General features: G+C 65.8%; 107 protein-coding genes, 1 tRNA gene and 2 pseudogenes (1 of these 110 only partly in view). 50 read left to right on the plus strand and 60 right to left on the minus strand.

The window, feature by feature from the left end; translation table 11 throughout:
- On the plus strand, nt 1-275 hold a 275-nt coding region (locus tag WT24_RS35090), incomplete at its 5' end, for a hypothetical protein (RefSeq protein ID WP_218921567.1).
- A gap of 356 nt (nt 276-631) precedes the next feature.
- Nucleotides 632-2,467, plus strand: coding sequence for a S10 family peptidase (locus tag WT24_RS10625; RefSeq protein ID WP_059501102.1), 1,836 nt, complete (start codon nt 632-634; stop codon nt 2,465-2,467).
- Nucleotides 2,468-2,620: 153 nt separating this feature from the next.
- Here the strand turns inward: WT24_RS10625 and WT24_RS10630 are convergent, their stop codons facing one another.
- From WT24_RS10630 to WT24_RS10650, 5 genes are all read right to left on the minus strand, one after another.
- A complete protein-coding gene (locus WT24_RS10630) occupies nt 2,621-3,409 on the minus strand; it encodes a sulfite exporter TauE/SafE family protein (RefSeq protein ID WP_060033675.1) in 789 nt (262 codons plus the stop codon).
- A 297-nt stretch (nt 3,410-3,706) separates the two neighbouring features.
- Nucleotides 3,707-5,146, minus strand: a complete 1,440-nt coding sequence (locus WT24_RS10635; protein WP_060033367.1) for a DHA2 family efflux MFS transporter permease subunit — start codon at nt 5,144-5,146, stop codon at nt 3,707-3,709.
- Between the two features lie 120 nt (nt 5,147-5,266).
- The gene (locus tag WT24_RS10640) at nt 5,267-5,998 is read right to left on the minus strand and encodes a DsbA family oxidoreductase (RefSeq protein WP_060033370.1); all 732 of its coding nucleotides are present in this window, start codon (nt 5,996-5,998) and stop codon (nt 5,267-5,269) included.
- A gap of 186 nt (nt 5,999-6,184) precedes the next feature.
- Entirely contained in the window at nt 6,185-6,979 is a 795-nt protein-coding gene (locus tag WT24_RS10645; protein ID WP_060033373.1) for a transcriptional regulator, read from the minus strand.
- Entirely contained in the window at nt 6,976-7,950 is a 975-nt protein-coding gene (locus WT24_RS10650; protein ID WP_060033376.1) for an ornithine cyclodeaminase family protein, read from the minus strand. The genes WT24_RS10645 and WT24_RS10650 overlap by 4 nt, the downstream gene beginning before the upstream one ends.
- 374 nt (nt 7,951-8,324) lie before the next feature.
- On the opposite strand from WT24_RS10650, the gene WT24_RS10655 reads away from it, so the two are divergent.
- The 8 genes from WT24_RS10655 (at nt 8,325) to groL (ending at nt 18,430) form a co-directional block, all read left to right on the plus strand.
- Nucleotides 8,325-9,104, plus strand: coding sequence for an ABC transporter substrate-binding protein (locus WT24_RS10655; protein ID WP_060033379.1), 780 nt, complete (start codon nt 8,325-8,327; stop codon nt 9,102-9,104).
- Nucleotides 9,105-9,171: 67 nt separating this feature from the next.
- The gene (locus WT24_RS10660) at nt 9,172-10,416 is read left to right on the plus strand and encodes an FAD-binding oxidoreductase (protein ID WP_059791688.1); all 1,245 of its coding nucleotides are present in this window, start codon (nt 9,172-9,174) and stop codon (nt 10,414-10,416) included.
- 510 nt (nt 10,417-10,926) lie between these two features.
- Complete coding sequence (locus WT24_RS10665; protein ID WP_060033382.1) at nt 10,927-14,061, plus strand: hypothetical protein; 3,135 nt, start codon at nt 10,927-10,929, stop codon at nt 14,059-14,061.
- A 384-nt stretch (nt 14,062-14,445) separates the two neighbouring features.
- Nucleotides 14,446-14,865: a hypothetical protein gene (locus WT24_RS10670; RefSeq protein ID WP_059500001.1), complete on the plus strand. Its 420-nt coding sequence runs from the start codon at nt 14,446-14,448 to the stop codon at nt 14,863-14,865.
- Complete coding sequence (locus WT24_RS10675) at nt 14,862-15,494, plus strand: hypothetical protein (protein WP_059499820.1); 633 nt, start codon at nt 14,862-14,864, stop codon at nt 15,492-15,494. The genes WT24_RS10670 and WT24_RS10675 overlap by 4 nt, the downstream gene beginning before the upstream one ends.
- Nucleotides 15,495-15,535: 41 nt before the next feature.
- Nucleotides 15,536-16,048: an SRPBCC family protein gene (locus WT24_RS10680; protein ID WP_059791684.1), complete on the plus strand. Its 513-nt coding sequence runs from the start codon at nt 15,536-15,538 to the stop codon at nt 16,046-16,048.
- A gap of 402 nt (nt 16,049-16,450) precedes the next feature.
- Nucleotides 16,451-16,744 (plus strand): co-chaperone GroES, encoded by a 294-nt coding sequence (gene groES / locus WT24_RS10685; protein ID WP_004186661.1) that lies wholly within the window; start codon nt 16,451-16,453, stop codon nt 16,742-16,744.
- A 45-nt stretch (nt 16,745-16,789) separates the two neighbouring features.
- Nucleotides 16,790-18,430, plus strand: a complete 1,641-nt coding sequence (groL, locus tag WT24_RS10690) for a chaperonin GroEL (RefSeq protein ID WP_059499822.1) — start codon at nt 16,790-16,792, stop codon at nt 18,428-18,430.
- Between the two features lie 187 nt (nt 18,431-18,617).
- Here the strand turns inward: groL and WT24_RS10695 are convergent, their stop codons facing one another.
- On the minus strand, nt 18,618-19,484 hold the full coding sequence (locus tag WT24_RS10695; RefSeq protein ID WP_012492910.1) for a hydroxymethylpyrimidine/phosphomethylpyrimidine kinase: 867 nt from the start codon (nt 19,482-19,484) through the stop codon (nt 18,618-18,620).
- A gap of 254 nt (nt 19,485-19,738) precedes the next feature.
- Between WT24_RS10695 and WT24_RS10700 the strand changes: the two genes are divergently transcribed.
- From WT24_RS10700 to WT24_RS10735, 8 genes are all read left to right on the plus strand, one after another.
- Entirely contained in the window at nt 19,739-19,909 is a 171-nt protein-coding gene (locus tag WT24_RS10700) for a rubredoxin (RefSeq protein ID WP_004186709.1), read from the plus strand.
- A gap of 104 nt (nt 19,910-20,013) precedes the next feature.
- On the plus strand, nt 20,014-21,315 hold the full coding sequence (locus WT24_RS10705) for a hypothetical protein (protein ID WP_059499823.1): 1,302 nt from the start codon (nt 20,014-20,016) through the stop codon (nt 21,313-21,315).
- 182 nt (nt 21,316-21,497) lie between these two features.
- The gene (locus WT24_RS10710; protein ID WP_006491354.1) at nt 21,498-22,076 is read left to right on the plus strand and encodes a YqgE/AlgH family protein; all 579 of its coding nucleotides are present in this window, start codon (nt 21,498-21,500) and stop codon (nt 22,074-22,076) included.
- Complete coding sequence (gene ruvX, locus WT24_RS10715; protein ID WP_059499824.1) at nt 22,073-22,522, plus strand: Holliday junction resolvase RuvX; 450 nt, start codon at nt 22,073-22,075, stop codon at nt 22,520-22,522. Before WT24_RS10710 ends, ruvX begins: the two co-directional genes overlap by 4 nt.
- A complete protein-coding gene (pyrR, locus tag WT24_RS10720) occupies nt 22,509-23,021 on the plus strand; it encodes a bifunctional pyr operon transcriptional regulator/uracil phosphoribosyltransferase PyrR (protein WP_060033385.1) in 513 nt (170 codons plus the stop codon). The genes ruvX and pyrR overlap by 14 nt, the downstream gene beginning before the upstream one ends.
- A gap of 73 nt (nt 23,022-23,094) precedes the next feature.
- Entirely contained in the window at nt 23,095-24,126 is a 1,032-nt protein-coding gene (locus WT24_RS10725; RefSeq protein WP_006476735.1) for an aspartate carbamoyltransferase catalytic subunit, read from the plus strand.
- A 61-nt stretch (nt 24,127-24,187) separates the two neighbouring features.
- On the plus strand, nt 24,188-25,465 hold the full coding sequence (locus WT24_RS10730; RefSeq protein ID WP_060033388.1) for a dihydroorotase: 1,278 nt from the start codon (nt 24,188-24,190) through the stop codon (nt 25,463-25,465).
- 19 nt (nt 25,466-25,484) lie between these two features.
- Complete coding sequence (locus WT24_RS10735) at nt 25,485-26,342, plus strand: 1-acyl-sn-glycerol-3-phosphate acyltransferase (protein WP_060033391.1); 858 nt, start codon at nt 25,485-25,487, stop codon at nt 26,340-26,342.
- Between the two features lie 32 nt (nt 26,343-26,374).
- Here the strand turns inward: WT24_RS10735 and WT24_RS10740 are convergent, their stop codons facing one another.
- Nucleotides 26,375-27,214 (minus strand): symmetrical bis(5'-nucleosyl)-tetraphosphatase, encoded by an 840-nt coding sequence (locus tag WT24_RS10740; RefSeq protein ID WP_060033393.1) that lies wholly within the window; start codon nt 27,212-27,214, stop codon nt 26,375-26,377.
- 343 nt (nt 27,215-27,557) lie between these two features.
- Here WT24_RS10740 and rfbB point away from each other — a divergent pair, with 343 nt between their 5' ends.
- The 5 genes from rfbB to WT24_RS10765 are packed head-to-tail and all read left to right on the plus strand — an operon-like array spanning nt 27,558 to nt 31,852.
- Nucleotides 27,558-28,619 (plus strand): dTDP-glucose 4,6-dehydratase, encoded by a 1,062-nt coding sequence (gene rfbB / locus WT24_RS10745; protein WP_060033396.1) that lies wholly within the window; start codon nt 27,558-27,560, stop codon nt 28,617-28,619.
- An 11-nt stretch (nt 28,620-28,630) separates the two neighbouring features.
- Nucleotides 28,631-29,524, plus strand: a complete 894-nt coding sequence (gene rfbA / locus WT24_RS10750) for a glucose-1-phosphate thymidylyltransferase RfbA (RefSeq protein WP_034206577.1) — start codon at nt 28,631-28,633, stop codon at nt 29,522-29,524.
- Nucleotides 29,509-30,060 (plus strand): dTDP-4-dehydrorhamnose 3,5-epimerase, encoded by a 552-nt coding sequence (gene rfbC / locus WT24_RS10755; RefSeq protein WP_060033399.1) that lies wholly within the window; start codon nt 29,509-29,511, stop codon nt 30,058-30,060. The genes rfbA and rfbC overlap by 16 nt, the downstream gene beginning before the upstream one ends.
- An 8-nt stretch (nt 30,061-30,068) precedes the next feature.
- Nucleotides 30,069-30,962 (plus strand): dTDP-4-dehydrorhamnose reductase, encoded by an 894-nt coding sequence (gene rfbD, locus WT24_RS10760; protein WP_257127467.1) that lies wholly within the window; start codon nt 30,069-30,071, stop codon nt 30,960-30,962.
- A complete protein-coding gene (locus WT24_RS10765; RefSeq protein ID WP_373557226.1) occupies nt 30,959-31,852 on the plus strand; it encodes a glycosyltransferase family 2 protein in 894 nt (297 codons plus the stop codon). Before rfbD ends, WT24_RS10765 begins: the two co-directional genes overlap by 4 nt.
- A gap of 37 nt (nt 31,853-31,889) precedes the next feature.
- Here the strand turns inward: WT24_RS10765 and WT24_RS10770 are convergent, their stop codons facing one another.
- The 4 genes from WT24_RS10770 to WT24_RS10785 all read right to left on the minus strand — a co-directional run bounded on the left by WT24_RS10770 (nt 31,890) and on the right by WT24_RS10785 (nt 37,242).
- Nucleotides 31,890-33,788: a glycosyltransferase gene (locus tag WT24_RS10770; protein ID WP_060033678.1), complete on the minus strand. Its 1,899-nt coding sequence runs from the start codon at nt 33,786-33,788 to the stop codon at nt 31,890-31,892.
- A gap of 270 nt (nt 33,789-34,058) precedes the next feature.
- Nucleotides 34,059-35,456 (minus strand): ABC transporter ATP-binding protein, encoded by a 1,398-nt coding sequence (locus WT24_RS10775; protein WP_060033409.1) that lies wholly within the window; start codon nt 35,454-35,456, stop codon nt 34,059-34,061.
- On the minus strand, nt 35,446-36,270 hold the full coding sequence (locus WT24_RS10780) for an ABC transporter permease (RefSeq protein ID WP_060033411.1): 825 nt from the start codon (nt 36,268-36,270) through the stop codon (nt 35,446-35,448). The genes WT24_RS10775 and WT24_RS10780 overlap by 11 nt, the downstream gene beginning before the upstream one ends.
- A 156-nt stretch (nt 36,271-36,426) precedes the next feature.
- Complete coding sequence (locus WT24_RS10785) at nt 36,427-37,242, minus strand: sulfotransferase (RefSeq protein WP_060033413.1); 816 nt, start codon at nt 37,240-37,242, stop codon at nt 36,427-36,429.
- A 270-nt stretch (nt 37,243-37,512) separates the two neighbouring features.
- Here WT24_RS10785 and WT24_RS10790 point away from each other — a divergent pair, with 270 nt between their 5' ends.
- Nucleotides 37,513-38,901, plus strand: coding sequence for an ABC transporter ATP-binding protein (locus WT24_RS10790; protein ID WP_060033416.1), 1,389 nt, complete (start codon nt 37,513-37,515; stop codon nt 38,899-38,901).
- Nucleotides 38,902-38,914: 13 nt separating this feature from the next.
- Entirely contained in the window at nt 38,915-44,035 is a 5,121-nt protein-coding gene (locus tag WT24_RS10795; protein WP_257127468.1) for a glycoside hydrolase family 99-like domain-containing protein, read from the plus strand.
- A gap of 145 nt (nt 44,036-44,180) precedes the next feature.
- Here the strand turns inward: WT24_RS10795 and WT24_RS10800 are convergent, their stop codons facing one another.
- Nucleotides 44,181-45,293, minus strand: coding sequence for an acyltransferase (locus WT24_RS10800; RefSeq protein WP_060033419.1), 1,113 nt, complete (start codon nt 45,291-45,293; stop codon nt 44,181-44,183).
- A 370-nt stretch (nt 45,294-45,663) separates the two neighbouring features.
- Here WT24_RS10800 and WT24_RS35265 point away from each other — a divergent pair.
- The 5 genes and pseudogenes from WT24_RS35265 to WT24_RS10820 form a co-directional block, all read left to right on the plus strand.
- Nucleotides 45,664-45,847, plus strand: a pseudogene (locus tag WT24_RS35265) (IS3 family transposase); the annotation flags it as partial.
- 328 nt (nt 45,848-46,175) lie between these two features.
- Nucleotides 46,176-47,021 (plus strand): glycosyltransferase, encoded by an 846-nt coding sequence (locus WT24_RS10805; RefSeq protein ID WP_060033422.1) that lies wholly within the window; start codon nt 46,176-46,178, stop codon nt 47,019-47,021.
- Nucleotides 47,018-47,983, plus strand: coding sequence for an SDR family oxidoreductase (locus WT24_RS10810; RefSeq protein WP_060033684.1), 966 nt, complete (start codon nt 47,018-47,020; stop codon nt 47,981-47,983). Before WT24_RS10805 ends, WT24_RS10810 begins: the two co-directional genes overlap by 4 nt.
- Before the next feature lie 7 nt (nt 47,984-47,990).
- Nucleotides 47,991-49,007 carry a glycosyltransferase family 4 protein gene (locus WT24_RS10815; protein WP_060033425.1) on the plus strand — a complete coding sequence of 339 codons (1,017 nt, stop codon included), beginning with the start codon at nt 47,991-47,993 and terminating at the stop codon, nt 49,005-49,007.
- Nucleotides 49,008-49,019: 12 nt separating this feature from the next.
- Nucleotides 49,020-50,903, plus strand: a complete 1,884-nt coding sequence (locus WT24_RS10820) for a nucleoside-diphosphate sugar epimerase/dehydratase (protein WP_060033428.1) — start codon at nt 49,020-49,022, stop codon at nt 50,901-50,903.
- Nucleotides 50,904-50,991: 88 nt separating this feature from the next.
- Here the strand turns inward: WT24_RS10820 and WT24_RS10825 are convergent, their stop codons facing one another.
- The 5 genes from WT24_RS10825 to WT24_RS10845 are packed head-to-tail and all read right to left on the minus strand — an operon-like array spanning nt 50,992 to nt 56,429.
- Complete coding sequence (locus WT24_RS10825) at nt 50,992-52,098, minus strand: glycosyltransferase (RefSeq protein WP_059499848.1); 1,107 nt, start codon at nt 52,096-52,098, stop codon at nt 50,992-50,994.
- 27 nt (nt 52,099-52,125) lie between these two features.
- Nucleotides 52,126-53,148, minus strand: a complete 1,023-nt coding sequence (galE, locus tag WT24_RS10830; RefSeq protein WP_060033430.1) for a UDP-glucose 4-epimerase GalE — start codon at nt 53,146-53,148, stop codon at nt 52,126-52,128.
- A 15-nt stretch (nt 53,149-53,163) separates the two neighbouring features.
- Nucleotides 53,164-54,300, minus strand: coding sequence for a glycosyltransferase family 4 protein (locus WT24_RS10835; protein WP_059791650.1), 1,137 nt, complete (start codon nt 54,298-54,300; stop codon nt 53,164-53,166).
- 51 nt (nt 54,301-54,351) lie between these two features.
- On the minus strand, nt 54,352-55,176 hold the full coding sequence (locus tag WT24_RS10840; RefSeq protein WP_059836933.1) for a glycosyltransferase: 825 nt from the start codon (nt 55,174-55,176) through the stop codon (nt 54,352-54,354).
- Entirely contained in the window at nt 55,173-56,429 is a 1,257-nt protein-coding gene (locus tag WT24_RS10845) for a lipopolysaccharide biosynthesis protein (protein ID WP_059499852.1), read from the minus strand. Before WT24_RS10845 ends, WT24_RS10840 begins: the two co-directional genes overlap by 4 nt.
- Before the next feature lie 244 nt (nt 56,430-56,673).
- On the opposite strand from WT24_RS10845, the gene WT24_RS10850 reads away from it, so the two are divergent.
- The 4 genes from WT24_RS10850 (at nt 56,674) to waaA (ending at nt 61,533) form a co-directional block, all read left to right on the plus strand.
- Nucleotides 56,674-58,068, plus strand: coding sequence for a phosphomannomutase/phosphoglucomutase (locus WT24_RS10850; RefSeq protein ID WP_059499854.1), 1,395 nt, complete (start codon nt 56,674-56,676; stop codon nt 58,066-58,068).
- Nucleotides 58,069-58,239: 171 nt separating this feature from the next.
- Nucleotides 58,240-59,235, plus strand: a complete 996-nt coding sequence (gene waaC, locus WT24_RS10855) for a lipopolysaccharide heptosyltransferase I (protein ID WP_027783735.1) — start codon at nt 58,240-58,242, stop codon at nt 59,233-59,235.
- A gap of 23 nt (nt 59,236-59,258) precedes the next feature.
- Nucleotides 59,259-60,143, plus strand: coding sequence for a Kdo hydroxylase family protein (locus WT24_RS10860; RefSeq protein ID WP_059499857.1), 885 nt, complete (start codon nt 59,259-59,261; stop codon nt 60,141-60,143).
- A 37-nt stretch (nt 60,144-60,180) separates the two neighbouring features.
- Nucleotides 60,181-61,533 (plus strand): lipid IV(A) 3-deoxy-D-manno-octulosonic acid transferase, encoded by a 1,353-nt coding sequence (gene waaA, locus WT24_RS10865; RefSeq protein WP_060033432.1) that lies wholly within the window; start codon nt 60,181-60,183, stop codon nt 61,531-61,533.
- A gap of 64 nt (nt 61,534-61,597) precedes the next feature.
- Here the strand turns inward: waaA and ureG are convergent, their stop codons facing one another.
- The 16 genes from ureG to hemN form a co-directional block, all read right to left on the minus strand.
- The gene (gene ureG / locus WT24_RS10870; protein WP_034206603.1) at nt 61,598-62,245 is read right to left on the minus strand and encodes an urease accessory protein UreG; all 648 of its coding nucleotides are present in this window, start codon (nt 62,243-62,245) and stop codon (nt 61,598-61,600) included.
- A 16-nt stretch (nt 62,246-62,261) separates the two neighbouring features.
- A complete protein-coding gene (locus WT24_RS10875; RefSeq protein WP_059499863.1) occupies nt 62,262-62,942 on the minus strand; it encodes an urease accessory protein UreF in 681 nt (226 codons plus the stop codon).
- Nucleotides 62,929-63,567: an urease accessory protein UreE gene (gene ureE / locus WT24_RS10880; protein WP_060033435.1), complete on the minus strand. Its 639-nt coding sequence runs from the start codon at nt 63,565-63,567 to the stop codon at nt 62,929-62,931. Before ureE ends, WT24_RS10875 begins: the two co-directional genes overlap by 14 nt.
- A gap of 18 nt (nt 63,568-63,585) precedes the next feature.
- A complete protein-coding gene (gene ureC / locus WT24_RS10885) occupies nt 63,586-65,292 on the minus strand; it encodes an urease subunit alpha (RefSeq protein WP_060033438.1) in 1,707 nt (568 codons plus the stop codon).
- Nucleotides 65,293-65,320: 28 nt separating this feature from the next.
- On the minus strand, nt 65,321-65,626 hold the full coding sequence (locus WT24_RS10890) for an urease subunit beta (RefSeq protein ID WP_059499866.1): 306 nt from the start codon (nt 65,624-65,626) through the stop codon (nt 65,321-65,323).
- Nucleotides 65,627-65,640: 14 nt separating this feature from the next.
- Nucleotides 65,641-65,943 (minus strand): urease subunit gamma, encoded by a 303-nt coding sequence (ureA, locus tag WT24_RS10895; RefSeq protein WP_006406310.1) that lies wholly within the window; start codon nt 65,941-65,943, stop codon nt 65,641-65,643.
- Nucleotides 65,944-66,181: 238 nt separating this feature from the next.
- Nucleotides 66,182-67,057: an urease accessory protein UreD gene (locus tag WT24_RS10900; protein ID WP_060033441.1), complete on the minus strand. Its 876-nt coding sequence runs from the start codon at nt 67,055-67,057 to the stop codon at nt 66,182-66,184.
- Nucleotides 67,058-67,342: 285 nt separating this feature from the next.
- Nucleotides 67,343-68,035, minus strand: a complete 693-nt coding sequence (gene urtE, locus WT24_RS10905; protein WP_034206609.1) for an urea ABC transporter ATP-binding subunit UrtE — start codon at nt 68,033-68,035, stop codon at nt 67,343-67,345.
- 4 nt (nt 68,036-68,039) lie between these two features.
- Nucleotides 68,040-68,897 carry an urea ABC transporter ATP-binding protein UrtD gene (gene urtD, locus WT24_RS10910; protein ID WP_034206610.1) on the minus strand — a complete coding sequence of 286 codons (858 nt, stop codon included), beginning with the start codon at nt 68,895-68,897 and terminating at the stop codon, nt 68,040-68,042.
- Nucleotides 68,894-70,081: an urea ABC transporter permease subunit UrtC gene (gene urtC, locus WT24_RS10915; protein ID WP_060033444.1), complete on the minus strand. Its 1,188-nt coding sequence runs from the start codon at nt 70,079-70,081 to the stop codon at nt 68,894-68,896. Before urtC ends, urtD begins: the two co-directional genes overlap by 4 nt.
- A 1-nt stretch (nt 70,082) precedes the next feature.
- Nucleotides 70,083-71,702, minus strand: a complete 1,620-nt coding sequence (gene urtB, locus WT24_RS10920; RefSeq protein ID WP_060033446.1) for an urea ABC transporter permease subunit UrtB — start codon at nt 71,700-71,702, stop codon at nt 70,083-70,085.
- Between the two features lie 148 nt (nt 71,703-71,850).
- Nucleotides 71,851-73,158 (minus strand): urea ABC transporter substrate-binding protein, encoded by a 1,308-nt coding sequence (urtA, locus tag WT24_RS10925; RefSeq protein WP_059499870.1) that lies wholly within the window; start codon nt 73,156-73,158, stop codon nt 71,851-71,853.
- Nucleotides 73,159-73,506: 348 nt separating this feature from the next.
- On the minus strand, nt 73,507-73,830 hold the full coding sequence (locus WT24_RS10930) for a rhodanese-like domain-containing protein (RefSeq protein ID WP_006476692.1): 324 nt from the start codon (nt 73,828-73,830) through the stop codon (nt 73,507-73,509).
- A gap of 14 nt (nt 73,831-73,844) precedes the next feature.
- The gene (locus WT24_RS10935; protein WP_060033449.1) at nt 73,845-74,501 is read right to left on the minus strand and encodes a protein-L-isoaspartate O-methyltransferase; all 657 of its coding nucleotides are present in this window, start codon (nt 74,499-74,501) and stop codon (nt 73,845-73,847) included.
- Nucleotides 74,502-74,605: 104 nt separating this feature from the next.
- The gene (locus WT24_RS10940; RefSeq protein WP_059499872.1) at nt 74,606-74,863 is read right to left on the minus strand and encodes a hypothetical protein; all 258 of its coding nucleotides are present in this window, start codon (nt 74,861-74,863) and stop codon (nt 74,606-74,608) included.
- A 95-nt stretch (nt 74,864-74,958) separates the two neighbouring features.
- Nucleotides 74,959-76,350 (minus strand): oxygen-independent coproporphyrinogen III oxidase, encoded by a 1,392-nt coding sequence (hemN, locus tag WT24_RS10945; protein ID WP_060033452.1) that lies wholly within the window; start codon nt 76,348-76,350, stop codon nt 74,959-74,961.
- A 172-nt stretch (nt 76,351-76,522) separates the two neighbouring features.
- Between hemN and WT24_RS10950 the strand changes: the two genes are divergently transcribed.
- The 3 genes from WT24_RS10950 to WT24_RS10960 all read left to right on the plus strand — a co-directional run bounded on the left by WT24_RS10950 (nt 76,523) and on the right by WT24_RS10960 (nt 78,331).
- Nucleotides 76,523-76,843: a YkgJ family cysteine cluster protein gene (locus WT24_RS10950; RefSeq protein WP_059791950.1), complete on the plus strand. Its 321-nt coding sequence runs from the start codon at nt 76,523-76,525 to the stop codon at nt 76,841-76,843.
- Nucleotides 76,840-77,421 (plus strand): DUF1439 domain-containing protein, encoded by a 582-nt coding sequence (locus tag WT24_RS10955; RefSeq protein ID WP_060033455.1) that lies wholly within the window; start codon nt 76,840-76,842, stop codon nt 77,419-77,421. Before WT24_RS10950 ends, WT24_RS10955 begins: the two co-directional genes overlap by 4 nt.
- Before the next feature lie 79 nt (nt 77,422-77,500).
- Nucleotides 77,501-78,331 (plus strand): undecaprenyl-diphosphate phosphatase, encoded by an 831-nt coding sequence (locus WT24_RS10960; RefSeq protein ID WP_059499875.1) that lies wholly within the window; start codon nt 77,501-77,503, stop codon nt 78,329-78,331.
- A gap of 126 nt (nt 78,332-78,457) precedes the next feature.
- Here the strand turns inward: WT24_RS10960 and trmB are convergent, their stop codons facing one another.
- From trmB to WT24_RS35745, 5 genes are all read right to left on the minus strand, one after another.
- A complete protein-coding gene (gene trmB, locus WT24_RS10965) occupies nt 78,458-79,225 on the minus strand; it encodes a tRNA (guanosine(46)-N7)-methyltransferase TrmB (RefSeq protein WP_059791627.1) in 768 nt (255 codons plus the stop codon).
- A 133-nt stretch (nt 79,226-79,358) separates the two neighbouring features.
- Nucleotides 79,359-79,433 (minus strand) — tRNA-Gly (locus WT24_RS10970).
- 317 nt (nt 79,434-79,750) lie between these two features.
- Nucleotides 79,751-80,437, minus strand: coding sequence for a hypothetical protein (locus WT24_RS34280; protein ID WP_156441783.1), 687 nt, complete (start codon nt 80,435-80,437; stop codon nt 79,751-79,753).
- Nucleotides 80,438-81,244: 807 nt separating this feature from the next.
- Nucleotides 81,245-81,934, minus strand: coding sequence for a hypothetical protein (locus WT24_RS34285; RefSeq protein WP_179949336.1), 690 nt, complete (start codon nt 81,932-81,934; stop codon nt 81,245-81,247).
- Nucleotides 81,935-81,939: 5 nt separating this feature from the next.
- Nucleotides 81,940-82,410 (minus strand): DUF4236 domain-containing protein, encoded by a 471-nt coding sequence (locus WT24_RS35745; RefSeq protein ID WP_179949337.1) that lies wholly within the window; start codon nt 82,408-82,410, stop codon nt 81,940-81,942.
- A gap of 123 nt (nt 82,411-82,533) precedes the next feature.
- Between WT24_RS35745 and WT24_RS10975 the strand changes: the two genes are divergently transcribed.
- A complete protein-coding gene (locus tag WT24_RS10975; RefSeq protein WP_060033459.1) occupies nt 82,534-82,764 on the plus strand; it encodes a hypothetical protein in 231 nt (76 codons plus the stop codon).
- 3 nt (nt 82,765-82,767) lie between these two features.
- Here the strand turns inward: WT24_RS10975 and WT24_RS35270 are convergent, their stop codons facing one another.
- Together WT24_RS35270 and WT24_RS34290 are read right to left on the minus strand one after the other, a co-directional pair.
- Complete coding sequence (locus WT24_RS35270) at nt 82,768-82,890, minus strand: hypothetical protein (protein ID WP_257127469.1); 123 nt, start codon at nt 82,888-82,890, stop codon at nt 82,768-82,770.
- Between the two features lie 181 nt (nt 82,891-83,071).
- Entirely contained in the window at nt 83,072-83,941 is an 870-nt protein-coding gene (locus tag WT24_RS34290) for a hypothetical protein (protein ID WP_156441785.1), read from the minus strand.
- Between the two features lie 900 nt (nt 83,942-84,841).
- On the opposite strand from WT24_RS34290, the gene WT24_RS10985 reads away from it, so the two are divergent.
- Both WT24_RS10985 and WT24_RS10990 read left to right on the plus strand, forming a co-directional pair.
- Complete coding sequence (locus WT24_RS10985) at nt 84,842-85,186, plus strand: cupin domain-containing protein (RefSeq protein WP_060033464.1); 345 nt, start codon at nt 84,842-84,844, stop codon at nt 85,184-85,186.
- A gap of 345 nt (nt 85,187-85,531) precedes the next feature.
- Nucleotides 85,532-86,698, plus strand: coding sequence for a mandelate racemase/muconate lactonizing enzyme family protein (locus WT24_RS10990; RefSeq protein ID WP_060033467.1), 1,167 nt, complete (start codon nt 85,532-85,534; stop codon nt 86,696-86,698).
- Nucleotides 86,699-86,701: 3 nt separating this feature from the next.
- On the opposite strand, the gene WT24_RS10995 is transcribed toward WT24_RS10990, so the two are convergent.
- From WT24_RS10995 to WT24_RS11005, 3 genes are all read right to left on the minus strand, one after another.
- Nucleotides 86,702-87,328 (minus strand): LysE/ArgO family amino acid transporter, encoded by a 627-nt coding sequence (locus WT24_RS10995; RefSeq protein ID WP_060033470.1) that lies wholly within the window; start codon nt 87,326-87,328, stop codon nt 86,702-86,704.
- A 108-nt stretch (nt 87,329-87,436) separates the two neighbouring features.
- Entirely contained in the window at nt 87,437-87,778 is a 342-nt protein-coding gene (locus WT24_RS11000; RefSeq protein WP_060033472.1) for a multidrug efflux SMR transporter, read from the minus strand.
- A 111-nt stretch (nt 87,779-87,889) separates the two neighbouring features.
- On the minus strand, nt 87,890-88,819 hold the full coding sequence (locus WT24_RS11005; protein WP_060033686.1) for a LysR substrate-binding domain-containing protein: 930 nt from the start codon (nt 88,817-88,819) through the stop codon (nt 87,890-87,892).
- 181 nt (nt 88,820-89,000) lie between these two features.
- Between WT24_RS11005 and WT24_RS11010 the strand changes: the two genes are divergently transcribed.
- The 3 genes from WT24_RS11010 (at nt 89,001) to scpB (ending at nt 92,414) form a co-directional block, all read left to right on the plus strand.
- Nucleotides 89,001-90,323, plus strand: coding sequence for an MFS transporter (locus tag WT24_RS11010; protein ID WP_059791945.1), 1,323 nt, complete (start codon nt 89,001-89,003; stop codon nt 90,321-90,323).
- 61 nt (nt 90,324-90,384) lie between these two features.
- Nucleotides 90,385-91,608, plus strand: coding sequence for a CaiB/BaiF CoA-transferase family protein (locus WT24_RS11015; RefSeq protein ID WP_060033476.1), 1,224 nt, complete (start codon nt 90,385-90,387; stop codon nt 91,606-91,608).
- Nucleotides 91,605-92,414, plus strand: a complete 810-nt coding sequence (gene scpB / locus WT24_RS11020) for a methylmalonyl-CoA decarboxylase (RefSeq protein WP_060033479.1) — start codon at nt 91,605-91,607, stop codon at nt 92,412-92,414. Before WT24_RS11015 ends, scpB begins: the two co-directional genes overlap by 4 nt.
- A 38-nt stretch (nt 92,415-92,452) precedes the next feature.
- Here scpB and WT24_RS11025 read toward each other — a convergent pair whose 3' ends face one another.
- From WT24_RS11025 to WT24_RS11035, 3 genes are all read right to left on the minus strand, one after another.
- Nucleotides 92,453-92,995, minus strand: coding sequence for a chromate transporter (locus WT24_RS11025; RefSeq protein WP_060033482.1), 543 nt, complete (start codon nt 92,993-92,995; stop codon nt 92,453-92,455).
- Nucleotides 92,992-93,600 (minus strand): chromate transporter, encoded by a 609-nt coding sequence (locus WT24_RS11030; protein WP_060033485.1) that lies wholly within the window; start codon nt 93,598-93,600, stop codon nt 92,992-92,994. The genes WT24_RS11025 and WT24_RS11030 overlap by 4 nt, the downstream gene beginning before the upstream one ends.
- A gap of 129 nt (nt 93,601-93,729) precedes the next feature.
- Entirely contained in the window at nt 93,730-94,485 is a 756-nt protein-coding gene (locus tag WT24_RS11035; protein WP_060033488.1) for a DeoR/GlpR family DNA-binding transcription regulator, read from the minus strand.
- 81 nt (nt 94,486-94,566) lie between these two features.
- On the opposite strand from WT24_RS11035, the gene WT24_RS34295 reads away from it, so the two are divergent.
- From WT24_RS34295 to WT24_RS11050, 3 genes and pseudogenes are all read left to right on the plus strand, one after another.
- The gene (locus WT24_RS34295; RefSeq protein WP_060033491.1) at nt 94,567-95,166 is read left to right on the plus strand and encodes an NUDIX domain-containing protein; all 600 of its coding nucleotides are present in this window, start codon (nt 94,567-94,569) and stop codon (nt 95,164-95,166) included.
- Nucleotides 95,163-95,542, plus strand: a pseudogene (locus WT24_RS34300) (DUF4406 domain-containing protein). The gene WT24_RS34295 and the pseudogene WT24_RS34300 overlap by 4 nt, the downstream one beginning before the upstream one ends.
- Nucleotides 95,543-95,725: 183 nt before the next feature.
- The gene (locus WT24_RS11050; RefSeq protein WP_060033494.1) at nt 95,726-96,595 is read left to right on the plus strand and encodes a Sir2 family NAD-dependent protein deacetylase; all 870 of its coding nucleotides are present in this window, start codon (nt 95,726-95,728) and stop codon (nt 96,593-96,595) included.
- A gap of 30 nt (nt 96,596-96,625) precedes the next feature.
- Here the strand turns inward: WT24_RS11050 and WT24_RS11055 are convergent, their stop codons facing one another.
- The gene (locus WT24_RS11055; protein ID WP_060033497.1) at nt 96,626-97,837 is read right to left on the minus strand and encodes a S53 family peptidase; all 1,212 of its coding nucleotides are present in this window, start codon (nt 97,835-97,837) and stop codon (nt 96,626-96,628) included.
- Between the two features lie 403 nt (nt 97,838-98,240).
- Here WT24_RS11055 and crcB point away from each other — a divergent pair, with 403 nt between their 5' ends.
- Both crcB and WT24_RS11065 read left to right on the plus strand, forming a co-directional pair.
- Nucleotides 98,241-98,627, plus strand: coding sequence for a fluoride efflux transporter CrcB (gene crcB, locus WT24_RS11060; RefSeq protein WP_059791612.1), 387 nt, complete (start codon nt 98,241-98,243; stop codon nt 98,625-98,627).
- Nucleotides 98,628-98,650: 23 nt separating this feature from the next.
- Nucleotides 98,651-99,001, plus strand: coding sequence for a DUF190 domain-containing protein (locus WT24_RS11065; RefSeq protein ID WP_059499891.1), 351 nt, complete (start codon nt 98,651-98,653; stop codon nt 98,999-99,001).
- Nucleotides 99,002-99,015: 14 nt separating this feature from the next.
- Here the strand turns inward: WT24_RS11065 and WT24_RS11070 are convergent, their stop codons facing one another.
- Together WT24_RS11070 and WT24_RS11075 are read right to left on the minus strand one after the other, a co-directional pair.
- Complete coding sequence (locus tag WT24_RS11070) at nt 99,016-99,579, minus strand: YggT family protein (protein WP_034206634.1); 564 nt, start codon at nt 99,577-99,579, stop codon at nt 99,016-99,018.
- A 75-nt stretch (nt 99,580-99,654) separates the two neighbouring features.
- On the minus strand, nt 99,655-100,584 hold the full coding sequence (locus WT24_RS11075; protein ID WP_060033501.1) for a Rossmann-like and DUF2520 domain-containing protein: 930 nt from the start codon (nt 100,582-100,584) through the stop codon (nt 99,655-99,657).
- 511 nt (nt 100,585-101,095) lie between these two features.
- On the opposite strand from WT24_RS11075, the gene WT24_RS11080 reads away from it, so the two are divergent.
- The gene (locus WT24_RS11080) at nt 101,096-101,392 is read left to right on the plus strand and encodes a hypothetical protein (protein WP_006488565.1); all 297 of its coding nucleotides are present in this window, start codon (nt 101,096-101,098) and stop codon (nt 101,390-101,392) included.
- A 117-nt stretch (nt 101,393-101,509) separates the two neighbouring features.
- On the opposite strand, the gene WT24_RS11085 is transcribed toward WT24_RS11080, so the two are convergent.
- Together WT24_RS11085 and WT24_RS11090 are read right to left on the minus strand one after the other, a co-directional pair.
- Nucleotides 101,510-102,178, minus strand: a complete 669-nt coding sequence (locus tag WT24_RS11085) for a LysE family translocator (RefSeq protein ID WP_059499894.1) — start codon at nt 102,176-102,178, stop codon at nt 101,510-101,512.
- A 58-nt stretch (nt 102,179-102,236) separates the two neighbouring features.
- Entirely contained in the window at nt 102,237-103,793 is a 1,557-nt protein-coding gene (locus tag WT24_RS11090) for a UbiD family decarboxylase (protein ID WP_059791608.1), read from the minus strand.
- A 596-nt stretch (nt 103,794-104,389) separates the two neighbouring features.
- Between WT24_RS11090 and WT24_RS11095 the strand changes: the two genes are divergently transcribed.
- Nucleotides 104,390-105,517 carry a lytic transglycosylase domain-containing protein gene (locus WT24_RS11095; protein WP_060033504.1) on the plus strand — a complete coding sequence of 376 codons (1,128 nt, stop codon included), beginning with the start codon at nt 104,390-104,392 and terminating at the stop codon, nt 105,515-105,517.
- A gap of 107 nt (nt 105,518-105,624) precedes the next feature.
- Here WT24_RS11095 and WT24_RS11100 read toward each other — a convergent pair whose 3' ends face one another.
- The 9 genes from WT24_RS11100 to WT24_RS11140 form a co-directional block, all read right to left on the minus strand.
- Nucleotides 105,625-106,821: a pyridoxal phosphate-dependent aminotransferase gene (locus WT24_RS11100; protein WP_059791606.1), complete on the minus strand. Its 1,197-nt coding sequence runs from the start codon at nt 106,819-106,821 to the stop codon at nt 105,625-105,627.
- A gap of 69 nt (nt 106,822-106,890) precedes the next feature.
- Nucleotides 106,891-107,328 carry a transcription antitermination factor NusB gene (gene nusB, locus WT24_RS11105; protein WP_006476662.1) on the minus strand — a complete coding sequence of 146 codons (438 nt, stop codon included), beginning with the start codon at nt 107,326-107,328 and terminating at the stop codon, nt 106,891-106,893.
- Nucleotides 107,325-107,840, minus strand: coding sequence for a 6,7-dimethyl-8-ribityllumazine synthase (gene ribH, locus WT24_RS11110; protein ID WP_034206641.1), 516 nt, complete (start codon nt 107,838-107,840; stop codon nt 107,325-107,327). Before ribH ends, nusB begins: the two co-directional genes overlap by 4 nt.
- 53 nt (nt 107,841-107,893) lie before the next feature.
- Complete coding sequence (ribBA, locus tag WT24_RS11115; protein ID WP_059499898.1) at nt 107,894-109,036, minus strand: bifunctional 3,4-dihydroxy-2-butanone-4-phosphate synthase/GTP cyclohydrolase II; 1,143 nt, start codon at nt 109,034-109,036, stop codon at nt 107,894-107,896.
- 157 nt (nt 109,037-109,193) lie between these two features.
- The gene (locus WT24_RS11120) at nt 109,194-109,712 is read right to left on the minus strand and encodes a DUF1993 family protein (protein WP_060033506.1); all 519 of its coding nucleotides are present in this window, start codon (nt 109,710-109,712) and stop codon (nt 109,194-109,196) included.
- A 368-nt stretch (nt 109,713-110,080) separates the two neighbouring features.
- Nucleotides 110,081-110,710: a riboflavin synthase gene (locus WT24_RS11125; RefSeq protein ID WP_059499900.1), complete on the minus strand. Its 630-nt coding sequence runs from the start codon at nt 110,708-110,710 to the stop codon at nt 110,081-110,083.
- 14 nt (nt 110,711-110,724) lie between these two features.
- Nucleotides 110,725-111,846 (minus strand): bifunctional diaminohydroxyphosphoribosylaminopyrimidine deaminase/5-amino-6-(5-phosphoribosylamino)uracil reductase RibD, encoded by a 1,122-nt coding sequence (gene ribD / locus WT24_RS11130; protein ID WP_060033508.1) that lies wholly within the window; start codon nt 111,844-111,846, stop codon nt 110,725-110,727.
- A gap of 15 nt (nt 111,847-111,861) precedes the next feature.
- Nucleotides 111,862-113,145 (minus strand): glutamate-1-semialdehyde 2,1-aminomutase, encoded by a 1,284-nt coding sequence (gene hemL, locus WT24_RS11135; RefSeq protein ID WP_059791602.1) that lies wholly within the window; start codon nt 113,143-113,145, stop codon nt 111,862-111,864.
- A 178-nt stretch (nt 113,146-113,323) separates the two neighbouring features.
- Nucleotides 113,324-113,580 carry the 3' portion of a hypothetical protein gene (locus tag WT24_RS11140; protein WP_059499903.1) on the minus strand. The gene runs 196 nt beyond the window's last position, so 257 of the gene's 453 nt are visible here — the last part of the coding sequence; the start codon falls outside the window, past its right edge; its stop codon occupies nt 113,324-113,326.

Here is a 113,580-nt window from a genome sequence, read left to right on the forward strand (position 1 = left end):
ACCGCCCGGTGCGGACCCGCATGCCGGGTGGTGTGGGAGGGGATCGGTCAGACTCTCTGACCGCCCCTATCCCGATCGCCTGGAATCGGTCCCGTACTGCCTTTTATTCGAATGGCGAGCGCCGTAACAAATTATTACTTTACGGCCATAAATCCGGAACCTATTATGCGCCGGTATTTTCACTTAATTTAATAAATTCCAGATACGAGAATATTCCTTTCCTTTTGGTTAATCGATCCTTTCGATTTTATTCAGTCGACTCGCGTCGCGCTTGATCGCCGTTTCGCGATTAATCGGTATCGCGCCGACCGGGATCGTTCGTCTGTTCGAAGTGAAGGCGCGTTGCCGGGCGGGCTTCGCAGGGCGTCCTTTGGTCGTCGATTTCGTGCGCATGCGAATTTGCGAAATGCATTCGTATTGCTGCAAACCGTTGAATTGCCGTTCGCAATGGAATTGATTCCATTGTGCGGTTGCAAAAAACGTGGGTGGGGTAAATCGTGCCGATCGGTATTCGCCGATCCGGTAAAAAACTCGGAGTGCGTCGCATAACGAATGCATTCCCGGTGCGGAGCGCCGGCGCAAATGATCCTTTGCGGCCGGCGGTATTTATCGTTCTGTTCGAGAGGCAATAATGACGACACGCAAGTCCTTGAAAGACGGTTTCGCGCTATTTGGAACGACCCTGAGCGTACCGCTCGCCGCGGCAGCGGCCGCGGCGCTGCTCGTCACGGGGTGCGGCGGCGACGACGGGCCGAGCCCGAGTGCGGCGGCCGCCACCGCGGCTGCGACGTCCAGCGGCAGCACGTCGGCCAGCACCGACGCAACGGCCGCCGCCGCGGCCGACCAGCCGTACGTCGACACCGACGTGTACGGCACCGGGCCGAACGACGCGGTCACGGATTCGACCGAAGGCGCGGCAGTCGTGCACCGCCAGGTGACGATCGGCGGCAAGACGATCAAGTACACGGCCACCACGGGCCACCTGACGACGATCGATCCGATCACGTCGGCGCCGAACGCGAAGATGTTCTACGTCGCGTACACGCAGGACAATCCGGACCCGTCGAAGCCGCGCCCGGTCACGTTCTTCTACAACGGCGGCCCCGGTTCGTCGTCGGTCTACCTGCTGCTCGGCTCGTACGGGCCGAAGCGCCTGCAGTCGTCGTTCCCGAACTTCACCCCGCCCGCGCCGTACAAGCTGCTCGACAACCCGGACAGCCTGCTCGACCGCACCGACCTCGTGTTCATCAACCCGGTCGGCACCGGTTACTCGACGGCGATCGCGCCGGCGAAGAACAAGGACTTCTGGGGCACCGACCAGGACGCGCGCTCGATCGACCGCTTCATCCAGCGCTACCTGACCAAGTATTCGCGCTGGAATTCGCCGAAGTTCCTGTACGGCGAGTCGTACGGCACCGCGCGCAGCGCGGTCGTGTCGTGGGTGCTGCACGAGGACGGCATCGACCTGAACGGGATCACGCTGCAGTCGTCGATTCTCGACTACGCGAACGCGCTGTCCGCGCCGGGCACGTTCCCGACGCTCGCGGCCGACGCGTTCTACTGGAAGAAGACGACGCTCAACCCGACGCCGACCGATCTCGACGCGTACATGGTTCAGGCCCGCAACTACGCGGACAACACGCTCGCGCCGCTCGCGCAGAAGCCGAACCCGCAGGACGGCGGCTTCGTGAACGTGCGGCTGAACCTGAACCTGCAGACCGCGCAGCAGATGGGCGCGTACATCGGCACGGACCCGACGTCGCTGATCCAGACCTTCGGCAACCCGGCCGCGCTCGGCAACGTGCCGTCGTCGGACGACAACCCGCCGTACACGTTCTTCCTGACGCTCGTGCCGGGCACGCAGATCGGCCAGTACGACGGTCGCGCGAACTTCACGGGCAAGGGCATCGCGCCGTACATCCTGCCGAACTCGGGCAGCAACGATCCGTCGATCACGAACGTCGGCGGCGCATACACGGTGCTGTGGAACAGCTACATCAACACCGACCTCAAGTACACGTCGACGTCGTCGTTCGTGGACCTGAACGACCAGGTCTTCAACAACTGGGACTTCAGCCACACGGACCCGACCGGCGCGAACAAGGGCGGCGGCAATACGCTGTACACGGCCGGCGACCTGGCGTCGACGATGAGCGTGAACCCGGACCTGAAGGTGCTGTCGGCGAACGGCTATTTCGACGCCGTCACGCCGTTCCACCAGACGGAGCTGACGCTCGCGCAGATGCCGCTCGATCCGACGCTCAAGGCGCAGAACCTGACGATCAAGAACTACCCGTCGGGTCACATGATCTACCTGAACGACGCATCGCGGACCGCGTTGAAGGGCGATCTCGCCAACTTCTACGACGGCATCCTCGCGAACCGCACCGCGCTGCAGCGCGTGCTGAAGCTGCAGGCGCGCACGCAGCAGATGAAGCAGCAGAAACTGCAGCAGCAGGGGCAGTAAGCGGCGTGGGGCGGCGCGCGCCGCCCCGGATGGACGACAGCCCGATCGGCGCAGGCCGGTCGGGCTGTTTTTTGTGCAGCGAGCGCTGGGCCGGCGCGTCATGCGCCGGACGGGAAAAGGGTGTAACCGCGGAGGAAAGGGCGGCCTCGCCGCTTACGCCAGCACGAGCCGCACGCCGACCGCGACCAGGGTCGCGGCGAGCAGGTTGCGCAGCAGCCGCTCGGGCGCGCGCGCCGACAGCAGGCTGCCGAGCACGATGCCGGGCAGCGAACCGAGCAGCAGCGACAGCAGCATCGACCAGTCGACCGAGCCGAGCAGCCAGTGGCCCATGCCCGCGACCAGCGTGAGCGGCACCGCATGCGCGATGTCGGAACCGACGATGCGGGTCGTCGCGAGCAGCGGATACAGCAGCAGGAGCACGGTCACGCCGATTGCGCCGGCGCCGACCGACGTCATCGACACGAGCACGCCGAGCACGGCGCCCGTCAGCACGGTCGACCACAGCGTGCGCGCGGGGCTCGGCGCGAGCGGGTTGCGTGCGGCGAATGCCGTGAGCTGCGGGCGGAAGATCAACGCGAGCGACGTGAGCAGCAGCGCAACGCCGAGCACGAGCTGGATCATCCGCGCGGTGCCCGGCGTGTTCATCCCGTGCGTGTGCAGCCACCATAGCGTGAGCGCCGCGGCCGGCACGCTGCCGGCCGCGAGCCGGCCCGTGATGCGCCAGTCGACCGAGCCTTTCAGGCCGTGGACGAGCGTACCGGTGGCCTTGGTCGCGGCCGCGTACAGCAGGTCGGTGCCGACCGCCGTCGCGGGGTGGACGCCGAACAGCAGCACGAGAATCGGCGTCATCAACGAACCGCCGCCGACGCCCGTCAGGCCGACGAGGATGCCGACGAACAGGCCGGACAGGGAGTACAGCAGATCGATATGGGGAAGCGACATCGGAAGCAGGCGGTTATGCGGCGTTCGGCGGCGGCGCGCGGCCGCGGCGCGCGCATCAAAGTCCGCCATTGTCGCAAAAGTGACGCGTCAACGTACGACTGGGTTAAAAATCGGCCGCGAGGGGGCGCGCGGCGACGGCCGGCGGGCGTGAAACGGGCGTTTGAGCAGGGGCTGAGAGGCGTCGTCGGCCTGAAAGGCAGGGCGAACCGGGCGTGTACGCCGCGTCCGGTGCGCACAAAAAAGGGCGCGATGCTGCACGCCCCGACTCGAGGCCGGTTCCCGTCCGGCTGCCGACGGTCAGTGCATCGCGGGTCCTGCGCCTTCGACCGAGCGTTGCGGCCGGATCCGCAGCGCGAAACCGATCAGCGCGGCCACGGTCGCAAACGCCGCGCCGAACGCGAATGCCGCGTGGTAGCCGGCGTTCAGCGCGTCGAGCGGCGCGGCTTGTGCCGCCGCGAGCGCGTCGGTGCGGGCGCCGGCGAGACTCGCGAGGACCGCGAGCCCGAGCGCGCCGCCCATCATGAACGCGGTGTTGACGATGCCCGACGCGAGCCCGGAATCGGCCGGGTCGACGTCGTTCATCGCGGCGAGCAGCACCGGATTGAACGCGACGCCCGCGCCGATGCCGAGCAGCGTCATGCCGGGCAGCACGTGCCACACGAAAGCGCCGTCGACCGGCGCGCGCGAGAACAGCGCGAGGCCGCACGCCGCGATCAGCAGGCCGGCGGCGATCGGGCCGCGGATCCCGAAACGCATCACGATGCGCGCCGACAGCCCGAGCGAGAATGCGGCCATGATCAGGTTCGCCGGCAGGAACGCGAGGCCGACCTGCAGCGGCCCGTAGCCGAGCACGCGCTGCATGTACAGCGCCGACAGGAAGAACCACGCGAACATCGCGGCCGCCCACAGCACGGCAATCGCGTTCGCGAGCGCGACGTTGCGTGCGGCGAACAGCGTGAGCGGCATCAACGGATGCGCGGCGCGCGACTCGATCGCGATGAACAGCACGAGCAGCACGACGGCCGCGCCGATCAGCGCGACGGTCTGCGTCGACAGCCAGCCGGCCTCGTTGCCGCCGACGATGCCGTAGACGGCCAGCATCAGCGACGCGGTCACGGTGATCGCGCCGGCGACGTCGAGCCGTGCGGTGCCCGCCGGCGCACGCGTGCGCGGCAGCAGCGCGACGCACATCGCGTAGACGGCGACGCCGATCGGCAGGTTGACGAGGAAGATCCAGTGCCACGACAGCGAGCTCGTCAGCAGCCCGCCGAGCAGGACGCCGATGCTGCCGCCGCCCGCACACACGAAGCCGTAGACGCCCATCGCGCGTGCGCGTTCGCCGGGTTCCGTGAAGAGGTTCATGATCAGCGACAGCGAGACGGCCGACACGACCGCGCCGCCGAACCCCTGCACCGCGCGCGCGGCGATCAGCATCGCCTGCGATTGCGCGAGGCCGCACGCGAGCGACGCGAGCGTGAACACGACGAGGCCCGCGAGGAACATGCGCCGCTGGCCGTACAGGTCGCCGAGCCGGCCGCCGAGCAGCAGGCAGCCGCCGAACGTCAGCAGGTATGCGTTGACGACCCATACGAGGGCCGTTTCGGTGAAGTGGAGATCGGTGCTGATCGACGGCAGCGCAACGTTTACGATCGTGCTGTCGAGCACGATCATCAGCACGCCGAGACAGAGCACGATCAGCGCGTACCAGCGCTTCTCGCCGTGAATCCCGTGGGTCATGGGCCTGCAGCCTTCCGATAGTTATTTGAAAGGATGCATTGTAGATGCCGGCGGCGCGGGCTTCCTGCCGGTTTGTGGCAGGAGCGTCGCGTAGTGGCGCGCGTGCTGCGGGATGAGCCGTTACGATCGAGCCGGCAGTTCGCAACCGTCGGGGCCGCAGGCGGCTGCGTCGTCGCCGCCGGGTTCGACGATGCCGTCGCGCCACGCCTGATCGAGCGCCCGCGCGAACGCGTCGGCCGGCTGCGCGCCCGACACCGCGTAGCGGCCGCCGAACACGAACAGCGGCACGCCGCGCCCGCCGATTCGTGCGGCGCGCGCGATGTCGGCTTCGACTTCGTCGCGATACGCGTCGCTGCGCAGCACGGCTTCGACGGCCGAGCGCTCGAGCCCGGCTTCGACCGCAAGCTCGGTCAGCACGGCATGATCGAACAGCGAGCCGTGCTCGCAGAAATAGGCGCGGTAGAGCCGCTCGGTCAGCGCGTGTGCGCGGCCCGACGCTTGCGCGAGCTTCACGAGCCGGTGGCCGTCGAGCGTGTCGCCGACGAGCGTGCCGGGCAGGTCGTAGCGCAGCCCGACGCTCGCGGCCGCATCGGTCACCTGGCGCAGCATCTGGTCGACCTGCGCGGGCGCCATCCGGTATTTGTCGGCCAGCATCGCCTCGACCGGCTCGACGGGTTGGCCGGGCATCAGCCGGTACGCGCGCAGCGCGACGTCGACGCGGTCGGCGTGCGCGAACGCGGCCAGCGCCTCGTCGAAGCGACGCTTGCCGATCCAGCACCACGGACAGATCAGGTCGGACCAGATTTCGACGGTCAGGGTCGGGCGGGCAGTCGGGGCGGGAGCGGTCGTCATGGGCGGTCCGGGCGGCAAAAAAATGTAACCGAGACTATATCACTTTATGTTTCGACGCTTCGTCGCTCGCGGAACCGTGTGGCACGGTGCGAAAGGGCGCGCGCCCGCGTGTCGCGAAGCAGGGGCGTGGAACCGCCGGCCCGGTACCGACGCCGGGCTACCGCGATGGTGCCCGCCGCGTCGCGCTCACGCGTCGCTCTGCGTTTCCTTCAGGTGCTTGAGGTGCTTGTAGACCGTCGCGCGCCCCATCCCGAGCACGTTCGCGACGTAGTTCGCCGCGCTCTTGCCACGAAACGCGCCTTCCGCGTACAGCGCCTCGACGAGCTCGCGCCGGTGCTCGCGCGTGAGACCGTTCAGCCCGACCTGCCGCTCGCGCAGCCAGCCGTGCAGGAACGTGTTGATGCGCTCCTGCCAGTCGTCGCGGAACAGCTCGTCGGGCTGCGCGACGACGCCCGCGCCCTTGATGAACAGATCGAGCGTCGCGCGCACTTCGTCGAACACCGCGATGTTGAAGTTGATGCACATCATCCCGGCCGGCCGGCCTTCGTCGTCGAACAGCACGTTGCTGACGCAGCGCATCCGCCGGCCGTCCCAGTTCAGCTTCTCGTACGGGCCGATCACGCGCTCGCGCGCCGAATGATCGATTTCCTCGAGCGCGGAATCGTCGCCGACCTCGCGCTTGGACAGGTTGTTCGCGAGATACAGCACGGTCTGGTCGTGCAGGTCGTGGATCACGACTTCCGCGTACGGGAAGAACAGTGCGGCGATGCCGTCGGCGATCGGCGCATAGCGGGTGAGCAGCAGGTCTTTGACGGGAGATTTCTTCTTGCGCATCGGTGTCGCGATCTCGGGTGGGCGGGAGCCGGGCAGCGTGTCGGGCCGGCGAGCCGGCGCACCGTCGGCCGGCATGCCCGTGCGCCCGCGCGCGGCCGCCGCGGCGGTTGCGCCATTGTATCGGCCCCGCGTGCGCATGCCGTTCATGCGCGCGTCAGATGCGTGTACAGCGCATGCGCGATCGCGATGTCCTCGAGCCCGAGGCCGATCGAGCGGAACAACGCATGACGCGTGCGCGACGGCGCCGCGCAGGTGCCGGCGACGAGCGCGGGCAGGTCGCCGACGATCCGGCCGGCATCCCAGCCGTGCTCGGCCGCCGCGATCTGCATCTCGCCGGCGCTCGCGGGCGTCGTGTGCCGGTAGTCGCAGTAGACGTCCATGTCCGGCAGCCACGCGGGCGGGATTTCGTGTGCGCGCGCGACGTTCGTGCTGATCGACGTGACGAGCGCGGGGCGCGTGAGCATCCCGTCGCCGAGCACGGGCGTGCCTGACGACGTGCACAGCATCACCACGTCCGCGTCGCGCACGCAGGCCTCGACGCTCGCCGCCGCGCGTGCGCGCGGGTCGAGCGCGGCGAGGGCCGCTTGCTGCGCCGCATCGCCGGCCAGCGCGGGCGAATACGCGCGGATCGTGTCCCAATCGCGCAGCGCCGCCGTGTGCCTGAGGTGAGCGAGGCCGACCGCGCCCGTGCCGACGATCGCGAGATGACGCGCGTCGCGCGGCGCGAGGCAGTCGACCGCGAGCGCCGTCGTGCCGGCCGTGCGCTCGACGGTCAAGAGCCCCCCGTCGCACCACATCAGCGGCTGGCCGGTCTGCATCGACATCAGCGCGGTCCATGCGGTGACGATCGGTCTCCCGTCGGGCTTGCCGCCCGTCACGATGTACGGCGACAGCTTCGCGCCGAATACCTGCGCATCGGCGAGCGCGCCGAGATACGTGATGAAGTCGCCGGCCTGATCGGGAAACAGCGTGAGCGTCTGTGGCGGCTGCACTGCGCGCGCCGCGGCGAGCGACGCGAACATGCGGCGCAGCGTGCCGAGCACGTCGAGCGACGGCAGCGCCGCGCGCACTGCGGCTTCGTCGACGATCAGCGGCGGGGTGGGGACGGTTTGCGTCATCGGACATCTCCGGTTCGGGCTGGACAGAAAGTCTCGAAAGACGGCGTCCGGCAGGGTTCGTGATGGACGAAAAGTCTAATATAGACAAACAAAATCGGGAGAATTTTTCTTTTAGAGACGCTGCGTCATTGCTGGATTCATGAAAAACACCATGGAATCAAAGGCGTTGGAAGCAGGCTACGAAATTTCGACGTCGAGAAATTGGCGCGACATTCTCGTATCCCCTATAGTCTATAGTAGACTTTAAGTCTATATTTGGCATGTGGGATCCGACACGTCGCCAGGCGGCTGAGTGCCTCGGATGCCGCGCTGGCGCCCGGTCGAGGGCGTCGCACGACCGATCTCCAGCCTCAATCCAGAACAGAAGGACCGTCATGAACCGGAAACTTTCCCTCTGCGCCGCTGCGGCGCTCGCGTGCGCGGCCGTCACGGCCCATGCGGAACAGACCACGCTGCGCTTCGGGATCGAAGCTGCCTATCCGCCGTTCGAGAGCAAGACGCCGGCCGGTCAGTTGCAGGGTTTCGACGTCGACATCGGCAACGCGGTGTGCGCGAAGCTGAACATGAAATGCGTGTGGGTCGAGAATGCGTTCGACGGGCTGATCCCGGCGCTGCAGGCGCGCAAGTTCGACGCGATCAACTCGGCGATGAACATCACCGCGAAGCGCAAGCAAAGCATCGACTTCACACCGGCGATCTACGTGGTGCCGATCGTGATGGTGGCGAAGCACGGTTCGCCGCTGAAGCCCGACGTCGCGAGCCTGCGCGGCAAGCACGTCGGCGTGCTGCAGGGCTCGTCGCAGGAGGATTTCCTGAAGGCGCACTGGGCCGATGCGGGCGTGGCCGTCGTGTCGTACCCGGATCAGGATCAGATCTACGCCGATCTCGTCGCGGGGCGTCTCGATGCGGCCGTGCAGGAAGCGCAAACCGCGCAGGACGGGTTCCTCGACAAGCCGGCCGGTCGCGACTACCGGATCGTCGGCGAGCCGTTGAAGGATCCGGCGACGCTCGGCGAAGGCACCGGCTTCGGGATGCGCAAGAACGACAAGGCGCTGCAGGCGAAGATCGTCGGCGCGCTCGACGCGCTGAAGCAGGACGGCACGCTGAGCGCGCTGTCGCGGAAGTATTTCAAGCGCGACATCATCGCGAAGTAAGCGCCGCCGCGCGCCGGCCGCGGGGCTGGCGCACGGCGCCTCCCATCTCGACGCAGTGCGGGGAACCATGGATTTCGACGTCATCGTTCTGGGGGCCGGCATCGTCGGCGTGTCGTCGGCGTTGCATCTGCAGGATCGCGGCCTGCGCGTCGCGCTCGTCGACCGGCGCGCGCCCGGCGAGGAAACCAGCCACGGCAATGCGGGGCTGATCGAGCGCTCGTCGGTCGTGCCGTATGCGTTTCCGCGCCGGCTCGGCACGCTGCTGCGCTACGCGCGCAACCGTTCGGTCGATCTCTATTGGGACTACAAGGCGCTGCCCGAGTACGCCGGCTGGCTCGCGCGCTTCTGGCGCGAATCGTCGCCGCAGCGGCTCGCGGCCGCCGCGCGCGACCTGCTGCCGCTCGTCGCGGCGAGCGTCGTCGAGCACGATGCGCTGCTCGCGCGCACCGACGCGCAGCCGCTCGTGCACGACGGCGGATGGATCGAGGCGTTTCGTTCGCCCGCGCTGTTCGACGCGGAAGCGCGCGCCCAGCAGCGCGTGGCCGACGCGCACGGGCTGCGGATGACCGTGCTCGACGCGCGTGCGTTGCGCGCGCGCGAGCCCGGTATCGGCGACGCCTTCTGCGGCGCCTTTCACTGGCAGGACCCGAAGACGGTGTCGAGCCCGGGCGGGCTGACCAAGGCCTATGCGCGGTTGTTCGAGCGCGACGGCGGCACGTTCGTGCGCGGCGACGCGACGACGCTCGCGCAGGTGGATGACGGCTGGCAGGTCGGGTCCGAGCACGGGCCGATCTCGGCGCGCTCGGCCGTGGTCGCGCTCGGGCCGTGGTCGGATCGGGTGTTCGCGCCGCTCGGCTACCGGATTCCGCTGCGCGCGAAGCGCGGCTATCACATGCATTACCTGCCGACCCGCACGCTGCTGAACGTGCCCGTGTGCGATACCGAGGAGGGCTTCGTCGTCGCGCCGATGGAGGGCGGCCGCCTGCGGCTCACGACCGGCGTCGAGATCGCGCCGCGCGACGCGCCGCCGACCGGCGTGCAACTCTCACGCGCCGAGCCGCTGGCGCGCGACGCGTTCGGCATCGGCGAGCGGCTCGATCCGGAGCCCTGGCTCGGGATGCGGCCGTGCACGCCCGACATGCGTCCGGTGATCGGGCCTGCGCCGCGCCACCGCCATTTGTGGTTCGCGTTCGGCCACTGCCATCATGGGCTCACGCTCGGGCCCGCGACCGGCCGTCTGCTCGCCGAAATGATGACGGGCGCGCCGACCTATATCGATCCCCGTCCGTACCGGCCCGCACGCTTCGGTTGAACCCGCGGTGCGCAGATGCGGATTCGGCCACCGGCATGCGCCGGTGGCAACGCGTGTCGTTCACTGTTTTTCATTTTGCCGTCCGGATTGTCGAAATCCACGCAATCGGAAATGATCTGCGTAATCGATAGGAAAGAAAATCGCGCGATAAAAGAAAGTCAGCAAATTCACGATTTATCAATGCATTTTCATATTGCTGAAATGCGTAATGGGCAGCCAGTTCCGACGGTATAGACTCCATCGCGGCCGCGCATTCAGGCGTTACGCGGAATGTACCGGAACACGTTACCGCGGGGCTCGCAAACGTTACGTTACATCCGCGCTCCGGAGGCCTTTTCATCAGACGATTTGGGCTCGACAACCCACCAATTTCACCTGAAATCGATTTAAAAATCGTTATTGCCGATAAGTAGGCAGACGAAACGGCCGGTTTTTGGAGTTGGCACGCTTCGTGCACTCCGTCCCCATGCTTTGTCAACGTAGTGCCAACCGAGATGGGGAAAAACAAAGATGGGACAGAATTTCAAATTGACGGGTGTGGCGCTGTCGGTCGCGACGGTGTTCGGCGTGCTGGCTTCGGGTTCCGCGATGGCGGGGGCCCTCGATGCGCTGTCGATCCCGCAAGTGATCGTCAATCCGCCGACGAACAGCGTGTCGGTCGGGCTGGCCGCGACGGGCACGTCGCCGCTGGGCTCGGTGACCCTGACGGCGGGCGGGTCCGGCGCGATCCAGACGTCGCTGGGGGAGCCGGGGCAAGTGCTGTCGGGCGCCGTGGGGGCGGTGACGGGCGCACTCGGCGGTGGCGGCGGCACGGTGCAGCCGCTCGCGCCGGTACAGGGCGTGGTGAATCAGGTAACGGGCGCGCTCGGTGGCGGCAACCCGGCGGGGGCGTTGACCGGTGCGCTGAATACGGCGACGGGCACGCTGAGCAATACGGCTGGCACGGTGACGGGTGCACTGGGTAATGTCGGTGGCGGCGCGAATCCGCTGGCGCCGGTACAAGGCGTCGTGAATCAAGTGACGGGTGCGTTGAGCGGCGGCAACCCGGCCGGTGCATTGACGGGCGCGCTGAACACGGCGACGGGCACGCTGAGCAATGCGCTCGGTACGGCAACGGGCGCACTAGGCGGGATCGGCGGTGGTTCGAACCCGCTGGCGCCGGTTCAAGGTGTGGTGAATCAGGTAACGGGGGCACTCGGTGGCGGTAACCCGACGGGTGCGCTGACCGGCGCCATCGGCACGGTGACGGGTGCACTGGGCGGGATCGGTGGCGGTGCGAATCCGCTGGCGCCGGTTCAAGGTGTGGTGAATCAGGTAACGGGCGCGCTCGGTGGTGGCAATCCGGCAGGTGCGCTGACCGGCGCCATCGGCACGGTGACGGGTGCGCTGGGCGGGATCGGCGGCGGTGCGAATCCGCTGGCGCCGGTTCAGGGCGTAGTGAATCAAGTGACGGGCGCGTTGAGCGGCGGCAACCCGGCGGGTGCGTTGACCGGTGCGCTGAACACGGCAACCGGCACGCTGAGCAATGCGCTCGGTACGGCAACGGGCGCACTGGGTGGGATCGGCGGCAGCGCGAACCCGCTGGCGCCGGTTCAGGGCGTCGTGAATCAAGTGACGGGTGCGTTGAGCGGCGGCAACCCGGCCGGTGCATTGACGGGCGCGCTGAACACGGCGACGGGCACGCTGAGCAGCGCGCTCGGTACGGCAACGGGCGCACTGGGCGGTATCGGTGGCGGCGCGAACCCGTTGGCGCCGGTGCAAGGTGTGGTGAATCAGGTAACGGGCGCACTCGGTGGCGGTAACCCGACGGGTGCGCTGACTGGCGCAGTGGGCACGGTCACCGGCGCACTGGGCAATCTCGGCGGTGGTTCGAATCCGCTGGCGCCGGTTCAGGGTGTCGTGAACGGGCTCACGGGCACGATCGGCGGTGGCGATCCGGCCGGCGCACTGACCGGTGTCGTTGGCACGGTCACGGGGGCACTGGGCAACCTTGGCAGCGGCTCGAATCCGCTCGCGCCGGTGCAGGGCGTGGTGAACGGTGTTACCGGCGCGCTTGGTGGCGCCAACCCGGCAGGCGCATTGACGGGCGCGCTGGGCACGGTAACGGGCGCCTTGGGCGGCGTTGGCGGTGGCAACCCCGCAGGCGCATTGACCGGCGCACTCGGCACGGTAACGGGCGCCTTGGGCGGCGTTGGCGGTGGCAACCCGGCGGGCGCTCTGACCGGCGCGCTCGGCACGGTAACGGGCGCCTTGGGCGGCGTCGGCGGTGGCAATCCCGCAGGCGCATTGACCGGCGCGCTGGGCACGGTGACGGGCGCACTGGGCGGCATCGGCGGCGGTAACCCCGCAGGCGCTCTGACCGGCGCACTCGGCACGGTAACCGGCGCCCTGGGCAACCTCGGCGGTGGCGCGAATCCGATCACCCCGATCCAGAACGTCGTGAACCAGGTCACGGGCACGCTCGGCAGCGGCAACCCGGCCGGCGCACTGAGCAACGCGGTCAACACGATCACGGGCACGCTCGGCAACGTCGGTGGCGCAGGCGGCCCGCTGGCGCCGGTGCAAGGCGCCGTCACGCAACTCGCCGGTACGCTCGGCAACGGCGATCCCGCCGGTGCGCTGACGAACGCGCTGAACTCGGTGACGGGCGCGCTCAGCGGCGCGAACCCGCTGGCGCCGGTGCAGGGCGTCGTGAACCAGGTCGTCGGCACGCTGTCGGGTGCAGGCGGCGGCAGCCCGATCACGCCGATCACGAACCTCGTCAGCGGTCTGCAGAACGCCCTGCCGGGCGGCAATCCGGCCGGCGCGCTGACCGGCGCACTCGGCTCGGTGACGGGCGCGCTCGGCAATCTCGGCGGGACGAACCCGCTGGCGCCGGTGCAAGGCGTCGTGAACCAGGTGGTCGGTACGCTCGGCGGCAGCAACGCGGCCGGCACGCTGAGCAACGCGGTGGGGACGGCCACGGGCGCGATCGGCAATGCGGTCGGCTCGGTGGCGGGCGCGCTCGGCGCCCTCGGCGGCACGAGCCCGCTGGCGCCGGTGCAGGGTGTCGTGAACCAGGTCGTCGGTACGCTCGGCAGCGGCAATCCGGCCGGCGCCCTGACGGGCGCGTTGAACTCGGTGACGGGCGCTCTCGGCAACCTCGGCGGTTCCAACCCGCTGGCGCCGGTGCAAGGCGTCGTGAACCAGGTGGTCGGCACGCTGTCCGGCGCGGCCGGCAACAGCCCGATCGCGCCGATCACGAACCTCGTGAGCGGCCTGACGGGCGGCAGCAACCCGGCCGGCGCACTGACTGGCGCGCTCGGTTCGGTGACGGGCGCACTCGCGTCCGGTCCGGCTGCGCTCGGCCAGGCGGCCGGCGCGCTGTCGGGTGCGGCCGGTTCGACGGCAGCGGCAGGCGGCAGTCTGCTCGGCTCGGGCGCGAATGCGGCCGGCGGCACGGCGGGCGCGGTGGGGTCGCTGCTAACGACGGGTGCCAACTCGACGGCGACGGTCGTCAATGCGGTCGGCACGTCGGTGGGCACGGTGCTCGGCTCCGCGCCGAGCCTGTCGGTGACGCCGCATTCCGGCAACAGTTCGCCGAACAACCCGCTCGCACCGGTGACGACGCTGCTCCAGTCGCTGACCGGCGCACTGCCGAGGTAACCGGCCGAAACCGCACGACGGCGCCGCATCGGCCGTCGTGCGCAACGGTCGCGCAACGCGGCATGACAGCGATGTCATGCCGCGTTGTCATTTCGGGCTTGCCGTTTTCTTTCTTCGCATCAATGATCGCCGCCGCTCGCCGCGTTGCGGCACGGCGTGCCATGGAATAACCGGCCGTCGCCGTCCGTTTACATACCGAGTTCCGGCACGGCCGGCCGGCGGGATAATGATCGCGACGCAACCGATCGTCCCGTCCGGCGGCAGCCGCCAAGGAGACCGGAATGGAACGCGCCTGCGCGAGCTCGCGATCGACGCATGCGGTGCGCTGGGCGGCCCGACCGACGCATGGAAGGGATGACGCGCGGCGCTCGCAGGGAGCAAGCGATGAAGACGGCGATGATGAAGGGGTTCGGGCTGGCAGCGTTGCTCGCGGGCACGATGCTTGCGCGAGCGGACGGCGACCCGCCCGTGCGCGTGCCGGTCGACGCCGATGGCGTGCAGCGCGTGGCGATCGTCGGCGGCAGCTATTTCTTCCGGCCGGATCACGTGATCGTGCGCGCGCACGTGCCGGTCGAGCTGACCGTGTCGGCCGAGCCCGGTGTGGTGCCGCACAGCTTCGAAATCGACGCGCCGCAGGCCGGCATCGCAGTACGCACCGAGCTCGGCACGACGCCGAGGACGTTTCGTTTCACGCCGCTGCAGCCGGGGCGATTCGCCTACTATTGCACGCACCGGCTGCTGTTTTTCAGAAGCCATCGCGAGCGCGGGATGGAAGGCGTGCTCGATGTCGAGGCGGCGCCGTGATCGCCGCGTTGCTGGCCGCGAGCCTGATAGGAGCGAGCATGACAGCCGATCCCGTGACCGTCGCGCAGGCGCATTTCGACCACGTCCGCTCGTACCGCGCGACGATCCGCTCGTCGGCGCGCGACGGCGAGCACACCGAAATCCGCTACGCATACCTGAAACCGGGCTTCGTCCGGATGGATTTCGTGTCGCCGCATCGCGGCGCGGTGCTCGCGTACGATCCCGGCGACGGCAAGGTGCGGTTGCGCCCGTTCGGCACGCATGCGCCGCCCGCGCTGACGCTGTCGCCGTCCAATCCGCTCGTGCGCGATCGCACCGGCCACCGGGTCGACCGCTCGGACGTCGGCGAACTGCTGCGCAACGTCCATGCGCTGCAGCAGGGCGGCGCGACGGTGACCGAAGGCGAGGAGGCCGTCGGCGGCCGGACCGCGCTGCGCGTGCTGGTCACGGGCGCGCCCGCGCACGCGGTCGACGGCGTGCATCGCTACCGGCTGTGGCTCGACGCCGCGGACGGTTTTCCGCTGAAGGTCGTCAGCTACGCGGACGGCGACGACGTGCCGCTCGAAACCGTGACGCTCGACGATGTGGAGATCGACGTCGCGTTTCCCGAACGTTTCTTCGCGCCCTGACGGCGCCGATCCGCGTTCCTGACGCGCATGCCGGAGGCTGCATGGCGGAGTACCGGTTTTCGACGATCTGGCGGGTGGATGCGCCGCTCGCGGCGGTCTGGGACGCGATCTACCAGGTCGATCGCTGGCCCGACTGGTGGAAGGGCGCCGTGCGCACCGTCGAGCTCGAGCATGGCGACGCACGCGGCGTCGGCGCGCTGCATCGGTACACGTGGAAGGGCGCGCTGCCGTACCGGCTGACCTTCGACATGCGCGTGCGGCGCGTCGAGCGGCCGCATGTGCTCGAAGGCCGTGCGAGCGGCGCGATCGAAGGCGACGGACGCTGGTCGTTCGCCGCCGACGGCGCGCGCACCGTCGTGCGCTACGACTGGCACATTCGCACGCACGGCTGGATGAACTGGCTGGAGCCGCTCGCACGGCCGCTGTTCCGATGGAATCACGACGTCGTGATGCGCGAAGGCGCGAAGGGGCTCGCGCGGCGGCTGGGCGCGGCCGTCGAGACGGACGGCCGGACCTTCCGGCCGCTGTCGGGCGGGGACTGTGCCGATGCGTGAGGCGCGCGACGCTTGCTCCGGCGACGCAGGCGCACGAATTTGGCGCGGCGGATGAAATCGGCGCCCACACGGTTTTTTCGCGGCGATGTCGCCGGTCTCAGGAACTCCGGGCTTACCCGGTGTCCAATCGGGGCTGGATGAGGTTGGTGAATCGCACGGGGCCGTCCATCGGGACGGTTGCCGTATTCAAGTGGCTGTTTTTAAAGGGTTTTTGTTGTGTTTCTGCATTTTTCCCGCCGCCTCGCCGCCCCGAAAATTCCCCCGGTTTCCCTTCTTGAATTTGTCAAAACCCGTCCATATAATTAGCACTCGCTGCACGAGAGTGCTAACAATTCTCTGCCGGGCGATGAGCCGGGCAGTTTCCCTAAGCGTTCTTCAATCTCAGTCAAGAGAGGAGTGAATATGAACCTTCGTCCTTTGCACGATCGCGTGATCGTCAAGCGCCTGGATCAGGAAACCAAGACCGCCTCGGGTATCGTGATCCCCGACGCCGCTGCTGAAAAGCCGGATCAGGGCGAAGTCCTGGCCATCGGCCCGGGCAAGCGCGACGACAAGGGCGCGCCGATCGCGCTCGACGTGAAGGTCGGCGATCGTGTCCTGTTCGGCAAGTACGCAGGCCAGACCGTGAAGGTCGACGGCCAGGAACTGCTGGTCATGCGCGAAGAAGACATCATGGCCGTTGTCAACGCCAAGTAAGCGTCCTCCGACGGTACATATTCCCAAGAATTCAAGGAGTTAAAGATGGCAGCTAAAGACGTCGTATTCGGCGATTCCGCCCGTTCGAAGATGGTCGAAGGCGTGAACATTCTCGCCAACGCAGTCAAGGTCACGCTGGGTCCGAAGGGCCGCAACGTCGTGCTCGAGCGCAGCTTCGGCGGCCCGACGGTCACCAAGGACGGTGTGTCGGTCGCGAAGGAAATCGAGCTGAAGGACAAGCTCCAGAACATGGGCGCGCAAATGGTCAAGGAAGTCGCTTCCAAGACCAGCGACAACGCAGGCGACGGCACGACGACGGCAACCGTCCTCGCGCAATCGATCGTTCGCGAAGGCATGAAGTACGTCGCATCGGGCATGAACCCGATGGACCTGAAGCGCGGCATCGACAAGGCAGTCGCAGCGGCTGTCGAAGAGCTGAAGAAGATCAGCAAGCCGTGCACGACCAACAAGGAAATCGCACAGGTCGGCTCGATCTCGGCGAACAGCGATTCGTCGATCGGCGATCGCATCGCTGAAGCAATGGACAAGGTCGGCAAGGAAGGCGTCATCACCGTCGAAGACGGCAAGTCGCTGGCCGACGAGCTGGACGTCGTCGAAGGCATGCAATTCGACCGCGGCTACCTGTCGCCGTACTTCATCAACAACCCGGACAAGCAAGTCGCCGTCCTCGACAATCCGTTCGTGCTGCTGCACGACAAGAAGGTGTCGAACATCCGTGACCTGCTGCCGGTGCTCGAGCAAGTCGCGAAGGCTGGCCGTCCGCTGCTGATCATCGCTGAAGACGTCGAAGGCGAAGCGCTCGCCACGCTGGTCGTGAACAACATCCGCGGCATCCTGAAGACCGTTGCGGTCAAGGCGCCGGGCTTCGGCGATCGTCGCAAGGCGATGCTGGAAGACATCGCGATCCTGACCGGCGGCCAGGTCATCGCGGAAGAAACCGGCCTGACGCTCGAGAAGGCAACGCTGGCAGAACTGGGCCAGGCGAAGCGCATCGAAGTGGGCAAGGAAAACACGACGATCATCGACGGCGCAGGCGAAGCGGCGAACATCGAAGCACGCGTGAAGCAAGTGCGCGCGCAAATCGAAGAAGCGACGTCGGACTACGACCGTGAAAAGCTGCAAGAGCGCGTGGCCAAGCTGGCAGGCGGCGTTGCAGTGATCAAGGTCGGTGCTGCGACCGAAGTCGAAATGAAGGAAAAGAAGGCACGTGTCGAAGACGCACTGCACGCAACCCGCGCAGCTGTGGAAGAAGGCATCGTGGCAGGCGGCGGCGTCGCGCTGATCCGCGCACGCACCGCGATCGCAGGCCTGACCGGCGCGAACGCCGACCAGAACGCCGGCATCAAGATCGTGCTGCGCGCGATGGAAGAGCCGCTGCGCCAGATCGTCACGAACGGCGGCGAAGAAGCCAGCGTCGTGGTGGCGGCGGTTGCTGCAGGCAAGGGCAACTACGGCTACAACGCAGCAACGGGCGAGTACGTCGACATGGTCGAAGCCGGCGTCGTCGACCCGACCAAGGTCACGCGCACCGCACTGCAGAACGCAGCGTCGGTTGCAGGCCTGCTGCTGACGACGGATGCAGCTGTCGCAGAACTGCCGAAGGAAGACGCACCGATGCCGGGCGGCATGCCGGGCGGCATGGGCGGCATGGGCATGGACATGTAATCGACTTCGGTCGATGGTGTCCGGAACGCGCAGCGATGCGCGTTCCAGCCAAAAGAAAAGACCCGCAGCGATGCGGGTCTTTTTTTATGCGCGCGTAATTTTCGATGCGTGCGCGAGGCGGCCGGATCTGTCACGCACCAAGCGCCGCGCGGCGTGCGGCGGCGGGACCTGCCTGCCGCGTCGCGACTCAATGCCGGTGCGACGTCCTCGGCGCCGGGTCGGCCTTCACGGCCGGCGGTGTGTCCGAATCGTCGTTGCTGCGCGCCCAGAAGAACCGGTCGGGCAGGTATGCGCCCATACCGGGCCGGAACGCGTCGCGCACGGCCTGGTACAGGTATTCCTGCGCCTCGCGCACGGCCTCCGGCGGCTCCTGCCCGTTCGCGAGCAGCGCCGCGATAGCTGCGCCGAGCGTATCGGTGATGCCCATCAGCCGGTGCGGCGAGCGATCCCACATGTCTTCGCGAAGCTGGCCTTCTTCACCGTACAGCGTATTGACGAGCCGGTGCGAGCCCGTTTCCGACGACAGGATGTATTCGCAACCTTGCGACAGCAGGTGCGACACGGCCGCATCGAGGTTCGGCGCCTCGGCATCGCCGTCCGGCTGCGCGAGCGCGATCAGCGTCGCGTGGTCAGCGACGAGCAAGGTGGTTTGCGGCGCCAGCAGGTCGGCGATCGATTCGCGCAGGTCGTCGGCGGCGAGCACGTGTTCGTCGTCGAGCGTGAAGTCCGGCGCGAGCACGAGCGGCACGCCGTCGTAGTCTGCGACGACTTCGGCGATCGCGCTCACGACTTCCGCGCGCGTCGCCGCGCCGATCTTGAACGCGGCAACCGGCATGTCTTCGAGCAGCATGCGCGCCTGCGCGGCGACGACGTCGGGGTCGAGGCCCGTGACTTCATCGCAGGCGGCCGAGTCGCGCACGGTATAGCCGGTCAGGACGGACACGCCGTGACAGCCCATGCTCGCCAGGGTCATCAGATCGGCTTGGAGGCCGGAGCCGCCGGTGGGATCGGACAGGCCGAAGGTGAGGACGATCGGAGGGGCGTTGCTGGACATGTAAAAATGGGGCAAGAGAAAAACGGAAAAGCGACGGAGATGCGGACCGCGAGGCGAGAGGGGCGTTTTCGGCCCTGTGTTGCCCGGCAGGCCGCACTTTCAGCCATTATGCGGTGGAATCCGGCCGGTACGACGGATTTTTTAGCGCAGCGCAACGTAGTCGCCGTCCTCCAGCGCGATTGCTAGGCAGTCCGGCCCCGACACGGTACCATCATGGCTCCCGAATTTACCGACTTTCCCCGACGCGGCTTAAGATGGAATACAAGAGCTGGATGTGCCTGATTTGTGGCTGGATTTACGACGAAGAAGCCGGGCTGCCGGAAGAGGGCATTGCCCCGGGCACGCGCTGGGAAGACGTCCCGATCAACTGGACGTGTCCCGAATGCGGCGCCCGCAAGGAAGACTTCGAGATGGTCCAGATCTGATCGGACCGCTGGCCCACGCACACTCCGCTCAGGCCTCGCACGGATTCGGCGCTCGCGTGCCGCGATTCGCGCGAGCGACTCGACGATGACAGGCGCGCGTGTCCATGACGTCCGATCCGGCGAACGTTCCCCACCCTGACGCATTGCCCAACCCGCGTGGCGGAGCCGTGCGCGCGGCCGAAGCATGGCTGGCGGCGGCCGCCGACGCATTCGAGCGGCGCGACGACGCCGCGGCGCCGCTTGCCGCGGCTGCGGCCGTGCTGGCGGAAGCCGGCTGGCTGCCGGCCGCGCGTTTCGCCGGGCAACTGTCGGCCGCCGTGCCGCTCGTCGGCACCGAGCCGACTTCGGCCGGCTGGCGGGCCGCGCTGCACGATTTTCGTGCGGCCGTCGGGCGCCACAACCTGCGCGAGCTCGCGTGCTCGCCCGTTCTCTTCGAGCATTTCCGTGCGTTGCGTGCGCAAAGCGCCGCCGACCTGCGCGCGAGCGCGCCGCTCGATGCGCTCGCGCTGGTCGGCCGCGCGGTGCCGCCTGCCACGCTGCGCGCGCTGCCCGATGCATTCGCGGCCCGGCTTCGCGCCCGCTATGAGCAGGCGCTGCTGGGCGTGCTGCGTGCCGAACACGGCGCGCCGGGGGCCGCGCTCGACGAACTCGACGCGATGCTGGCCGCGCTCGCCGATGACGCACCGTACGATTTCTGGCGGCTCGCGGCCGCGTGCGTGCGCGCGCTGCGCGCAAGCGGCGCGCCCGAGCTGAAGCGCTTTCTCGCGCGAACCAACCTGCTGCTCGGCGAACACGCACAGGGCCGGCGCGGCGCACCGCCCGAACTGGTGCGCGAGACGGTGGCGCTGCTATGGCGCGATTTCGCGCTGTTCGGCGCCGCGGCCGAGGACGTCGCGCTCGTCGACGTGCTGCACGACTACGGGTTGACGGTCGACTGGCACGTCGCCGGCACGCCCGCATCCGAAGCATTGTGGGAGGCCGATGCGGCGCGGGCCGAGCACGATGCGGTCGCCGCCGCGCCCACTCGCGCGCTCGGCGTCGTGACCGTCAACGCGCACGCCTACGAGGATTTCCTGCAGACCGCCGATGCGTCGATGGCCGACCTGGCGGCCGATCCGGCCACCGCCGACGCGGGCGCCGCGTGGCACGCGTCCGGCGCGGCCTATCGGGTCGGCACGGCCGCATGCGCGCTGGGGCTCGGCCACGCGGCGCTGCTGGCCGACACGCTTGGCCTGGCGTGGCGCCGTGCGGCGCATGGCGTGCCGCTCGCCGACGGCGGCCTCGATGCGCACCGCCACGCGTCCGACATGCTGCGTGCGGCGCTCCTGAAGATCGCGGCCGGCGTCGCGCCGCCGGATCTCACGGCGGCGTCCGAAGCGCTCGGCGCCGCGCTCGGCCGGACCTGACGAACAAGGGGACGGACACACGGCGGCGGCCCTTGTCGCATGGGCCTGCAACACGCTGCCGACAGCGCCCGCGCGCGTGTTAGAGTGCCGTGTGATCCGCGCGCGCCGTTGCCAGCGCGGCGCGGCGTTGCTTGTTGATCGCGGCCCGGTCAGGTCGCGGCGTCTTTGCTAAAATTCAAACCATGTCAAAGCCTTCCGATCGCATCAATCTCACCAACCAGTTCCTGATCGCCATGCCCAACATGGCCGATCCGACGTTCTCGGGGACGGTGGTCTATCTTTGCGATCACAGCGAGCGCGGTGCGCTCGGCCTCGTCATCAATCGTCCTACCGACATCGACCTCGAATCGCTGTTCAACCGCATTGACCTGAAGCTCGACATCGAGCCGCTGCTGCACATTCCCGTGTACTTCGGCGGCCCGGTCCAGACCGAGCGCGGCTTCGTGCTGCACGAGCCGGTCGAGGGCGCGAGCTACAACTCGTCGATGTCCGTCGACGGCGGGCTCGAGATGACGACGTCGAAGGACGTGCTCGAGGCGGTCGCGACGGGCACCGGCCCGAAACGCTTCCTGCTGACGCTCGGTCATGCAGGCTGGGGTGCCGGGCAGCTCGAGGAAGAAATTTCCCGCAACGGCTGGCTGACGGTCGCCGCCGACCCGCGCATCGTGTTCGATACGCCGGCCGAAGAGCGCTTCGAAGCCGCCCTCGGCCTGCTCGGCGTCAGCTCGTCGATGCTGTCCGGCGAGGCAGGGCACGCATGAGCGGCGCGAGCGCGCGCGATGCGACGCTCCTGGCGTTCGACTACGGCGAGAAACGGATCGGCGTCGCGATCGGCAACGGGCTGACGCGCTCCGCCCGTGCGCTCGTCGTGATCCAGAACCTGAACCGCGAACACCGCTTCAAGGCGGTTGGCGACCTGCTGGCCGAATGGCGGCCGGATGCGCTCGTCGTGGGCTTGCCGATGCATCCGGACGGCACGCCGCACGACATGACGCAGCAGGCGAAGCGCTTCGGCAACCAGTTGAACGGCCGCTTCGGGCTACCCGTCACGTGGATCGACGAGCGCTATTCGTCGGTCGAGGCCGAGGCCGGGCTGCGCGAGCGCGACGTGCGCGGTCGCGCACGCACCGACATGCTCGATGCCGAAGCCGCGCGCGTCATCCTTCAACAGTATTTCGATCAATTGTCCGACCATGAGCACCATTGACGCCGAGGCGCTTTACCGCGTCCTGCTCGACCAGATCCGCGCCGCGTACGGCACGGCGTTCGCCGAACCGGGCGGCCCGCGGCTCGCCGGCATTCATAGCGGCGGCGCGTGGCTCGCCGAGCGCCTCGCGCGCGATCTCGGCGCACCGGCGTTCGGCGTCGTCAACGTCGCGCTGCACCGCGACGACTACGCGAAGAAGGGGCTGCACAGCCAGGCCAGCCCGACATCGCTGCCGTTCGACGTCGACGGCGCGCGCATCGTGCTCGTCGACGACGTGCTGTACACCGGGCGCACCGTGCGCGCGGCGCTCAACGAGCTGTTCGACTACGGCCGTCCGGCCGCGGTCGAGCTCGCGGTGCTCGCCGATCGCGGCGGCCGCGAGTTGCCGGTCGCCGCGCGCTTCGCAGGCGGCACGCTCGACGTGCCGGCCGACGCGACGCTCGTGCTCGCGCGCGACGATACGCGGTTCACGCTGCACGCCGAGTCGCACGGCACCTGAACGACACGCGAACCGTATCCCGGGCCGCTGGTTTGCACCGCGGCCCGTTTGCATAGTTGGAATCACGCACACCATGACCACCGACACCACTGGCCGCACCGGCAATCCCGCGGCGGCCGCGAGCCCCGACCGGTTTCGCTACGGGTTCCTGAAGGGCAACCCGCAGCTCACGAAAAACGGCGAGCTGAAGCACCTGCTGTCGATCGAGGGCCTGCCGCGCTCGATCGTCAATCACATCCTCGATACGGCCGAGCAGTTCGTCAGCGTGACGGACCGCGAAGTGAAGAAGGTGCCGCTCCTGCGCGGCAAGTCCGTGTTCAACCTGTTCTTCGAGAACTCGACGCGCACGCGCACGACCTTCGAGATCGCCGCGACGCGCCTGTCGGCCGACGTGCTGAATCTGAACATCAATGCGTCGTCGACCAGCAAGGGCGAATCGCTGCTCGACACGATCAACAACCTGTCGGCGATGCATGCCGACCTGTTCGTCGTGCGCCACGCGTCGAGCGGCGCGCCGTACCTGATCGCCGAGCACTGCGCGCCGCACGTGCACGTGATCAACGCCGGCGACGGCCGCCACGCGCACCCGACGCAGGGCCTGCTCGACATGTACACGATCCGTCACTACAAGCGCGACTTCACGAAGCTGCGCGTGGCGATCGTCGGCGACATCCTGCATTCGCGCGTCGCGCGCTCCGACATCCATGCGCTCACCACGCTCGGCGTGCCGGAAGTGCGCGCGATCGGCCCGCGCACGCTGCTGCCGGGCGGGCTCGAGCAGATGGGCGTGAAGGTGTTCCACAACCTCGACGAAGGCCTGAAGGGCGTCGACGTGATCATCATGCTGCGCCTGCAGAACGAACGGATGAGCGGTGCGCTGCTGCCGTCCGCGCAGGAGTACTTCAAGACGTGGGGCCTGACGCCCGAGCGCCTCGCGCTCGCCGCGCCCGATGCGATCGTGATGCACCCGGGCCCGATGAACCGCGGCGTCGAGATCGATTCGCAGGTCGCCGACGGTCCGCAGTCGGTGATCCTCAACCAGGTCACGTTCGGCATCGCCGTGCGGATGGCGGTGATGGGCATCGTCGCCGGCAACAGCGACTGAGCGCGCTTTCGCGCATCCCGATCCAGGCATTCAACGCAATCAACGCATTCACAGACAGCGCATGAAGATTCATATCAAAGGCGGCACGCTGATCGACCCCGTCGCCGGCACCGAAGGGCAGGCCGACGTATTCGTCGCGGACGGCAAGATCGCCGCGCTAGGCAGCGCGCCGGCCGGTTTCAACGCGGACAGGACGATCGACGCATCGGGCCTGATCGTCGCGCCCGGCCTCGTCGACCTGTGCGCGCGGCTGCGCGAGCCCGGCTACGAGCACAAGGCGACACTCGCGTCCGAGATGGCCGCGGCCGTCGCGGGCGGCGTCACGACGCTCGTGTGCCCGCCGGACACCGACCCCGTGCTCGACGAGCCGGGCCTCGTCGAAATGCTCAAGTTCCGCGCGCGCAACCTGCGGCAGGCGAACGTGCATCCGCTCGGCGCGCTGACGGTCGGCCTCAAGGGCGAAGTCATCACCGAGATGGTCGCGCTGACGGAATCCGGCTGCGTCGGCTTCACGCACGCCAACGTGCCGGTGCGCGACACGCAGGTGCTGCTTCGCGCACTGCAATACGCGAGCACCTACGGCTACACGACGTGGCTGCGTCCGCTCGACGCGTTCATCGGCCGCGGCGGCGTGGCCGCGAGCGGTGCGCTCGCGTCGCGGCTCGGGCTCTCCGGCGTGCCGGTCGCGGCCGAGACGATCGCACTGCACACCATTTTCGAACTGATGCGCGTGACGGGCGCGCGCGTGCACCTCGCGCGGCTGTCGTCGGCGGCCGGCCTCGCGCTCGTGCGTGCGGCGAAGGCGGAAGGACTGCCCGTGACCTGCGACGTCGGCGCGAACCACGTCCACCTGATCGACGTCGACATCGGTTACTTCGATTCGCAGTTCCGGCTCGACCCGCCGCTGCGCAGCGAGCGCGACCGCGAAGCGATCCGCGTGGCGCTCGCCGACGGCACGATCGACGCGATCTGCTCGGACCACACGCCGGTCGACGACGACGAGAAGCTGCTGCCGTTCGGCGAAGCGACGCCGGGCGCGACGGGGCTCGAGCTGCTGCTGTCGCTGACGCTGAAGTGGGCGGACGAGACGCGCACGCCGCTCGCGCAGGCGCTGCGCCGCATCACCTCCGCGCCGGCCGACGTGCTGCAACTGCCGGCGGGCCGCCTCGCGGAAGGCGGCGCGGCCGACCTGTGCGTGTTCGACCCGCGCGCGCACTGGCGCGTCGAGCCGCGTGCGCTGAAGAGCCAGGGCCACAACTCGCCGTTCCTCGGCTACGAACTGCCGGCCACCGTGCGCACGACGCTCGTCGCCGGGCAGATCGCGTTCGAGCGCCACTGAACCCCGTCGGACCTTCGCCATGACCGCCATTCGCAAGCTGCGTCTCGTCTTTCACCTGTTGCGCGGCATGGCGATCGTCGCGCTGCGTTTTTCGCACGTCACGCCCGCGCGCCGCGCCGAGCTGATACGCCGCTGGTCGCTCAAGATGCTGCGGATCTGCGGGATGCGCCTCGTCGTCCACAACGACGGCGCGCGGCTCGACGCGAGCGCGCTCGTCGTGGGCAATCACGTCTCGTGGCTCGACATCTATGCGGTCAACGCGTGGCGGCCGACGCCGTTCGTGTCGAAGGCCGAGGTGCGACAGTGGCCGGTCGTCGGCTGGCTCGCCGAGAAGCTCGACACCGTGTTCCTGCAGCGCGAGAAGCGTACCGAGGCGATGCGGATCATGCACGAGATGGCCGAGCGCCTGCGCAACGGCGGCGTAATGTGCGTCTTTCCGGAAGGGACGACCTCCGACGGCCAGGATCTGCTGCCGTTCCATGCGAACCTGTTCCAGGCCGCGGTATCGGCCGGCTGCGCGGTGCAGCCGATCTGCCTGATGTATGAGGACGCACACGGGCGGCAGTCGGTCGCGCCGGCGTACACGGGCGACCTGTCGCTCGGCAAGTCGCTCGACATGGTGCTGCGTGGCGGCCCGCTCGTCGCGCACCTGTACGTGTGCGAACCGATCGCGCCGGGCGGCGACCGCCGGGCGACGTCCGCGGCGGCGCGCGACGCGATCGCCGCCGCACTGGCGACGCTGCAGGAGAAGGTCGGCAAGCCGACGGCCGAGTCGCTTGCCGAACTGCAGAAGCATGCATATCCGGCGACCGAGCTCGGCGCCGATGCTGCGGGCGATGCGACGACCGACGCGCCCGTGCCGGGGCGTGAGGGCTGACGCGCCACCGGGGCGCGTGAATCAGCGTGCCGTCACTCGCCGCCCGGCGAACGGCACGCTTCGCACTGCACCTGCGTGACCGTGCGCTGCGCCGGATCGGCTGTGAGTCGCACGGCCGACAACTGGTTTCCCCATACGCAACCCGAATCGAGCGCGACGACGTTGTCGCGCAGCATCAGGCCGAGCGCGGCCCAGTGCCCGAACACGACCGTCACGTCCTCGGTGCGGCGCCCCGGCACGTCGAACCACGGCAGGTAGCCGGGCGGCGCGCTGTCGGGGCCGCCGTTCGCCTTGAACTCCATTACGCCGTCGGGGGTGCAGAAGCGCAGGCGCGTAAACGCGTTGAACGCGACGCGCATCCGGTCGCGTTTCTTCAGGTTCGGACTCCACCGGTTTGGCTCGTTGCCGTACAGGCCTTGCAACGTGTCGCGCCAGTCGGGGGCACGCAGCGCGTGCTGCAGTTCGTCGGCGAGTTCGAGCGCGAGCGTGGTGTCCCATTGCGGTAGCACGCCGGCATGCACGAGCAGTTTTCCGTCTTCGACATGCACGAACGGGCGGTGGCGGACCCAGTCGAGCAGCGCGTCGGCGTCGGGCGCGTCGAGGATCTCGCCGATGGTGTCGCCGGGGCGTTCGGTGCGGATCCCGGCCGAGACGGCGAGCAAATGAAGGTCATGGTTGCCGAGAACGACCGTCGCGCGCGGGCCGAGCTCGACAATGGCGCGCAAGGCGGCGAGCGAGCCCGGGCCGCGGTTGACGACGTCGCCGGCGATCCAGAGCGGCGTGTCGGCGGGAGCTGAAAGCTTGGCCAGCAGCGACTGGAAAGCGGAATGACAGCCTTGGATGTCGCCGATGGCGATGGGAGCGAGGGTCATGGGGCGGCGGACTTTGCGAGTATCGAGAACGCGGGAAAAATTATCCAGTCAATGCGGCGCCGTGCAATTTCTGTTCCGCAACAGCGCGGGAATCTGGCAATAAATTTCGCGCCTGGAAAGGGTTCGAAGCGCTGTATCAAGTTGTTAGCGGCATGGCTTTTGCTGGGGGCGGCTCCCTATAATTGTCGCTTTCCCCAACAAAATTAGCATTTCATGACTTTGGAGGCCATGTCGACCGGTTAAAATTCCCGGTCTGACGTGGCAATCACAAGCTACTGGCATTTGCGAATCCGATGTGGCCGGCGCCTGATGGCACCTGCCGCACACTATTTGAGGGAGCCTCATGATCCTGGTTACGGGCGGCGCGGGTTTTATCGGTGCCAATTTTGTACTCGACTGGCTGCGCGCATCCGACGAAGCCGTGCTCAACGTTGACAAGCTGACGTACGCAGGGAACCTGCGCACGCTGCAGTCGCTGGACGGGAACCCGAAGCACGTGTTTGCCCGCGTCGACATCTGCGACCGTGATGCACTCGACGCACTCCTGGCCCAGCACAAGCCCCGCGCGGTGCTGCACTTCGCCGCGGAAAGCCACGTCGATCGTTCGATCCACGGCCCCGCGGACTTCGTGCAGACCAACGTCGTCGGCACGTTCACGCTGCTCGAGGCGACCCGCCAGTACTGGAACGGCCTGAGCGACGCCGACAAGGCCGCGTTCCGCTTCCTGCACGTGTCGACCGACGAGGTGTTCGGTTCGCTGTCGGCCACCGACCCGCAATTCTCCGAGACGACGCCGTACGCGCCGAACAGCCCGTATTCGGCGACGAAGGCGGGTTCCGACCACCTGGTGCGCGCATACCATCATACGTACGGTCTGCCGGTGCTGACGACGAACTGTTCGAACAACTACGGCCCGTACCAGTTCCCGGAAAAGCTGATTCCGTTGATGATCGCGAACGCGCTCGCGGGCAAGCCGCTGCCGGTGTATGGCGACGGCCAGAACGTGCGCGACTGGCTGTACGTCGGCGACCACTGCAGCGCGATCCGCGAAGTGCTCGCGCGCGGCGTGCCCGGCGAGACGTACAACGTCGGCGGCTGGAACGAAAAGAAGAACCTCGAAGTCGTGCATACGCTGTGCGACCTGCTCGACAAGGCGCGCCCGAAGGCAGCAGGGTCGTACCGCGACCAGATCACCTATGTGACCGATCGCCCGGGCCATGATCGCCGCTACGCGATCGATGCACGCAAGCTCGAACGCGAGCTCGGCTGGAAGCCGGCGGAAACGTTCGAGACGGGCTTGGCGAAGACGGTCGACTGGTACCTCGACAACCAGGCCTGGGCCGACGAGGTCGCATCGGGCGAGTACCGCAAGTGGGTCGAGACGAACTACGCGAAACGCACCTGAGGAGAGAAGCGATGGCACGTAAAGGCATCATTCTCGCCGGCGGCTCCGGTACCCGGCTGTATCCGATCACGCACGTCGTATCGAAGCAGCTCCTGCCGGTGTACGACAAGCCGATGATCTACTACCCGCTGTCGACGCTGATGATCGCGGGTATTCGCGATGTGCTGATCATCTCGACGCCGCAGGACACGCCGCGCTTCGAGTCGATGCTCGGCGACGGCAGCCAGTGGGGGATGAACATCCAGTACGCGGTGCAGCCGTCGCCCGACGGGCTCGCGCAGGCGTTCATCATCGGCAAGGAGTTCGTCGGCAACGATCCGTCGGCGCTGATCCTCGGCGACAACATTTTCTACGGGCACGATCTCGCGAAGCAGCTCGAGCGTGCGCACGCGCAGGAAAGCGGCGCGACCGTGTTTGCGTATCACGTGCACGACCCGGAGCGTTATGGTGTCGTCGAATTCGACAAGTCGTTCCGCGCGCTGTCGATCGAGGAGAAGCCGGCCAAGCCGCGTTCGAACTACGCGGTGACGGGCCTGTATTTCTACGACAACCGCGTATGCGACATCGCGGCCGACATCAAGCCGTCGCCGCGCGGCGAGCTGGAAATCACCGACGTCAACTCCCGCTACCTCGATAGCGGGGCGCTGAATGTCGAGATCATGGGGCGCGGCTATGCGTGGCTCGATACTGGCACGCACGATTCGTTGATCGAGGCGGCCAGTTTCATCGCGACGCTGCAGAAGCGGCAGGGTCTCGTGGTCGCATGTCCAGAAGAAATCGCATATCGCCGCAACTGGATCGACGCGGAGCAGGTGCTGAAGCTCGCCCAGCCGCTCGCGAAGAACGCATACGGTCAGTACCTGAAGAACATTCTTACGGATCAAGTCGCATGGCCATCCAAGTAACGGCAACGGCGCTGCCCGAAGTCAAGATCATCGAGCCGAAGGTATTCGGCGACGCGCGCGGATTCTTCTACGAGAGCTTCAACGGGAAGGAATTCGCCGAGCAGGTCGCGCCCGGCGTCGAATTCGTGCAGGACAACCATTCGCGCTCGTCGAAGGGTGTGTTGCGCGGTCTGCACTATCAGATCCAGCACGCGCAGGGCAAGCTCGTTCGCGTGGTCGAAGGCGAAGTGTTCGACGTGGCCGTCGACATTCGCAAGGGTTCGCCGAACTTCGGCAAGTGGGTGGGCGTGGTGCTGTCGAACGACAACCATCGCCAACTGTGGGTGCCGCCCGGTTTCGCACACGGGTTCGTCGTGCTGTCGGAGGCCGCGCAGTTCCTCTATAAGACGACCGACTACTGGTTTCCGGAACACGAGCGCAGCATCGTGTGGAGCGATCCGGAGATCGGGATCGAATGGCCCATCGATTTCGAGCCGCTGCTGGCGGCGAAGGATGCGGCCGGCAAGCGTTTGAGCGAAGCAGAAGTTTTTGCATGAGGAGCCGCATGAGTCAGCCGAAGATTCTGGTGACCGGCGTCAGCGGTCAGGTCGGATTCGAGTTGTTGCGAGCCCTTCAGGGGCTGGGAACGGTCGTTGCCTGCGATCGCTCGATGGTAGACCTCGTCGATCTCGATCGTTTGCGCGCCGTGGTACGGGAGCAGGCTCCGGCGATCATCGTTAATCCTGCCGCCTACACCGCAGTCGACAAGGCCGAGGACGAAGTCGAGTTGTCGATGCGACTGAATGCCGAAGTGCCGGCCGTCTTGGCAGAGGAGGCGGCGCGTCTCGGGGCCGTGCTTGTGCATTATTCGACGGACTATGTGTTCGACGGCACGAAGGATGATCAATACGTCGAGGACGACCCCGTCAATCCGCAAAACGCTTACGGACGGAGCAAGCTCGCGGGTGAGCAGGCGATTGCCGCATCCGAATGCGCCCATCTGATTTTGCGGACGAGCTGGGTCTACGGTACACGCGGCAAGAACTTTCTCTTGACGATGCTGCGGCTTGGCGCGGAGCGTGACGAATTGAACGTCGTTTTCGACCAGATCGGCGCGCCGACGTGGTCGAAAACGATCGCGACGCTCACGGCCCATATCCTCGCCCAGGCTGCAGGTGTCGGCGAGGCAGATCGCGACGCATGGTGGCGTGAGCGATCGGGTATCTATCATCTTTGCGCGTCGGGTTCTACGTCATGGCATGGCTTTGCCGAAGCGATCTTCGACGCATCGAAGCTCGCGCGCAAGCCGAAGGTCAATCCTATCCCGGCATCGTCGTATCCGACTCCCGCCGCGCGGCCGGCCAACTCCCGGATGTCTGTCGACAAGCTGTCGAGAACGTTTGGAATCCGGGCACCCGACTGGCACGATGCGTTGCGCCTGTGCATGGCGGAAAGATGAGTACTGAGCTGCGCGTAGGCGCGGTTGTCGTGTTTTACAATCCGGATGTCGCTTGTGTCGAGCGAGCCAACCGCTTGGCGAAACAGCTTCGATGTGTTGTGGTGGACAACTCGCCGACGATGCGGGGTGCGAAGGATCTGGGGCTTGCCGAGTCGATCGAATATCTACCCAACGGCGAAAACAAAGGTATCGGTGCAGCGCTGAATCGCGGCGTGGCGGCTTTGATCGACGAAGGGTGCGAGGCAGCATTCGTATTCGATCAGGACAGCGAGCCGTCACCCATGTTGCTGACAGAGCTATCGCACGTGATCGCGAAAGCCAATGTTGATTTCGTAAAAATCGCATTGGCTGGCCCCGCTTACGACGATGCGAGACTCGGCGGCGTGGCTCCGTTCGTGCGATTTCGAGTTTGTTGGCTCGAACGCGTCGTGCCTGCGGGACACGATTTGATCGATGTTGATTTCCTGATCACATCCGGGTCATGCATCAATCTCCGTTACTGGGCGGAGATCGGCGGGATGGATGAGTCGCTCTTCATCGATTTCGTCGATCTCGAATGGTGTGTCCGGGCAAAGCATTGCGGGTTCAGGGTCGTTGGCGTGCCGTGGGTAACGATGCAGCACGAGCTGGGCGAAGAGCCCGTGCGGATACTTGGTCGCGCGTATCCGATGCACAATCCGCTGAGGCATTACTACCTGTTCAGGAATGCCGTCGCCCTGTTTCGTCGCGGCTATGTCCCCTGGCAGTGGAAAAGCTCGGAGGTGTTGAAGCTGCCGGTGCGGCTCGCCATCTACGCGTTGTTTCCCAAACAGGCGCAGGAACATTGGCGGATGGCGTGGCGCGGGTTGCTTGACGGTTTACGCGGAAAGGCCGGGCCCTACTCGCGCTGACGATGGCGGGGGCCCGTCCATCGTCTTGGGCACGGCTTCATTCGAGCATGTCGAGACGGGGCGGCTCGGCAAGCGCGAATGGCGCGACTTTGCCGCTTAGCGTCAGGTTGGGATTGTAGGCAGGATCGAACTCAAAATGACCGGCCCAGCGATTTTCCATCCAGCGTACTTCGCCGACGAACCGCTGATATTTGTCCGGATCCATGTCGGAGCCGCGCGTCGCCGATTCGTGGTGGTATAACTCGGCATACGGCGTCCAAACATTCCGATAGCCGGCTTCTCGGACACGTAGGCAAAAATCCACATCATTGAAGGCGACTGCGAGTTCCTCGTTCAGTCCGCCGACCTTCAAGTAGATGGCTTTGCTGATGACGAGGCATGCTGCGGTGACGGCAGACAGATTCTGCATGGCCACGGCACGGCAGAAGTAGCCATACTGTCCTCTTGGCAGAAGGGTATGCATATGACCGGCTACGCCGCCCAACCCGATCACCACGCCGCCGTGCTGCAGCTTGTTGTTCGGATACCAGAGTGCGGCTCCGACAGCGCCATTTCCGGGTTGTGACGCGATGCTGACGAGTTCGTCCAGCCAGTCCGGCGAAATGACTTCGATATCGTTGTTCAGCAGGCAGACATAGTCGCCCGTCGCGATCTCGACGGCCCGGTTGTTCAGCGCGGAAAAATTGAATGGCGAATCGTCCCGCAGAATTCGAACTCGGGAATCGGCTCTCAGCGAATCAAAATATGCAAGTGTTTCCGGGTTCACGCTGCCGTTGTCGACAACGATGATCTCGTAGTTCGGATAGATCGTCCGGGAGAAGATGCTATCAATGCACTGCTTGAGAAGCGACAGGCCATCGCGCGTCGGAATGATGATGGAAGTCTTCGGCGCAGGTCGAGGAAGCGCATATCTGACGCGAAGCGTCGAATGCTCATTGCATGGGTGCTCGACGATCGCGCGCGTCTGCATACGGGCGAGATGCTCCTCAAGCGCACGGATCGCCGCTAGCAATGCGTACGGTTTTTCACTTCCACTACTCGCGGTGCTGCCGGGAAGGATGCGCCAATGGTATAGGACATGAGGAATATGAACCACTGCATCGTGTCCGGCAATCTCAATGCAACGAAGCGCGAGATCGTAGTCTTGACTCCCTTCGAGTCCTTTTCTGAATCCACCTGCGTCGCGTACGAGGGCCGTTTCGTATACACCCAGATGTGAAAACACATTCTGGGAGAGGAACAACTGCGGATTCCAGTCACTCTTGAAATACGGCGAGGTTCGTTCGCCGTCGGCCGAAAGCTTGTCCTCGTCGCTGTAGAGCATCCGTGCGCCCGGGTGTTTGTTCAGGTACTTGACTACCATGAACAAGGCGTGCGGCGGAATGACGTCGTCGTGATCGAGCAATGCGACATATTCACCGGTCGCGATGTCGAGCGCGCTGTTGCTTGCCTCGGAGATGTGCCCGTTCTCAGTCCGATACACAACCTTGATTCGGCTGTCACTTGCACAAGCCGCTTCGAGTACCGCTCTAACCGATTCGGATGGTGACGCGTCGTCGGCGATGCACAGTTCCCAATGCGGATAAACCTGCGCACGGACTGATTCGATCATTTCGCGCAGAAAACGCTCGTCGCTGTTGTACGTGGGGACGACAATCGAGATCAGTGGGCGGCGCTCGAAATGTTCGATTTCGGCGACTGACTGGATTCTTCTTTGCGGGGTGAACGTGTCATAGCGTTCGATCCATGAACGATAGACTTCGGTTGGGAGAGGACTATCTGCAAAGCCGGCGCCGTTGCTCAGCCGACTCAGGCGTGCGCGTAGCCCGCGAACGCCATCGCGCCGTAATGCTCTCAGGTTGTAGCGCAAAGCACTGATGTAGCCGCCGCGTATCTGCGCCTGACGAGAGAGTGTCTGGAACGTCAGTTGGATCATGCGCGCGATGCGGTTCAGGCCCCGTAGCGGCGCTGTCACGCGCCACGACGTCGAATTACGCAGTGCTGCGATCTCGGTCCGCAATCGGATGACTTCCGCTTGCGCGGCAGCGCCGGCGTCCGCCTCTACGCGTGCTTGCTTCAATTGCTCTCCCAGCATATGCGTACGCGAGAGGGCTTCTGTAAGCTGATGTTCGAGCGGCTTGTCGCGAGATGCGTCGCTGCCGGGCGGAGTCGACGGTCTTGAATTATGCATCATGGCGATGTGGTGTTAATCCTGAGACGGGACAGCTGATTCGATCGACAGCGAGATGTTCCGCATGGGAATCCCGACCAGTCCGGTCGACGACGACGCGGCCTCCGACTTGAATACATAAGCGTCGTGTACACGGAGCAGCAACTGCTCTCCCGGCAGCGCGGCGTCCGCGACAATGACGTCGATAGCATAGTCGCCGGGCGCGAGAACCGGCATCAGGAAAGTGAACTCGGCAGCTATCTGTTCGTTTTCCGCAAGGCTGAGCGGCTGCTCTGCGCAGACCCAGTACGTGTGATCGCCAAACAGCATGCGACCCAGTCTGTCCTTGACGGTGAACCCGACCACTGCTTCGGATATCGGATGGGCGACCGAGGCCTTGATGCGCAGTGTTGCGAGCTCTCCGCCGGCCATCCAGAGCATCCGGCTGCCATCCTCTCTCGTCAGTTCCACCGATTGGAGCAATGCGCTGCCGCCGAGTGCGGTACCGGGTTGCGAAGGATCGAAAGTGAAATTTCGGGTGGCTGCGATTTCGCGAGACGAGTATCGGGTCCGCTGATCCAGTCTTTCTCCTTCATTGCTATCGAGGATGGCCACCGGAGGTGCCGAGATACTGCTCTTGCCTTGTTGCGACTCGTAATAGGCTTGCAGGTACCGATTGCTGACATCTTTGGGGTCGCCTTCGTCGACGATCACGCCGCGATCGATCCAGACGGCACGTGTACACAGGGACCGGATTGCCGATGTGTCATGGCTCACGAACAGGATCGTGCCGGTCTGCATGAACTGGCGAAGAAAGCGCATGCATTTTTGCGTAAAGAACGCATCTCCGACGGCCAACGCCTCGTCGATCACGAGAATATCGGCGTCGACGTGTGCGATCACCGCGAAGGCGAGGCGGACGAACATACCGCTGGAGTAGGTCTTGATCGGCTGATCGATGAACTCACCGATATCGGCGAACGTTTCGATCGCGGCAAACCGTTCGTCGATCTGCTCTTTCGAGAGCCCGTGTAGCTGGCCGTTCATGTAGACGTTTTCTCGCCCGGTATATTCGGGGTCGAAACCGGAGCCGAGCTCCAGCAAGGCCGCGATCCGGCCGGCCGTCTGAATTGAACCTTCGGTCGGGGATAGCGTTCCACAGATAATCTGCAGTAACGTGCTTTTCCCGGATCCATTTCTACCGATGATCCCGACTGTTTCGCCGCGGTTCACGGTCAGATCAATGTGGCGCAATGCCCAGAAGGTCCGACCTGCGGCCTCTGCATGCCGGCGCAATCGGGTTTTGAGCCTCGTGCCGGGGGCAAGGCGTGCGGCGAAATTGAAAACCAACTGGACAAGCCGGTCGGACGGCCGGTCATACGCTTTGAAGCCCTTGCCGAGCGACGCTACCTCGATGACGCGCTCAGATGACATCCGCAAATCCTTTTCGCGTTTTCTGGAACCATGCGAAACCGATCCACGACACGATCAGGCTGATCGCCAGATAACCGCTCCAGATCGTCCAATCGATCGGCTTGCCCCAAATCAGGACGTTTCGGCTTTGTTCGATGGGGAAGGTCAACGGATTCCAGTACACCAGCTTCCGGATGTTTTCGGGCAACGATGAAAGAGGAAAAAAGATCGGTGACAGGAACATCAGTGCGGTCACCAAGATGCCTATCGTTTGGCCGATGTCGCGCAAGTAGACACCGGTGGCCGACAATAGCCAGGAGATGCCCAGAATGAGCAGGCAAAGGGGGGCCAGAACAATGGGCAACAACAGCGCCGTGATCGGGATGCTTCCTTGGATCAAGAATTCGGCGACCAGGAGAATCGTGATGCTGACGAATGCATGAAAGAGTGCCGAAAGCAAGCTGATGCACGGCAGAATTTCAAGCGGAAAGACAATTTTCTTGACGAAATTGGTGTTGACGAGCACGAGCGACGGCGCGCGGTTCACGCATTCCGAGAATATGTTGAACGTCAGCATGCCAGCGAAAAGCACGACCGCGAATTCGCTGTGCGAGCCTGGCGTCGTTTGCCCGCCCCAGCGGGATTTGAACACCCCGCTGAACACGAACGTGTAAACGCTCAACATGAGGAGCGGGGTAAGCATCGACCAGAGGATGCCGAGTGCCGACCCTTTGTAACGCCCGACAGCATCCCGCCGGGCGAGATCGAACATAAGGCGGCGGTTCTTCACCAGCGATGTCAATAGGTACGTCGGCGAGGCACTGAAGCTTTGCATGGGTCTACGAACGGAAGCGTGTAAGGCAGGAGTGATTTCGAGTCTGCATGTGCGGCGGAGGCCCGAATGCGGTACCCGAGGACATGGAATCGGGGATTATCTCATAGCCCGTTTTGCTGTCCGCTGCGTTCGGCACGCTCGGGCGTACCGAATGCATCACTGGTAACCAAATGTGTGCAGGGCCTCGCGCGCACTGTATTCGCAATGCGCGATGATTTCTGGCGAAAGCTGGCTTTGCCACGCACTGATCCGCTCGGGAAGGAACGGTTGCGCGAGGTTGAGGTGGCTCGGATTCGTACGCAGCTCGGGGCCGCGTCGGCTGGCATCCAGCATCGACTCCTGGAACGAAACGTCGAGGAGTTGCGTCAGTCGCTCGGTAGTAGCCGCCGGTTGCAACACGAAATCCTCATATCGGATGAGCGCGTAGTTCGGGCGATCCTTGAGCACGTGATACAGATGCAAATTTGTGTAACTCCAGATGCGCGGAAAATACTCATCGATGCCTGCAGGTGCCCAATCGACGTTCTGCAGCGATGCAACGGACCCGCGGACATCGCGAATGATGTGAACGAACTTGATCGGGGCGTCGAGCAGGCCAGACTGTTCGAGCTTGCGGATCGACAGCAAGTCGTCCGGAGACTTGTCGCCGCATTCCCGCTTGCCGAGCCGGTTCGCGAGTTCGCGATAGAGTGCCTGAAGCGCGTCGGCGAGCGTGGGTGCAGCCGACTTGATCACGTTGCGGATGTCGTTTTCGGTGAAATGTTGTCCGAAAACGACGGGAAAGTCATCGGATGCGATCAGCGAATGCGCGATGACGTCAGCAGCCTTTTCCCAGTTCGAGACGCTTCCCGCGATGTGGGCGCTGGTGCTGATCAACGTCGTTTGCATCGGGATGAACAAGTCGGGGTGGAGGTTGAGCGTCTCTTTAAGCAGCGTCGTGCCGGAACGGGGTGAGCCGAAGATAATGAACATGGCCGAAGGAGGGGTCTTTGCCGTTGCTGGGCGGGGGCAAGTGCTGTCAAGGGCTGTCGCGGCGCCCGCGCATCGATTATTGCAGATCAAAGGAAGTGAAGCTGTTACGTCCTGTTACCGACGAAACCGATAGCGTTGCCCGCGACGGGACATCCGGCGTCGATACCCGTCAGTTGCGGGCGGTTTGTTAAAATGGCGCGTTGCGCCCGGCTCGTTGGGCCGGGTAATTTGCAGTGGTGCGCGGATCGCGCCTTCGACGAAAGGGCTTCAATGTCACAGCAGATTGTCATTCGCGCATCGGGAGTGGCAAAAGGATTTCATTCATACGATTTGCCTGCGAATCGCCTCAAGCAAGCGGCGTTCAGCATGGCGAGCCGTATGCTACCAAGCCGCAAGGGGCGCGGTTACGCGCGGGCGAAATCGGAGGCTTATGCCGATGTTTTCTGGGCGTTGGATGATGTCAGCTTCGAGGTCGCCAAGGGCGAAACGATCGGGATCATCGGCAGAAATGGTTCCGGAAAGAGCACGCTACTGCAGATCGTCTGCCAGACGCTTTCGCCGACCCGGGGGGCGATCGATACGGTGGGTAGGGTGGCCGCCTTGCTCGAACTCGGCTCAGGGTTCGATCTCGAATATACGGGGCGCGAGAACATTTATCTGAACGCGCAACTGCACGGGCTCTCGCGTCGCCAGATCGACGAGAGGCTCGACAGGATCATCGAATTCGCTGATATCGGCGAATTTATCGACCAGCCGGTGAAGACGTATTCGAGCGGCATGTTTGTGCGGCTTGCATTTGCGGTCATCGCGCACGTGGATGCCGATATCCTTGTCGTAGACGAAGCGCTGGCGGTCGGTGATGCCTTCTTCAATCAGAAGTGCATGCGGTTCATGGATCAGTTTCGAAAAACAGGCACGATTCTGTTTGTCAGTCACGATACGTCGACCGTCAAGAAGCTGTGCTCGCGCGTCATTTGGATTGACAAGGGCAAGGTCAAACGCGAAGGGGATCCGGAGGCAGTGTGCGAGGCATACCTCGACGCCTATTTCGACGCCGCGCCAGCGGGGGCGACGCCTGCGCCGAAGCACGTGTCAGGCCCGCGTGGCACTGAGGCGCAAACCGATACACGACTGTCGACAATCAACTTTACGCGCTTTCGTAACGACATCGAAGTGCTTCGGTTCGATCCCCATGCCGCCTCGTTCGGCAGTGGTGCGGCGCGCATTGTCAATGTCGAGCTCATCGATGACGACGCAAATGTGCCGCTCGCGTGGGCAGTGGGCGGGGAGCGCGTCACGCTGCAGGTAACCGCCGCTATTCACGATGACGTGCACGCACCCATCGTCGGTTTTTTTTTCAACGATCACCTTGGCCAACCGTTGTTCGGGGAAAACACTTACCTGACTTGCAAAGACGAGAACTCATCATGTCGCGCCGGCGATACGCTGGTGGCTCGCTTCTCGTTTACGATGCCGCTTTTGCCGATCGGCGAGTATGCGCTCAACGTAGCGATCGCGGACGGAACCCAGCAAAACCATGTGCAACTGCACTGGATTCATGACGCATTGCCGATTCGCGTGCATTCGTCGAGTATTGAACATCACCTCCTTGCAGTGCCAATGCTGCGCGTAGGCGTTTCCGCTTCGTCCGTCGCGTAGCCCCCAGATTACTATGGCCAACGAATATTTGAAGATTTCCGAACATGCATCGTCATCGCCGAGCCGCGATTCCGAAACGACGTCAGATCTGAACGACGATCTTGTCTGGGATGGTGAACGCTATATTCCCGGCATGTCGGCTCAGATCGAAGTGGAGCACATGCATCGGTATCTCGTTGCGCGCAAGCTCGCATCGGGGCTGCGTGTGCTCGACATCGCGTGCGGTGAAGGGTATGGGTCATTTGCGTTGTCCCGAACCGCGGCGTCTGTCGTAGGTGTCGACATCAGCGACGACGCGATCCATCACGCGCAATCCGCGTATGGTCGAGCGGCGGATAACCTGACGTTCGTCGTCGGATCAGCCGCTGACATCCCGCTGGCCGATGCAAGCGTCGACATGGTTGTGAGCTTCGAAACGATCGAACATCACGATCAGCACGAGGCGATGATTCGCGAGATTAAGCGGGTACTGCGCCCCGACGGTTTCGTCATCATTTCGAGCCCGAACAAATACGAGTACTCCGATGTACCGGGCTACTCGAACCCGTGGCATGTCAAGGAACTCTATCTGGACGAGTTCGAGTCTCTCCTGCGTTCGCAGTTCTCGCAAGTGGCGCTTTACGGCCAGCGAGTGATGACGGGGTCAGTGCTTGCTGCGCTCGAGTTGCGCGAAGCGCCAATGCGGACGTTGCAGCGGGACGATATGGCGGGCGACGAAGAGCATGCCGGTATTGCTCGACCGCTCTACTTCGTTGCGCTCGCATCGGACGTCAAGCTTCCAAGTCTCGATGTGACGATGTACGAAGTTGCCAACGTGGCCGGCGAGGCGATTTCGAAGACCCAGAGTGGCCGAGTCGAATGTAAGGTGTACTGGCAGACGGATACGGACGAGTCGTGGTCCGAGCGCCATGCCATCGGGTGTTATGTGCGCGCGGACGGAAACGAGCGCGTCGCGCATCTTGAATTGCGCGAGCCGGCAGCGGCGCTCAATGTGCGGAAGTTGCGTATCGACGTGACCGATCGCCCTGGCGTTGTCGATCTGGCCGATGTCGAGCTCGTCGATTCCGACGGGCGCGTTCTTTGGACCTGGCGCAGCGATTTAGCCGGGAAACCGGAGGTGTCGGGCGCGTTCGTCCTTGATGGCGGTTGGCCGATAAAGCTCGTCGTCCCGGGCGACGATCCGTGGTTTGAGTTGCCGGCGCCGGATCATGTATTGCAAAAACTGACGAATGGTTGCGCGTTGTTGCTTCGCCTTTCGGTGCGTGCAGAGGCTGATGCGATCGCGGAACTTGCGATCCGATCGGACGAACAGTTGAAGAAGCTGAAAACGCATATTAGGGAAGCGATACAGGAAAGTAGTGTTGGGGAAACCGTCGGCGGCACAGTGACGTCCGGGAATGCCGTCGGCGAGGTCGGTATCGACGACGCGCTGAGTGGGCTTGCGCGTATGACGGATCGCATCGAGACGGAACGGGTTATCCGCGAACGTCTCGAGACCGAACTCGACGAGAAAGAAAAACGCGCTGCGGTTCTGTCCGAAAATGTGCTTGGCCTCGAGCGCGAGCGCGAGCGCATTTCAAACGAGCACCATCGCGTCGTTGGCGAGTTGCGGCGGCGCGGCGAGCTTCTCCGAACCGCAGCCGCTGATGCCGATGCGCGTCTAAGACAACGCGATGAATATATCAATGCGCTGTTTGCCAGCACGTCGTGGCGCATCACGAAGCCGCTTCGCTTTGCAAAGCGCCTGACGGTCGGGGGCGCCGAGCGTGCTGCGGCGATCCGCTCGGCGGGCAAGGTGCTCTATCGGCGACTCCCGGTTCCTCACTTCTTCAAGCGAAAGGTAAAGGGTCTCTTTTTCAGGGTATTTCCGGGCGTGTTTGTGCATACGCGCGCGTATCAGGACTGGGCGGCGCTGCGTAGCCGGTTGCGTGGTGAGGCCGCAACCGTGCCGGTCCAGGAGCATGCTGCTGCAGGGGCGGCGTCATCGTTCGTTGAGCCTGAACCGAAGGCTGATGAAGTAAATCTTGCGGCGCAGCTTCTGCCGGTCATGGCGGTAAGCCCGTCGCAGGACTATCAGTCATTTCCGCCGACGGCGCCGCGAAAGGTGCCAGTGAAGGCTATCGCCTTCTACTTGCCGCAATTCCATCCGTTCCCGGAGAACGACGAATGGTGGGGGCGCGGCTTCACCGAGTGGACGAACGTAACGCGTGCCGTACCCCAGTTCGCTGGGCATTATCAACCGCACTTGCCCGGCGAACTCGGCTTCTACGATCTCCGGATCCCCGACGTGCAACGCCGCCAGGTTGAACTCGCGAAGGCGGCAGGGGTGGGCGGGTTCTGCTTCTACTTCTACTGGTTTGGCGGCAAGCGCTTGATGGAAGCCCCGATACGCCAGTATCTTGAACATCGTGAATTCGACCTGCCATTTTGCCTGTGCTGGGCGAACGAGAACTGGACGCGTCGCTGGGACGGCCTGGATCAGGAACTGCTGATTTCGCAGCATCATTCGCCCGAGGACGATCTCGCGTTTATCGAGCATGTCGCTCAGTACATGCGCGACGCCCGTTATATTCGCATCGACGGTCGCCCGCTGCTGCTGGTGTATCGTCCGAATCTGCTTCCTGATGCGGTCGCCACCGTTGCACGGTGGCGCGAGTGGGCTAGAGCAAATGGTCTCGGGGAGTTGTATCTCGCTTATACGCAGTCGTTCGAAAGGGTGGATCCGCGTGAATACGGATTCGATGCGGCCATCGAATTCCCGCCGAACAACAGTCAACCGCCGTCGAAGGCAGACAGCGTTACGTTGATCAATCAGGGTTACGCCGGCCATATCCTGGACTGGACGCATTATCTGGAGCGCAGCCGATCGTATCAGGATGCCGAGTACCGCTTGTTCCGCGGGGTGACGCCATCGTGGGACAACGAGGCTCGCAAGCCAGGGCGCGGAACCGTATTTGTCGGCTCGACGCCGAAGTTGTACGAGGAGTGGCTATGCAACGCAGCTACTGATACCGTGCGGCGAATCGGGAACCCGGATGAGCGTCTAGTCTTCATCAATGCGTGGAACGAGTGGGCAGAGGGGGCACACCTCGAGCCGGATCGTCGGTACGGCTATGCCTGGCTGCAAGCTACTAACAATGCACTTTCGCGTGCAAGTGCGGCTGGCAGTGCGCGTCGTATCTTGGTCGTTTCTCACGATGCTTACGCGCACGGCGCACAGTTCTTGGCGCTCAATTTGGTCAAGACGCTGGCTGTGGAGTTCGGCGTCGACGTGGAGACCGTGTTGCTTGGCGAGGGGCCGCTGAAGTCCGAGTTTGAGCGTTGGGGAGCCGTTCACGACCTGGCCGGTGTCGATCCCGCGGGCGAAGCGGCGCAGGCGCTGATCGACAAGTTGGTACAGCGAGGTTTTGGCGCTGCGATCTGCAATACGACCGTATCGGGGTTGTTTGCAGGGGCTTTGTCGCGCGCTGGCGTGAATTGCATCGTGCTCGTCCACGAACTTCAGGGCATGTTGGCCAAGTACGGGCTCGAACGTCACGCGGCGGAGATATCTCGGTACGCGGAAGCAGTCGTTTTTCCTGCCGACATGGTGCAGCGCTCGTTCATGGCGTTCTCCTCCCTCGACGAGCAGCAGATTCGCGTGCGTCCGCAAGGATTGTACAAGCGCAATCAGATGCGAGGCGATGTCGCGCGCGCGCGTTCCGCGTTGCGCGAACGTCTCCATCTTCCGGGCGACGCGAAGATCGTGCTAGGCATGGGTTATGCCGATTTCCGTAAGGGGATCGACCTGTATGCGCAGGCGGCAGCGAATCTCGCCGATCGAGACGATACCTATTTCGTGTGGGTAGGCCATTGGGAAAGCGAAGCAAAGGCCGCAGCTGATGCGATCATTTTGAAACACGGTCTACAACACAAGGTTGTGTTCACCGGGCTCGATGTCGATACCGATCTTTATTATGCCGGCGCGGATGTGCTCGCGTTGACGTCGCGTGAGGACCCGTTTCCGTCCGTTGTGCTCGAGGCGTTGGAAGTGGGGGTGCCTGTCGTTGCGTTCGACGGAGCGAGCGGCAGTTGCGAACTGCTGAAGCGAGGCGGCGGTGTGGTGGTCCCGTTCGAAGATGTTGGCGCTTTTGCGGCCGCGCTGCGCAATCTGATCGCGTCTCCGAAGCTTACGCAAGACCTCGGTTCGAAGGGGGCACGAATCGTGGCGGACGAATTTTCGTTCCGCCACTACGTGTATGACCTCCTCGATATGTTGAATTGCGGATTCAAGCGCGTCTCTGTCGTTGTTCCCAACTATAACTACGAACGCTATATCGGCGAGAGGTTGGATTCGGTCCTCAAGCAGACGTATCCAATCTATGAACTGATCGTGCTTGACGACAATTCGTCGGATGGGAGCGTGCCCGTGATTCGTGAGCACTTGGCGAATCAGAGCGTTGACAATCGCCTGTTCGTGAATAGTGCGAACTCGGGGTCGGTGTTTGCCCAATGGAAACGGGGCGTCGAATTCGCGAGAGGCGATTTCGTGTGGATTGCCGAAGCGGATGATTTGTCACATCCGGAGTTTCTCGCGACCGTCGTAAGCGGGTTCGACGATGAGCAAACAGTGCTGAGTTACTGTGAATCGAAGCAGATGGGTGAAACGGGCGAGATCATCTGCGAGCACTATCGCGACTACGTGGCGGACATCTCCGCCACGAAATGGACGAAGGCGTATATCGACGACGGCAAGCGGGAAATATCCGGAGCGCTTGCCGTCAAGAACACCATCCCTAACGTCAGCGCGGTCATATTTCGGCGAGGGATCCTCAAGGATGTACTTGAGCGCCACTTCGAGGACATTCGACAGTTTCGTGTCGCGGGCGACTGGATGGTGTATCTGCGGGTGATGGATTGCGGCAGGGTCGCGTTCGCCCCCGAGTCGCTCAATCTTCATCGCCGGCACGCCGCCAGCGTAACCATCGGTGGCGATGCGGCGGCGCTGCTCAAGGAGATTCGAACGGTTCAGCTATGGGTGCGCCGGCATCATATGGTCGATGCGTCCATCGTCGAAATCGCGGATCGATATGCGCAGGAGCTTTGTTCCCAGTTCGATGTGGATCCATGCGTGATTGACGAGATGAAGGAGTAGCGCGGCGCATAAAGAGGGGGCGGATGCGTGCCCCCTTCTTCCCGGCGCCGACGTTCCAGCGATATCGCGATGCGGCGTCGGACATAACGGCGCCTGAAATTTGTCCATAGATTCGGCGAGTAGCCATGCCGCCGATAGCGTGGACTTATGTCGCCAGATTGCTTGTGCGCCAGCGCTGAATCGCTCTGATGGCTGCCTTGCCGAGGTTGTTGCCTGGTGTTTCGACGAAACGGTAGGTGAGCCACGATAGCAAGGTAACCACCGCCAGCGCTGTCGCGATAGACAGGAAATACGAGACCGTCACATAAGCAAAGTGCGAATAAATGACGGTGAACAGCTTCGACATGAGGAAGATTGTCGTAGCGTGGCTCAAGTAGACTGAGTAGCTGATCTTGCCGTAAAAGCGCGTAACGCGATTGACCAGGATTACCGGAGCCTTGATTGCGAGACCGATCAACAGCGTACCGTAGATAACAGCCTGGAGCGTTAGTCCGTCGAACATGTCGATCTGGACAAGCCCGTATGCCAATCCGAGCAGCGCGGCAATGGCGGCGGTCGTCAGCAACTCGCCTCCACCGTAGCGTCGGACGCGTTCGACGTCGAGGAGCCTATATGCGTGATAGGCGACGATGCCAAATGCGAATGTCGGCAAATGATGCAGGAGGCTAAAGTTATAATATGTTGCTGCAGTGGCTTGGTCCGCGACCAAGTGGAGTACCGCGGCATGCCACAGCGCACGCGTTAGCAGCGTACAGAAGTAAAAGGCCAACGCCCGTCCGATATTACCTGTGCGTTGAAAGATCGCAGGGAAGAAAATGTAAAAAAGCATTTCGACGCCGAGCGTCCAGCTTGCCCATACAAAACCTTGCTCATGGCCTGGAGATAGATTCAATACGAAGAAAACGCTCCGGATAATTTCCGAAAAGGGATGCGCTGCATCGAAAATGATCTTGTCCCGAATGCAATACAAAATGATCCAAACATAAAACAGGGGCGCGATACGAAAGAAGCGCCGCAAATAGTAATTGAGCAGCGGCGTTGCTTCGTCCTGTCGACGCGCATCCATCGACAAGCAGAGTGTGAATGCGCTGACCACGAAGAACAGCGTTACCCCCGATCCCCCCAGCCCGGTGAAGGGGGCAATCCAGAGTGGTGCCGCCGCCTGAGGTGTCGTGATCGGGGTGAAGTGATAAAGCAGGACGTACAGCGCAGCAAGACCGCGTAACGCGTCGATAAAGCCAAGCTTTGAAGGAGGCATTTTTCGGTTCGGGAAAGGAAGCGACTGGCATCATAGCACCGCCGTTCCAAGGCCTCCAGCGCCGATTGTTTATCGTGCGCTGATTTCAAGACAGACGTTCCGGGATGCGAGAATACTGCTCGCGCAAAGCGTGGGCGTTGGCCGCGGCCACCTCGAACAGGCCATATCGAATCCGACCCTCGCGATGGACCGATACAGTCATCCTTTGCGATTGCATTCGAGTGAAAATGAATGCGGTGTTGTTTTGTTATATAAATAATAAAATAATGACGTTCTCCCTTATGTATTAACTCATGGTTTTTGTTGCGTTTTATGGCCGGGTGCACCGGTCGCGGAGGTATGTCGCTAAACGGGAATTGGCTACAAGTGACGGGTGAAATATGGTGGGCTGCTAACTTCGGAACTGCGCCGGCTGACGCAGCCTGAAGATGAGAACGCGAAGCTCGAGCGGCCTGTTGCCGATTTGTTGTTGGGAGGGGCTATGCCGCAGGACGTGTTGTAAAAAAATGTATGGTCCGAGCCCTTGTCGGCGCCGGGAGCGGGTCACGGACTTGACAGTTGCATCCGAGAGCCGGGCTTTCACTTCCGGCTTGCCGCCGCGGACCAAACCCGGACTCGATCACGATGTCCGAGCGAATGAGGGTATCATCCAAGTCAACAACGAAAAGGCTGTCTTGCGTCGAACCTGCGCCGGCGGGCGGCGGCGCTGAGCGATGGCTATCCAGTTGCCGATTCTCGCGGTAAGCGGGACTTTGGCAGCAATGGACGACAAGCATCTGGGCATACTTGCCCGATCTAGCAAAACTCAGCAAACTCACAAATTTTCGTGACAGGCAACCAACGTTTGATCGTGCTGCTCAGCATTCGCGGGGCCGTATACACATGAATGACGCTATCGTGTCACCCAAGTCGCTCGGTAGCTTGTCGATATCGATAGTTGTTTATCGTCCCGATCAAGCGGCGCTGATGCAGACACTCGGTAGCGTCAGCGCGGCGTGCGGGCGATTGCGAACGATCTGGCCCGGAATATCAATCGAATTATTCATGGTCGACAATGGCGGCCTGGAAACCATGCCCGCGGTGAAAGCCAAGCTGGAATCTCTGGGTTTGCCGTACCGGGTGCTGACGGGGCACGGTAACGTCGGCTATGGTCGCGGACATAACCTTGCGATCGCTCAGGTCACAAGTCGTCACCATCTGATATTGAATCCGGATATCGATCTCGATACCGCGGCACTAGCTGCTGCTTGCGATTTCTTCGAGGCGAATCCGGAGCTCGGCTTGCTGACGCCGTGGATAGGTGATGACGCAGGCGGGCAACAGTATCTGTGTCGGCGCTATCCGTCGGCGATCGACTTGTTCGCGCGCGGCTTTCTGCCCGCACGCTTGCGCTGTTTTTTTGCGCAGCGCCTCGCCCGCTACGAGATGCGCGACGTGATCAACGACCGCGACATCGTCTGGGATCCGCCCATCGTCAGCGGCTGCTTCATGCTGTTCCGCACTGAAGTCCTGAAGAAACTCGGCGGTTTCGACCCGCGCTACTTCCTGTACTTCGAAGACTACGACCTCAGCCTGCGCACGCACGACGTCGCTCGCGTCGCCTACGTCCCGTCGGTGCGCGTGATCCATCACGGCGGCGGCGCATCGCGCAAGGGTTTCGCGCATATCCGGATGTTCGCCGCGTCGGCCTTCAAGTTCTACAACCGTTTCGGCTGGAGGCTGTGGTGAGCCGTCTCGTCGTGACCGGTGCAAACGGCTTCGTCGGTCGCGCGGTCTGCCGCCGCGCGCTGGACGCTGGACATACCGTTACCGCCCTGGTAAGGCGCGCGGGAGGATGTATCGCCGGCGTACGCGAATGGGTGCATGACGCTGCCGATTTCGAAGGCGTGGATGCCGGTTGGCCAGCCGATCTGGTCGCCGACTGTGTGATCCACCTCGCGGCCCGCGTGCACGTGATGCGCGACGAATCGCCCGATCCCGACGCTGCGTTCGACGCGACCAACGTCGCCGGCACCCTGCATCTCGCCGAGGCGGCGCGTCACCACGGCGTGCGCCGTATCGTCTATGCGAGCAGCATCAAGGCAGTTGCCGAGAGCGATGGCGGGGTGCCGTTGTCGGAAACCGCACGTCCCGGTCCGCAGGATGCGTACGGTCGCTCGAAGCTGCGAGCGGAGCAGCAGCTTGCGCAGTTCGGTGTGTCGAACGGGTTCGAGGTCGTGGTTGTTCGGCCACCGCTGGTCTACGGTCCGGCGGTCCGCGCCAACTTCCTGCGCATGATGGACGCGGTTGCGCGTGGGATGCCGCTGCCGCTCGGTTCCATCCCAGCGCGCCGCAGTATCGTCTACGTCGACAACCTGGCCGACGCACTGCTGCAATGCGCGATCGATCCGCGCGCGGCCGGCGAGTGCTTCCACGTCGCCGACGATGACGCGCCGTCGGTCACGAACCTATTGCGCCTGGTCGGCGATGCACTTGGCAAACCGGCACGCCTGATTGCCGTCCCGTCCGTCGTGCTGCGGGCGCTCGGTGCGCTGACCGGCCGTCGGGCGGCGATAGACCGCCTGACCGGCAGTCTCCAGCTCGATACGGGCCGGATCAAGCGCGTACTCGACTGGCATCCCCCCTATACGACTCGCCAGGGCCTCGAAGCGACCGCCGCATGGTATCGTTCGCGCGATACACGAAAATAAAAGCCACATGCTTCTCGCGAATCCCACCTGGCTCACCACGGCCGCGGCGGCTCTGGCCGCCGCATTCGCCTCGACGACGATTCTCCGCGTACTGCTCGCCACCGGGTTGGCCTGGCGTCTTGCCACCGATATTCCGAACGATCGTTCGCTTCATACGCTGCCGACACCGCGAGTCGGTGGATGGGGCATCGTGCCGGTCTGTGTCGTTGCGCTGCTCACGCTGGCACCGCGACTGTGGCTGATCGCGATCGCCGCTGCCGGGCTGGCTGCGATGTCGCAGATCGACGACCGGCGCGGGCTGCCGGCCCGTGTGCGGTTCTCGGCGCATCTCATGGCAGTCGTCGCACTGATCGTCGTGTTTCCGGCCGATGCACCTTGGTGGCTGCTCGCCGGCGTCGGTTTCGCAATGGTCTGGCTGACGAACCTGTACAACTTCATGGATGGCGCCGATGGTCTCGCGGGCGGCATGGCGCTGTTCGGCTTCGGCGCGTACGCGGTCGCGGCGCTGACCGGCCCGACGCCGTCGCCGGATCTGGTCGTGGCCGGGTCGGCTGTCTCCGGCGCCGCACTCGGCTTCTTGCTGCTGAATTTCCACCCAGCTCGGCTGTTTCTCGGCGATGCCGGCTCGATTCCGCTCGGATTCCTGGCTGGAGCGCTTGGTTACTGGGGCTGGAGCGGGGGCGTGTGGCCGATCTGGTTCCCGGCGTTGGTGTTTGCGCCCTTTATTGCCGATGCATCTGTAACACTTTTGAGACGTCTGTTACGTGGCGAAAAGTTCTGGCAGGCGCACCGGGAGCACTATTATCAAAGGATGGTCCGGGCGGGCGTAGGTCACCGCCGGACTGCTCTTTATTGGTACCTCATCATGCTCGCAGGCATAATCGTCGCCGTGTGGGCAATGGGCCGCCCGGAACTGCAGCAGTGGTTGTCGTTCTTCGCGTGGTATGGCGTTCTGGCATGTATCGGATTGGTGATCGACATGCGTTGGCGCCGGTTTCAGTCGGCCGCCGAAAATAACTCTTGAGGTTTCCCGCCGATGTTGCGATCCAAAGCATCATGGCTTTCGCTAAGCGCTTTCCTGTTTGACCTGACGGCGGTCACCGCCGCGTGGTTGTTCGCCTATCTTGTCCGATTCAACGGCAGTATTCCGTCTGACTTTCTTGGCGGCGCGTTGACGGCGCTCGTCTGGGTGTTGCCCGTCTATGCGCTGATGTTCCTCGTGTTCGGTCTGTATCGCGGCCTATGGGTATTCGCGAGCCTTCCCGACCTCGTTCGGATCTCGAAAGCAGTGGTCGGCGGCGGCGTGATCGTGATGATCGGCGCCGTGATGTTCCAGCCGCAGCCGATCATCCCGCGCTCGGTGCTGCTCGTGTCGCCGTTGATGCTGTTCCTCGCGATGGGCGGCGCGCGCGCGCTGTATCGCGCGACGAAGGAGTACTACCTGTACGGCGGGCTCGTCGGCAAGGGCAAGCCGGTGCTGGTGCTCGGCGCCGGCACGGCCGGCGCGAGCCTTGCGCGCGAACTGTCGCGCTCCGGCGAATGGCGCCTCGTCGGCCTGCTCGACGACGATGTCACGAAGCAGGGCCGCGAAATCTACGGCTACAAGGTGCTCGGCTCGTTCAACGATCTCAAGCACTGGACCGATGCGATGAAGGTCGAATACGCGATCATCGCGATTCCGTCGGCGTCGGTCGAAACACAGCGTCGCGTTGCGACCCTGTGCGTGCGCGCCGGCGTGAAAGCGATGGTGCTGCCTTCGCTGACTGCACTGATGCCGGGGCAGGGCTTCCTGTCGCAGGTGCGGAGCATCGATCTCGAGGATCTGCTCGGCCGCGATGCCGTGACGATCGATACGCCGCATGTCGAGGCGCTGCTGCGCGGCCGCGTCGTGATGGTGACGGGCGCGGGCGGCTCGATCGGCTCCGAGCTGTGCCGGCAGATTCTGCGCTTCGCGCCGGCGCAGCTCGTCGCGTTCGACCTGTCCGAATACGCGATGTATCGGCTGACCGAGGAGCTGCGCGAGCGCTTCCCCGATCTTCCTGTCGTGCCGATCATCGGCGATGCGAAGGATTCGCTGCTGCTCGACCAGGTGATGTCGCGCCACGCACCGCACATTGTGTTCCACGCGGCTGCCTACAAGCACGTGCCGCTGATGGAAGAGCACAACGCATGGCAGGCGCTGCGCAACAACGTGCTCGGCACCTATCGCGTGGCTCGCGCGGCGATTCGCCACGACGTGCGCCATTTCGTGCTGATCTCGACCGACAAGGCCGTCAATCCGACCAACGTGATGGGCGCGAGCAAGCGCCTCGCCGAAATGGCGTGCCAGGCATTGCAGCAGACGAGCGGGCGCACGCAGTTCGAGACGGTGCGGTTCGGCAACGTGCTCGGGAGCGCGGGCAGCGTGATCCCGAAGTTCCAGCAGCAGATCGCGAAGGGGGGGCCGGTGACGGTCACGCACCCGGAAATCACGCGTTTCTTCATGACGATTCCGGAAGCATCGCAGCTCGTGCTGCAGGCGTCGAGCATGGGGCGGGGAGGCGAGATCTTCATTCTCGACATGGGTGAGCCGGTGAAGATCGTCGATCTCGCGTGCGACCTGATTCGCCTGTACGGCTTCTCGGAAGAGCAGATTCGCATCGAGTTCACCGGGCTGCGGCCGGGCGAGAAGCTGTACGAGGAACTGCTGGCGGACGACGAGGCGACGACGCGTACGCCGCACCCGAAACTGCGGATCGCGCGCGCGCGCGAAGTACCGGACAACCTGCTCGATGAATTGCTGCCGTGGTTGATGCAGCATCGCGTGTTGTCCGACGACGAAGTGCGGCGCGATCTGCGGCGCTGGGTGCCGGAATACCAGACGGCCGTTGCCCCCGTGTTGCAGAGCGTGCCGTCGGTGCGCGTCGCATCCAACGGGTGACGCGATCAGGCTGTGAGCCGCACACGACGTTGCGACAAAAAAAGCGCCCGGCACGGGCGCTTTTTTTGTCTGGAAGCCGGCGTATCGCTCAGCGGCTCTGTCGGTGCTTGCGCACTACCATCCATCTGGGCGCCCTGAACCGCACGATGCTGAGATAAAGCCAGACATAAGTGAGCGCGAACAGCACGACGAACACGAACAGATGCACCGTATGCCGCCAGAACAGCGTCGCCGGAATCACCGCGACGAGGCACAGCAGCCACAGATAAGGTGAAGTCAGCGAATTGCGTCGCGTCAGATCGTGCGCATGCTTCGTCCCCACGGCCCACCGCATCAGCCGCTTGTACACGAGCATATGCAGGTGCACGCCGTCCGGAATCCCCGGCGACATCCCGCGAATGAACTTCTTCCGGTAGATCGAGAAGCAGGTCTCGAAGATCGGATACATGAACAGCAGCACCGGATACCACGCGGACACTTCGCGATTGCGCATCACGAGCATGATCGCGAGCTCCGCGAGCATGAAACCGATGAAATACGCGCCGCCGTCGCCGAGGAAGATCAGCCCGGCCGGGAAATTCCACAGGAAGAAGCCGAGCACGGCGCCCATCATGATGATCGACGCGGACATCACGACCGGGTCGTTGACGTGGAACGCGACGTACGCGAGCGACGCGAACATCATGAAGCTGACCATCGAGGCGAGCCCGTTGAAGCCGTCGATGATGTTGATCGCATTCGCGAGCGCCGCGACCGCGAGCACCGTGATGAACGCCGAGATGGCGACATACCCGAGCAGGAAATCGAGCGGCGGCACGCTGATGCGCTTGACCGCGATGCCCATCAGCCAGAACGCCAGCGCGGCCGCGCCCATCGTGCAGAGCAGCCGCGCGCGCGGCGACACGCGCTTGGTCAGGTCCTCGACGAGGCCGGACAGGAACGCCGGCAACCCGCAGGCAGCGATCCCGAGAATGCTGCCGGCGATCGTCGGATAGCGCCGCGATACGAGCAGCGCCGCCACGACGACCCCGGCGAGGATCCCGATGCCCCCCACTCGCGGCACCGGCCGCACGTGGAATTTCTGCACGCCGGCCAGGTCGCTGTCGATCGAGAATTTCTCGTGAAGGTGCGCGTAGCGCACGATGAACAGCGTGACGAGCAAGGAGACGATGAAGCCGGACGCGAAGCTGAGCATGGGATCGCTCGAAAAATGGACAGCGGATTATACAAAACCGCGCGGGTTCCCCTCCTGCCATCGCCAGTGGTCGGCACACATTTCCTCGATACCGAGCGTCGCACGCCAGCCGATGATGTCGGCGGCGGCCTGCGGGTTCGCATAGCACTCGGCGATATCGCCCGGGCGGCGCGCGACGAGTTCGTACGGCACCGGGCGGCCCGACGCCTTCTCGAACGCACGCACGACTTCCAGCACGCTGTAGCCCTGGCCCGTGCCGAGGTTCACGACGAAGCTCGCGTCGCGCCTGGCGAGCGCGTCGAGCGCGGCGATGTGCCCCTTCGCGAGATCGACGACGTGGATGTAGTCGCGCACGCCGGTGCCGTCCGGCGTCGGGTAGTCGGAGCCGAACACGCGCAGCTTCTCCAGCTTGCCGACCGCGACCTGCGCGACGTACGGCATCAGGTTGTTCGGAATGCCGGCCGGATCCTCGCCGATCAGCCCGCTCGCATGCGCGCCGACGGGATTGAAGTAGCGCAGCGTCGCGATGCGCCACGACGGGTCCGAGACTTCGAGATCGCGCAGGATCTGCTCGGCGATCAGCTTTGACTGGCCGTACGGGTTGGTTGCGGACAGCGGGAACGATTCGTCGATCGGCGAGCGCTCGGGCACGCCGTACACGGTCGCGGACGAGCTGAACACGAACTGCCTGACGTTGCGTTCGCGCATGACCTTGAGCACGGCGAGCAGGCCGCCGATGTTGTTCTGGTAGTACTCGAGCGGCTTCGCGACCGATTCGCCGACGGCCTTGAGCGCCGCGAAGTGAATCGTGCCGGTGATCGGGTGCGCGTCGAACACCTTCGCCAGCGCAGCTTCGTCGCACACGTCGACCTGGTGGAACGCGGGCGTCTTGCCCGTGATCTGTTCGATGCGTCGCACGGACTCGGCCTTGCTGTTGACGAGGTTGTCGACGATCACGACGTCGTAGCCGTTGTCGAGCAGTTCGACGGCGGTGTGCGAGCCGATATAGCCGGCGCCGCCGGTGACGAGGATGGTGCCTTTAGCGGTCATTGCTGATGCGCTCCTTCAGAGTGTGAATCCTGTCAACGAGTGGATGGTCTCCCTGTAGCGTTCGACGACCTGCTGTTCGTCGAATTCCGCCGCGACCTTGTGCCGGCCGCGTGCGCCCATCGCCGCACGGCCTTGCGGTCCGAGCGCGATCATGCGATTCAGTTGCTCCGCGAGGCTCGCGCTGTCGCGCGCGCGGCACAGGAAGCCCGTTTCGCCGTCGGCGACGACGTCGCGGCAGCCCGGCACGTCGGTCGCGACGATCGGCCGCCCCATCGCCGATGCCTCCATCAGCGTGCGCGGCACGCCTTCGCGGTACGACGGCAGCACGACGCAATCGGCCGCCGCGATGTGCGGGCGCACGTCGTGCGCTTCGCCGAGATACTCGACGATGCCTTCGCCGACCCACGCGTCGACATCCGCGCGACCGATCGCGCTCGGATTGTCGACGCCGAGCGGCCCGAGCAACTGGAAGCGCGCGTTCGGGACGCGCTCGCGCACGCGGCGCGCGGCCTCCACGTATTCGCGCACGCCCTTGTCCCACAGCAGCCGGCCGATCAGGATGAAGACGGGGGCGTCGCCGGCGGGCAGCGGCACGGGCGCGAACTGGTCGAGATCGACGCCTTCGCCGTGCAGCAGCCGCGCGCGCTCGGGATGCGCGAGCAGCCGTTCGTCGGCGAAGGTCGCGAGATCGTCGCGGTTCAGGAACCAGACTTCGCGCGGGAAGCGGAACGCGAACCGGTACAGGCGTTTCGCGACGCTCGCCGCGCGGCTCTTCTGGATGAATACGTAACCGAGCCCCGTCGTCACCGCGATCGACGGCACGCGCGCGAGCCACGCGGCCACCGAGCCGTAGATGTTCGGCTTGATCGTGTAGTGGAACACGAGATCGGGCCGCAGCGCGCGGTAGTGGCGCACCAGCGCGGCGAGCGTGCCGAGATCCTCGCGCGGGCTCGTGCCTTTCGACGCGACCGCGAGCGCCACGTAGCGGCAGCCCATCTGCTCGAGCAGCGGCACCGTGCGGTCGTGCGGCGCGATCACGACGACCTCGGCGCCGCGCGCGACGAGCGCACGGATCAGCCCGTGGCGGTACGTGTAGATCGCCCAGGCCGTGTTGCAGACGAGCGCGATGCGCAGCGGGGAGGTGGCGGACATGAAAAAAAGAAAAAATAAAGCGTCGAAATTGCCGAACGGGCCGGATACGCGTCAGGCGGACGGCCGCGCGGCGAACAGCGTCTGCTTGATCCGCTGCAGCGTACGGTACGGCGTCACGAAATGCAGCAGGTTCTTGGCGAGGCCGGCCCAGTCGTACGGGTTCAGCACGTTGAAGTGGCGCAGCAGCAGCGTGAGCGTCGACACCAGCTGGCGCCGGCGTTTGGTCGCACTGATCCCGCCCTCGTTAAGCTCGTAATACAGGCCGAGTTCCGGCAGGTTCGCGCAATCGTAGCGTTGCATTAACCGTAAAAAAAGATCGAGATCCTCGGCTGCGCGGTACTTCGCGCGATAGTTGCCCACTTCGCGCACGGCGTCGATGCGCAACATGACCGACGGATGCACGAGCGGCGAGCGCAGGAAGCGCGTGCGGCGCAGCGTGCGCGGATCGGCGGGCGGCGTCAGCATGAAGCGCGGCTCGCCGGCGCGCGACACGACCTGCGTCCACATGCCGACGCAGGCCACGCGCGGGTGGGCGCCGAGATAGGCGCGCTCTTTCGCGAGGCGCTGCGGCGCGGCGAGATCGCCCGCGTCGATGCGGGCCGCGTAGCGGAAACCGCGCGCCGCGAGCGCATCGATGCCGGCCGCCAGTGCGCGTTCGATGCCGCCGTTGCGCGGCATGCGCAGCACGTCGATCGACAGGCCCGGCAAGTCGGGCGCGACGATCGGCGGCGTGCTGCCGTCGTCGACGATCAGCACGTGCACGGGCGCATCCTCGCGAAACGACGCGAGGGTTCGGACGACGTCGTCGTGCCCGTTGTAGGCCGGCATCAGTACGGCCACGTCGTCGAGCGGGGGCGGGCAATCGGGGGACGTCATGTTCGCAGCTTGAAACGGATGTAATAAAAGTTGACGGCAGCGGCGGCCAGGTAGCCAGCCGCCAGCCCGACGAGCGCGCCGTACAGGCCGAGCCGCGGGATCGCGAACAGGTTGACGAGCGCGGCGATCGCCAGCGCGAGCAGCCATTTCGTCAGCAACACGAATTTTGCTTGATATTTGAGCACGATAAGATTGCCTATCGCCTCGATGCCGGCCGGCACGGACAGCCAGACGGCCCAGCGGAAGATGTCGACCGACGCCTCGTAGCCGCGGCCGAACACCTTGCCGACGATCAGCGGGGCGGCCGCGTCGAGCACGAGCGCGCCGGCCGTCATCAGGCCGGCCGTCATCGCGATCAGCCGGACGATGTTGCGGCGCAGCCGGGCGACGTCCTGCACGCGGTAGACGAAGGCGGGCGCGATCGTCTGCGCGAGCATCAGCGCGAGCGTGATCCAGTTCTCGTTGAGCTGCTGCGCGGCCGAATAGCGGCCGAGGTCGGCGAACGATACGTGGCGCTCGAGCATCAGGCGGTCGAGCTTCAGGAACAGGTACATGCAGATGAGGCCGAGCCAGAACACGGTGCCGGCCGTCGCAAAGTGCCGGAACAGCGGGGTATCGAACGTCCAGCCGAGCGTACCGCCGTTACGGTGACGGTAGTACAGCAGCAGCGCGAAGCCGATCGCGGCGGCTTCCAGTGCCCACAGCCACGCGAAGCGGGCGGGCCCGGCGGCCGCGCGCACCAGCAGCCAGACGAGCAGCGCCTTGGCGAGCGCGGTGACCATGCTGGTGACGAGCTGCGGCTTGCTGTAGGTCATGCTCTGCAGCCACGCGTTGATCACGCCGACGAACGGCTCGCGGAACACCATCGTGACCGCCAGGCCGGCGAGCATCGCGCCGACCAGCGGGTCGAAGGCGCCCGCGGCGATCGCGATCCAGGTCGCGACGAGCGCGGCCGCCGACACGGCGATGCGCAGCACGAACGCGCTGCCGAGCACCGCACCGAGCTGGGCCGGCGGGCGCTGGACGATGGTCGGGACGAGGATTTCCGCGCCGCACACCCAGGTGAGCGGCGCCAGTACCAGGAGAAGCGTATTCGCATACTGCCATTTGCCGAACACATCTGGCCCGAAATAACGGGCCAGCAGGCCGCTGATCGCGATCGCGACGCCGATCTGCGTGAGCCGTTCGAGCCCGAGCCAGACGAGGTTCGCGACGGCCTTCGCGACGTCCGGGTTGCCGAAGCGCTTCAGCATGCGCGGCAGCGGCGGTGCGCGCGGCGGGCGGCCGGAAACGGCGGGTGGGCGGCGGCGGGACGGCTAGGCATTAAAATGGGCGACATGCGCGTCATCAAAACCCGCGATTATAAGTGGGATCGCGGCTGCTCCAGCCGTTGCTCGCCGTGTCGTGCCGGCAGGCACGTATCATGTGCGGGACCCGCGAGCGGCGGCCGCGCAAGCCAGACAATTTTCCATGCACGCAACCGAGAGAAGAGAATCGATGATTTCCCAATCCATCTTCAAGGCATATGACATTCGTGGCGTGGTCGGCAAGACACTCGACGTCGACACCGCGCGCGGCATCGGCCGGGCATTCGGCAGCGAAGTGCGTGCGCAGGGCGGCGATGCGGTCGTCGTCGCGCGCGACGGCCGCCTGTCCGGGCCGGAGCTGGTCGGCGCGCTGGCCGACGGCCTGCGTGCGGCCGGGGTCGACGTCGTGGACGTCGGCATGGTGCCGACGCCGGTCGGTTATTTCGCGGCGAACGTGCCGCTGGCGCTGAAGGGCGGCGAGCGCCGCGTCGATTCGTGCATCGTCGTCACGGGCAGCCACAACCCGCCCGACTACAACGGCTTCAAGATGGTGCTGCGTGGCGCCGCGATTTACGGCGAGCAGATCCAGGCGCTGTACCGCCGCATCGTCGACGAGCGGTTCGAGACGGGCAGCGGCACGTATGAAGCGATCGACGTCGCGGACCAATACATCGCACGCATCGTCGGCGACGTGAAGCTCGCGCGGCCGCTGAAGCTCGTGGTCGACGCCGGCAACGGCGTCGCGGGCCCGCTCGCGACGCGCCTCTTCAAGGCGCTCGGCTGCGAGCTCGTCGAGCGCTTCACCGACATCGACGGCACGTTCCCGAACCACCACCCCGATCCCGCCCACCCGGAGAACCTGCAGGACGTGATCCAGGCGCTGAAGGACACCGATGCGGAGCTCGGCTTCGCGTTCGACGGCGATGGCGACCGCCTGGGCGTCGTCACGAAGGACGGCCAGATCATCTATCCGGACCGCCAACTGATGCTGTTCGCGGAAGAAGTGCTGTCGCGCAACCCGGGCGCCCAGATCATCTACGACGTGAAGTGCACGCGCCACCTCGCGCAGTGGGTGAAATCGAAGGGCGGCGAGCCGCTGATGTGGAAGACGGGCCACTCGCTCGTGAAGGCGAAGCTGCGCGAGACCGGTGCGCCGCTCGCCGGCGAAATGAGCGGCCACGTGTTCTTCAAGGATCGCTGGTACGGCTTCGACGACGGCCTGTACACCGGCGCGCGCCTGCTCGAGATCCTCGCGAAGACGGCCGATCCGAGCGCGCTGCTCAACAGCCTGCCGGACGCGATGAGCACGCCCGAACTGCAGCTCTGGCTCGACGAGGGCGAGAATTTCCGCCTGATCGACAAGCTGCAGAAAGAGGCGAAGTTCGACGGTGCCGAAGAAGTCGTGACGATCGACGGCCTGCGCGTCGAGTATCCGGACGGCTTCGGTCTCGCGCGTTCGTCGAACACGACGCCGGTCGTCGTGATGCGTTTCGAGGCCGAGACGCAGGAAGGGCTCAAGCGCATCCAGGAAGACTTCCGCCGCGTGCTGACGGCCGCGAAGCCGGACGTCAAGCTGCCGTTCTGAGCGCCGGCGGCCGGCGGGCCGCCCGTACGACGGCCGTTCGTCGGCCGTGCATATCCCGAAAAGCGGTGCGCGCCCCCGGCGCGCGGCCGCTTTTTGTCTATCCGGCCCTTCGGCCGGGATAAAATCCCTCCTTTATGTCCGTCGCCGGCTGCCAGCCGGCGTTTTTTCAGCGTGCAAAAGATCCTGATCGTGCGCGTGTCGTCGCTGGGCGACGTCGTGCACAACATGCCGGTGATCGCCGATATCCGGCGCCGTCACCCCGATGCGCAGATCGACTGGCTCGTCGAGGAAAGCTTCGTCGACCTCGTGCGGCTCGTCGACGGCGTGCGCAACGTGCTGCCGTTCTCGCTGCGCCGCTGGCGCAAGAAGCCGTTCTCGGGCGCGACGTGGCGCGAGATCCGCGCATTCCGTCGGCGCCTCGCGGCCGAGCAGTACGACCTCGTGATCGACTGCCAGGGCCTCATCAAGACGGCGTGGGTCGCGAGCTGGGCGCGCGGCCCGCTCGTCGGGCTCGGCAACCGCACCGACGGCGCCGGCTACGAATGGCCGGTGCGTTTCTTCTACCGCAAGCGCGTGCCGATCGCGCCGCGCACGCACGTCGTCGAGCGCTCGCGCCAGCTCGTCGCGGCCGCGCTGGACGACCCGGCGCCGACCCCGGCCGATCCGGTCGAATTCGGCCTCGACACGCGCGCGGCGGCGCTCGCGGTGGCCGCGCTCGGCCTGAACCTGCCGGTGCCGTACGTCGTGTTCGTCCATGCGACGTCGCGCGCCGACAAGCAGTGGCCGGACGCCGCATGGATCGAGCTCGGCCAGGCGCTCGTGCGGCGCGGTGCGTCGCTCGTGCTGCCGTGGGGCAACGACGCGGAGCGGGCGACCAGCGAGCGGCTCGCGAAGGAGTTCGGCGCGGCGGCGATCGTGCCGCCGAAGCTGTCGCTGCCGGCCGTGGTCGGGCTGATCGACGGTGCGGCCGCGACGGTCGGGGTTGATACAGGTCTGGTTCACATCGCGGCCGCGCTGAAGCGTCCGACGATCGAACTGTACAATTTCGCGACGGCCTGGCGGACCGGCGGCTACTGGTCGCCGAACGTCGTCAATCTCGGCACGGCGGGGCAGCCCCCGTCGATCGCGCAGGTGAAGTCGGCGCTCGCGGGCTTCGGTCTCCTGTAACGCTGTCCACACGCGAACCGATCATGAGCGAATCCCAGATCATCGAAGTCTCGTCCGCCGACTGGAGCGGACACAACCTGTCGGCGCCGCGCGAGCAGTTGCTGGCCGCGGTCGAGGAAGGCAAGGTGCTGTATTTCCCGCACCTGCGCTTCGCGATCGAAGGCGGCGAGGAAGCGCTGCTCGATCCGGCGCTCGCCGATCCGAAACGCAAGAACATCAGCCTCGCGCCGAACGGCGGCGCGCTCGCCGGCGTGCTCGGCGACAGCGTCACGCAATCGGCCGTGCGCGCGCTCGTCGCGCGCTTCCAGCAGCAGGCCGGCACGCTCGTCGACGGCCTCTTTCCCGAATACCGCGGCAAGTTGCGCGTCGCGCCGACGAGCTTGCGGCTGATGCAGGTCGAGACGCGCCAGACGTCGTGGCGCAAGGACGACAGCCGGCTGCACGTCGATGCGTTCCCGTCGCGGCCGAACTACGGCGAGCGCATCCTGCGCGTGTTCACGAACGTGAATCCGGCCGGCGTGCCGCGCGTGTGGCGTGTCGGCGAGCCGTTCGAGGACGTCGCGAAGCGTTTCCTGCCGAAGATCCGGCCGCAGTTCCCGGGCTCGGCGTGGCTGCTGAACCTGCTGCACGTGACGAAATCGCCGCGCAGCGCGTACGACCACCTGATGCTGAACCTGCACGACGGGATGAAGGCCGATCTCGACTACCAGAAGACTTGCCCGCAGCAAACGATGCCGTTTCCGCCGGGCAGCGTGTGGATATGTTTCTCGGATCAGACTTCGCACGCTGTGATGTCCGGCCAATTCATGCTCGAGCAGACCTTCTTCCTGCCGGTCGATGCGATGGTTCGCCGCGAATGCGCGCCGCTCGGCATTCTCGAACGCCTGACGGGCAGGGCGCTGGTTTGAGCGCGCACCTGTTTCGACGCCACACCCGGGCGGCCGCATGCTGAGGGCGATCTATCGCACGCTGTGGTGGCTCGTCGCGCCGGCCGCGGTCATCCGGCTCTATGTGCGCTCGCGCAAGGAGCGCGGCTATCGCGAGCATATCGGCGAGCGCTTCGGTCACGTCGCGGGCCGCTCGCGCGACGACCGCGCGCCGCTGATCTGGGTGCATGCGGTGTCGGTCGGCGAGACGCGCGCGGCGCAGCCGTTGATCGATGCGCTGCTGCGCGCGCGTCCCGATGCACGCATCCTGCTCACGCACATGACGCCGAGCGGCCGCGCGACCGGCGAACAGATCTTCGGCGATCGCGTGCTGCGCTGCTACCTGCCGTACGACATGCCGGGCGCGGTGCGGCGTTTCCTGCACGCATGGCGGCCGACGCTCGGCCTCGTGATGGAAACCGAGGTGTGGCCGACGCTGATCGACGAGTGCCGCCGCGCGGACGTGCCGCTCGTGCTGACCAATGCGCGGATGTCCGCGCGTTCGTTCCGGCGCGCGGCGAAGTTCGGCGCGGCGACGCGCGACGTGTTCGGCGGCTTCTCGCGCGTGCTCGCGCAGAGCCCGGCCGATGCGGAGCGGCTGACGTCGCTCGGCGCCCGCAACGTGACCGTGCTCGGCAACCTGAAGTTCGACATGACGACGCCGCCGGAACTCGCGGCGCGCGGCCATGCATGGCGCGATGCGATCGGTGCGCGGCCGGTATGGGTCGCCGCCAGCACGCGCGAGAACGAAGAAGCGCTGGTGCTGCAGGCGTTCGCGGAAATGCGCACGCTCGGCGCGCTGCTGGTGCTCGTGCCGCGTCATCCGCAGCGCTTCGCCGAAGTCGAGGCGCTCGTCGCGCGCAGCGGGCTCAAGTGCGTGAGGCGCTCCGTCTGGGCCGCCGATGCGGCCGCGCTCGCGGCGGGCCGTCCGGCCGCCGAACCGCTGCCGGGCGACGTGACGGTGCTGCTCGGCGATTCGATGGGCGAGCTCGGCGCGTACTACGCGGCGGCCGACATCGCGTTCATCGGCGGCAGCCTGCTGCCGCTCGGCGGGCAGAACCTGATCGAGGCATGCGCGGTCGGCGTGCCGGTGCTGATCGGGCCGCACGTGTTCAACTTCACGCAGGCGACCGCCGATGCGGTCGCGGCAGGCGCCGCGATGCAGGTCGAGGATCCGCTCGATCTCGCGCACGTGCTCGACGCGCTGTTCGCCGACAAGGCGCGGCGCATCGCGATGGGCGCGGCCGGCGCGGCCTTCGCGTCGCGTCACCGCGGCGCGACCGCGCGCACGGTCGACGTGCTCGCCGCACTGCTGCCGCCCGCCGAAACCGGCGTGCGCGCGTTGCCGGACGCCGTCGACGACGACGCATGACGGGACGGGCGGCGCGCTGCCGCCCGGACACGCGCGGCGGCGTCGCCGCTCGCCGCCGCGCGGCTCACACCGTCAGCAAGCCCTTCTTCTCGATGAACGCGATCACGTCCGCGACGCCGTCGAGCGCCTTCAGGTTCGTCATCACGTAAGGCCGCTCGCCGCGCATCTTCTTCGTGTCGGACGCCATCACGTCGAGGTTCGCGCCGACGAGCGGCGCGAGGTCGGTCTTGTTGATCACGAGCAGGTCGGACTTCGTGATGCCGGGGCCGCCCTTGCGCGGAATCTTCTCGCCGCCGGCGACGTCGATCACGTAGATCGTCAGGTCCGACAGCTCGGGGCTGAAGGTTGCCGCGAGATTGTCGCCGCCCGACTCGATGAACACGATGTCCGCATCGGGAAAGCGCGCGAGCATCCGGTCGACGGCTTCGAGATTGATCGACGCATCTTCACGGATCGCCGTGTGCGGGCAGCCGCCCGTCTCGACACCCATGATGCGTTCCTCGGGCAGCGCGCCCGCGACCGTCAGCAGCCGCTGGTCTTCCTTCGTGTAGATGTCGTTCGTGATCGCGACGAGGTCGTAGCGCTCGCGCATCGCCTTGCACAGCATTTCGAGCAGCGTGGTCTTGCCGGAGCCGACGGGGCCGCCGATGCCGACGCGCAGCGGCGGCAGTTTCTTCGTGCGGCGAGCGGAGGAGGGAGCAGGTGCGTTCATGGTCGGGCGATGAGGTTCAGGAGCGGAACAACCGCGAATACTGGGTTTCGTGCCGCGCGGACAGGATGCCGAGCTGCGGTGCGAACGTGTTGACGGCGTCGGGCGGCGTCGCGAGCGCGCGGCGCACGGCCGCGTCGATCGCGCCGCGCAGCGCGACGATGATGCGCTGGCCGGCGAGCTGGCCGAGCGGCACCGCTTTCAGCGCGGCCGACGTCTGGTTCTCGACCCAACCGAACGCGTACGCGGCGAGCGTTGCATCGGCGCCGGCATCGTGCGCCGCGGCCGCGTAGGCGAATGCGGTCGGCAGCGCGATCGGCGTGAACGATGCGAGCGTCGCGCGGCGCGCGGCATCGCCCCATTCGAGCGACGCGCACAGTTGCGCGAGCGACCAGCCCATCTGTTCGGTCTCGCGGCGCAGTTCGGCCGACTCGCGGCTTGCGACGAACCATGCGTTCTCGCGGGCCAGCGCGTCCGCATCATGTGCGTGCCAGCGCGCGAGCTGGTGCGCGAGGAACGGCAACTCGCCGTGCGCGAGCACGTCGGTCAGGCCGCTCGCGATCCAGTCGCGCGCGGTGTCGGCGTCGCGGATCAGGTTCGCGTCGAGCGCGGCTTCGAAGCCCTGCGAGTAGCTGAACGCGCCGATCGGCAATGCGGGCGACGCGAGATGCAGCAGCGCGACGAGCTCAGTGGTGGTCATGACCGTGGTGGCCGTGCGCGCAGCCCGGACCATGCTGATGATCGTGATCGTGATCGTGATCGTGATCGTGATCGTGATCGTGCGAGTGCGAGTGCGAGTGCGAATGGCCGTGGTGTTCGCCGAACACCTGCTGTGCGAGCGCGTAATCCTCGGCGAATGTCGCGTCGTGCCCGTGCTTGTGGCCGCCGCCGTACGCGCCGGCTTCCGGCTGGAACGGTGCGCTCGTTTCGTCGACCTGCGTGCCGAGCCGGCGCAGCATGTCCGCGAGCACCGGATCAGCTTCGAGCTTCAGGTAACCGTCGCCGATTTCGACCGGCGTGTGGCGGTTACCGAGATGGTACGCGGCGCGCATCAGCGTGAGCGGGTCGGTCGCGCGCACGAGCAGCACGGTTTCGGGCGCCGCGGCGATGCGCACGAGCGCGCCGTCGTCGGCGACGAGTACGTCGCCGTCGCGCAGCACGGTGCCGCGCGGCAGCAGGACCGCGACGTCCTCGCCGGTGTCGAGCGTCGCCGCGAGGCGGCTCTTGCAGCGGGCGTCATAGGCGAGCGTGAGCGTCGGCGCGCGCGCGACGAGCGACGCGGCGAGTTTCACGTTCGGGGCAATGCGTTTGTCGAGGGTGCGCATGGAACGAAAAACAGGAAATCAGAACAGGAAATAGCGCTGCGCCATCGGCAGCACCGTTGCCGGTTCGCAGGTGAGCAACTGACCGTCGGCGATCACGTCGTAGGTTTCGGGATCGACGCTGATCGACGGCCGCCACGCGTTGTGGATCATGTCGGCCTTCGTCACGTTGCGGCAGTTGCGCACCGGCACGACATGCTTCGCGAGCCCGTAGCGTTCGGCGATGCCCGCGTCGGCTGCCATCTGCGACACGAACGTCAGCGACGTGCGCGCGAGCGCGCCGCCGCGCGTCGCGAACATCTCGCGGTAGTGCACTGGCTGCGGCGTCGGGATCGACGCGTTCGGGTCGCCCATCTGCGCCATCGCGATCATCCCGCCTTTCAGGATCATCGACGGCTTGATCCCGAAGAACGCCGGCTCCCACAGCACGAGGTCGGCCCACTTGCCCGGTTCGATCGAACCGACTTCATGCGCGATACCGTGCGTGATCGCCGGGTTGATCGTGTATTTCGCGACGTAGCGCTTCGCGCGGAAGTTGTCGTTGCGCGCATTGTCTTCCGCCAGCGCGCCGCGTTGCACCTTCATCTTGTGCGCGGTCTGCCACGTGCGGATGATCACTTCGCCGACGCGGCCCATCGCCTGCGAGTCGGACGACAGCATCGACAGCGCGCCGAGATCGTGCAGGATGTCCTCGGCCGCGATCGTCTCGCGGCGGATCCGCGACTCCGCGAACGCAAGATCCTCGGTGATCGACGGATCGAGGTGATGGCACACCATCAGCATATCGAGATGCTCGTCGAGCGTGTTGATCGTGTACGGGCGCGTCGGATTGGTCGACGACGGCAGCACGTTCGCCTCGCCGCACACCTTGAGGATGTCGGGCGCGTGGCCGCCGCCCGCGCCTTCGGTGTGGTACGTGTGGATCGTGCGGCCCTTGAACGCGGCGACCGTCGATTCGACGAAGCCGCCTTCGTTCAGCGTGTCGGTGTGGATCGCGACCTGCGTGTCGGTGTCGTCGGCGACCGACAGGCAGTTGTCGATCGCGGCGGGCGTCGTTCCCCAGTCTTCGTGCAGTTTCAGCCCGATCGCGCCGGCCGCGATCTGTTCGACGAGCGGCTGCGGCAGGCTCGCGTTGCCCTTGCCGAGAAAGCCGAGGTTGATCGGCCAGCCGTCGGCGGCCTGCAGCATCCGCTCCATGTGCCACGGGCCCGGCGTGCAGGTCGTCGCGTTGGTGCCGGTGGCCGGCCCCGTGCCGCCGCCGAGCATCGTCGTGACGCCCGACGCGAGCGCCTCGTCGATCTGCTGCGGGCTGATGAAGTGGATGTGCGTGTCGATGCCGCCGGCGGTGACGATCAGCCCTTCGCCGGCGATCACTTCGGTCGCGGCTCCGATCGCGATCGTCACGCCGGGCTGGATGTCCGGATTGCCGGCCTTGCCGATCGCGGCGATGCGGCCGTGCTTGATCGCGATGTCGGCCTTCACGATGCCCCAGTGATCGAGGATCACCGCGTTCGTGATGATCGTGTCGGGCACGTCGGCGGCCACGCGCTGCGACTGGCCCATCCCGTCGCGGATCACTTTCCCGCCGCCGAATTTCACTTCCTCGCCGTACGTGGTGAAGTCGCGTTCGATCTCGATCAGCAGTTCGGTATCGGCGAGCCGCACGCGGTCGCCCGTCGTCGGCCCGAACATTTCCGCGTACGCGCGGCGGCTCAAGCGTAATGTCATGTGCTGTTCCTGAAGAGCGGGGCGCGGCTTACAGCGGCCCCATCACCTTGCCCTGAAAACCGTAGACGGCGCGATCGCCGGCCAACTCGACCAGCTCGACGGTGCGGGTCTGACCGGGCTCGAAGCGCACCGCGGTGCCGGCCGCGATGTTGAGCCGGAAGCCGCGCGCGGCCGCGCGATCGAACGACAGCGCGTCGTTGACTTCGAAGAAGTGGTAGTGCGAGCCGACCTGCACCGGGCGGTCGCCGGTGTTCGCGACGACGAGCGACAGCGTCGCGCGGCCCGCGTTGAGTTCGTGCTCGCCGTCGTCGGTGAGGATTTCGCCGGGAATCATGCGCGGGGCCTCGGTCACGGAATCGGGTGGTGGACGGTGACGAGCTTGGTGCCGTCGGGGAAGGTCGCTTCGACCTGGATGTCGGGAATCATTTCCGGCACACCGTCCATCACATCGTCGCGCGTGAGCAGCGTCGTGCCGTAGTGCATCACTTCGGCGACCGTCTTGCCGTCGCGCGCGGCTTCCATCAGCGCGGCGGTGATGAACGCGACCGCCTCCGGATAGTTGAGCTTCAGGCCGCGCGCGCGGCGGCGTTCGGCGAGCAGCGCCGCCGTGAAGATCAGCAGCTTGTCCTTTTCGCGGGGAGTCAGTTTCATGAAGGCAGTCGTTCAGGAAAACGTAATTTTTATCGGTGCGCGGCGGTGCGGGCAGCGCGCGGCTCATCCTAGCACCGCGCCGTTTTACGTGCGTCGTGTATCGGTTATGTAAGCAGCAAGGCCCGTGCCATGCCGACGAAATGTGCGGATGTGCGCGTTCGTGGTGCGCGATGCATCGAATGCGGGCGGCATCGGCGGCGGTGCTGCGCCGAAACGGTGCGTGCCGCGTTCGGTACGTTCAGGTTTGCCAGAGACGCAGCGGCCGTGCATCGACGCCGTGCACAATCGGACGCAGATAAAGCCAGCAGTCGGTGAGGTGACGTTGCAGCGCTTCCATCGACGTCGACAGCGCACGCACCAGCACGACGCCCGGCGTCACGCAGGTTGCGCCCGCGCGCAGCGTATCGTCGAACGGCATCCGCGCGGCGAGCGCTTCGGCCAGCGCCGCATCGCACGCGGGCCCGGCTGCCCACAGCGTGCCGTACACGGGAAAGCCTGCGAGGCCCTGCAGTGCACCGCGCAACGGATCGTGCGCGTCGAGCAGTGCGCGCTCGGTCCACAGCGGCCGGCCCTCGGCATCGACGAGTGCCGAGCGCGACGCGATGCGGCCCGCCGACCAAGTTTCGCCGGCCGCCTGTCGGCCGAGCTGCGTCGCGTCCCAGCCGATCGCGCTCGCGCCGGCGCCGAGTGCCACCGTGAAGTCTAGCGAGGCATGCGCGGCGTCGAAGAACAGGTTGTTCTGCGGCAGCCAGTCGAGCTTCGCGTGCGCGCCGACCGTGATGCCGATGCGCTGCGTCGCGTCGAGGCCGTTCGACTTGTACCATTTGGTCGCACCGGGCGTCGTCAGCGCGGCATGCGTGCCGTCGCCGAGCGCGATGTCGATGTCGAGCCGGTCACCGCCGGCGACGCCACCCGGCGGGTGAACGATCACCGCGTGGCAGATCGCGTCGCCTTCCGGATACAGCGGCCGCTGCACGCGCAGCGGGCCATCGTGCAGCCGGTGAACGAGCGTCGTGCGCGCTCCGTGCCGTTCGAAGCCGAGTTCGAGGCGGCCATGCCAGGACTTGGCGACGGCGGGGCGGGACAGCGGGGCGTGGGAGTCGGGGGCGGACATCGGCAGGAAGCTGGGGACGGGCACGGGAAACGAGGATGCTAACGCAACAATATACGCGTGAGCAGAGGCGTTGCCGAGCGGGCGGGGGCTTCGGGAATGTACGGCCGTTTGCATAATCGCCGGATGCCGGGCGACGAGCGCCATCCGCCTAACACCGCTCGTCAAACGCCGACCGCCGACCGCCAAACGCCAAACGCCAAACGCCAAACGCCAAACGCCAAACGCCAAACGCCAAACGCCAAACGCCACTCACCGCCATCGTGCGATCCCCTACCGCGTTGCCCGCTACACCGCGATCAGCTCGCGCACGCCGTTCGTCTCCATATCGCGCGCATCGCCCCCCGCGACGATCTCGCCGCGGCTCATCACCCAGTAGCGATCGGCGATCGATCGCGCGAAATCGTAATACTGTTCGACGAGCAGCACGGTCATCTTCGATTCGTCGACGAGCTGGCGCAGCGTGCGACCGATGTCCTGGATGATCGACGGCTGGATGCCCTCGGTCGGCTCGTCGAGGATCAGCAACTGCGGCTCGCTCATCAGCGCGCGGCCGATCGCGAGCTGTTGCTGCTGGCCGCCCGACAGGTCGCCGCCGCGCCGCGCGCGCATGTCCTTCAGCACCGGGAACAGGTCGTAGATGCGATCGGGCACCTTCGAGGGCGCCTTGCGGCTCGCCGCGCCGACGAGCAGGTTCTCCTCGACGGTGAGCCGCGGAAAGATGTCGCGGCCCTGCGGCACGTACGCGAGCCCGGCCGCGACGCGCGCATACGGCGGCAGTGCGCCGAGCGCGGTGCCGCGCCACGACACGCTGCCGCTCTTCGCGGCGACCACGCCCATCAGGCAGCGCAGCAGCGTGCTCTTGCCGACGCCGTTGCGGCCGAGCAGCACGGTGAGCTTGCCGTCGTCGGCGGCGAGGTTCACGTTGCGCAGGATATGGCTGCCGCCGTAGTACTGGTTCAGCGCTTCGATTTTCAGCATCGCATCATCGTCCGAGGTAAGACTCGATCACCGCGTCGTCGCGCTTGACCTGGTCGAGCGTGCCGTGCGCGAGCACCGCGCCTTCGGCCATCACCGTCACGCGCCCCGTGTCGCCCGCGAGCGCCGCGACGAATTCCATGTCGTGCTCGACGACCATCATCGAGCAGGTGCCGCGCAGCGTGTTCAGCAGCTCGGCGAGCTCCATCGTCTCGTGGTCGGTCATCCCGGCCGCCGGCTCGTCGAGCAGCAGCAGCGCGGGGCGCTGCATCAGCAGCATGCCGATTTCGAGCCGCTGCTTCTGCCCGTGCGACAGCTCGCCAGCGGCGCGATACGCGTGGCTTTCGAGTCCGATCAGCGCGAGCGTCTCCTCGATCTTCGCCTGCGCGGTGCGGTCGAGCCGCGCGCGCAGCGACGCGAGCCAGCCCTTGTCGGTCTGCATCGCGAGTTCGAGGTTTTCCCACACCGGGTGCTGTTCGAACACCGTCGGCTTCTGAAACTTGCGGCCGATGCCCGCACGCGCGATCTCGGGCTCGTTCATCCGTGCGAGGTCGATCGTCTGGCCGAGAAACACCTTGCCCGCATCGGGCCGCGTCTTGCCGGTGATCACGTCCATCATCGTCGTCTTGCCCGCGCCGTTCGGGCCGATCACGCAGCGCAGCTCGCCCGCGTCGATCGCGAGCGACAGCTTCTTCAGCGCGCGAAAGCCGTCGAAGCTCACCTCGATATCCTCGAGATACAGGATCGTGCCGTGCGACGTGTCGATGCCGGGCGGCACGACGCGCCCCATCGACGCGCTGCCGCTGACGGCGAGCAGTTCGTCCTCGGGCGGCGGCGTGAACTGGTAGAGCGCCGTTCCGTTCATGCGCGTTTCCCCTTTGCGAGCACGGTTTCGACGAGGCCCATGATTCCGCGCGGCAGCAACAGCGGCACGAGCACGAAGATCAGGCCGAGGAAGAACAGCCAGTATTCGGCGAAGTACGCGGTGAAGAAACTCTTCGCGCCGTTCACCGCGAACGCGCCGACGATCGGCCCGATCAGCGTGCCGCGCCCGCCCACCGCGACCCAGATCGCCATTTCGATCGAGTTGCCCGGCGACATCTCGCCGGGATTGATGATGCCGACCTGCGGCACGTACAGCGCGCCGGCGATGCCGCACAGCACGGCCGACACGGTCCACACGAACAGCTTGTACGCGAGCGGGCTGTAGCCGAGGAACATCAGCCGCGTCTCGCCGTCGCGCACCGCGGTCACCACGCGCCCGAGCTTGCTCGTGACGATCGCGCGCGCGGCGATGAACGCGAGCACGAGCGTCGCGAACGTCAGCAGCAACAGCACCGTGCGCGTGCCCGGCGACGTGATCGCGAAGCCGGCGATGCGCTTGAAATCGGTGAAGCCGTTGTTGCCGCCGAAGCCCGTCTCGTTGCGATAGAACAGCAGCATCGCGGCGAACGTCAGCGCCTGCGTGATGATCGACAGGTACACGCCTTTCACGCGCGAGCGGAACGTGAAGAAGCCGAACACCCACGCGAGCAGGGCCGGCACGAGCACGACGAGCGCGAGCGCCCATGCGAGATGCTGCGTGCCGCTCCAGTACCACGGCAACTGGTGCCAGTCGAGAAACACCATGAAGTCGGGCAGGTCGCTGCCGTACTTGCCGTCGCGGCCGATCTCGCGCATCAGGTACATGCCGATCGCATAGCCGCCGAGCGCGAAGAACAACCCGTGGCCGAGGCTCAGGATCCCGCAGTAGCCCCACACGAGATCGAGCGCGAGCGCGGCGATCGCGTAGCACATCAGCTTGCCGGCGAGCGTCATCGTGTACGCGGACAGATGGAGCGCGCTGGCTTCCGGCACGACGAGCGCGGCGAGCGGCACGCCGATGCCGATCGCCACGCACAGCGCGACGAGCGCGAGCCATGCGCGGCGCGACAGCAGCGCAGGGCGGGGCGGCAGGCCGAGCGCGAAGCCGTCCGCCGCGCGCGCGGCGGCGGCGGACTGGGACGTACCGGCGACCGGGTTCGGTATCGAATCGGTGAATGAAGTCACGTCAAGCCTCCGCGCTGCGGCCCTTCGGCGCGAACATGCCCTGCGGGCGTTTCTGGATGAACAGCACGATCATCACGAGCACCGCGATCTTCGCGAGCACGGCGCCCCAGAACGGCTCGATCGCCTTGCTCGCGAGGCCGAGCCCGAAGCCGCCGAGCACGGTGCCGGCGATCTGCCCGACGCCGCCGAGCACGACGGCCATGAACGAATCGATGATGTAGTTCTGGCCGAGATCGGGGCCCACGTTGCCGATCTGCGACAGCGCGCAACCGCCGAGGCCCGCGATGCCCGCGCCGAATGCGAACGCATACGCGTCGACGCGTGCGGTCTTCACGCCGACGCAGGCGGCCATGCGGCGGTTCTGCGTGACCGCGCGCACGAATAGGCCGAGCCGCGTCTTCGTCAGCACGGCCCACGCTACGAACACCACCGCGAGCGCGAACGCGAGGATCGCGAGCCGGTTGTACGGCAGGATCAGGTTCTGCATCACCGTCACGCCGCCGCTCATCCACGACGGGTTCACGACCTGCACGTTCTGCGCACCGAACAGCATGCGCGTCGCCTGGATCAGGATCAGGCTCACGCCGAAGGTCGCGAGCAGCGTTTCGAGCGGGCGGCCGTACAGGTGCCGCAGCACGAGCCGCTCGAGCACGATGCCGACGAGCGCGGCCGCCGCGAACGACACGGGCACGGCGACGAGCGGATACCAGTCGAATGCGCCGGGCGCGTAGCGCTGGATCAGCGTCTGCACGACATAGGTTGCGTACGCACCGATCATCAGGAATTCGCCGTGCGCCATGTTGATCACGCCGATCAGCCCGTACGTGATCGCGAGACCGAGCGCGGCGAGCAGCAGCACGCTGCCGAGCGACAGGCCGGCGAACAGCGTGCCGGCGATTTCGCCGCGGCGCTGCAGCGCGTGGAGCGCGTCGAGTCCCTGTTGCGCGGCGGCGCGGACCTGCGCATCGGGTTCCGCGTCGCTGCCGTCGGCGTTCTTCGCGACCAGCGGGCGCAGTTGTTCGATCATGTCGAGATCGCTGCGCGCGGCCACCACCTGCACGGCTTCGAGGCGCCTGGCCGGATCGGCGTCGTGCAGCGCGGCGATCGCCCACAGCGCGTCGAGCCGACGTTTCAATGCCGGATCGGTTTCCTTTGCACGGGCGCGGTCGATCATCGGCTTGAGCGCCGGGTCGGGCGATTTCAGCAGCGCGTCGATCGCGTCGCGGCGCGCGGCGATGTCGGGCGACGCGAGCGCGAGGCCCGACAGCGCGCCGGCGATCTTCGTGCGCAGCAGGTTGTTCAGCATCACCGGCTGCGCGTCGCCGGCCGGCGTCGCGGCCTGCGTGAGCGCGTCGTGCGCGGTGTCGCCTGCCTGGATCAGCAGGCGGCCGTCGCCGGTCGCGAGTGCATCGCCGCTCGACAGCGCGTTGAGCACCGCAACGGCGCGCGGATCGGTGTCGGCGGCGAGCCGTTCGATCGCGGCCGTCTTCGCGTCGAAGTCGTCGCCGGCGAGCGCGGCGGTATCGGCCGCCGTCAGCGCGAACGCGGCGTGCGGCAGCATGCCCGCGAGGGCGGCGCATGCCGCGATCGCGCGGGCGGCTCGGCGAAAGCGTGTAGGCATCGGGAAGTCCTGTCGGGCGTGGGGAAGCGCAGTGGTGCGGCGGCGCGGCGCCGGCGCGAGCGGTTCGTCACAGCAAGCGCGTGCCGGCGCATCGGCAGCGCGCGTGCGGGCGGCACGCCGCACACGAAGCGCGACGTGCCGCACCGCATCAGGCCAGCGCCGCGCGTTGCCGGCGCAGGAACGCCGGAATCGAGCTGACGACGTCCGGCTTGCCCTGGTTGCCCGCGATGAACGGGCTCCACGGCTGCGCGCGCACGGCCGTCTTCGTCTTCCACACGACGTTGAACTGCCCGTCGCCGCGGATCTCGCCGATCATCACCGGCTTGTGCAGGTGATGGTTGCCGTCCATCGCGAGCGTGAAGCCCGACGGCGCGGCCACCGTCTGGCCGATCATCGCGACGCGCACCTTGTCGACATCGGTGCTCTTCGCTTTCTCGACGGCCTGCTTCCACATATGGATGCCGACGTAGGTGGCTTCCATCGGATCGTTGGTCACGCGCTTCGCGCCGCCCGGCAGGTTGTTCGCCTTCACCCACGCGGCGAACTGGTCCTTGAACTTCGTGTTGGTCGGGTTCTTCACCGACATGAAGTAGTTCCACGCGGCGAGGTGGCCGACGAGCGGCTTCGTGTCGATCCCGCGCAGTTCTTCCTCGCCGACCGAGAACGCGACGACCGGCACGTCGGTCGCCTTGATCCCCTGGTTGCCCAGCTCCTTGTAGAACGGCACGTTCGAGTCGCCGTTGATCGTCGAGACCACGGTCGTCTTGCCGCCCTGCGAGAAGGTCTTGATGTTCGCGACGATCGTCTGGTAATCGCTGTGGCCGAACGGCGTGTAGACCTCCTGAATGTCGGCGTCCTTCACACCCTTCGATTTCAGGAACGCGCGCAGGATCTTGTTGGTCGTGCGCGGATACACGTAGTCGGTGCCGAGCAGGAAGAAGCGCTTCGCGCCGCCGCCTTCCGCGCTCATCAGGTACTCGACGGCCGGAATGGCCTGCTGGTTCGGCGCGGCGCCCGTGTAGAAAACGTTGCGCGACATTTCCTCGCCCTCGTACTGCACCGGGTAGTAGAGCAGCCCGTTCAGTTCCTCGAACACCGGCAGCACGGACTTGCGCGACACCGACGTCCAGCAGCCGAACACGCACGCGACCTTGTCCTGCGTGAGCAGCTGGCGCGCCTTCTCGGCGAACAGCGGCCAGTTCGACGCGGGATCGACCACCACCGGTTCGAGCTTGCGACCCATCACGCCGCCGTTCTTGTTGATGTCGGCGATCGTCATCAGTGCGGTGTCCTTCAGCGACGTCTCCGAGATCGCCATCGTGCCCGACAGCGAATGCAGGATGCCGACCTTGATCGGGCCGGTGCCCGCATCGGCCGCGTGCGCGAACGGGCTCTTGCCCGCCAGCGCGAGTGCGCCGGCCATCGAACCGAACTTCAACAGACTGCGACGTTTCATCGGGATCCCCTTGTCGTGTTGGATGTGCGTGCGCCGTGGCGGCGCCGGCCATCGTGTAACGCAAGGCATGTGCCAGTCGTGCGGATGCACGCCCGGCGTGCCTGCGAGGGGCGCCGGCGAGCATCGGGACGGTGCGGATGACGCGCCGTGCAGCATGCACGGTCCGTTGCGGTGCAGGCGCGCGAGCGCAAATGGTGCACGGCGGTGCTGTGGCGTCGCAACGCAGGAAACGGAGGAGCGGAAAAAGAGAAACGGGCGCGCAGTGCGCGCCCGTTCGGCGATTTCGTGTGGCCGGCGGCAGGGTGCCGGGCGGCGCGGCGGCGCACGATGCGCCGCCGGGAGGATCGATCAGTAGCGCGGCACCGACGGATCGACGTCGCGCGACCACGCGTCGATCCCGCCTTGCAGGTTGTACAGCTTCGTGAAGCCGCGCGATTCGAGGAACATCGCGACCTGTGCGCTGCGCATCCCGTGATGGCACACGCAGACGATTTCCGCTTCGTCGTCGAGCTCTTCGCTGCGCGCGGGAATCTGCTGCATCGGAATCGCCACGCTGCCGGCGATCTGCGCGGTCGCGATTTCCCACGGCTCGCGCACGTCGAGCACGACCGGCGCGGGGCGCGCCGTGTCGCCGAGCCATTCCGCGAGCATCGCGGGCGTCAGGATCTGCATGGAGGCTCCGCCGCTCAGAATTTGAAGCGCGACGGCTCGATCGCGTTGACGAGGTGATCGATGTACGTTTCGAACACGTCGGCGACGCGGTACTGCTTGTCGTCGATCCGCGTGATGATCTGCGCCTTCATCACCGGACGGCCGCCGACGAACGCCGACAGGCGGCCGCCGATCTTGAGCTGTTCGAGCATTTCCTGCGGCACGACCGGCAGGCCGCCCGCGACGCAGATCACGTCGTACGGCGCCTTCGCGGCCCAGCCGCGCGAACCGTCGCCGAGCACGACTTCGGCGTTGGTCACGCCGTCGTTGTGCAGGTTGTCTTCCGCGAACTTCGCGATCGTCGGATCGATCTCGACGGCCGTCACGTGCTGCGCGCGGTGCGCGAACAGCGCGGCCAGGTAACCCGAGCCCGCGCCGATCAGGAGCACGTTCTCGTGCTTCTTGACGGCCAGTTCCTGCAGCACGCGCGCTTCGACGCGCGGGAACAGCATCTTGCTGGCGCCGCCGGGCAGCGGGAGTTCGAGATCGGCGAACGCGAGATCGCGGTATTCGGCCGGCACGTAGTTTTCACGCTTGACGATCGACAGCAGGCCCAGGACATCCAGATCCAGCACGTCCCACGGACGGATCTGCTGTTCGATCATGTTGAAACGCGCGTTTTCGATATTCATGGTGTGGTCACGCAGCCTGGTCGGCCATCAGCGGGGATAGAGAAACTTCGTGATTGTACCAAACGGCACGGCAGCGAAGCCTTCAGGCGGCCTGCAACAGACCTTTACCCTTTGCTCTTCTTGATCTGCGCCTCGAAGGCGAGGTCGAGCTTGCTCGCCTTGCGCGGCTTTTTGGGGCCGAATTCGTCGACGAACTTGACGAACGCGTCGAGCGGCAGCGGCTCGCAGCACTTCTCGGCGGTGCCGCCCGAGCGGTCGACGAGATAGAACAGGCCGCCCGCCATCGCGACGGCCGCGAATTGCGGGTTGCCGGAGCGGGTCTTCAGACGTTCGACCGCGTGGGTCGCTTTGGTGGTGCGCATCTTGGGGCTGGCGAAGCGGATGTAAGCCTCACACTCTATCAAACGGGCCACCCGCGTGCGGCGGGCACCCACGAGGCACCCGCGCGAACCGCACCCTAGACCGTGCGCGAGTAGCGCTGCCGCGGCGTCTGGCCGAGGTACGCGTCGAACGCCATCGCGATGTTGCGCACGACCATCCGGCCGGCCGGATGGATCGTCAGCCGATCGCGTGCGATCGTCAGCAGGCCGTCGCGCTCGAACCGGCGCAACGCGTCGAGCTCGCGCGCGAAATGATCGGCGAAGCGGATGCCGTGCGCGGCCTCGACATGCGAGAACGGCAGTTCGAGGTTGCACATCAGTTGCGTGATCACGTCGCGGCGTAGCCGGTCGTCCGGCGTGAGCCTTACGCCGCGCGCGATCGGCAGCCGGCCCGCGTCGAGCGCGGCGCCGTATGCGGGCAGGTCCTTCGCGTTCTGCGCGTAGACGTCGCCGACCTTGCCGATCGACGACACGCCGAAGCCGATCAGGTCGGTATCCGCGCGCGTGCTGTAGCCCTGGAAATTACGCTGCAGCGTGCCGTTGCGCTGCGCGCGCACGAGTTCGTCGGACGGCCGCGCGAAGTGATCCATCCCGATGTACACGTAGCCGGCCGACGTCAGCATGTCGATCGCGAGGCCAAGCAGCGCGATGCGCGTTTCCGGCGGCGGCAGCGCCGCATCGTCGATCTGCCGCTGCATCTTGAACAGGTGCGGCATGTGCGCGTAGCCGAACACCGACAGGCGGTCGGGCGCCAGCTCGATCATCGTATCGAGCGTGCGCGCGAACCCGGCGACCGTCTGGTGCGGCAGCCCGTAGATCAGGTCGACGCTCACCGAATGGAAGCCGGTCGCCCGTGCGGCGGCGAGCAGGTCGGCGGTCATCGCGCGCGGCTGGATGCGGTTGATCGCCTGCTGCACGATCGGATCGAAATCCTGCACGCCGAGGCTCAGCCGGTTGAAGCCGATCGTGCGCAGGTGGACGAGCGTCGCCGGCGTGACGGTGCGCGGATCGATCTCGATCGAGAACTCGGCGTCGGCGTCCGGCGCGAGCACGAAATGCTCGCGCGTGGCCGCCATCAGCTCGGCCGTTTCGTCGTCGGACAGGAAGGTCGGCGTGCCGCCGCCCCAGTGCAGTTGCGTGACGGGGCGGGACGGATCGAACAGCGCGGCCTGCAGCGCCATGTCGCGCTTGAGCTGGTCGAGATACGGGCGCGCGCGGCGGTGGTTGTTGGTCGCGATCTTGTTGCAGCCGCAGTAGAAGCACGCGGTGTTGCAGAACGGGATGTGGAAGTACAGCGACAGGTCGCTCGACGATGCGCCGGGGTCGCCGGCTGCGCGTACGTAGTCGGCCGGATCGAAATCGTCGCGAAATTGCAGCGCGGTCGGGTACGACGTGTAGCGCGGCCCGTTCGCGCCGTATTTCGCGAGTAAATCGGGACGGAACATCGTGTCGGCAGAACCAGAACGCATGACGGTCTCGCGTTTTTTAGATGCTTTCGAGTATATGAACGCCCGATCGGGCTGCATTGTGTAATAACGTCGCAGCCGGCGATGGCACAATGCGGGGTGGGGCCGCCGGATGCCGCGTCCGGTTGCCGCACCGTTTTTCGTTGTTCGTCGAGAGAGCCGAGTGTCCGTCGAAATGCCTGTTGTTCGCCCGGCGCCCGCCGAAGTCCCGCCGCCGCACGCGTGCCGCGAGGGCTGCGGCGCGTGCTGCATCGCGCCGTCGATTTCCAGCCCGATTCCGGGCATGCCCGACGGCAAGCCGGCCGGCGTGCGCTGCGCGCAGCTCGGCGACGACCTCCGCTGCATGATTTTCGGCCGGCCCGAGCGTCCTGCGTGCTGTTCCGGGCTGCAGCCGTCCGCCGACATGTGCGGCGCGTCGCGCGACGACGCGCTCGCGTGGCTCACGCGCCTCGAGGTCGCGACGCGGCCGGCGCATCCAGGAGAGAGTTCAGCATGACCGTCCCTCGCGCGCCCGGCCGGCGCCGTTTTCTCGCTGCCGCTGTCGGCGCCGTCGGTGTGTGCGTATCGCTTGCCGCGTGCGCATCGACGTTCCCGTTCATCCCCGATCACTACACGTTCTCGCGCGGCGACGTGCAGAAGGCCGTCGCGCGCAAGTTTCCGTACCAGAAGACGGTCGCGCAGGTGGTCGACGTGTCGCTCGCGAACCCGGCCGTCAACCTGCTGCCCGACCAGAACCGCGTCGCCGTGCAGCTCGATGCCCATTTCGCGAGCCCGTTCCTGCGCGAGCCCGTCAGCGGCAAGTTCACCGTGTCGGGCCAGCTCGCGTACGACGCGCCGAGCCGCTCGGTCGTGCTGAAGGCGCCGGCCGTCGACAGCCTCGTGCTCGACGGCGACGCGCAGATGTACGCGCAGCAGGTCGGCGCGGCTGCCGGCCTGCTCGCAACGCAGCTGCTGACCAACTATCCGATCTACACGTTCAAGCCGGAACAACTCCAATTTGCCGGGGTGAACTACGAACCCGGTACAATTACGATCCTTACAAACGGCATACGCGTGGCGATCGTCGAGAAGTGACGACGGGGCGCGCACGGCCGGGCGGGCCGCGCGCGCAAGAGTGGCCTTTTCTTTCGACCATTTCGGAGTTGGGCCACGGATGGACTGGATCCTGATCTGCAAGGCATTGATCCTCGGCGTCGTCGAGGGGCTGACGGAATTTCTGCCGGTGTCGAGCACCGGTCACCTGATCGTCGCGGGCAGCTTCCTGAATTTCAACGATTCGCACGCGAAGACGTTCGACGTCGTGATCCAGTTCGGCGCGATCCTCGCCGTCTGCTGGGAATACCGGCAACGGATCGTGTCCGTCGTGTCCGGGCTGCCGAGCCGACCCGACGCGCAGCGCTTCACGCTCAACGTCGTGATCGCGACGATTCCCGCGATCGCGCTCGGCCTCCTGTTCGAGAAGAAGATCAAGGCCGTGCTGTTCTCGCCGGTGCCCGTCGCGTTCGCGCTCGTCGTCGGCGGTGCGATCATCCTGTGGGCGGAGGCGCGGCAGCGCGAACGCAGCGAGCCGCCGCGCGTGATGTCGGTCGATGCGCTGACGCCGCTCGACGCGCTCAAGGTCGGCATCGCGCAGTGCTTCGCGCTCGTGCCCGGCATGTCGCGTTCGGGCTCGACGATCATCGGCGGGATGCTGTTCGGTCTCGACCGGCGCGTGGCCACCGAATTCTCGTTTTTTCTCGCGATTCCGATCATCTTCGGCGCGACGCTCTACGAAACCGTCAAGGACTGGCAGGCGTTCACCGTCGATTCGCTCGGCCTGTTCGCGCTCGGGCTCGTCTCGGCATTCGTCAGCGCGTTCGTGTGCGTGCGCTGGCTGCTGCGCTACGTCGCGACGCACGACTTCACGGTGTTCGCGTGGTACCGGATCGCGTTCGGGCTGTTCGTGCTGCTGGTGGGATACAGCGGATGGCTGAACTGGGCGTGATGCCGGGCAGATACGCCGGTCGGGTCCGGCGCGCATCGCGGGCGTCATGAAAAACGGCCTGATCGGCAATTGCCGATCAGGCCGTTTCATTTGGCGGGGCCGCCGGGTAGTGCGCCGGCCGGGCGCTCAGCCTGCGCGCTTGCGGAACACCAGATCCCACACGCCGTGGCCGAGCCGCAGCCCGCGCCGCTCGAACTTCGTCACCGGGCGGTAGTCGGGGCGCGGCGCGTAGTCGGCGGCCGTGTTTTCGAGCGTCGGTTCCGCGCCGAGCACTTCCAGCATCTGTTCCGCGTAGTTCTGCCAGTCGGTCGCGCAGTGAATGTACGCGCCGGGCTTCAGGCGCGACGCGAGATGCGCGACGAGCGGCGGCTGGATCAGCCGACGCTTGTGGTGGCGCGCCTTGTGCCACGGATCGGGGAAGAAGATGTGCACGCCGTCGAGGCTTTCCGGCGCGATCATGTGCTCGAGCACCTCGACCGCGTCGTGCTGGATGATGCGGATGTTCGTCAGATCCTGCTCGCCGATCAGCTTCAGCAGCGCGCCGACGCCCGGCTCGTGCACCTCGACGCCGAGGAAATCGTCGCCCGGGCGGTTTGCGGCGATTTCCGCGGTCGATGCGCCCATCCCGAAGCCGATCTCGAGGATGCGCGGCGCGCTGCGGCCGAAGATCGCGTCCCAGTCGGGCAGTGCCGGCGCATACGGGACGACGAAGCGCGGGCCGAATTCGTCGAGCGCACGGCGCTGGCCGGTCGACACGCGGCCGGCGCGCGTCACGAAGCTGCGGATGCGGCGGTGGTGCAGCGGGTTGACTGCGTCGGCGCCTTCGGGCGCTTCGTCGGAAATGGCGTCGTCGCGTGGCGGCAGGCCGGCTTCGTTCGGATCGTCGTGCATCATCGGTACAGAGAATGGCGTTGTTGCGGGCTTGGGGCCCGTTGCGCGCAGCAGTGCGCCGGGGAACCGGCACATGGTACAAAAAAGCCGCCTTCGACGAGGCGGCTTTTGCGCAGGCTGCCGTGCAGCCGGAAAGTGGAGCGGGCGATGGGAATCGAACCCACGTCATCAGCTTGGGAAGCTGAGGTAATGGCCATTATACGACGCCCGCAGAACGGGTAATTGTACAGGGGTTTGGGTGGGGATGGCAAGCGGGCGGTTTTGGGCGGTGGCAGCGAAACTGGCATGGCTCGATGCTGGGGCGGTGGCGTCGCTGGCAGCACCCACTACTGCCACTGAGTGCGGGTGGCGGACGTTGCCTAGTATGTAGCCCCTGAGATTAGAGAGCGTCTTGTTGCTTTAATTAGGCAGCGCACATTGCGCCGCCTAACGGGTCTTTGTTCGCGTTGCTTGGTCCGTATAACTAACCAGCGGGCCGCGCATACACCTTGGCCACCGATGATCTTCGGCTGCGGAGATGATAACCAGTTAGCTCATGCCGATTTGCTTGGTGATAATCGCTGTGATCACTCCCCAGGCGATCTGCTTCACACCGTCCGCAACCGCCCCGAAGAAGCGCTGAAATACCGGCTTGACTGTTGCGAGATTTCCAGCGTTCGCGTTGCTTACCATTTCCGTGATATGTGATCGTGCTGCGTCATCCACAGGCTGTCCTGAGCGTTTTAGCAGGTCGAGCAGATAGTCGACAGTTGCTGCATCGTTCGAGATATCAACGCAAAGATGCTGATGTACGTTATCTCCGATTCCGATTTGCGATTGGTGAAACGTCCCGCCAGAAATATGGACGCTGGCCACACTCTGGCCACTGCCACTAGACCGAGGTGACGGTTTCGCCTGTCGATAACCACGCTCGGTTAGATAGACGTATTCTCGCGCAGAGAAACCACCGATAAAGACTACCGACGAGTAGGGGTCGTTTTCAAACGCTTTCCACGGCCCGGTGTCGACGAATCTCTGCTCCTCCAACTGCTTCAGTGCCAGATCGAAGTCAACATTCGTGAAATTACCGGACGCAAGAATCTCGTGCTTGATTGCAGAGATAGTGGGTCCAATGTACCCGCTATGCAATGCTTCGGAACCGAGGTTGCGTTGGGTAAAGTCCGTGAACAGGCTTGCTAAAATTACTTCTCCCGCAATATCCAGTGCTTCTGACACTGCTAACTCCTTTCCTTCGTTATAGTAAGGATACACTTCTATGCTAGAGGAGCGCCGATCGATAGGCACACGATGACCTTCAGTGATTACGCGCTTGATCGTGGCACGGGCCTTGATGTCGTAGGTTCGAACGGTCGTATTGGGATGACACGAGCTGACTATCAAATCCCAATGACCTAAGTCGTTGCGTTGAGCGGCGCTCCATCAGCGGGATTGTCGCATGGATGAGTTCCCAGCATCGGGACGATTCCGGCCACTAGTCCGGTTCGGGTAAACGATGCAGGGGGATTGGGAAGGGATGTGTGATACTGGAGTGCAGTAATAATCCCAAATGATCAATCTATTCGGGGAAAAGATGAAAAGTAAAGTTACGGGACCGAAGGCCGCTCACAGTGCGTCGCAGGTTCTCTCGAACGGCTCCACTGGTAAAAATTCAAAAACTGCTGCGGGCAGTGCTCTCTCGCAGGTGGCCGCTCCCAAGAAAGTCACATCATCAAGTGCCGCATCCAGTGCTTCGAAAGTACTTCGTGATGGTCGAACAAGTGCGGCTTCAAAGAGTGCAGCTGGCTCGGCGCTTTCACAGCGGCAAACGACTAGAAAGAAATGAGTGGCGTGGAGTAGAGGATGCTGAAGCTGGTGGCCGACGTGAGATTCCGCTGCTATGGCGCCGGCCGGGCGCGGTCGATCTACAGCTAGCGACCCGTACCCACGACAAGCAAGAACTTGGTGCGTCGCAGGTCGTGCTGGTTCGACATTGGATAGAGCATCTTCGTGCTGAGGAGAGCCCAAGTCAGCTGCGTCGATAACTCAACGTGCGCTGCGTTGCGGCGAATGCCGTCCGACAGTTGCTCCGTATCGACCTAGTGGCGTCAGCGCGCTAACAAATGATTTCGCCGCACCGACTTTCGAAAACTGGAAGCACTCTTGGATGCCTTGTGCAGAAGACATCCGCAGTTCCTCATACTGAGCAATTGGGATCTGCCGGTTGTTCTTGAAGCGCCGATCCGGCGTACCATTCTTGTTGACGAAGCGCCAAGTGTGGTCCACGACATTAGAGTCGGATGGAACCTGCTCTTCTTCAACGAAGAGTGTCGGTCGTGTCCGGATGTCGAGCGAGTCGTAAGTACACACGGCTGCATGTCTTCCGCTGACTATGAATACGCGGTCTGGATAAAAATAGAACCGATTGCGGCCGGCTTCCAAACAAGGCACATCAATGTTGCACTTGACATGCTTCACACCGCCAGTATCTAGCGAAGTAGGTTTGCGTTTCAGAGTCTGCCCCGCCCCTGCGTTGTATCGTCCGTCCAGAACTTGTCCGCTCGCTAAAATACGCCATGCGGCACGACAGTCACGTAGCGCTTCGAAGGCACTCAGAACATGTTCATATGTCTGTGCAGCAACGTCGTCAAAGTCGTAAAAGAGGACGGTGCTGCGGCGAGCCTCGTCCCATAGATACAACCAGTAGCATCCGGCAAGTGTCGCGATCGATAGCACGGCCACTACGCCGATAAAGACGGAGTTCGACGCGCCATCAACTTGCAGTGCTTCAAGCCAAAGTACGCCAAGCAGTACGAGAGGCCAGTACCAAACGCGAACTTGCGCCGCTTGACATTGATTTCCTCGACTAAGTCCGCGGAATCAGTATCAGAAAGTTGCCGGACATCAGCTGACTGAATAACCTCGAGCGGCGCGACTGTAGTGCTACCGCTTGGGATAAAACGTTGTCCCTGACGAGGTTCTGCATCCTCGCGAGATGCGGGGATGGCCTCAGGGAATGATACTCCGTGAGGACTTCGGGAGCCGAGAGAAGTGCGGTAGGTAAATCCTCCGCCTGACATCGATATGTAGTTACCGCGTGGGCCAGTTCCGATCCGAAATCCCGGCACCCCGACAGACACTCCAACGCCGGACCCGGAAAGATTGAAGCGGAATGGCCCTACTTTAATCGATTTTCTGAATATCAGCCCCACGATGACGCCCCGTATCTAGTTCAATTTTTGTGGAAGTATCACATATCGCGACGATGACATACAGCTGGTTGAGCCGGTGAGACCTCGTTGTATTGACCACGGACCTGCCGGGATAGTCGTCGCATGGACGACATCAAACACCACGACGACTTCCCGCCGCTGACCGCCGACCAGATTCGGGATCTGGTGGAATCCATTCAAGACGCGTTCGGCAATGACTTCTCGCGAGCCGTATTCGCCAACCATCTACTAGCTCTACTGGAAGACGTGCCGGGTTACGAGACGGGCGATGTCCCTGCGGACTGGATCGAATCGGCGTGGGCCGAATACAGCGCCCGTCGCTTCGAGTCCTGATCGCTATTTGCGCCGCTTGCTCTTGGCTGGATGTTTGGCCTTGAGCATGTCGGCAAATTGCTGAACGAAATTCACGACGAGTCCCCGTTCGTCACTATCCAGTCCATCAAGTGCATCGGCGATCATGGCCAGTTGGTCGTCCGGCCGTCTCGATCCACGCTGCAATAGCTGGTCTATTGAGCAGCCAAGTGCGCCACTGAGCTGCTGGAGCGATGCAAGGTCGGCATCCGAGTGCCGCGTTCCCACTGGCTGATATCGTTATGCGCATCCGCTGGCGTGATTTTTGGTTTTCGAAGCATCCATTGTTTTACCCACCTAGCGTTGACGACGCTGCCTCCATCCATCGACGCCTATACAGCCGTCCGCAGTAGAAGAGCAACAAGGTCGCAATCCAACGCATTACCGTCCGCGTTTTCCTTTGCTGTTCGGATCTGGACTCCAATTGCTCAACAATTGATGGATAAGCGATTGTCATTTCATTCAATCGCTGATCGAATTCAAGGAGGTTGTTTTGACACTGCAGCCAATGTGCAGTTTTGTCGCGAATCAAATCTGGCAGTGTGTTCAATGTCGATATCATCAGCGAAGTTCTGGTGCTGTCGGTGGGGCCTTTTCGCAGGGGTGCGTCGATTGCTTGTTGTTGTGTGAAAGCCGTTTGAATGCATTCATTAAGTTTAGGCTGAAGTGCTAGAATTTCCTTTAGGGATGACAAAACATTTTTTGTTGAATTTAGTTTGTCGAGATTTGGTATGTCGCTTCCCAGCATTTCTATATGATTCATCTCATCGATCAAGACGATGCTGGCGACACGATAGTAGGATAGGTATTGAAGCTGCAACCCCAGAAGATAGTCTGCGTCTGCCCCTATGGTACCTATATCTCGAGTGTGTCCCATCGTGTTTCGATAAAATTCGGCGCGTGCCTTGTGGAATCGATCCATTGCATCTACCGCCGGAGTTGAAAGTAGCTTCAGTGTCACTAAAGGTCGAGATGCCTGATCGTCAAAATCCTTGTCGGCAAGTGGAAATAGAAATTCACACAAAATCAATGTGAGGATCGCTAGTATGGCTGCAATGTCGACTGGCCCAAAACATTTCCGATTGGGTGCATTGGTTTCTCTTTTGTTTTTTCTGAATAATCGAATCGATAGAATTCGGTGGGTCGTTGCTCTGCTCATATTTGATATTTTTCATCCATTCTGCTTTTGAATTTTATTGATGGTTCTTGAGTGAGTGTGGTCATTTTATAAAGATTAGACTATCGGGAGGTAATTCAATCGATAGAATAGTGGGCGGTTTGTTCATCTTTTCAATCGGATGTTGAGCCTTTATGTGTGAGTCGTTGGAAGCCGGTGGGTTTCCACATATTTCGGAGGCGCGAACCGTTCACGTTGTTGTATAGACCCCGGACCTGCCGGGATAGTCGTCACACGGGCACATCAAACACCCCAACGATTTACCGCCGCTGGCCATTGACCAGATTCGCGAGCTGTCTACGGCAGTTCGCGAAGACTTTGGCTGCAAGCTTTCGCGAGCAGATTTCACCGAAAGTTTGCTGATGCTTCTCGAAGACGTTCCGGGGTTCGAGGCCGGCGAAGTGGACGCGAGGCTCATCGAATCGGCGTGGGCGACGTACAGCGATCGCCCGCACAATTCCTGAGCTATCTATTCGCGTACCAGATCGGACACCTTTCCATAGAGCGTTTCTCGGTACGCACGAGCATTTTCTGAGAAGTGAAGTCGTCGACGGCAGTTCGGGCAAACGGCGCCCGCATTCTCTGGCCTACCGGCGGCGAAGGCCTCGTCGCGCGCATGCTCTACCAGAATGCGTTTTCGTTCATGTCGGCAAACGGACTTCGAGTTCGTGGAGCGCGCGCCCTCTCGATGCGCCAGCTACACAGGCAGTTCGACCGTAACGAGAGAGCCCGCCGCAGCCACACGATAACCGCGACGGCAGCGTGCCTGCCCACCAGCCGATGTCGAAAATTGACGAGTCGGTGTCGGACGCATACAAGTCGCGACAACGCTTTCGAACTAACGTGACAGGCCTCTCACACGATCGTTAGCCTGGAGCCGACATGTCCGATTTCATCACCGTTCTGCGCAAAACCTGCCCGATGCCCGTCGTTGACGCGACCAAATGGAAGCGCATCGGCGGCGATCCGCACACCGTGAACCTCAACGCGTACGTCTCGAAGGACGGCAGCAAGATCATGGGCACGTGGATCTGCACGCCGGGCAAGTTCGAGGTGAATTACGAAAAATGGGAGTACTGCCACTTCCTCGACGGTTACTGCATCATCACGCCGGAAGGCGAGGAGCCGGTGCACCTGAAAGCCGGCGACGTGTTCGTGATCGAGCCCGGCATGAAGGGGACGTGGGAAGTGGTGGAGACGGTGCGCAAGTACTTCGTGTTCGCCTGAGCGGGCGATCGATTCGACCCAATCCGCGTCAGGCATACCCTCATCGCCCACATCCTTCCGGTTCACGAAGCCAGGAGGGGCAAACGAGGATTCCGGTTCGATAAAAGTCGACCGGTTCGGAAACAGCGCGCCGAGCGTGGTGACAGGCTCGGCGCGCTCCGTTATCCGACTGCAACCCGCGACGTAACGTATGCGACACGCGGTTGTCCGGCGACGACACGATGACGCGCGCCGTCGGTCCTGCACGCTGCCGCGCAAACCCCTAAGATGCAGCGATCCGCCCATCGTTTCCGCTGCAGCGCACGACCCTTCCGCCTGCGCCGGACACCCCTCCGGAGCCCGACCATGCGCATCACCGCGATTCACGAACGTGCGATTCCCGTGTCCCGCTATGCCGATCCGGCGATTGCGTCCGGCGGCCTGACGACGAGCATCGTCGCGGTCGTCACCGACGTCGTGCGCGACGGCCGCCCGGTGACGGGCTACGGCTACGCGTCGATCGGCCGCTTCGCGCAGGGCGGCCTGATCCGCGAACGGTTCGCGCCGCGTTTGCTGGCCGCGGCCGACACGCTCGCCGACGAAACCGGCACGAACCTCGACCCGTTGCGCGCATGGCGCGCGATGATGACCGGCGAGAAGCCGGGCGGACATGGCGAACGTTGCGTCGCGGTCGGCACGATCGACATGGCGATCTGGGACGCCGCCGCGAAGATCGCCGGCCTGCCGCTGCACGGCTTTCTCGCCGACCGCCTCCAGCGGGCGACAGCACCACGCGTGCGCGTGTACGCGGGCGGCGGCTATCGCTATCCGCATGACGATCTCGCGCGCCTGTCGGACGAGATGCGCCGGATCGTCGATCTCGGCTACACGCACGCGAAGATCAAGATCGGCGGCGCGAATCTCGATCAGGACCGGCGCCGCATCGAAGCCGCGGCCGCGCATCTTGCCGGTTCATCGCACCTCGCGGTCGACGCGATGAACACGTACGACGCGACGACCGCTTGCCAGGCCGTCGACATGCTCGCGCCGTTCGGTCTCTGGTGGTTCGAGGATATCTGCGACCCGCTCGACCTGCCGCTCCAGGCAGACGTCGCGACGCGGTACGCACCGCCGATCGCGGCCGGCGAAGCGCTGTTCTCGCTTGCGGAGGCGAAGCTGCTCGACCGTTACGGCGGCCTGCGCGCCGACCGCGACGTGCTGGTGTTCGATCCGGTGCACAGCTACGGGCTGCCGGGCTATTTGCAGATCGTCGATCACTTCGTGTCGCGCGGCTGGCGGCGCGACGCGTTCTGGCCGCATGGCGGCCATCTGTTCTCGCTGCACGTCGTCGCGGCGCTGGGGCTCGGCGGCGCGGAAGTCAGTCCGTTCGCATTCCATCCGTTCAGCGGACTCGCCGATGGCGAAATCGTCGACGCGGGATACGCGCGCGTGCCGCAGGCGCCGGGTATCGGGTTCGAACTGCATGCCCACGCGCACGACGCATTCCGCACGGTTTCGGCGTCGGACCGCTGACGCCTAAAGCGCGTCGATCGCGAAACGCACCGCGAAGTCGAGCATCGTCACCGCGACGAAGCCATCGAGCACGCGCCACGCGAGCGTCCGAGCGAACCACGCACGGCACGCGCGTGCGCCGTACGCGAGCATCAGGAACCACGCCAGCGAAGCAGTCATCGCGCCGATCGCAAACGGCTCGCGCGCGGACGGCGTGTGGCTCGCGATCATGGTCCCGAGCAGCAGCACCGTATCGATCCATGCATACGGATTGAGCAGCGAAACCGCGGCGGCCGCGAGCACCGTGCGCGACCGAGTGGGTTCGCTGCGAGCGGGAGCGCCGTCGACGTGCGCGGGCTGCCGCCCGACGATCGCCGCGCGCAGCGCAAGCAGCCCGTAACCGGCGAGATACGCGATGCCGGCCCACAGTGCGGCCGCCACCACGCCGGGATGGCGCGACAGCAACGACGACAGCCCGTGCGCGCCGAGCGCGATCAGCAGCGCGTCGCTGCCCGCGCAGACGAGGGCGATGGAGAGCAGGTGAGGGCCCGAAATCGAGCGCTTGATGACGAAGGCGTCCTTCGGACCGACCGACGTGAACAGGCCGGCGCCAAGCAGCAGGCCTTCGAGGAAGGCGGAGGTGTCGAGCACGAGCGGGCCGACAACCTCTTAAGCTGAACCGGTGATGGTTACGATGAGGGAAACGTTAAGGGGGGCGGTGAGCGTTGTCAATGCCCCCGCTGGATGCGTGCGTATGGATCATCGTGCCGCCGCATCGCCGAGATTGAGTGCGACGAGTGCGCAGACGGTCAGCGCGATGCCGACGAGCTTCAGCGACGACACCGATTCGTCGAAGCAGACGATGCCGATCATGGCCGTGGCCGCCGTGCTGGCAGCGGCCCAGCTCGCATACGCGAGCCCCATTTCGATTCGCTTCGTCGCGAGCGCCATCAGCCATATCGCACATGCATAGCAGACGATCGCGATCGCGGACGGCAACGGGCGGGACAAACCGGCCGAGCACTTCAGGCCAACGGAGCCGAGCACTTCGGCGAGGACACTGACGCCCAGCAGAAGCCAGGCAAACTGGAACGGGGACACGAACGGCCTCCTTCCCCCGACGCTTATACCGAGCGGCGAGGAGAAGTGGGGTGTCAGCGGTACCCAGGATGAAACGAGCTTAGTACGCGCGGCGGGGCGGCACAAGGTCCGTCACGCGCGACCGGCGTGTCCGGTCGCCCACTCCGGCCGCTGCCCGAGCGTGTCGAACAGTCGGACGATTTCGGCTTTCACCTTCTGCACCGCGTTGCTGACGAGCGCCGTGTCGTGCCAGCACAGCGACAGGTCGCGCACGAACAACCGGTGCGCGACCGTCGACAGCTTGAGCTTGCGCTCGTCGATCTCGACGTGCGCGGCCGTCCACGGCAGGATCGTCACGCCGAGCTGCGCCATCACGGCCGCGAACAGCAGCCCGGTCGAGCTCGCCTCGAAGCTGATCTCGTACGACAGCCCGGCCTCGCGCATCGCCCAGTCGACGCGGTTGCGGATCGTGTTCGGCGCGCTCGGCAGCACGAGCGGCATCCGCGCGATCGCGTCGAGCGGCACGGGGGCGTCCGGCACCGGGAATCCGGGCCACGTGATCAGGTACAGCGTTTCCGTCAGCAGCCGATGGATCGCGATGCCGCGCGTGTCGACCGCATCGACGACGATCGCGAGATCGAGGCGTGCGCGTTCGAGCAGCGTGTCGAGATCGGCGCTCGGCGCCTCGATCAGCTCCAGCATGATGCCGGGAAAGCGGTCGCGCACCGCGCGGGCGAGCGGAATGGCCAGCACGCGCGCCGTGCTCGACGGCATGCCGACGGTCACGCGGCCTTGCGGCGTGTCGGCGTCGCGACGCAGCAGCTCGCGCGTGCCGTCGGCCTGGCGCAGCAGTTCGAGCGCGTGCCGGTACAACGTGCGGCCGGCGGCAGTCGGCGCGACGCCGCGCACGCTTCGTTCGAGCAGTTGCATCCCGAGATCCTGCTCGAGATTGCGCATCTGCTGGCTCACGGCCGGTTGCGCGACGTGCAGCGCCTCGCTCGCATGCGTGACGTTGCCGTATTCGACGACCTTCACGAAATAGCGCAACTGCCTCAAGTCCATCGCCGCCGTCTCCCGATTCGCGCTCGATTCGAGCCATAAGCCAATCCGATCGAGCAAGATGAATATCATATTTTTCGGCGATCGATCGCGTTTCTATACTCGTCTCACAAAAGAGCCCGACTGCCGGCCATCCCGGACCGGACGCGGCGAAAGCGCCGGCCCCGCCGGCAAGGAGACGAAGATGTTCAAGGCGATCGACGCGCCGGCGGCCGGCGCGAAGCCGCGGCGCACGCCGCTTACGCGCGAGCAGGTCAAGGGCTTCTGGGCCGTGTACGCGGGCTGGGTGCTCGACGGCGTGGATTCGGTGATCTACGCGCTCGTGCTGATTCCCGCGCTGACCGAACTGCTGCCGGCCTCCGGCATCGCGGCGACGCCCGCGAATCTGGGGATGTACGGCTCGATCCTGTTCGCGCTGTTCCTGATCGGCTGGGGGCTGTCGTTCGTCTGGGGGCCGCTCGCCGACCGCTTCGGCCGCGTGCGCACGCTCGCGGCGAGCATCCTGATCTATTCGGTGTTCACCGGCGCGGCCGCGTTCGTGCACGACGTATGGGCGCTGGCCGCGTGCCGGCTGATCGCCGGGATCGGCGTCGGCGGCGAATGGGCGCTCGCGGGCACCTACGTCGCCGAAAGCTGGCCGGAGGACCGCCGCAAGATGGGCGCCGGCTACCTGCAGACGGGCTATTACTTCGGCTTCTTCATCGCGGCCTGCCTGAACTACACGATCGGCGCGACCTACGGCTGGCGTGCGATGTTCCTGTGCGGGCTGGCGCCCGCGTTGCTCGCGGTGTTTACGGTCATGCGCGTGAAGGAGCCGGGGCAGTGGCGTCGGCACGGCGCGCGCGACGGCGACGTGGCCGACGCGCGCCGCGCGCATCCGCTGCGCGAGATCTTCGCGCCGGCGTTCCTGCGCCGCACGCTGACGAGCGCGAGCCTCGTCGGCGTCGCGATCGTCGGGTTGTGGGCCGGCTCCGTCTACGAGGCGAGCGCGGTCACCACGCTGGCGACACGCGCGGGCATCGATCACGTCGGCGCGCTGCGGCTGGCGTCGATCGGTGCGGCGATCCTGTCGTGCGCAACGATTGCCGGCTGTCTGGCGGCGCCGTGGCTGTCGGAGCGGCTCGGCCGGCGTACCGCGCTCGGCGTGTATTTCGCGGGGATGGCCGGCTCGATCGTGTTCGCGTTCGGCTGGGCGTTCTACCAGCCGAACGGGCTCGCCGCGTTCATGGTGTCGCTCGCGTTCCTCGGCTTCTTCGGCGGCAACTTCGCGATCTTCTCGCTGTGGCTGCCCGAGCAATATCCGACGCGCGTGCGGGCCACCGCGTTCGCGTTCAACGCTTCGGTCGGCCGCTTCATCGGCGCGGGCGTGAACTTTCTGCTCGGCGCCGCGATTCACGGTTACGGATCGCTCGGCGTGCCGGTCGCATGGACCGCTGCCGTGTTCGGGCTCGGCATCCTGATCCTGCCGTTCGCGGTCGAAACGCGCCACCAGACACTGCCCGAATGAGCGGCACGCCGCAGTCGTTCGCGAACACGCCACACCCCATCATCAATATCAGGAGTCCGGAATGCAGGCATTAACGGGAATCAGGATCGTCGATCTCAGTCGCGCGCTGTCGGGGCCGTTCTGCTCGATGGTGCTCGCCGATCTCGGCGCCGACGTGATCAAGGTCGAGTCGGGGCCGCACGGCGACATGAGCCGCGCGTGGGGGCCGTTCGATCGCGGCGTGAGCACGTACTACCTGTCCTGCAACCGCAACAAGCGCGGCGTCTGTGTGGACTTCCGGCAACCGGCCGGCCTCGACGTCGTGCGGCGTCTGATCGCGCAGGCCGACGTCGTGATCGAGAATTTCAAGGCCGGCACGATGGACGCGATGGGGCTCGGCTACGCCGCACTGAGCGCGCGCGACCCGCGGCTCGTGATGGGCAGCGTCACCGCGTTCGGCCCGCGCGGCCCGCTGCGCGACTGGCCGGGCTTCGACCAGATCGCGCAGGGCTATGCGGGGCTGATGAGCCTCACCGGCTTCCCGGACGGCGAGCCGACCCGCACGGGCACCGCGATCGGCGATCTCAGCTCGGGGATGTGGGTCGCGACCGGCGTGATGGCCGCGCTGTTCGAGCGCGAGCGCACCGGGCGCGGCCAGCATGTCGGCACGTCGCTGCTCGAAAGCCTCGTTGCGCTGTTGAGCGTGCACGGGCAACGCTACCTGAGCCTCGGCGACGTGCCGCGCCGCACCGGCAACGCGCATGCGATGATCGCGCCGTACGGCGTGTTCGAGACGGCCGACGGCCCGCTCAACCTCGCACCGATCACGACCGACATGTGGTTGCGGCTGTGCCGGTTGCTCGATCTGCCCGAACTGCCGGCCGACCCGCGCTTCGCGACCAACGATGCGCGCGTCGCCCATCGCGACGCATTGAAGGCGCTGCTCGAAAGCCGGCTGCGCACGCGCGGCAAGCGCGAATGGACGCAACGGTTCGTCGAGGCCGGGCTGCCGGCCGGGCCGATCCATACGCTCGACGAAGTATTCGACGATCCGCAGCTCGCGCATTGCGGGCTGGTCGAGCCGGTCGCGCATCCGACGCTCGGCACGTTGCGTCAGGTCGTCACGCCGCTCGGCGGGATGGGCGACGACCTGCCGGCGCCGCGCACGCGCCATGCGCCGCCGCTACTCGGCGAGCATACGGTCGACGTGCTCCGCGAAGCCGGCTACGGCGACGATGCGATCGACGCGCTGCTGGCGGAGCGCGCGATCTTCCAGGCGGATGCGGTGACGGAGGCCGTGCAATGACCGACACGACGAAACGGGACGGGGCGTCGACCGTGACGGTCGACCTGATCGGCGAGCGGATCGCCCGCGTGCGGTTCGCGAACCCGGCGCGACGGCATGCGCTCGACGCGCCGCTGCTCGACGCCCTCGTTGCACACCTCGATGCGTTGGCCGGACATCGTCCGCCGCCAGTCGTGATTCTGTCGAACGACGGTAGCGGCGATGTGTGGAGCGCGGGGCACGACCTGCGCGAACTGGCCGACGATCGCGATCCGCTCGCATACGGCAAGCCGCTCGAACGCGCGCTGCGGCGCGTGCGAACCTATCCGGGCGCGGTGATCGCGGCGGTGTCCGGATCGGCGTGGGGCGGGGCGGTCGATCTCGCGATGAGCTGCGATCTCGTCGTGGCCGCGCGCGACGCGCGTTTCGCGATGACGCCCGCGAACATCGGCCTGCCGTATTCGACGAGCGGCTTGCTGCGCTTCTACGACAACCTGCCGATCCACGTGCTGAAGGAGATGTTCTTCTGCGCGCAGCCGCTCGATGCGGAACGCGCCGCGCACCACGGGCTCGTGAACCGGCTGGCCGACGCCGGCGGGGTCGACGACGCGGCGCTCGACGTCGCGCGTACGATCGCCGCGAAGGCGCCGCTCGCGGTGCACGCGGTGAAGGAGCAGTTGCGCGTGCTGCAGGACGCGCGGCCATTGCCGGCCGATGCGTTCGAACGCATCGCCGAGTTGCGCCGGCGGGCGTGCGAAGGCGCGGATTTCGACGAAGGGTTGCGCGCGTTCGCGGAGCGGCGCGCGCCGGTGTTTCGCGGGATTTAGGCGGAAAGCGGAGGTTGCGATGTGACGATGGCCGCGCGTCATGCGCCGCCGAGCGCATGTATGCCGACGAGCAGCAGTGCGCCGATCGCGATCAGCAGCAGCGCATGAACGCGCGTGTAGATCACGCACAACGTCGATGCGCCGGCGATCGCGCGCGCGGGCCAGCCGCCGTCGAGCGCCTGCAGCAGCACCCACACCGACGCGAGAATCATGCCGGCCGCGACCGGGCGCAGGCCGGCTTCGAGCGCGATCTGCCAGCGCGCGCCTCGATGTCGCCGCCATAGATGCGCGACACCGTAGATCAGAAACGCGGTCGGCCCGAACAGCGCGAGCGTCGCGATCACCGCGCCCCAGAAGCCGGCCACCTGCCAGCCGATCAGCGTCGCCAGCAGCGAGCCGGGGCCCGGCGCCATCCGCGCGATCGCGAAGTCGTTCACGAATTGCGTGGCGCTCATCCAGTGATGGACGTCGACGACCTGCCGCTGGATGTCCGCGATGACCGCCTGCCCGCCGCCGATCGTCGCGATCGACAGCGGCGCGAACACGCCGAACAGCGCGGCGTAACGTGCGGACGCGTTCATCGCGCGTCGCTCCCGCCCGGTGCAGCGGCCGCACGGCGGTATTCGAGCGCGACGCTCAGCGTGCCGCCGATCAGCACGGTCCACACTAGCGGCCAGTGCAGCACCGCGACCGACACGAAGACGAGCGTCATGACCGCGAACGGCAGCGCGCGGCGCGGCAGGCGGCGCACCGCGGTGATCGCCATCGAGATCGACAGCCCGATCGCCGCGGCCGCCGCGCCGGCGAGCGCGACATGCGTGAGCGGGAAGCGCGTGAGGGTCGAGAACGCGACGCCGAACAGCACGATCAGCACCGCGGACGGCGCGATGATGCCGGTGAAGCCCGCCACCGCGCCGCGCCATCCGGTGAGACGGTAGCCGATCCAGATGGCGAGATTCTTCACGTTGACGCCCGGCAACGCCTGCGACAGCGCGAGGCCGTTGAGGAACGCCTCTTCGTCGAGCCATCGCCGCCCGTGCACGAAGTCGCGCATCATCCGTCCGCTGAGTCCGCCGCCGAAGCTGGTCAGGCCGATCTGCGCGAACGCGATGAACAGTGCGAGGACGCCTGGCGGCGCGTCGCTTGCCGGAGGGGCCGGGGGAGTCGGGGTGGAGGCGGGAGGCATCGGGCGGGTAGCACGTGGGGATCGGGCGATCGCCCATGTTAGCAAGCGGTGCCTGTCAGCACGCTGACATTGGCGCGGCGCCCGCACAAGCCCGGCTCCGCAACCGATACGCGGCCGCGCCGCCGCGCGTCATGCGCGCACCACCGTCACGCCGGCGGCCTCGATCGGCTCCGTCAGCGCGGCGTCGGTTTCCTTTTCGACGACGATCGTGTGCGCCAGCGCGATATCGCCGATCACGAACTGCGACGCCGCGCGCAGCTTCGACTGCGACGCGAGCACGACCGTCTCGGCCGCGCGTTCGGCTAGCGCGCGCTTGATCGCCGCTTCCTCGAAATCGCCGGTGCTCAGCCCCGCGACCGGATGCACGCCCGTGACCCCCATGAAGTACAGGTCCGCATGGATGCGCGCGATGCCTTCCATCGCCGCCGCGCCGACCGCGACGATCGAATGCTTGTAGAGCCGCCCGCCGATCAGGATCACGTCGATCGACGGATGCGCGGCCAGCGCGACCGCGACGCTCGGGCTATGCGTGACGATCGTCGCGCGCAGGTCGACCGGCAACTGGCCGACGAGCAGCGCGGAGGTCGTGCCGCCGTCGACGATCGCGACTTGCCCGGGCGCGATCATCTGCGCGGCGCGCCGCGCGATGCGCCGCTTCTCCGCGGTTTCGAGCGCCTCGCGCTGCGCGAACGGCGCGACGGCCGGCGACGCCGGCAGCGCGCCGCCATGCACGCGCTGCAGCAGCCCTTCGGCCGCGAGTTCGCGCAGGTCGCGGCGCACCGTGTCTTCGGACACGCCGAATTGCACGCTCAGCTCGGCAGCCAGCACCTGGCCGTCGCGCGAGAGCGCGTCGAGGATCGCTTTCTTGCGTTGCGTCGTCAGCATCGTGTTTGCATGAAAATTCTTGAAATTGCACGAATGTGCACGTTACCATGAGCGCCGTCCTTTGTCGAACCGGAGGCTGCAATGGCTGCTACGCGGGAGCGGGTCCGCATCGTCGATACGACGGTGCTGTCCGATGACTGGTATGTGCTGCGCAAGGTGACGTTCGATTTCCTGCGCCGCGACGGCACGTGGCAACGCCTGAGCCGCGAGACCTACGATCGCGGCAACGGCGCGACGATCCTGCTGCGTCATGCCGAGACGGGCGACGTGCTGCTGACGCGGCAGTTCCGGATGCCGGCGTTCGTGAGCGGGCACGACGGCATGCTGCTCGAAGCGGCCGCCGGCCTGCTCGACGACGAAACGCCCGAAGCGCGCATCCGCGCGGAGGCCGAGGAGGAGACCGGCTATCGCGTGCGCGGCGTGCGCAAGGTGTTCGAGGCGTTCATGAGCCCGGGTTCCGTGACGGAGAAACTGCATTTCTTCGTCGGCGAATACGATGCGTCGCTGCGCACCGGCGCGGGCGGCGGCGTCGCGGAAGAGGGCGAGGATCTCGAGGTCGTCGAGATGCCGCTGCAGGCGGCGCTGGACGCGGTCGAGCGCGGCGAGATCGTCGATGCGAAGACGATCATGCTGCTCCAGTACGTCGCGCTGCGGGAAATCGCGGGCGGGCGCGCCGCATGACGCCGCGGCTCGTGCTGGTCGCAGGCCCCTATCGCAGTGGCACGCACGGCGACCCCGCGCGCATCGCCGCGAATCTGCATCGGCTGGAAGCGGCGGCGCTCGCCGTGTATCGTCGCGGGCACGTGCCGATGATCGGCGAATGGGTGTCGCTGCCGCCGCGGCCGCGGCCGGGTCGACGCAGGTCGGCGACGCGATCGGCGAAGCCTTCCTGTATCCGGCCGCGCACCGGCTGCTGCGATGCTGCGACGCAGTGCTGCGCATCGGCGGCGCGTCGCGCGGAGCGGATGCGGACGTGGCGCTTGCGCGGCAACTCGGCAAGCCGGTCTATTTCGCGGTTGACGAGATGCCGGTCGCGCAGGACGATTCGACCGATTGAGCAAGCATGAGCGCCGGGTTGCGGCATCGCCGGCGCGACACTTGAGGACAGCCGGTATTCGCGTTGCCGGTATCCGCACACGCGCAGCAGCACGCAGTGGCGTCGCCGAGGCGGCGCGACGCCCGAACCGGCGTATGATCGCGACGCCATTCGCGCAACGTTCGACTTCACCGCTTTCTCATCATGCCGCTTTCCGATTCCGCCGATCCATCCGACTCCGCCGCCGCGCCGCTTCCCGCCGGTCTCGTGGCATCCGCCGTCGATGCACTCGCGCGCGCCGACGCATTGCTCGTCACGGCCGGCGCGGGCATCGGCGTCGATTCCGGCTTGCCCGATTTTCGCGGTACGGACGGCTTCTGGCGCGCGTATCCGGCGCTGCGCCACGAGCGTTTCGAATTCCACGAGATCGCGTCGCCGCACGCGTTTCGTGCGCGTGCGGCGCTCGCATGGGGGTTCTACGGGCACCGTCTCGCGCTCTACCGCGCCACCGCGCCGCACGCGGGCTTCGCGATCCTGCGCCGCTGGATCGACGCGATGCCGAACGGCGGTTTCGTGCTGACGAGCAACGTCGACGGCCAGTTCCAGAAAGCCGGCTTCGATCCGGCGCGCATCGTCGAGATCCACGGCTCGATTCATGCGATGCAGTGCCTGCGCCCGTGCACGGACGAGACGTGGGACGCGGCGCCGTTCATGCCGGAGGTCGACGAAACGACGTGCCGCCTGGTGGGCGACATGCCGCACTGCCCGCACTGCGGCGGGCTCGCGCGGCCGAACATCCTGATGTTCGGCGACACCGGCTGGCTCGGCGCGCGCTACGACGCTCAGGAGCGCGCGCTTGAAGACTGGATCGCGCGGGCCGGGCGCGTCGCCGTGGTCGAGATCGGCGCGGGCACCGCGATTCCGACCGTGCGCCTGTTGAGCGAGCGGTTCGGTGCCGACGTGATTCGCATCAACGCGCGCGAAGCGCATGCGCGCCGGGCGGACGTGATCGGGCTGAAGGGCGGTGCGCTGGCGACGTTGAACGCGCTCGAGCGCGCGTGGCGCGGCGGCTGAGCCCGCGCCGACCGGCCGCGGCCGCGCCGGTTACGGCCGGGCGACGAGCGCCTGCACGAGCGCCGGCGCGATCGGCGAACCGAGGCCCGTCACGTAGTCGTAGCCGCCCACTGCGTTGCAGATGCTGCCGCAATTGCCGTTGGAGCCGGTCGTCACGTCGTGGAAGTCGCTGCCGTACGCGGTTTTGCCGACCGTATAGAGCGTGTCGTAGGTGCCGCTCAACGATTTCTTGCCAGCCGCCGTGCGCAGCGAGTTCGCGATCGCGACGAGCGCCGACCATTGCGGCGCACCCGCGCTCGTGCCGCCAACCTGGAACCAGCCGGCCTGTCCTTGATAGGTGACCGAGTCGTACACCGCGAAACCGCTGGACGGATTCGCGTCGTAGCTGACGTCGGGCACGCCGCGCTTGCCGGCCACCGGAATCGGCCAGGCAGCCTGGCCGGTGGGCTCGGCCTCGACGTTGCTCACGCCGCCGCCGCTGCCGCTCCACGCCGCCTCGCCGATGTAGTTGCCGGCCGTATCGGACGACAGCGTCGTGCCGCCGACGGACACCACATAGGGCGACGCGGCCGGGTATTCGGTGCCGGTGCCGCTGTCGCCGGACGACGCGACGAACGTCACGCCAGGTACGTTGAAGTGGCTGTCGAAGCCCGTCTCGCTGCTGAATTCGTTGCCGCCGAAACTCATCGACACCACCGACGCGCCGCGCTTGACCGCGACGTCGACCGCGGCCAGCAGGTCGCTGAGGCTGGCCGATGCGGCTTCGACGAGCACGATCTTCGCCTTCGGCGCGATCGCATGCACCCATTCGACGTCGAGCGAGATCTCGAGCGACCAGCCCGAATCGGGTTTGGGCCGCGCACCGTGCGCGTACACCTTGGTGAAACAGCCGTTCGACGACGTGCAGGCCGGCAGCGAGAACGCATTGCTGAACACGCCGAGATCGGACTCGATCTTCGGGTCGTCGTACGCGTCGACGATCGCGACGACCATCCCGTCGCCCTGGTTCGCGATCGCATCGAACCCGTATGCATGCCGGGTGGGTGCCGGCGTGAGGCCGGCGATCGTGGCCGTGCTCGCACGCGGCTTCGTGTGGAACGGCGGGCGCGCGAATCCTGCCGGTGCACGATGGCCTTCGACGTAGGGCGGCGGCCCGTTGCCGTCGGCGAGCACGGCGCCCGACGCGAGCAGCGACGCGCACAGCGCCGGAATCAACATGGACGACGGGCGGATATTGTTCATTTTTCGAGTCTCCATGTCGATGGAGTGGAGTAGCGAATCAATTTTACGAAATCGACGACGGTAACTACATCGAATATCGACTGAATAAGGGAATGTCTGATAAGGGAAAGTACGCGGGATCCCTTATGGATTGGTGCTGTGCTGGGATAGCCCGCGCCGGATCGAACTGCTTTATCGATTTTCGAAAAATCCGATAAATAATCGGTCGATTCAAAATAGATTCGTAATGTCCGATGTAATTGTTCGGTAAATGTCCACTGCGGCGCGCGCGTGGAAATCGTGAAAGGCGTCATGCGTTCGCGACACGATCCGCCGCCCGTCGGCATTGCCGGCGCGGCGCGATTGCGCATACAGTTCGGCGTAGGCCGCGTGCGCCGCGCGGCGGCGTCAGAGAGGAGTGCCCTTGTTCTATTCGATCGTCGCGATCTTCGTCGGCGCCGGGCTCGGCGCGTTGCTGCGCTGGTTCCTGAGCCTCGCGCTCAACGCGTTCTTTCCCGCGGTGCCGCTCGGCACGCTCGCGTCGAACCTGATCGGCGGCTATGTGATCGGCGTGGCCGCCGTCATGTTTACCGCTCGCGTCGGGTTGCCGCCCGAGTGGCGGCTGTTCGTGATCACGGGCTTTCTCGGCGGCCTCACGACGTTCTCGACCTTTTCGGTCGAAGTGATGACGCACGCGCTCGAGGGCGAATTCGGATGGGCGTTGGCGGTGGCTGCCCTACACTTGACTGGATCGTTCGCGCTGACGGCGCTCGGCATGTGGACCGCGCGCGCGTGGCTCGCGGCGGCCTGAGCGGGCCGCCATCGGAGGGAGCGATGGACAGGGTCTTTTTGCGTTTCTACGTGCACGAGCAGCACCGGCTGCACTGGAAGCCGCTGTGGGAATGGCTGCTGGAAGAGGCGAACCGGATGGGCGTCGCGGGCGGTTCTGCGTTTCGCGCGATGGCTGGTTTCGGCCAGCATCGCGTGCTGCACGAGGATCGCTTCTTCGAACTGCAGGGCTCGGTCGCGATCGAGGTCGAATTCATCGTCACCGAGGACGAAGCGCAACGGCTGCTCGAGCGGCTATCGCACGAGAAAGTGCGTGTGTGCTACGCGATGATGCCCGCGCGGTTCGGCGTGATCGACACGCTCGGCGCACCGCCGGCGCAGGGGCCGGCGGCGTAGGGCGTCGCGCCGGATCAGATGCCGAACATCGTCAGCGACACGGCCGCGCGCGTGACGATCATCAGCAGCACCTGCACGATCACGAACAGCAGGATCGGCGACAGGTCGATGCCGCCGAGGTTCGGGATCACGCGGCGCAGCGGGTTCAGGAACGGCGCGGTGAGCTGGTAGAGGATCGGCATTGCCGGCGAGTGCGGGTTGAGCCACGACAGCAGCGCCATCAGGATCGTCATCCAGATCACGAGATTGAGCGCCCACTTCACGACGGTGAGCAGCGCGACCACAACGAGCGTCGCGATCACGGCGGCCGGATCGAAGCCGGCCATCACGACCATCAGCACGACGTAGACGAGCGCGGTGAGCAGCGCGGCGACGACGCTGGCCCAGTCGATGCCGCGTACGCCCGCGATCACGCGGCGCAGCGGCAGCACGAGCCAGTTGGTCGCCTGCAGCACGGCTTGCGTGACGGGGTTGTACGGCGGCACGCGGACGGCCTGCATCCAGACGCGCAGGATCAGTGCGGCGCCGAATAGCGTGAAGACGGTATTGAGCAGAAAACGGGCGATCTCGCCGAACATCGTTGGCATCCTTTTTATACAGTCAGTAGCGTGCGGCCGCCAACGCCGGTTGGCGGCGCATCGGCCGACACCTTATCACGCCTCGTCTCGCGACGGGGAGGGGCGCGCGGCCGCGCGCGCGAGCGACGTTTCGACGGCTTCGGCCAGCGCCGGCAGCGAGACCGGCGGCGTCGCGCGCTTCGCCGCGAGCGCGATCGCGCGGCGCGTCAGCAGCGCGTACAGTGCTGCATGATCGCCGCCGCGCGCCTCGAGCAGCGCGAGCTGGCGCTCGACGATGCCCGTGTCGCCGCGCGACACCGGCCCGGACAGCGCATTCGCGAGCCCCTTGTCGCGGGCGGTCTCGATCGTGCCGGCGAGCATCGGCAACAGCGCGCGTAGCGCGGCGTCCTCGTCGAAACCGAGGCCGCGCCACAGCTCGACCGCTTCCGACAGCCCGCACAGCGCGAAGCTCGCCGCGTAGTGGGCGGCTGCGTGATACAGCATCCGGCCGCCGGCCGGAATCGACAGCGGATGGCAGCCGAGTGCGGCGGCAAGTCGCAGCAGCGTCGCGTGCAGCGCACCGTCCGCTTCGATCGTGACCGAGCAGCCGTCGATGCGCGCGAGGTCGGCATCGGTGCCGCCGAACAGATAAAGAGGATGGAAGCCGCCGGTGGCCACGCCTTGCTGCTTCGCCGGGTCGAGCAGCGCGACCGCCGATGCGCCGCTGCAATGGACGACCGCCTGGCGGGCGGCGCGCGAGGCGTCGAAGCGCAACGCCGCGGCGCTCGACGCGAGATGATCGTCAGGCGTCGTCACGAAGATCAGGTCGGCGGCGTCGGCCACTTGCTGCGGGGTATCGACCGCGCGGCAGCCGTCGATGCGCGCGGCAAGGCCGGCGGCCGATGCGGGTGTGCGGCTCGCGATCGCGACGACGGGAAAGCCGGCCTGCGCGAAACGCTGCGCGACACAGCGCGCGAGGCGGCCGGCGCCGATGAAGCCGAGGCGGGGTGTGTCGGGAAGCGGCATGGCAGCGGATGTAAGCGAAAACGAAGCAGCCGCCAGTATCGCAGGAATGACGGCGATGTCGCGGAAGCATGCTAGGCGGCTGCACGTATGAATTACCGATGCGCGGCGCGATCGATGCGTGGATGGGCATCCGGTATCGTGGCGGGATCACGACTGCGGAATCCGTCCCCGAAACTCCATGCGGCTGCGTCCCGCTTGAAATGTCGGCATGTTGTCTCGAATTTGTAATCGTTCATTACGTACGCGCGCCAGCTGCGCGCGCCGGATCCGGTAAGACTGACCGATCGTCGTGTCGCGCCCCGACTCCTCGGATGGAATCGCGCGACCCGCAAGGGTTGCCGCCCGTGCGAGGCCCCGCGCCGGACGGCGGCTCCGGCCGCGGACAATTGCAATTTGCAACAAATGCGCGATACGCGCGGGGCGGGTTTTCGCTACATTGCTTGCATGCGACGTGCATGCCCGCCGTTGCCGACAGGAGCGCCTAAAATACCGCTCCAGCAGGAGAATCGAAGTGAAAAAGCTCATTCCGTTCATCGCCGCCGCCGCGCTGGGCCTGGGTGCCGCAAGCGCCGCGCAGGCTCACGTGTCGATCGGGGTCGGCATCGGTATCCCGGTCGCACCCGCATATCCCGTCTATGCACCGCCGCCGCCCGTCTACTACGCGCCGCCGCCTCCGCCCGTGTACTACGCGCCGGCACCGGCCTACTATGCGCCGCCGCCCGCTGTGGTCGTCGGCGGCTACTACGGTCGCCCGTACTGGCGCCACGGCTACGGCGGCTGGGGCCATCACGGCTACTGGCGTCGCTGATTCGTCCCGCGCGGCCTGACCGCGCGCGGCAAAACGGCGCAACGTCCCGCGAGGGGCGCTGCGCCGTTTTTCATTGGGGCCGCCATTTCGGCGCGCGGCTCGGCAGGGCGGTCGCGATTACGTCGCGTGCACGATCAGGTCGCGGTAGCCGCCGACGATCACGCTGTACGAGAAATACGCGAACAGCAGCGCCGACGCGACATGGCACGCACGCATCAGCCCGGCGCCCGCACGCTTGCGGCCTTGGCTCGCGAGCGTGCACATGAAGAGCGTCCACGCGAGACCGCCGAGGAAAAAGCCCGACAGGAACACCGACGCGGTGGCCGGGGTGGTCGCGCCGGCTTTCGCGATCAGCGCGCCGCCGACTGCCGCGAACCACAGGATCGCGCTCGGCGACGACATCGCGAGCAGCATCCCGCGCGCGAAACTGCGCCGCGCGCTCGCCCGCGGCGGCGGTTCATCGTCCGCGTCGTCGTCGGCTGCCTTGACGGGCGCCAGCGCTTCGCGCGCCATCTTCCACGTGAGGAACAGCAGCACCGCGCCGCCGCCGATCCACACGATCCAGCGCACGGGTTCGAACTGCAGCAGCACGGCCATCCCCGCGAGCGCGAGCGCCGCGTAAACGAGATCGCCGACGCACGAGCCGACGCCGAGCCAGAAGCCCGGCCGGAAGCCGTGCGACAGCGTCAGCGACAGCATCGCCACGTTGACGAGGCCGATGTCGAGACACAACGATAGCGACAGAAAGAATCCGTCGGACAGCATGGAGGCAGGCGGAAAGTTCATCTTCGGGGTGCGTGCGGCGATTGCGATGCGCGGGCCGGCGGGTGCCGGCCGCGTGGCGTCAGAGGCCGATCTCCTGCCACAGCCGGTCGACGCGCGCCTTCACGGCCGCGTCCATCTCGATCGGGCGGCCCCATTCGCGATTCGTTTCGCCCGGCCACTTGTTGGTCGCGTCGAGCCCCATCTTCGAGCCGAGGCCGGCCACCGGCGATGCGAAGTCGAGATAGTCGATCGGCGTGCTGTCGACCATCACCGTGTCGCGCACGGGGTCGACGCGCGTCGTGATCGCCCAGATCACTTCCTTCCAGTCGCGGATGTTCACGTCCTCGTCGACGACCACGATGAACTTCGTATACATGAACTGCCGCAGGAAGCTCCACACGCCGAACATCACGCGCTTTGCGTGGCCCGCGTAGCTCTTCTTCATCTGGACGATGGCCATCCGGTAACTGCAGCCTTCGGGCGGCAGGTAGAAGTCGGTGATTTCCGTGAACTGCTTCTGCAGCAGCGGCACGAACACCTCGTTGAGCGCGACGCCGAGCACGGCGGGCTCGTCGGGCGGCTTGCCCGTGTAGGTCGAATGGTAGATCGCGTCGCGGCGCATCGTGATGCGCTCGACGGTGAACACCGGAAACCACTCCTGCTCGTTGTAGTAGCCGGTATGGTCGCCGTACGGCCCTTCGAGCGCGTGTTCGTACGCGGCCGCCGCGTTGCCCGCCGGTCGCGGCGGCGCGCCGGCCGGCGCAGGGGCGGGGGCGCCTTCCTGCGGATGAATGAAGCCTTCCAGCACGATTTCCGCGCGCGCGGGCACCTGCAGCGTGTCGACGCCGGGCGTCAGGCACTTCGCGAGTTCCGTGCGGCTGCCGCGCAGCAGGCCGGCGAACTGATACTCGGACAGCGAATCGGGTACGGGCGTCACCGCACCGAGTGTCGTGGCCGGATCGGCGCCGAGCACGACCGCGACCGGATAGGGCTTGCCCGGGTTCCGCAGCGCGAACTCGCGGAAGTCGAGCGCGCCGCCGCGATGCGCGAGCCAGCGCATGATCAGCTTGTTGCGGCCGATCAATTGCTGACGGTAGATGCCGAGGTTCTGGCGCGGCTTGTTCGGCCCGCGCGTGACCGTCAGGCCCCACGTGACGAGCGGCCCCGCATCGCCGGGCCAGCAGGTCTGGATCGGCAGCTTGTTCAGGTCGACGTCGGCGCCTTCCCAGACGATTTCCTGGCACGGCGGCGACGACACCGACTTCGGCGCCATGTCCCACACCGCCTTCGCGAGCGACAGTAGCTTGCCGGCGTCCTTCAGGCTCTTCGGCGGATCGGGTTCCTTCAGCGCGGACAGCAGGCGCCCGAGATCGCGCAGCGAACCGAGCGCGGCATCGTCGCCCGCATCGACGCCCATCCCGAGCGCGACGCGGCGCGGCGTGCCGAACAGGTTGCCGAGCACCGGGAACGCATGGCCGGGCGGCGCGTTGAACAGCAGCGCCGGGCCGCCGGCGCGCAACACGCGGTCGCACAGCTCGGTCATTTCGAGCACGGGCGACACGGGCTGGGTGACGCGCCGCAGTTCGCCGAGCGCCTCGAGGCGTTGAATGAAATCGCGTAAGTCTTTGTATTTCATGAAGAAGGTCCGGGCTGCCCGCAGGGCGGGCAGCGGTGGGCGGGGACAGCGGCCGGCTGCGACCCCGAATCGACCGACGATTTTACCCGGGTCGCCGCGCGGCCGCCCGGCGCAGAAAAAAGTCGATCGAGCGCAAACCCCTTACGGCACGGGGATTGCGTTCTGAAGAGCGGTTTTAAATTACTTTTTGTTATGATTTGAAAGTTTTATAGTGTTGACGATCTATAAAACCCTGCTAGAATCCGCTCACATTGGTTGCAGGGTAAAAGGCTTCGAGCCGCCAATCACCGATCTTTGACGCAGCGCGTCACCGTCCGCCGAATCCTGCACGGCGTTTTCGACGGCCTTTGTCGTAGTCCCAGCCAGCGCCACCAGACGCTGGTTTTTTGCGTGGGTGCCACCGCGTATGCCCGCCTCGCCCAGTGTGCGAAGGCGCCGGCCTTCTTACACCGTGGCCTCGAACGGTACTTATACCGTTTCCCCGATGCTTGCGCGTCCCAACCAAGGCGTGCGGCGTCGTGATTCCGCGGCGCGTTTTCCGTCTCGCCATCGAGCTGAGCGAGCCGCACGAGTCATGTTCATGGGAGATGATCTGAATGAACGCTTGGTTATCGTGGCGTCCCACCGAGCAGCATGCGCAAATCGTGCGCAACTTGCTGCGTCGCGGGACGCGTGTCAGTCACCATCTATTCAGCGTTGTCGGCTGTTTCGCTGTCGCGGTCGCGCTTGCACTGTGGTTGCTGCCAACCGTGCGCGGCACGCTCGCCGCGAAGCTGATGCCGGTCGTGTCCGCGGCCGTGCAGGCCGGTCCGGCGCGCCTGCTGTCCGGCCATCCGCTGCCGAACTTCGCGCCTGCCGGCGCGCAGTCGCAGCAGGAAGAGAGTCCGGAAACGGATGCGCTTGCGGTCGGCCTCGACGTCGCACCGGAAGCCGGCGCTCAGGGCGCCCCGGGCGATGCGTCCGATCCGGCCCGTAACGGCCCGTCGCCGGTCGCGCTTGCGAAACTGATTCCGATTCAGCGCGTGGCGGCCGATGCCCGCGACGATCGCGCGCTCGCGTCGAACCGCGAGCAGGCGCTCGTCGCCACCTATCTGTCGCGCCGTTACCGCGTCGCCCAGGAGCCGCTCGGCCAGCTCGTCAAGGCGGCGTTCCAGACCGGTCGTGACGTCGGCCTCGATCCGCTGCTGCTGCTGTCCGTGATGGCGATCGAATCGGGCTTCAACCCGTACGCCGAAAGCGGCGTCGGCGCGAAGGGGCTGATGCAGGTCATGTCGAAGGTGCATTCCGACAAGTTCGAGTATTTCGGCGGCACCGACACCGCGCTGCAGCCGCTCGCGAACCTGCAGGTCGGCGCACTGGTACTGAAGGACTGTATCGCGCGCGGCGGTTCGCTCGCGAACGGCCTGCGCCTGTACAACGGCTCGACGAATCCCGACGACAACGGCTATGGCTCGAAGGTGATGGCCGAACGCAGCCGCCTGCGCGACGTCGCGCGTGGCCGCAGCGTGCCGATCAACGCGCCGCAGGCGCCCGCGCAACCCGCGAAGCCGATCGTCACTGCCGCTGCCGTGACGGCCGCGGCAGGCGGCGCGAAGCGCGTGCATGCGACGCTCGACGGCACGACCTCGATCAAGGCGGCGCCGAAGGAAGCCGCCCCGCAGGACGACGCGAGCGTCGATACCGCGAAGCAGTCGCACGGCGATCATTCGGAGCTCGGCGCGTAACGGTCGCGTTTCGGCGGCTCCGGCCGGCACGACATGAAAAAAGCACCCGACTCGGGTGCTTTTTCTTTTTGCGATGCGTGAAGCGGCGGTACGCCCCGGCCGCGGGGTTAGTGCTGGCCGAACAGCGCCGCGAGCCGGCCGACGGCCTCTTCGAGCCGAGAGTAGGCCGTCGCATAGGACAGGCGGATATAGTCGCGCGGCGCATGGACACCGAAGTCCATGCCCGGCACCAGCACCACGCCTGCGTCGTGCAGCATCGCCTGCGTGAGTGCGGCACTGTCGCCGGCCGCCGGGTGGGCGACGCTGCCGCAATGTGCATACACGTAGAACGCGCCGTCCGGCATCACCGGCACCGTGAAGCCGAGCCGTTCGAGCGCCGGTGCGATGAAATCGCGGCGGCGCTTGAATTCGAGCCGGCGTGTTTCGTAGATGTCGAGCGTCGCGGGTTCGAAGCAGGCGAGCGCCGCGTGTTGCGCGAGCGCGGAAGGGCAGATGAACAGGTTCTGCGAGAGCTTCTCGAACGAGCCGACGAGCGCGGGCGGCACGACGAGCCAGCCGAGCCGCCAGCCCGTCATGCTGAAATACTTCGAGAAGCTGTTCACGGTGATGACGTCGTCGCCGAACGACAGCGCCGATACGGGCGCGGCGTCGTAGCTGAGCCCCTGGTAGATCTCGTCGACGATCGTGAAGCCGTGGCGTGCGCGCACCGCTTCGACGATCCGCTTCAGTTCGTCCGGTTCGAGCGACGTGCCGGTCGGGTTCGACGGCGACGCAAGCAGCACGCCGCGCGTGCGCGCGTTCCAGTGCGTGCGGACGTCGTTTTCGGTGAGCTGGAAGCGTGCGTCCGGGCCGCTCGGCACGAGCACCGGGCGACCTTCGGCCGCCGCGACGAAGTGCCGGTTGCACGGATACGACGGGTCGGGCATCAGTACTTCGTCGTCGCGGCCGACCAGCGCGAGGCACGCGAGCAGCAGCGCGGCCGATGCGCCGGCCGTCACGACGATCCGCTCGGGCGCGATCGCGAGGCCGTACGCGCGCGCATAGTGCGCGGCGATCGCCTCGCGCAGCGGCGCGATGCCGAGCGCGCTCGTGTACTGCGTGACGCCGCGGCGCAGCGCGGCCGCGGCAGCCTCGACGACCGGCTCCGGTGCGGTGAAATCCGGCTCGCCGATGCCCATGTGGATAACGTCGCGCCCCAAGGACTCGAGCCGCTGTGCCTCCTTCATCAGTTCCATCACGTGGAAGGGCTGGATCGCGTCGACGCGTGCGGCGAGCGTGACGAGCGAATCGGCGGTGGTATTCATCGGCGGGCGGGACGGAGGGGAAAAGAATGAAAAACGGGCGCTTGCGCGCCCGTGGACCAACCAACGGTATCAGCCGTTGCGACGCGCCTGCGTTTCGGCGGGGCGCAGCTTCGCGGCCAGCTTGTCGAGCACGCCGTTCACGTACTTGTAGCCGTCGGAGCCGCCGAACGTCTTCGCGAGTTCGACGGCTTCGTTGATGATCACGCGATACGGCGTCTCGACGTGGTGCGTGAGCTCGAACGTCGCGATCAACAGCACCGCGCGTTCGACCGGCGACAGCTGATCGATCGGACGGTCCAGCGACGGCGCCAGCGCTTCGACGAGCGTCGCATGTTCGCGGATCACGCCGTGCAGGATCGCTTCGAGCAGTTCCTTGTCAGCCTTGTCGTAACCGAGCGCGCCGCGCAGTTGCGCGTCGATCTCGCCGGAGGGCGCGTTCGACAGCAGCCACTGGTACAGGCCCTGCGTCGCCAGCTCGCGCGATTGTCGGCGGGCGCTCTTCTTCATGCGCGCTCCTCTTCGTCGTCTTCGTCTTCCTCTTCGTCCTCGTCGTCGCCGAGCTGGTCGAGCGCCATCGTCAGGTTGGCCATCTCGACGGCGACGCGTGCGGCGTCACGACCCTTTTCGGTCATGCGCGCGACGGCCTGCTCGTCGGTTTCGGTCGTCAGGACCGCATTCGCGATCGGCAGGTTGAAGTCGAGGCCGATGCGGGTGATGCCCGCGCCGCTCTCGTTCGACACAAGTTCGAAATGGTAGGTCTCGCCGCGGATCACCGCGCCGAGCGCGATCAGTGCGTCGAACTGGCCGCTTTCGGCGAGCTTCTGCAGCGCGAGCGGGATTTCCAGCGCGCCGGGCACTGACACGAGCAGCACGTCTTCACCGGTGACGCCGAGGCGCTCCAGTTCTTCGACGCACGCGTCGGCGAGGCCGTTGCACACGGGTTCGTTGAAGCGCGATTGCACGATGCCGATACGCAGGCCGTCGCCTTCGAGATTCGGTTGGTATTGTCCGATTTCCATGATCTGGTCCGTGGTGTGGATGAACGGTTATAGGGCGAAAGCGCCGTGGCGGGTTACGCGTGGGACGCCGGGCAGGACTTGGCCTCGCCGCCGGGCATCGGAATGAAGCCCGTGACTTCGAGGCCGTAGCCGGACATGCTGCCCAGCTTGCGCGGATTCGACAGCACCTGCATCTTGCCGACGCCGACATCGCGCAGGATCTGCGCGCCGATGCCGAACGTCTTGAAATCGACCGGCCGGCGCTTGAGCGCAGCGGCCTTTTCTTCCTCGTCGAACGCCTTGAAGACGTCGATCAGGTGTTCCTTCGTATCGCCGCAGTTGAGCAGCACGATCACGCCGAGGTCGCGTTCCGCGATCTCGCGCATCGCCGCGTCGAGCGTCCACGAGTGGGTCGAGATGCCCGTCTCGAGCAGGTCGAGCACGGACAGCGGCTCGTGCACGCGCACCGGCGTATCGACGTCGGGCGACGGCATGCCGCGCACCAGCGCGATGTGCGGCGAGCCGCTCGGCTGGTCGCGGTACAGCACCGCGCGGAACGTGCCGTGCGCGGTCTGCATCGTGCGCTCGGCGATCCGCTCGATGATCGATTCGGTGCGGCTGCGGTACTGGATCAGGTCGGCGATCGTGCCGATCTTCAGGTTGTGTTCCTTCGCGAATTCGATCAGGTCCGGCAGGCGCGCCATCGTGCCGTCGTCCTTGATGATCTCGCAGATCACCGCGGCCGGCGTGAGGCCCGCGAGCGCGGTGAAGTCGCAGCCGGCCTCGGTGTGGCCCGCGCGCACGAGCACGCCGCCCGGTTGCGCCATGATCGGGAACACGTGGCCCGGCTGCACGATATGCTCGGGGCGCACGTCGTGCGCGACCGCCGTGGCGATCGTGTGCGCGCGGTCGGCGGCCGAGATGCCGGTCGTCACGCCTTCGGCCGCTTCGATGCTGACCGTGAACGCGGTGCCGTACTGCGTGCCGTTGCGATAGGTCATCAGCGGCAGGTGCAGCTGCTTGCAGCGTTCCTGCGTCAACGTCAGACAAATCAGGCCGCGGCCGTACCTGGCCATGAAGTTGATCGCTTCCGGCGTGACGAATTCGGCGGCGATCACGAGGTCGCCCTCGTTTTCGCGGTCTTCTTCGTCGACCAGGATCACCATCCGGCCGGCTTTCAGCTCGGCGATGATGTCGAGCGTGGAGGCGAGCGTCATAAGGGGGCGAGAAAGAGGAAAGTGCGTATTTTACGCCAGCCGGGCGGCGTTTCGGCTGGCGCAGGCCGGGCGGGGCCGGCTTGCGCTCCGGAAAGCGCTGCGGCCGGCCTGCGCGCGGGTGCGGACGGCTGCGGGCCGGGCGTTGCGCGACCGCGCGTCACGCGTGCTCGTTGCGCCCGCCGAGGTAGTCCAGCTTGCCGAGTTCGACGCCGCTATGGCGCAGGATGTCGTACGCGGTCGTCACGTGGAAGAAGAAGTTGGGGAGCACGAAATTCAGCAGGTACGACTGGCCGGTGAATTCGATCGGCCCGACGCGCATCTTCAGCACGACCTGGCGCGTCTCGCTGCCGTCGATCTGTGCGGCGTCGAAGCTTTCGAGGTAGTCGATCGTCTTCTGGATGCGCGCATGCAGCTCGTCGAAGGTCTGCTCGACGTCCGGGTAGCTCGGGATGTCGACGCCGGCGAGCCGCGCAGCGCAGCCCTTGGCCGTGTCGGTCGCGATGTAGACCTGGCGGACGAGCGGCAGCATGTCCGGATAGAGGCGTGCGCCGACGAACACCGACGGATCGATCTGCTTTTCGGCCGCATGGGCCTGCGCCTTGCCGAGGATGTGCTGCAGGTTGGTGAGGCCGCGGATCAGGACGGGCAGCGAAGCCTTGTACATCGTGATGGACATGGGGACGACTCCTGTGGGAAGAGAGGCGCCGCGGTGCGCGGCACGTCGTGCGTTGCGGCGTTGAAACCGCTGTCGACGCATCTTAGCGCGACGGCATGACCCGTGCGCGTCGTTGGCCGTTTGGCCAGGTGTCGGCTGGCCAAACGGCCAACGACCGAACGCGATCCGATGGCGGCGTATCGGATGGCCGGCGACGGAGCGGCCCGGCACGAAGTAGGGTGGGAGCAAAGCGCGGCGAAGCCCGCTCGGCCCACGCACACGATCGGGCGGGCGGCCGGTGAGCGTCTGAGCGAGGGAGGGCGGCGACGCCCGAACCATGCCGGGCGAACCGCCTGCCGTCATTCCCCGCACCGGACGGCGCTGGCCGATCAGTCCTGATGCACGCCCTGCGACGACGACAGCATCCGCTCCACGTACCGCGCGATCATGTCGACTTCGAGATTGACCTTGTCGCCGGCCTTCACGTGACGCAGCGTCGTGACCTCGACCGTATGCGGAATCAGGTTGATCGAGAATTCGCAGCCGTCCGCGCGATCGTCGACCGTATTGACGGTCAGGCTCACGCCGTTCACCGTGATCGAGCCCTTGTACGCGAGATAGCGGCCGAGTTCGCGCGGCGCGACGATCCGCAGTTCGTGCGACTCGCCGACCGGCGCGAAGCGCGACACGGTACCGAGGCCGTCCACGTGGCCCGACACGATATGCCCGCCGAGGCGATCGTGCGCGCGCAGCGCCTTCTCGAGATTCACTTCGCCGGGCTGCGCGAGGCCGACCGTCCGGTTCAGGCTTTCGCGCGACACGTCGACGTCGAATGCGGTGTCGGTCTTTTCGATCACCGTCATGCACGCGCCCTGGATCGCGATGCTGTCGCCGAGTGCGACATCGGCCAGGTCGAGCCCGCCGGCCTGCACGGTCAGGCGTACGCCGGCGTCGGCCGACGTGCCGAGCGGGGCGATCGATTCGATGCGGCCGACGGCCGCGACAATTCCGGTAAACATCGTGACGATTCCGTTCAGTGAGCGGCGTCGGGCGGCGCGAGCCGCGCGAGGATCCGCAAGTCGTCGCCGATCCGCTCGATACCGTGGAACGACAGCCGGGTGCGCGCATCGAGGCTCGCCGGCGCGGCGAGATCGAACATGCCGGCCGCGTCGGCGCCCAGCAGGCTCGGCGCCAGATACACCAGCAATTCGTCGACGCACCGTTCGCGCAGCAGCGAACCGTTCAGCTTGTGGCCGGCCTCGACGTGCAGCTCGTTGACGCCGCGCGCGCCGAGCGCCGCCAGCATCGCGGGCAGGTCGACCTTGCCGTGCGCATTCGCGAGCGGCACGACTTCCGCGCCGCGCGACTTCAGCACGTTTGCGCGGATTTCGCCGGCGGCGTCGAGCCGGCCGCAGAAGATCAGCAGCGGCGCGCCTTCGAGAAGCCGCGCGTCGAGCGGCAGGTCGAGGCGGCTGTCCACGAGGATGCGTTGCGGTTGACGCGGCGTGTCGATGCCGCGCACGGTCAGCAGCGGATTGTCCTCGCGCACGGTGCCGATGCCGGTGAGGATCGCGCACGCACGTGCGCGCCACGCGTGCCCGTCGAGGCGCGCGGCCTCGCCGGTGATCCACTGGCTTTCGCCGGACGGCAGCGCGGTGCGGCCGTCGAGCGACGCGGCGGTCTTCATCCGTACCCACGGGCGGCCGCGCGTCATCCGCGACACGAAGCCGATGTTCAGCTCGCCGGCCTCGTGTGCGAGCAGCCCGCAGCGCACGTCGATGCCCGCGTCGCGCAGCATCCCGAGGCCGCGGCCCGACACCTGCGGGTTCGGGTCTTCCATCGCCGCGACGACCTTCGCGACGCGCGCGTCGATCAGCGCGTTCGCGCACGGCGGCGTGCGGCCGAAATGACTGCACGGTTCGAGCGTCACGTACACGGTCGAACCCGCGACGTCGTGGCCGCGCGAACGCGCGTCCTTCAGCGCCTGCACTTCCGCGTGATCCTGGCCGGCCGGCTGCGTGAAGCCTTCGCCGATCACGTCGCCGTGCTTGACGATCACGCAGCCGACGCGCGGATTCGGCGCGGTCGTGTACATGCCGTGCGCGGCGAGCGCGAGCGCGCGCTGCATGTGGGCGAAATCGGTATCCGAGAACATGCGCGCGGCCCCGGGTCAGGCGGCGAGTGCCGCGAACGCGCGGCGCGCGGCCGCGAGCGTCGCGTCGATCACCGCGTCGTCGTGCGTGCTCGACACGAAGCCGGCCTCGTAGGCCGACGGCGCGAAGTACACGCCTTCGTCGAGCATCAGGTGGAAGAAGCGGTTGAAGCGCGCGATGTCGCTCTTCGTCACTTCCGCGAAGCTGCCCGGCACGCGCTCGGCGAAGTACAGGCCGAACATCGCGCCGATCGAGTCGGCCGCGAACGGCACGCCGGCCGCGCGCGCTTCGGCCGCGAGGCCGTCGGCGAGCCGCTTCGTCTGCGCGGTGAGCGCGTCGTAGAAGCCCGGCGCCTGGATCAGCTGCAGCGTCTTCAGGCCCGCGGCGACCGCGATCGGGTTGCCCGACAGCGTGCCGGCCTGGTACACGCCGCCGAGCGGCGCGAGGTGGGCCATGATGTCGCGGCGGCCGCCGAACGCGGCGGCCGGCATCCCGCCGCCGATCACCTTGCCGAGGCAGGTGAGGTCCGCCGCGATCCCGTAGTACGCCTGCGCGCCGCCGAGCGCGACGCGGAACCCGCACATCACCTCGTCGAAGATCAGCACGGCGCCGTGCTTCGTGCACAGCGCGCGCAGCGCGTTCAGGAATTCGGGCGTGCCGCGCACGAGATTCATGTTGCCGGCCACCGGCTCGACGATCACCGCGGCGATGTCGTCGCCGAACGCGCCGAACGCTTCCTCGAGCGCGGCGACGTTGTTGTATTCGAGGACGGTCGTGTGCTTCGCGATGTCGGCGGGCACGCCTGCCGACGTCGGATTGCCGAACGTCAGCAGGCCCGAACCGGCCTTGACCAGCAGGCTGTCCGCGTGGCCGTGGTAGCAGCCCTCGAACTTGACGATGCGGCTGCGGCCCGTGAAGCCGCGCGCGAGACGCAGCGCGCTCATCGTGGCCTCGGTGCCGCTCGACACCATCCGCACCTGCTCGATCGACGGCACGAGCTTGCAGATTTCCTCGGCGATCTCGATCTCGGCTTCGGTCGGCGCGCCGAACGAGAAGCCGTCGGCGAGCACGTTCTGCACGGCCGACAGCACTTCCGGATGGACGTGGCCGACAATCATCGGGCCCCACGAACCGATGTAGTCGATGTACTGCTTGCCGTCGGCATCCCAGAAATACGGGCCCTGCGCGCGCGCGACGAAGCGCGGCGTGCCGCCGACCGAACGGAACGCGCGCACCGGCGAGTTGACGCCGCCCGGAATGGTCTTCTGGGCGCGTTCGAAGAGGATCTGATTGTTGGACATGAGCGAAACCTGCGAGAGAACGGCGCGGGGGCCTGTGCACGGGCCGCGGCGCCTGGGCGGAACGATCGTCCGATTGTACCGGAGACACGCGAGGCAGGCCCGCCGCCGGTCCGCGGCCTTTCGGCGCGCAGGGAATTGCCGGGCCGGCAATGCGGGCCAGATTCGACCCGGTTTTCGGTTATCGCGGCGGCTTGCGTTTGCCGGTCAGCTCGGCCCAGCGCTTTTCGAGCGGACCTTCGACCATTGGCTTGATCGACGTGCCGGAAGTCTGCGCATCCCAGGTCTGCACCGAATACGGATGGACGCGCAGCGCGTCGCGCGGAATCACGACGTCCTGATGCGCGTCGACCAGCCAGTCGTACACGAAGTCGATGCACAGCCGGTAGCCGCGCCTGGTCGATGGATCGGGCACCTCATACGGTGCGCGTGTCACGT

This window comes from Burkholderia sp. MSMB1078WGS (assembly GCF_001528895.1).
Taxonomy (GTDB): domain Bacteria; phylum Pseudomonadota; class Gammaproteobacteria; order Burkholderiales; family Burkholderiaceae; genus Burkholderia.

Bases quoted from the DNA above. Each gene is read 5' to 3' on its own strand.
- WT24_RS10640 (WP_060033370.1), bottom strand. From the start codon at position 5,998: ATGACGACCGCTCCCGCCCCGACTGCCCGCCCGACCCTGACCGTCGAA.
- WT24_RS10655 (WP_060033379.1), top strand. From the start codon at position 8,325: ATGAACCGGAAACTTTCCCTCTGCGCCGCTGCGGCGCTCGCGTGCGCG.
- WT24_RS10725 (WP_006476735.1), top strand. From the start codon at position 23,095: ATGACCACCGACACCACTGGCCGCACCGGCAATCCCGCGGCGGCCGCG.
- WT24_RS10705 (WP_059499823.1), top strand. From the start codon at position 20,014: ATGACGTCCGATCCGGCGAACGTTCCCCACCCTGACGCATTGCCCAAC.
- groL (WP_059499822.1), top strand. From the start codon at position 16,790: ATGGCAGCTAAAGACGTCGTATTCGGCGATTCCGCCCGTTCGAAGATG.
- WT24_RS11025 (WP_060033482.1), bottom strand. From the start codon at position 92,995: ATGAACGCGTCCGCACGTTACGCCGCGCTGTTCGGCGTGTTCGCGCCG.
- WT24_RS11015 (WP_060033476.1), top strand. From the start codon at position 90,385: ATGCAGGCATTAACGGGAATCAGGATCGTCGATCTCAGTCGCGCGCTG.
- WT24_RS10645 (WP_060033373.1), bottom strand. From the start codon at position 6,979: ATGAACGGCATGCGCACGCGGGGCCGATACAATGGCGCAACCGCCGCG.
- WT24_RS11085 (WP_059499894.1), bottom strand. From the start codon at position 102,178: ATGAACTTTCCGCCTGCCTCCATGCTGTCCGACGGATTCTTTCTGTCG.
- WT24_RS11050 (WP_060033494.1), top strand. From the start codon at position 95,726: ATGCCGCTTTCCGATTCCGCCGATCCATCCGACTCCGCCGCCGCGCCG.
- WT24_RS10710 (WP_006491354.1), top strand. From the start codon at position 21,498: ATGTCAAAGCCTTCCGATCGCATCAATCTCACCAACCAGTTCCTGATC.
- WT24_RS10635 (WP_060033367.1), bottom strand. From the start codon at position 5,146: ATGACCCACGGGATTCACGGCGAGAAGCGCTGGTACGCGCTGATCGTG.
- WT24_RS10700 (WP_004186709.1), top strand. From the start codon at position 19,739: ATGGAATACAAGAGCTGGATGTGCCTGATTTGTGGCTGGATTTACGAC.
- scpB (WP_060033479.1), top strand. From the start codon at position 91,605: ATGACCGACACGACGAAACGGGACGGGGCGTCGACCGTGACGGTCGAC.
- WT24_RS10975 (WP_060033459.1), top strand. From the start codon at position 82,534: ATGGACGACATCAAACACCACGACGACTTCCCGCCGCTGACCGCCGAC.
- trmB (WP_059791627.1), bottom strand. From the start codon at position 79,225: ATGATGCACGACGATCCGAACGAAGCCGGCCTGCCGCCACGCGACGAC.
- WT24_RS10800 (WP_060033419.1), bottom strand. From the start codon at position 45,293: ATGCCTCCTTCAAAGCTTGGCTTTATCGACGCGTTACGCGGTCTTGCT.
- WT24_RS11100 (WP_059791606.1), bottom strand. From the start codon at position 106,821: ATGAATACCACCGCCGATTCGCTCGTCACGCTCGCCGCACGCGTCGAC.
- urtB (WP_060033446.1), bottom strand. From the start codon at position 71,702: ATGCCTACACGCTTTCGCCGAGCCGCCCGCGCGATCGCGGCATGCGCC.
- WT24_RS10940 (WP_059499872.1), bottom strand. From the start codon at position 74,863: ATGCGCACCACCAAAGCGACCCACGCGGTCGAACGTCTGAAGACCCGC.
- WT24_RS10890 (WP_059499866.1), bottom strand. From the start codon at position 65,626: ATGATTCCCGGCGAAATCCTCACCGACGACGGCGAGCACGAACTCAAC.
- ruvX (WP_059499824.1), top strand. From the start codon at position 22,073: ATGAGCGGCGCGAGCGCGCGCGATGCGACGCTCCTGGCGTTCGACTAC.
- ureA (WP_006406310.1), bottom strand. From the start codon at position 65,943: ATGAAACTGACTCCCCGCGAAAAGGACAAGCTGCTGATCTTCACGGCG.
- WT24_RS10840 (WP_059836933.1), bottom strand. From the start codon at position 55,176: ATGACGTCCCCCGATTGCCCGCCCCCGCTCGACGACGTGGCCGTACTG.
- hemN (WP_060033452.1), bottom strand. From the start codon at position 76,350: ATGCGTTCTGGTTCTGCCGACACGATGTTCCGTCCCGATTTACTCGCG.
- ureG (WP_034206603.1), bottom strand. From the start codon at position 62,245: ATGAACGCACCTGCTCCCTCCTCCGCTCGCCGCACGAAGAAACTGCCG.
- WT24_RS34295 (WP_060033491.1), top strand. From the start codon at position 94,567: ATGGCTGCTACGCGGGAGCGGGTCCGCATCGTCGATACGACGGTGCTG.
- WT24_RS10930 (WP_006476692.1), bottom strand. From the start codon at position 73,830: ATGCAGATCCTGACGCCCGCGATGCTCGCGGAATGGCTCGGCGACACG.
- WT24_RS10770 (WP_060033678.1), bottom strand. From the start codon at position 33,788: ATGATCCAACTGACGTTCCAGACACTCTCTCGTCAGGCGCAGATACGC.
- WT24_RS11035 (WP_060033488.1), bottom strand. From the start codon at position 94,485: ATGCTGACGACGCAACGCAAGAAAGCGATCCTCGACGCGCTCTCGCGC.
- WT24_RS10695 (WP_012492910.1), bottom strand. From the start codon at position 19,484: ATGTCCAGCAACGCCCCTCCGATCGTCCTCACCTTCGGCCTGTCCGAT.
- WT24_RS11005 (WP_060033686.1), bottom strand. From the start codon at position 88,819: ATGGACTTGAGGCAGTTGCGCTATTTCGTGAAGGTCGTCGAATACGGC.
- rfbA (WP_034206577.1), top strand. From the start codon at position 28,631: ATGGCACGTAAAGGCATCATTCTCGCCGGCGGCTCCGGTACCCGGCTG.
- rfbB (WP_060033396.1), top strand. From the start codon at position 27,558: ATGATCCTGGTTACGGGCGGCGCGGGTTTTATCGGTGCCAATTTTGTA.
- rfbD (WP_257127467.1), top strand. From the start codon at position 30,069: ATGAGTCAGCCGAAGATTCTGGTGACCGGCGTCAGCGGTCAGGTCGGA.
- WT24_RS10740 (WP_060033393.1), bottom strand. From the start codon at position 27,214: ATGACCCTCGCTCCCATCGCCATCGGCGACATCCAAGGCTGTCATTCC.
- WT24_RS10670 (WP_059500001.1), top strand. From the start codon at position 14,446: ATGAAGACGGCGATGATGAAGGGGTTCGGGCTGGCAGCGTTGCTCGCG.
- WT24_RS10680 (WP_059791684.1), top strand. From the start codon at position 15,536: ATGGCGGAGTACCGGTTTTCGACGATCTGGCGGGTGGATGCGCCGCTC.
- WT24_RS11095 (WP_060033504.1), top strand. From the start codon at position 104,390: ATGAACGCTTGGTTATCGTGGCGTCCCACCGAGCAGCATGCGCAAATC.
- pyrR (WP_060033385.1), top strand. From the start codon at position 22,509: ATGAGCACCATTGACGCCGAGGCGCTTTACCGCGTCCTGCTCGACCAG.
- WT24_RS10815 (WP_060033425.1), top strand. From the start codon at position 47,991: ATGCTTCTCGCGAATCCCACCTGGCTCACCACGGCCGCGGCGGCTCTG.
- ureE (WP_060033435.1), bottom strand. From the start codon at position 63,567: ATGCGCACCCTCGACAAACGCATTGCCCCGAACGTGAAACTCGCCGCG.
- WT24_RS10650 (WP_060033376.1), bottom strand. From the start codon at position 7,950: ATGACGCAAACCGTCCCCACCCCGCCGCTGATCGTCGACGAAGCCGCA.
- WT24_RS10780 (WP_060033411.1), bottom strand. From the start codon at position 36,270: ATGCAAAGCTTCAGTGCCTCGCCGACGTACCTATTGACATCGCTGGTG.
- WT24_RS11070 (WP_034206634.1), bottom strand. From the start codon at position 99,579: ATGTTCGGCGAGATCGCCCGTTTTCTGCTCAATACCGTCTTCACGCTA.
- WT24_RS10950 (WP_059791950.1), top strand. From the start codon at position 76,523: ATGCCTGTTGTTCGCCCGGCGCCCGCCGAAGTCCCGCCGCCGCACGCG.
- hemL (WP_059791602.1), bottom strand. From the start codon at position 113,145: ATGTCCAACAATCAGATCCTCTTCGAACGCGCCCAGAAGACCATTCCG.
- WT24_RS10775 (WP_060033409.1), bottom strand. From the start codon at position 35,456: ATGTCATCTGAGCGCGTCATCGAGGTAGCGTCGCTCGGCAAGGGCTTC.
- WT24_RS11090 (WP_059791608.1), bottom strand. From the start codon at position 103,793: ATGAAATACAAAGACTTACGCGATTTCATTCAACGCCTCGAGGCGCTC.
- WT24_RS35270 (WP_257127469.1), bottom strand. From the start codon at position 82,890: ATGATCGCCGATGCACTTGATGGACTGGATAGTGACGAACGGGGACTC.
- WT24_RS10625 (WP_059501102.1), top strand. From the start codon at position 632: ATGACGACACGCAAGTCCTTGAAAGACGGTTTCGCGCTATTTGGAACG.
- WT24_RS11055 (WP_060033497.1), bottom strand. From the start codon at position 97,837: ATGAACAATATCCGCCCGTCGTCCATGTTGATTCCGGCGCTGTGCGCG.
- WT24_RS10990 (WP_060033467.1), top strand. From the start codon at position 85,532: ATGCGCATCACCGCGATTCACGAACGTGCGATTCCCGTGTCCCGCTAT.
- ureC (WP_060033438.1), bottom strand. From the start codon at position 65,292: ATGACATTACGCTTGAGCCGCCGCGCGTACGCGGAAATGTTCGGGCCG.
- WT24_RS11065 (WP_059499891.1), top strand. From the start codon at position 98,651: ATGGACAGGGTCTTTTTGCGTTTCTACGTGCACGAGCAGCACCGGCTG.
- WT24_RS10735 (WP_060033391.1), top strand. From the start codon at position 25,485: ATGACCGCCATTCGCAAGCTGCGTCTCGTCTTTCACCTGTTGCGCGGC.
- WT24_RS10875 (WP_059499863.1), bottom strand. From the start codon at position 62,942: ATGACCACCACTGAGCTCGTCGCGCTGCTGCATCTCGCGTCGCCCGCA.
- ribD (WP_060033508.1), bottom strand. From the start codon at position 111,846: ATGTTCTCGGATACCGATTTCGCCCACATGCAGCGCGCGCTCGCGCTC.
- WT24_RS10660 (WP_059791688.1), top strand. From the start codon at position 9,172: ATGGATTTCGACGTCATCGTTCTGGGGGCCGGCATCGTCGGCGTGTCG.
- galE (WP_060033430.1), bottom strand. From the start codon at position 53,148: ATGACCGCTAAAGGCACCATCCTCGTCACCGGCGGCGCCGGCTATATC.
- WT24_RS10785 (WP_060033413.1), bottom strand. From the start codon at position 37,242: ATGTTCATTATCTTCGGCTCACCCCGTTCCGGCACGACGCTGCTTAAA.
- groES (WP_004186661.1), top strand. From the start codon at position 16,451: ATGAACCTTCGTCCTTTGCACGATCGCGTGATCGTCAAGCGCCTGGAT.
- WT24_RS11125 (WP_059499900.1), bottom strand. From the start codon at position 110,710: ATGTTTACCGGAATTGTCGCGGCCGTCGGCCGCATCGAATCGATCGCC.
- WT24_RS10935 (WP_060033449.1), bottom strand. From the start codon at position 74,501: ATGAATATCGAAAACGCGCGTTTCAACATGATCGAACAGCAGATCCGT.
- WT24_RS10900 (WP_060033441.1), bottom strand. From the start codon at position 67,057: ATGTCCGCCCCCGACTCCCACGCCCCGCTGTCCCGCCCCGCCGTCGCC.
- WT24_RS10795 (WP_257127468.1), top strand. From the start codon at position 38,915: ATGGCCAACGAATATTTGAAGATTTCCGAACATGCATCGTCATCGCCG.
- WT24_RS11120 (WP_060033506.1), bottom strand. From the start codon at position 109,712: ATGTCCATCACGATGTACAAGGCTTCGCTGCCCGTCCTGATCCGCGGC.
- WT24_RS10985 (WP_060033464.1), top strand. From the start codon at position 84,842: ATGTCCGATTTCATCACCGTTCTGCGCAAAACCTGCCCGATGCCCGTC.
- WT24_RS10960 (WP_059499875.1), top strand. From the start codon at position 77,501: ATGGACTGGATCCTGATCTGCAAGGCATTGATCCTCGGCGTCGTCGAG.
- WT24_RS10805 (WP_060033422.1), top strand. From the start codon at position 46,176: ATGAATGACGCTATCGTGTCACCCAAGTCGCTCGGTAGCTTGTCGATA.
- ribH (WP_034206641.1), bottom strand. From the start codon at position 107,840: ATGGAAATCGGACAATACCAACCGAATCTCGAAGGCGACGGCCTGCGT.
- WT24_RS10790 (WP_060033416.1), top strand. From the start codon at position 37,513: ATGTCACAGCAGATTGTCATTCGCGCATCGGGAGTGGCAAAAGGATTT.
- WT24_RS10820 (WP_060033428.1), top strand. From the start codon at position 49,020: ATGTTGCGATCCAAAGCATCATGGCTTTCGCTAAGCGCTTTCCTGTTT.
- WT24_RS10835 (WP_059791650.1), bottom strand. From the start codon at position 54,300: ATGTCCGCCACCTCCCCGCTGCGCATCGCGCTCGTCTGCAACACGGCC.
- WT24_RS10845 (WP_059499852.1), bottom strand. From the start codon at position 56,429: ATGCTGAAGCGCTTCGGCAACCCGGACGTCGCGAAGGCCGTCGCGAAC.
- WT24_RS10850 (WP_059499854.1), top strand. From the start codon at position 56,674: ATGATTTCCCAATCCATCTTCAAGGCATATGACATTCGTGGCGTGGTC.
- waaA (WP_060033432.1), top strand. From the start codon at position 60,181: ATGCTGAGGGCGATCTATCGCACGCTGTGGTGGCTCGTCGCGCCGGCC.
- WT24_RS11010 (WP_059791945.1), top strand. From the start codon at position 89,001: ATGTTCAAGGCGATCGACGCGCCGGCGGCCGGCGCGAAGCCGCGGCGC.
- WT24_RS10665 (WP_060033382.1), top strand. From the start codon at position 10,927: ATGGGACAGAATTTCAAATTGACGGGTGTGGCGCTGTCGGTCGCGACG.
- rfbC (WP_060033399.1), top strand. From the start codon at position 29,509: ATGGCCATCCAAGTAACGGCAACGGCGCTGCCCGAAGTCAAGATCATC.
- WT24_RS10955 (WP_060033455.1), top strand. From the start codon at position 76,840: ATGACCGTCCCTCGCGCGCCCGGCCGGCGCCGTTTTCTCGCTGCCGCT.
- WT24_RS10860 (WP_059499857.1), top strand. From the start codon at position 59,259: ATGAGCGAATCCCAGATCATCGAAGTCTCGTCCGCCGACTGGAGCGGA.
- urtE (WP_034206609.1), bottom strand. From the start codon at position 68,035: ATGCTGAAAATCGAAGCGCTGAACCAGTACTACGGCGGCAGCCATATC.
- WT24_RS11075 (WP_060033501.1), bottom strand. From the start codon at position 100,584: ATGCCGCTTCCCGACACACCCCGCCTCGGCTTCATCGGCGCCGGCCGC.
- ribBA (WP_059499898.1), bottom strand. From the start codon at position 109,036: ATGACGCTCGCCTCCACGCTCGACATCATCGCCGAGCTGAAAGCCGGC.
- WT24_RS11030 (WP_060033485.1), bottom strand. From the start codon at position 93,600: ATGCCTCCCGCCTCCACCCCGACTCCCCCGGCCCCTCCGGCAAGCGAC.
- nusB (WP_006476662.1), bottom strand. From the start codon at position 107,328: ATGAAGAAGAGCGCCCGCCGACAATCGCGCGAGCTGGCGACGCAGGGC.
- WT24_RS10825 (WP_059499848.1), bottom strand. From the start codon at position 52,098: ATGCTCAGCTTCGCGTCCGGCTTCATCGTCTCCTTGCTCGTCACGCTG.
- urtD (WP_034206610.1), bottom strand. From the start codon at position 68,897: ATGAACGGAACGGCGCTCTACCAGTTCACGCCGCCGCCCGAGGACGAA.
- WT24_RS10765 (WP_373557226.1), top strand. From the start codon at position 30,959: ATGAGTACTGAGCTGCGCGTAGGCGCGGTTGTCGTGTTTTACAATCCG.
- WT24_RS10630 (WP_060033675.1), bottom strand. From the start codon at position 3,409: ATGTCGCTTCCCCATATCGATCTGCTGTACTCCCTGTCCGGCCTGTTC.
- urtA (WP_059499870.1), bottom strand. From the start codon at position 73,158: ATGAAACGTCGCAGTCTGTTGAAGTTCGGTTCGATGGCCGGCGCACTC.
- WT24_RS10730 (WP_060033388.1), top strand. From the start codon at position 24,188: ATGAAGATTCATATCAAAGGCGGCACGCTGATCGACCCCGTCGCCGGC.
- WT24_RS34290 (WP_156441785.1), bottom strand. From the start codon at position 83,941: ATGAGCAGAGCAACGACCCACCGAATTCTATCGATTCGATTATTCAGA.